Origin of the sequence: Polycladomyces zharkentensis, assembly GCF_016938855.1 — a bacterium.
Taxonomy (GTDB): Bacteria; Bacillota; Bacilli; order Thermoactinomycetales; family JIR-001; genus Polycladomyces; species Polycladomyces zharkentensis.
This window is the reverse complement of record NZ_JAFHAP010000009.1, coordinates 1-115,343: the sequence shown is the minus strand read 5'-3', so window position 1 is coordinate 115,343 and position 115,343 is coordinate 1. Positions and strand designations below refer to the sequence as shown.

The following is a 115,343-nucleotide window of genomic DNA, read 5'->3' as shown; positions in this document are numbered from 1 at the left end:
CTGCTGAAATTTCCTCTTTTCTTTTATCCGTCTTCACTTGAAGGAATGAAACATTCACGTCAACATAGGACAATTTCTGACCGGAAAACTCCCAACATATGATGGGAGATAAGGAGTAAGCGAACAAAAACCTGAACAGTTTTGGGTTCGTTGCTCCCACCATCTCCGTGTACCGCATGCGATCCATAAAGGAGGGGACTCGGATGGATACCGGTTACCCTATACGATGAGCCGTTTGCTCCTTATGTGTATCAAGCAATGCATTCCATGATCGGCAGATGGATTACAGTGGAAACGGCCAGAGGCAGCGTCAGGGGGAGATTGTATTCGGTCCTGCCGGATCATATTGTGGTTGATTCCGGCGGCAGTCCGTTTTTGATCCGTACCCAGCAAATCATCTGGGTCGTACCCACCCCTGACGGGAAAAGGCGCCGGGCACACCAATCTTCTTCTCGCGGGAATGAAGACTGATCCTTCACCTTTCAAGGGAACGTCTAAATCTTTTGTACGGGAACTGAGGGGAAATCATGTTCAAGCGGATCAATCGGCTTGCCATCGAATTGCCCGTTCCCGAACACGGGGACGCCAACGCGGCCGCCGCCGTCCAGGAGTTGCTCGGCGGTCGGTTCGGAGAAATGTCTACGCTGAACAATTATATGTTTCAATCGTTCAACTTTCGTGGCAAAAGGAAGTTGAAACCCTATTATGATCTGGTGACCAGTATCACTGCGGAGGAATTCGGACATGTGGAACTGGTGAGCACAACCATCAATCTGTTGTCCACCGGTATCACCAATCCGGGAGATCCGGATACCACCCCACTGCGTAACGGTTTGGACGCGCGTAATTCGCATTATTTTATTGTGACCGCTCAGACGGCATTTCCCGCCGATTCGACGGGAAATCCGTGGAATGGGAGCTACGTGTTCAACAGCGGCAATCTGATACAAGATCTGCTCCACAATTTCTTCCTGGAAACTCGGTGCCCGCACCCATAAAATGCGTGTATACGAAATGACTGACGCTCCCGTGGCGAGGGAAATGATCGGCTATCTGCTGGTGCGAGGAGGAACGCATATCCTTGCATATGCCAAAGCGATGGAATCCCTGACCGGAGTCGACGTCTCCCGTATGCTTCCCATTCCGAGTCTTGACAATACCAAATTTGATTACGCCAAAAAGTACATCGCGCGGGGATTGAACAACGTCCTTTACACTTGGAGCGACAAGGATTACAAGGATATCGACAAGATTTGGAAAGGAAAGAACCCGGAAACAGGTGAGCCGCTCCGGGTGGTGGTCGGGACACCGGAAGGCGCTCCGATCCCTGATCTCGAAGAGTTACCGGAAGAGTTCGCCCCCGGTATCACCAAGGATCATTATCTCTGGGCTTTGAAGAGATTAAAGAGTTCCTTGTGATGACCCCTTCACCATCAAGCGCAGGTTTCCACCCCAAAGCGAAAAAACGGATGATTCCATGATGAGGTCGAAGTCTTTTCGTTTTGGGGTCGCTTTTTTTACGAATTTTAACGTGACTTGCTCTGCACGGCTGAGGTACCGGAGGCACTCCCTTTGGTCGGCATCTGCTTCATCCGGCGTGGCAGCCCACATCCATCCACGATGGCTTTGTCGAAGCCTGGGTGATTTTAGGTTTCACGAGTCTTTTGCTCGTATTGCCGTTTTCAGTGTTTTTACCCTTCCTTTTTTGATTGCACCCAAATTCTGTCGCGATTGTACCCAAATACTGTATGGCTTACGAGAGGGACAAAGCCTTCCCACGCCCAACGCTCGCTTTCATCCCAACCCTGAAGGGCCGGGTTTTCCCGCTCGCTTTTTTAACTTTCGGCTTCACAAAACAACCGACCATCGAAAAAAGCGATGTACATTTATCAAACACGTCTGGGAGGCATACGGATGGGTTACTACATTCCGGTTGAACGAAATGTCAACCTGTTCGTCGAGGATTGCGATCCTGGATACGGAAAACCAATCTTATTTATACACGGATGGCCGCTCAACCATAAAATGTTTGAGTATCAGTTCAACCAACTCCCCAAAATGGGCTACCGTTGCATTGGGGTGGATTTACGCGGATTCGGCAAGTCGGATCGCCCCTGGTCAGGATACTCGTACAACCGATTGGCAGATGACATCCGTATGGTGATTGATACTCTGCAGTCAGAGGATGTCACCCTTGTCGGACACTCGATGGGAGGAGCCATTGCCATTCGATACATGGCTCGGCATTCAGGGCATAAAGTCTCCAAACTGGTCCTTATCGGGGCTGCGGGCTTCACCAGACGCCCCGGAATACCATATGGACTGACAAAAAAGGAAATAAAGCGTTGGGAACAGTCATGGAGTAAGTTAATCGCAGCTACCTATACCGATCGCCCCAAAATGCTGGATGGTGTTTGGGACATATTTTTCGCACGTTATGTAACGAAGCGTTTGAAAGACTGGTTCCACGGATTGGGAATAGAAGCGTCCGGTCATGCAACGGCGAAGTGTGCAGTTTCCCTTCGAGATGAAGATGTAGGGCAAGATTTTTCCAAAATTGATGTACCAACCGGCATTTTTCATAGTGTACAGGACAAAGTCTGCCCATTCGCGTTTGCCGAATTGATGCATGCCCAAATCAGGGGATCGGAACTCATCCCTTTTCAGTACAGTGGCCATGGATTGTTCTACGAAGAGTTGGAGAAATTGAATCGCGAGCTGATCCGCTTCATCGGATAACAGGGGGATATTGATGAACAAAAACAAACCCCTGCTATCCTTAACCAGATAGCAGGGGTTAACACGCCACACGTCTGAAGACATGGGATTCCCGGGTCGTTGCGTCCGCAGTCCGTTTCCGCTTTGGACAACGCCTGGGTTCAGAGATATGCTATCACCCGATATCCCCTGCAGTTCGACGGCAACGCTGCGTGTACCCGCATGGGCAACGTACCTGCGACCAACGGAAGTGCCCGTGGTATTACCGGTACGCCGGTTCCTCCTGACTCACGCTCATGGTTTTACCCGGTGGGAGTCTTCGCCGCCAGAACCACCTGCCATGACATACAAAATCCGACTGCCAGCAATGAACACAGCTCGATGAGGCCAACGTTTCGTGTTTGCCCTGACCATCCCTGTGAGGGGATCACGTGCAAAGCCGCTTTTCATCCCACGATTCAGCATCCTTTTTGAGGGGGACCGTCCGAAAGCCCACGGATGATCCTTGCCACTCGCCGACAATCCGCCGCAATCATACCAACGGCAGATTGGGTTCCGCATTGAGCGACAAATCGCCCAATTGCCCGTCAAAAAAGCGGTAAGTACCCGCCGCGGCAATCATCGCCGCATTGTCGGTGCACAGCGACAACGGCGGCACACGCAACGTAATCCCGGTTTCCCGGCATCGTGCATCCAGCACTTCACGCAAGCGGCTGTTGGCCGATACGCCGCCCGCCAGTACCAATTGCTTCACACCGGTGTGGGCGACTGCTCTCATCGCTTTTTCCACCAGCACCTCGATGACCGACTCCTGAAAACTGGCGGCCACATCCGCCGGATTGATTGTCTCCCCCCGTTGACGCGCGTTGTGCAGATAATTGATCACCGCAGATTTCAACCCGCTGAAACTGAAATCGAAGGAATCCGGCTCCAGCCATGCCCTCGGAAAATCCAGCACGTCCCTGCCTTCTTTGGCCAATCGGTCGATTTCCGGTCCGCCGGGATACGGCAAATGGAGCAGCCGGGCCACTTTGTCGTAGGCTTCTCCGGCCGCATCGTCCCTTGTCCGGCCCAATCGTTCAAACCGGTTGTGTTCCCGCATCAGAATCAGCTCGGTATGGCCACCGGAAACGACCAGCGCCACCAACGGGAACGAAAGTGGTTCCACCAGGTGGCTGGCGTAAATGTGACCGGCGATGTGATGCACCGGTACCAATGGAATCCCACGTGCAAACGACAGCGCCTTGGCCGCAGAAACCCCGATCAAGAGCGCTCCCACCAAACCGGGACCCTGGGTGACGGCCACGGCGGACAGATCGTCCAATGTGACGCCGGCACGATCCAAGGCTTCCTGAATGATCTGCGTGATCCGCTCCACATGTCGGCGCGAAGCCACCTCCGGTACCACGCCGCCAAACTTGCGGTGCACGTCCACCTGGGAAGAAATGACGTTGGACAATAACCGTTGTCCGTTTTCAACCACGGCCGCCGCTGTTTCGTCACAGCTGGTTTCAATCCCCAGTACCAGTGTTCTGGTTTGATTCAACTGTATGTTCTCCGTCATCTTCATCCAATGTCACCCACATGATCAAGGCATCCTCCTGATTGTCCGAATAATAGCGGGGACGAATGCCTTTGGCTTCAAATCCCAATTTGCGGTACACGTGCTGGGCCACGTGATTGGATACCCGCACTTCCAATGTCATTTTGCCTGCGCCCAACAACCGGGCCAATCGTTTCATATAGGCCAACGTGGCCTGTCCCAGTTTTTTCCCGCGGTATTTCGGATGAATCGCGATATTGGTGATGTGCGCTTCATCCACTATGATCCACATGCCGCAATAACCGGCGATTTCCCCGTCGACGGTGACCACGGTGTAATGCGCGAACGGGCTGTGCAACAATTCGTTGACAAACGCCTCTTTCGGCCAGGGAGTGGGAAACGAGGCGTGTTCCACCTCAAGGATCGCTGGCAGATCGGACATCTTCATCGGGCGAAATTCAATCCGTGAACGTTCCATGCCGGTTCACTCCATTTGTTGCCGAGCTGACCATTTGACTTCCGCTTCGGTTTTCTGAAGATAATTAGGCGCAAATGCCTCATCGGCCACCTGGCCTCGTTGCCAGCGGGCATAAGCCAACTGCCCCAGCATGGACGCTCGCGGAATGTTTTCCGGCGGGCAGCCGAACACCGCTTGGTTGCCGAGTGCGGCCTCAATTTGAGCACGAAAGCGGTTGACATCATCCCCGAGAAACAGCATCGGACCCAATCCCGACAGTTCACTCAGCCACTGTTCGACCGGTACGACTCGCTCTTCCCGGGCTTTCTGTACCAACCCGTCATCGGTCCGTTGATACAGTCCCGTATAGGCACGTTCGCGCCTGGCGTCGAACAACGGCACGATCCCGCCGTCAAAATGGCGACCGTTCATCGCCAATACCGCCAAACTGGACACCCCGATCAGCGGCAATTTCCGGCTCCAGGCAATGGTTTTGGCCGTCGTGACACCGATTCTCACCCCGGTGTAGGAGCCCGGTCCTTGCGCCACCGCCACCGCATCCAAATCATCCACCGAAAGCGCCAAATCCCGCAACAAACGGTCAATCGCGGGCATCAAACGGACAGAGTGATTTCGATGCAAATTGGTTGTCAATTCTCCGAGTACGCGATCTTCCTCCAGGACAGCCACACCCATCACCAATGTGGACGTATCCATCGCCAGGATTTTCATCTTCCGCTCAGCTCCTCACACATCCGCCTGGAACGGTCGTTCCGCAAATGAAGGCGGATCTCCCGTTCACCAGTGGACAGCACATGAAACGTGAACCAGACGGTCTCCTCCGGCATCAGCGGTTGGATACGGCTCGCCCATTCCACCAGCGTGACACCGTCACCGTAAAAATACTCGTCCCATCCCAGATCTTCATCTGCTCCCTCCAACCGATACACATCCATGTGATACAGCGGAAGGCGCCCGTGATATTCCTTGATCAGGGTGAAGGTGGGACTGTCGATGTATGCGTCGATACCCAAACCTTGGGCCACCCCTTGGGTGAATGTCGTTTTTCCCGCACCCAGGTCCCCCTCCAGCGCCAGCACGTCGCCGGGTTGAAGCAGCGGGGCCAAGCGTCGGCCCAGCTCTCTCGTCTCCTGTTCCGATTTGACGATCCAGAGACAAGGTTCATGCATCTCCATCACCCGTCCGTGAAGTGGTTGTAACCCCGTCGTTCCAGTACGGTTCTTCCTTGATCCGTTACCCATTCCACCGCAGGTTTGCCCCGTTCCGTCCAACCAATCCGAAACAAGGTCACACCTTCATTATGCGCCGTTTGTTCCAAGCGCGCAAACACCGCTTCCGGCACGCACCCCACCAATTGAAAGTCTTCCCCTCCGTACAGCGCCCACTCATACGGATCATAACCTGTTTGGCTGGCATAGTCGACCAACGCGTCGGACAAGGGGATTCGATCTTTTTCCAATACGACGCGAACGCCGCTCGCTTCAGCGATTTCCCAACATTCCTGTGCCAAGCCGTCACTGATGTCATTGGCCGCCGCCTCCGCGTCCAAAGACGCCAACAAACGGCCGGCCGCCACCTGCGGAATGGGACGGCGGTGGGCACGGATCAAGTCGGCAAACCGCTTCTTTGTCCCATCGTTTCCGTTCAGCAGCACATGCAAACCCGCGCTCGAATCCCCCACTGTCCCCGTCAGAAACACCACATCGCCCTCACGGGCCGCGGATCGTTTCAGGGCTTGTCCGCCCTCCACCTCTCCAATCACCGTCAAAGTGACAGTCAGATCATGCGGCGCCTTCACCGTATCTCCGCCGACAATCACCAAACCATACCGATTTGCCAAATCATACATCCCCCGGTACAGATCGACCAGCGCATGCTTCTCCCAATGACGGGGAACAGCTAACGAAACGACACCATAACGCGGCAATCCGCCCATCGCCGCGATATCGCTGATGTTGGCCGCCGCCAGCTTCCAACCGATATCCGCGGGGCGCATGGTTTCCGGCAGGAAATGAACGGTTTCGATCATGGTATCGGACGTGATGACAAGGGAAAGATTCAGCGGATGGACAACAGCGGCATCGTCACCCACATCCACCTCAACGGACGGCGGAGGGGACGGTCGATATTTCGTCAACAAGCGGATCAAGGCAAATTCGTCCTGCAATGGAGTGTCCTCCGATCTTCCGCGAATAAAAGAACACGACCGCAGCCCATCGCCACGGTCGTCGTTTTGGAGCGGGTGATGGGAATCGAACCCACGCATCCGGCTTGGAAGGCCGGTGTTCTACCACTGAACTACACCCGCATTTCATCAAGTTTGCCTGAAGTTAGGAAATGGTCGGGGTGACAGGATTTGAACCTGCGACCTCCTCGTCCCGAACGAGGCGCTCTACCAAGCTGAGCCACACCCCGAAAGAACAGAATCTATTACATTGGCTGGCGATTTTTCAAAACTGGTGCGGTCGGCGAGACTCGAACTCGCACGGCCTTACGGCCACTACCCCCTCAAGATAGCGTGTCTGCCAGTTCCACCACGACCGCATGTTTTCATCCGCTTGGTGCGGGTGGAGGGACTCGAACCCCCACGCCAGAGGCGCTAGATCCTAAGTCTAGTGCGTCTGCCAATTCCGCCACACCCGCATAGAGATCCGGAGGCGACCGGCCCGTTACCCAACCGGCACCAACCGGCCTATGTGGGAAAAACCGCCGCTGATTGATATCGCGATGATGTGGTGAGCCATCCAGGACTCGAACCTGGGACACCCTGATTAAAAGTCAGGTGCTCTACCAACTGAGCTAATGGCTCGCAATGGCTGGGGAGGTAGGGATCGAACCTACGCATCACGGAGTCAAAGTCCGTTGCCTTACCACTTGGCTACTCCCCAGCGTCATGGGGCGACCAGTGGGAATCGAACCCACGAATGCCGGAGCCACAATCCGGTGCGTTAACCACTTCGCCATGGCCGCCATAATAATGGCGGAGCTGACGGGACTCGAACCCGCGACCTCCGGCGTGACAGGCCGGCGTGAACTCCAACTTCACCACAGCTCCGCGTAGGAAGGGGAGTATTCCCCGTATTTGGTGGACGGTGACGGGATCGAACCGCCGACCCCCTGCGTGTGAAGCAGGTGCTCTCCCGCTGAGCTAACCGTCCATATTGGTGACCCGTAGGGGATTCGAACCCCTGCATGCCAGCGTGAAAGGCTGGTGTGTTAAACCACTTCACCAACGGGCCACGTAACATTATTCCGGACTCGGTCACTTCGAAGACCTTCTGGCGGAGAGAGCGGGATTCGAACCCGCGCGGGGCCATTCGACCCCCTAACGGTTTAGCAAACCGTCCTCTTCGGCCACTTGAGTATCTCTCCAGGAAAAGATGGCTCCTCAGGCAGGACTCGAACCTGCAACCTACCGGTTAACAGCCGGGCGCTCTACCATTGAGCTACTGAGGATCGTTTCGAAGCGACATCTATTATTATACTGAATCGATGTCATGTTTGCAAGTGGTTTTTTATTTTCTTTTTGCTGTTTCCTTATGCCCAGTCTCGCTGAGACGATATATAAATTAACACAGACATCGAATCGATGTCAATAGGGAAAATACATTTTTTTGGACCATAAAATACACCGGCAAAAGGAAATTCTACCTTTTTCCCATACCCCCCAAACAGATCGGCCGATTTCCGCTTCCTGCTTGGCAACGAACATCGATGACCGACTTTTGCCGTCCGACCATCTCTTGCAGTATACCCCAAAATCCCTTAGTGAAATGGCATCCACCCTTTTTACAGAAACTGCCGCCTAAAAGCCCACGGCGACCATAGGGAGTGCCTGTGGTACTTCAGCCGTGTGGAGTCTCAACATTGTGTATCGCTGTAACTCAACGACACATGTTGATTGCCAAGCACACATGCGCCCCATTTTCTTTCCGTCTCGAGAGGTCCGATTTCCCGCCTGAACCCGCAAAACGGGTATGGTGAATACCGCCCACTTGTTTTCCCGCCTCGCTCTCCCTGCGCCCTAAAAGGAAGCAGGTGATGGCCGCTCCGACCCGGTCAGTGCAGGACGCGGGCAAAATGCGCTTCGCTGAGAGGAAGTTGCCCGCGATTCATTCCTGCGTTATTCCGGGTCTTTGCTCCACCGGGTTTAGGTCTGCTTCTTTGGGAAAGCATTTTGCCCACACACGGATTCACCAGACACGCCCTTTATCGCTCACGGGAAATCGGCCATACCTATCTTCAGCCTGCGAATGTCCGGTCATGCCCTGCGCTGCATGATCCCGACAAAAAAATTCATATATCATCGGCTTTTTGTGGGTTCCTTTAGCGCTGCTTGAGAACCGATCCGGAAAAGTCCGGTTGCAACAGCTCTTCCGGTCGGATGATGTTGCGAAATCCGAAGGTTGCCGGTTTTTTCGCATCTGCTCCCTCATACGCCACCGCTTCCACCCGAACAATTGATTTGACGTTCAGACAGTTGCTCTCCCCTTGTGGTACATACAATCGCACAGGATATCCCTTTTTCAGCGGGCGACCGTTTTTCCGGTACAGCAAAAATGCATCTTGGAGGTCAGTTACGGGTATTTCAGCCTGAAAATCATCTGCTCCCCAAAAGCGCAAGTGGGTGGTATCAAGCCGCAACCCCACACGCCTGAGCAAAACCTGCAACCGTAATGCGTTCCCCTTCACTCCCGGTACCCATTTTTCCGGTTCGACCGTTTCGTCATCCATCCGTCGGAATTCCTCGTAAGTAAAAGAAGCCGGCTTGAGGACCGTGCCATCCACTTCGATCGTCCACGACGAACGCATCCATCCCTCTCCTCTCTTTCTTTTTATCCCCGGCAGGGGACGCGAAATCACCCTGCCTGGACAGCGTTGCCTGACGGATTTTGCCTAAATCGCTTATGGTGTGTGTGGTCATTCGCGAACTGGAGAGAAAGGTGCCAAAATCCCCCGAGCGACCTTTAAGCGTGCACGTGAAGTAAAGGAAAACTCATTCATGGATCAGACCCGCTCTCTAGTGCTCCGTCTGGCCTTTCAAGAGATCCAAAGCATGCGGCAATACGTCCAACACCGCCTTCAAACATTCTGCGGCCCCTTTGGGACTGCCGGGCAAGTTGAGAATCAGGGTGTGTCCCCGTGTTCCTGCCACAGCCCTGGACAACATCGCAAACCGTGTTTTGGCAATCGTGGCGGCGCGCATGGCCTCCGCCAATCCGGGTACTTGACGTCGAATGACGGACAACGTCGCCTCAGGCGTCACGTCTCTGGGGCCGAGCCCCGTTCCGCCCGTGGTCAACACCAAGTCCAGTTTTTTCTCATCTGTAAAATGGATCAACATCTCACGGATGGCATCCATGTCATCCGGAATGATTTCATACGCTTCCACTTCTCCGTCGATGCGCTGCACCAGCTCGCGAAGCACTTGCCCGCTTCGGTCCTCGCGCTCACCGCGCGCCCCCTTATCACTGATGGTCAGTATCCCTACGCGTCGCATGCGTTCACTCTCCCTTTCGGATGAAATCGCCACTTTTGCCCCCCGTTTTACGAATCAGGCAAGTCTGTTCGACGGTGATCTCTTTATCAATGGCTTTGCACATGTCGTAGACGGTCAAAGCAGCGATACTGACCGCCGTGAGTGCCTCCATTTCCACTCCGGTGACGCTGTCGGTTTTCACTTCTGCTTCAATGACGAGCACAGAATCCCCTTCCTCGGAAAAACGGAGGTCAACACCGCGGAGGGGAATCGGATGGCACATGGGAATCAGTTCCGACGTTTTTTTGGCGGCCATGATCCCGGCCACCTGGGCCACGGCCAACACGTCTCCTTTTTCCATGTTCCCCTGACGAATACGGCTTAATGTTTCCGGCTTCATGCACACGCGTGCCCGCGCCACAGCGACACGCCGCGTCACCGGTTTTCCGGATACATCCACCATTTTGGCCCGTCCCTGTTCGTTGAAGTGCGTCAACTTTTCCACGCTATCGTCACTCCTTACCCGCCGATATAGGACATCTCCACTTTCTTTTTCCTGTTCGTCGCCTGGCCCCGTTCTTCCGAATATCGATCCGTGCGGTTTCGCCAAATCTCCGCGATCCATCGGCGTATCTCTTCATCCGGAGCGCCCCCTCTCAACAAGGAGCGCAAGTCGTGCCCCTTTTCGGCAAACAGGCACGTAAACAGTCGGCCGTCGGCCGATAGTCTCGCCCGCGTGCACGTGCCGCAAAACGCATCCGTCACGGAAGAAATCACGCCGGTCTCCTCATCGGTTCCTGCGTATCGGTATCGGTCGGCCACTTCTCCGTAATAGCGGGGCGGAATGGATTCCAATGGCATCTCACGGTGTATCCGTTCCAATATTTCCTGTTTGGATACCACCTGATCCCGGCGCCATCCGTTGGTACTTCCCACATCCATATATTCGATAAAGCGCACAACGTGACCGGTTCCGCGAAAATGGCGGGCCATCGGCACGATTTCTCCGTCGTTGACGCCTTTTTGCACCACCATATTCACCTTGACGCCCAACCCTGCATCCGCCGCGGCCCGGATGCCGTCCAGCACCTGCCGGACGCCGGCAACCCCGCCGTTCATGCGGTGAAACACCGCATCATGGATGGCGTCGAGGCTGACGTTGATCCGCTGCAATCCCGCCTTTTTTAGAGCGGCCGCGTATCGGGGAAGCAACACCCCGTTGGTCGTCAACGCGATGTCTTCAATGCCCTCCACTTCATTCAGCATCCGGATCAAATCGGGCAAGTCACGACGGAGCAGCGGTTCGCCTCCCGTTATCCGAACCTTTCTCACCCCGAGGGAAGCGAACAGACGAACCAAGCGAACAATTTCTTCCAACGTCAACAACGCCTCTTTCGGAAGAAACGGGTAATCCGGTCCAAACACTTCTTTCGGCATGCAATATGTACAACGGAAATTGCACTGATCGGTCACCGATACGCGCAAATCGCAAATCGGCCGCTGATACCGGTCCAGCGGACGACTCAATTGGCCGGGCATTGGCCCCACACCCTTTCGATCACAAGCTGCCGATCATTTCCCCACTCTTCCCGCACCGATAACCCCCTGACATTTCCAAACGCATACGGAAAGAACGGGACTGCAACACGTCGACCAACAAACGTCCCATCGGTGACCGGAGCCAATCCCTCGGTGCGACAAATTGGACTTCCTCTTCCCACGCGGGAACAAAGAGCAAGCCGAATTCGCGCGCCACTGCCGGACATCCGATGCCGATATCCGCAGATCCCACAGCGATGGCAGCGGCAATCTGCCGGTCGTTTGCCGCCACTCGATAACCTCCCCGCAAGTCTTGCGGCCCGATCCCCCAATCGGACCATTGCGCCTCCAACCATTGCCGGGAACGGGTGCCACGGGGGTGGACCAGCAATTGAGCTCCCTGCCTCAACCATTCGCCAATGGACCGATGGCCGGAATCGGGTTGCATCATCCACCCGCGGACCCGACGCCATCCATGGATGCACACCCATGACGCCTCATTTGCTTCCGCTTCCTCCGTTCCTGACATGTCGCCCGCCGACATCACGAGGTGACAGCGTCCTTCCCGCAGCGCATGCCAAGCTTCCTCCCGACCCATCGGCAAAGGAAGGAGGGTGAATCCGGAGATATGAGACGATATCCGATCTGCCAGCACATCCAACCCGACATCAGTCTCACCGGCTACCAACAGCCGGTTCTCCCATGAACCACGGGGATGGATCATCTCCACGGATACGCATGTACCGGCCTTCCACCCACTGTGGTCGATCGGTACGCGAAGCCAACCATCCGCCCGGGACAGCGAGGAAGCCACTCCTGCCCCTTTGGCCAAAGGATAAGCCACCCATTCGCCCCGAACCTCTCCAACAGCGACACGTACGAAATCTTCCGCTCCCGTTTTGACCGCCACGTCCGCTCCCAATCGGACGCGGACTTCATTTGCTTTCCCGATCGGTGTACCAAACCATTTTTCGATCAGCGGTCGCACGAACCATTGGAGACCGAGGTAGGCGGAAACGGGATAACCCGGGAGACCCACTACTGGTTTCCCTTCCACTATGCCAAGAATGACCGGTTTTCCCGGGCGTGTCGCCACACCGTGCTGAAGAACGCGGCCCAACTTCTGAATAACGGAAACGGTATAATCTTCCGAACCGGCAGAAGATCCGGCATTCAGAACAACCATGTCACATTTTTTGACAGCAGACTGTACGGCCTGAATCAAGCGTTCCGGCTCATCGGGCACAATCCCCCGATAATCCGGAACGGCTCCCCACTCGCGCAGATAACCCGATATCACGGTTCCATTACTTTCCACGATTTGCCCACGCTCAGGGGCCTGCCCGGGCATCACCAACTCACTGCCCGTCGGTATTACGCCGACGCGCGGAAGCCTCCAAACCGAAACTTCCTCCACACCGGAGGCCAACATCACGCCCAAATCGATCGGACGAATGCGATGGCAAGACGGAAGAATCATTTCTCCCGCGCATACGTCTTCTCCTGCCATCCGCACATGCTTCCATGATGGAACGGGTCTGAAAATCTGCACCCGCTTTTCATCCACGACCCCGATCTGTTCGACGGGAATGACCGCATCAGCGAAATCGGGCAACGGATCTCCCGTGTCGATCCATACCGCTTCCCGGCCCAGGGACAATTGCACCGGTTTGTCCGGTGTGGCTTGCGCCGTCATTTCCGCCCGAACGGCAACGCCGTCCATCGCAGCCAAGGGCCATTCCGGAACGGATCGACGGGCCACCACCGGCTTGGCCGTTACACGATCATGCGCCTTACGGACGGGCACCGTCTCGACGGAAGGGGAAAAGGTAACCTCCCGCAAAAAACGTTCCCGCGCCTCGTCCAACGGGGCCAGTCTCCACTCCGTTTGACGCACGGGCGCTTCACCTCTTGATAGAAAACTTAACATTACTATACCATTGTCCATCATCAGCGTCGAGCTGCGTTTGTTTCCATGAAAAAAGGCCCGCAACGGGGCCGAAGATACAGTTGATCAGGATGGTGCAAGCATTTCTTAATCCCGATCACCGATCAAACGCAATAAGTAATAAAACAGGTTGATAAAGTCAAGGTACAAAGCCAGCGCACCGATAATGGCCGCTTTGGTCACTTCCTCGTCACCGCCGACCACGGACATTTGCTTGATGCGCTGGATGTCGTACGCCGTCAGACCGACGAAGATCAGGATACCCGCGTACAGAATGATGGTATCCAACATGTCGTTTTGCATGAAAATATTGGCGATCGTTGCCAAGATCAATCCTAACAGTGCGAAAAACAGCAAGTTGCCCAAACTGGACAAATCCCGTTTGGTCAGGTACCCGTACAAGGCGAAAATCCCGAAAACACCAGCCGTGACAAAGAAGGTGTAGACAATCGTCACACCGGTGTACGGGGCGATGATCAGCGAAAAGTTGATACCGTTGAGCGCAGCGTACAAAAAGAAGAAGAATGTGGCCGTGAAAGCGGAAATACGGTGCAACATCGAAGGCAACAAGATCAACAGGAGAATTTCCGCCCCCAGAATGCCGTAAAAGACCAGCGGATTCTGCTCAAAATACAAGTATACGTCCGGATTAGCCACCAAAAGAAGACCGATGATTCCCGTCAATGACAAACCGGCGAACATCCAACCGAAGACCTTCATGACAAACCGCTGTTGTGCAACCGCCACATTCGTCCCAGGATTGTAGTGGTATGGATTCAATATGGTGTCCCCTCCAATTTTTGGACTACTACTTTCCAGTATATTCGATCAACCATAGATGATCAAGGAATCACGCCAAATTCTCATCGATGCGAATGAATGCCCCAAATGATTGCCATGCATGCCTCACCCGATCTTTCATGAAGCGTTCTCAACGGATGATGCCAATTCCTTCCGACTGTGATTCCGGCTTTCAATCCATATAATGGTTTCCTTGCAACCGGCAGTTGTACCCGTGGATCAGACGGAAGAACTGGATAATATGACTTAGTATAAAACGGATACGAAAACCGCTGCACCGAACAACCACGCCATGATCTTGCCCCTTGAAATCGTTATCCTGAAGGAATGTGTCACACGTTCTTTCAAGAAATACAGCAGGAGCAACCCCGCGATCAATATGGAAAACAGACTGATATCCAGACTGGTGGATGGACGAAACAACGCGTCAATGACATTCCCCACCTCGGATAATAAAAGATAGGACAGATATCCTGCACTCATCCACCAACCCCAAGTTTTTTTCAACAACATGCCAAATCCGCCAATGACCGGGACCAAACCGATTACCATCACCACAAACAAAAGATACTGATAAGTAACCGTCATTCCCCGACAGCCTCTTATCGGGGTACAGATGGATTCCTGCATACCGATCTCTCCGCCCAGTCCTTGCGTCAGGACAACAACCGATCCGTAGATGATCTGTATGACAGCGAAAATGCGGACACCCAACGGTGTTTTCATCTCTCTCTCCTCTTGTTAACCTGACGTTTTCAATTTTTAACCAAATGATTTTTTGACATACCCTTTCCCCGGATAAGGGGTACACAGAGGTCACTTACTTCAAGGATTACGCAGTGAACCTATCACTTCCTCCGCGTTCGGTTGTTTTTCCAGGGGGGCATCCTCTTCAAAAATCATGTTCTTGATACTTTGCATCTCCCTCACTTATCGAGCTGCTTTATTTACTTCATTTTTTGCGCAATGACCCCACATCTTTCCGTATCAATAAAGTCTCCCCCTCCCATTCCTGTCCCCATCGGACCACAAAAAATGGCCCGATGAGGATATAAAAACGCCACCAATCATCCAAATCATCCCAAATCCTCATCGATGCGAATCAATGCCTCGCGTAAATGATCAGCCAACTTGTTGATCATGTACGCACGCTTGTCCCACGGGAATTCCGGCGTAGCCTGCTGAACGTCGCGCATCTTGCGCTGGTCGTACTCCAAAAAGTTCAAAATGGCTTCACATGCCTCCAACAGATTTTCCCAGTCCTCCACGGAAACTTGGATGGTACTGTTCTCAGCGGATGACGCGTGTTCCATTTCCGACTCTCCTTTCGGTCCCCAATCCAAATCGGCACGTTCGACGCGGACCTTGAATCCTTCTCCGCTTTTCATCAATATGTCCAAGGTTTCATCCAACACTTCCAGTCGTTTTACGATGCGCTCTTCCTCGTCCATTTTCTCCAAGTCCTCGACCAACAATTGAAAAAGCCAATAGGCAATCTCTTGCTCTTTGACCATCCTTTTCACCCTTATCCATCTCGAGGGTTGTATTTCCTGTACCCGACGGCTTTCATTCCGGGAACTTCTCGTAGTAAGCTAGAGACAAAGCTGCCGAATGGGCGTGCCGGGACGAGAATCAACGCGCCCTTGATGATCACAGTTCGGGGAGGGAAGGCGTACGCCTGTATGATGAAAATATCCATCCTATTGTTCGCCGGGATCGCAGAGGCGATCGGTACCCGTCAACTGGATATGGAATTGCCTGATGATACGACTGTCGGTGACTTGTTGGAACATCTGGCGAATCAATATCCGAATGCCGCTCCATTGCTTCGCCAATCGTTTGTATCCATCAACCACGATTACGCCGCTCCGGAACGGTCCATCCCCCCGGAGGCAGAAATTGCGATCATCCCGCCTGTCAGCGGCGGGGAAGAAGTGGAAGATCAGCTGATGATTACGGAAGAGCCTCTTTCTGCCGACTTGCTGATACAAAAAGTCTCCAATCCACATGCCGGGGCGGTGCTGACCTTTGTGGGAACGGTACGCGAGTTTACGCGCGGTCGCCGTACGATCCATTTGGAATATGAAGCATACGCACCGATGGCCCTCAAGAAAATGAAGCAAATCACCGAAGAAATCAGCACACGATGGCCCTCCGCCCGTGTCGCGATGGCACATCGGGTTGGCCGTCTGGACATCGAAGAGATCAGCGTGATCATCGCCGTGGCCACCCCGCACCGTGACGAAGCTTTCGCCGCCGGACGCTATGCCATTGAACGGCTGAAGGCCATCGTCCCCATCTGGAAAAAAGAAAAATGGGAAGACGGGTCGGAATGGATCGGCCACCAACAAGGCCCTTGGAATCCGATGGCTTCGCCGGAAGCGGACGCCGACACGTCTTCAGGAAAGGAGCAATCGCCGTGACGGTGGATCGCGTACGATATTCCAGGCAAATCCTGTTCGCTCCCATTGGAGAAAAAGGCCAAAGCCAACTCCAAAAAGCCCGCGTCGCCATTGTCGGCATGGGTGCACTCGGCTCTGCTCTGGCCAATCACATGGTTCGTTCGGGAGTCGGGTTCGTCCGATTGATTGACCGCGACTTTGTCGAACCCAGTAACCTGCAACGACAAATGCTGTATGACGAATCGGATGCACGAGAAGGCTTGCCCAAAGCGGTGGCTGCAGAACGGAAACTCCGCGCCATCAACTCGGGTGTCCGCCTGGAAGCCCATGTCACCGACCTGACTTGGCAAAATGCCGAATCGCTTCTCTCCGACGTCGATCTGATTTTGGACGGTACTGACAATTTCTCCGTGCGTTTTTTGATCAACGATGTCAGTGTCAAACACGGCATCCCGTGGATTTACGGCGGCGCAGTCAGCTCCCGGGGCATGGTGTTCACAATCCGGCCGGGAATCACGCCTTGCCTCCGCTGTCTGTTTCCGGACCCTCCCGCTCCGGGAACGACCGAAACATGCGATACGGCCGGTGTGATCGGGCCGATCATCCACATCGTGGCCGCTCACCAAGCGGCGGAAGCGCTCAAGTTGTTGGTAAGTGACGAAAAAGCCCTGGACACGCGGCTACGACATTTTGAATGCTGGTACAATCATGATACCGCGATGGATGTAAACCAAAACCGGAAACCCGATTGTCCGGCATGCGGCCAAGGCATATGGGAGTTTCTGGACCCAGCGGACAAAGAACCTCAAGCCGTTTCCCTCTGCGGACGGGACACCGTCCAGATCTCCCCATCCGCACCCCAACCGATGAATCTGGAACATCTGGCGAAACGGCTCGCCCCACTCGGACGGGTGGAGCAAAATCGATTTCTGTTGCGGGTCGATATTGATCCTTATCGATTGGTCGTTTTCCCGGATGGGCGCATTTTGGTTCAAGGAACGCAGGACCCGTCGACAGCGCGTTCTGTCGTGGCCAAATATATCGGGGCCTAACCGCGATTGAGGGAGCCGGAGAATCAGCCGGCTCCCGTCTTCATTTCGTTCCATATAGTTTTGTCTGCGTCATCCACTTTTGACAAGTGCGTCTTTGGCCGTTCTCAACGAGTAAAATCCAGTCCGGCCAACCGCTCCATCACCCGAATCAGTGCATGGGTTCCGTCATCATCCCCACCATAAGCCTGCACTGACCGCAGCAACTGTTGCACCACCGCCGTACCCACCAACGGCAGGTTCATCTGTTCTGCCTCCTGAAGCACGATGCGCAAATCTTTTTGCTGGAAACGGACCGAAAATCCGGGAGCCAGATCGCCTTTGACAATTCGGGGCGCCAGGTTGGCCAACGCCCAGGAACCTCCCGCTCCCTGCTTGGTCACCTCGATCATCTTTTCCAGATCGACGCCCGCTTTTTTGGCAAATGCCAAGGCCTCCACCACGCCCAGCAGATTCAGCCCGCACAAAATCTGGTTGCACGCTTTGACCGTCTGCCCGGCTCCATGCGGACCGCAATGCACGATGTTTTTTCCCATCGCTTCCAATACCGGGCGAACCGTTTCCAATACCTCGGCGTCCCCTCCGACCATGATGGACAGTGTGCCTTCCCGCGCGCCGATATCTCCTCCACTGACAGGGGCATCGAGCATGCGGACGCCTTGTTCCGCGGCACGAGCAGCCAATTCCCGGGTTGCCTCAGGTGCGATCGTACTCATGTCCACCCAGATCAACCCTTCACGGGCCCCTTTCAGCAACCCTTCAGGCCCTTCGGCTACTTCCCGCACATCCGGTGTGTCACCGACACAGGTAATCACCACGTCACTCACTTTTGCCACAGCCCGGGGCGAAGCAGCCGTTTCCGCCCCCCATTCCCTTGCTTCCGCCATTTTCCGTTCGGTCCTGTTCCATACGGTAACCGGAAAGCCTGCGCGGTGAATGTTACGAGCCATCGACCTGCCCATAATCCCCAATCCGATAAAACCGACGCGTAAAGATTGCATCCCGGTCTCCTCCTTATCGTAGCGCTTCTTCCAACCGTGCCCGAATGCTGCGGTTCACCGTCTCCCACAACGACTGATCGGTCAGTATGCGTTCCTTGAATCCGCGAAACACCTCTTTTTGCTTTCTCTCAAACTGGGGATCCGCTTTGTCCGGCAACTGACTTCTCATCTCGTCCACCAACCGCTGTACTTCCGGAGAGCGCGGGCCCCACACCGCCCGTTCCCGTCCTTCCCTGTCAATAAAAATATAGATGGGAATGGAGCGGGATTTGCCGTTGGTCAAATACTGATCCATCAACTCCAAATTCTCGTCACGGATCAGGAAGGAAAGCTCAAATCCTGCCGCCTCCGCGATCCGTTTCAAAACCGCATTGCACAACATGGCATCTCCGCACCAATCCGCCGTGAGCGCAATCACCCGCCATTGTCGATCACGCAACTGCTGGTAGAACAACCGATCTTCATCAGGCAGCCGGTATTGTTCGTATATGTACAGCATGTTTTCTTTGTTCACTTGCATGCCGCCCACATATTCATCCCAGGTCGCGCCCTTTTCGTACCAGCCCCCCAGAAGCTTCATGCGCCTGTCCTCCCTTTCCCGTATTCTGCTTTCATTGTAACGGTTTCCCGATCAAACCGCTAGAAAGGGTTGCATACCACAACTACCATCATAACGCTTTTATATAAAAACCACAATTAACATGTAAAATTATACCCAATAATTACTGATCACACCAAAAGAGGAAAATCCACCGATCCACCTGTAACACATTGTCATTCGAATATTCCTTTTTCCATTTCGAGAGGGATTTTATATTATTGAAATTATAATACTTGTTGTTGTGTAACGCTTTATCCCTTCTTTTTTCATGGCACACAGGAATCACATGCAAAAACCCCCTGCTCCACAGGGGGATAGGGGGTTTTTATTCGTATCACAGATAGACGGAAAACAAATTTACGGGAATCAGTATTGGGAAGGATCGCCATCTTTTTGCGACTTGCCCCACACGATTGGAGCCCGGAGGCACTCCCTATGGTCGCCGTGGAATTCTCGCTTCATCTGACTCCTGGCAACCCGCATCCATCCACGGAGGCTTCGTCATCCTCACCCTGAAGGGATGGTATTTCCCGCCCGCTCCTTCAAACTCATTACTCTGTGATTACGGTTAACAGATGCGGTTTTCCCGATCGGGTGTGCACGCTCACCTCAGTACCGCGCTGTCTGTTCACCACTTCATAGTCCGAAACAGGCTTTCCATCCAACCACACTTGCCGGACGCGCACACCGGCAGGCAGTGTGTGCCCGATGGTCAGCTCCCAGCCCGCGGGAGCAGTTACCCGGGTGGTATACATCTTGTCCGACTTGTTGGCCGCGACACCTGATTTGGCCGTTTCCAACACACAATCGGCTGACGGATAACCCCGGCCACGAGTCGGGAACATCCTGCACCACCGCCAAGCGATGATGCGGCATGTCCGGCCGTACACCCGCAAAATGATGAATCACCGGCCACTGCACGCCGTAGGACGACCAAGCCTGCATAAACATGGCCCGCTCGCGGAAATCGACAAACGGATCATATTCCGGACTTGGGGCGATTTCCGTCAGTGCGCCCGGCATTTCCACATCCAATTCCGAAGCGATCAAGTCCATAAATTTCAAAGCCTGATTTTCGCCCAAACGACCGTAATTGGCTCAATCACGTGAAAATCCGCAGAAAACCGGAAACGGCTCACCTACGGCTTTCTCAGAGACGAAACACGAAGGTCTATGATCAACAAGTCGTTGGGGGGACCGTTTTTTGTTTTCACTAATTGTTATATTACACCATCACATTTATTTTTCTGTTATAATATACTATACCAAACATCCTTCTCAAGGAGTGGCCTTATGAAACTCGAATCACCTCCCCAAACGGTCTGCCCGACCTGCGGATCACCCATTTCACCCGATCAAGAGGCGTTGGATGAATGCTGTACCCAAGAGTGGATCAGACAGCAAATCGCCGAACATTACGCTTGACCCGGTCAACCGGGTTTTTTTGTTTTGCGAGAACCCTTTCACCTGTTTTTCGGATTGTTAAAAAAAAGAACAATATTATATAATATTCCATACAATCCAAATAAATGAGTGGGAGGTCGTTTCATGCGCGGGATCTACAGGGGATTGGCTGTTTTATGTGTCGGTTTGGCAACAGTTGTTACGTTTCTGTCACCGGTGTCAGGGAGTGTGGAAGCGCGGGAAAAAAGTATCGCAACAAACAATGCTCTTGAAACTCCCGTCACTCAAGATGGAAGAAAGGGATTCCGAAAAGCTGAAGCCGATACAAGCGGGATGGTGAAAGAGGCGGGAGGGAAAGCCGCCTACGTGCCCGGTTATCGGGGGACCGGAAAAGGTCACGCATCGGGCAGTGATCCGTTTGTCTCACGATCCATCGGGATCGACTCCGTCATTGGCACGGACGATCGGACCAAGGTGTCCAATACGACTTCCTATCCATACTCTGCCGTAGTCAAAATTGAGACGGATGTGGGTGAATGCACCGGATGGTTGATTGGCCCCCACACGGTGGCAACCGCCGGTCACTGTGTGTTCGATCCCGATTTGAAAAGATGGGTCAGTTGGGCGAGGGTGTATCCCGGTAAAAACGGCAGCACCAACCCGTTCGGTGTTGCCTATGCGACAGGATTCCGGTCCGTTGTCGGATGGACGCAGGATCTGAACCACGAATACGACTACGGGGCGATTCAACTGGATCGGGATATCGGCTACCAGACAGGATGGTTTGGCTACCGTTGGCAATCCTGGTCCTACTCCGGTGAAGCCGAAACAATCGTGGGTTACCCCGGAAGCAAGGACAACGGAACGACGATGTGGAAACACACCGACAAAATCTGGGACGATTCCGACACGAAGTTGTATTACAAAAATGATACGTCTAAAGGCCAAAGCGGAGCCCCTGTATGGCAAACGCGATCCGGTTGCGGAGAATGCGGCATCGGTATACATGCTTACGGGCTGGATCCCGCCATCTCCTCCATCTATAACAGCGGAACCCGAATCAATGAAGTGAGATTCAACAACCTGACCGATTGGAGAAACGAACCGTTGCAATGAAAGGGTGAGAATGATCACGACTGCCAAAAAGGTTGGATTCGCATTGCTGATGTTGTGTCTGATTCCCCTGCTTGCCTTCTGCCAACCAAATGGAAAAGAAACCCCGACCAATGACCGGGATCATTCACAAGGAAACCGGCAAACCGATCTCGATCGGCATCTGGTGACCGTGACCGGAAAAGTGACCGACACCGACGTCCGACCGATCTCGAAAGCGAAATACAGCATTGATTCCATCCGAACCGAAGTACCGTTTTCCATTCCGGAAATGTTGTACTACACCGACAATACGGGTACTTTTACGGACCGGCTTCCCCCCGGTCGATACAAATACACCTTTTTCAAAGAGGGATACGAAACGCACGAACAAACCATAGAAGTGAAAAAGGGTCGAAACAATGTCTTTACATTTCGACTGAAAAAGAAATCAAATTGATTCCCTGATCCCGGAAGTCCCGATCGGTGTTCACGCCGACCGGGGCTTTTACATACCTTGTAATGAGAGAAACGTTGGTACCCGGGAGGGATCACCATGCCCAAATGGTTGCGCAATCAGCTGATGCGCGCGTTCTACGGCAAAGACCGCAGGCAGATCCGTTTTCTCAACGCGTGTTGGTTCACGTACCGTGAAAAAGAACAGGGGGCTTTACCACCCCGTCGCCATTGATCCGTCGTTGCTGAACAGACGCCGTGCATTATCCGTTGTTTGCCGGCACACTTGCCGAACCGTGACGCCCTTCACTCTGGCCACTTCCTCCGCCACTAGCTTCACCCATGCCGGTTCCGCTCTTTTTCCCCCGTATTCCCACGGCGCATCCGTCTCCAACAACAACTGGGACAAAGGTACTTGGCGGGCCAACTCACGGTCCCGTTCCCTGTGAAGCATGTCCGGTGTCACCGAGATGAGATAACCGTCATCCACAATGTGCTGCAACACATCAGCGGGCGCTTTGAGCCAGTGGAACACCGCCTGTTTCACCCCATATCGTCGCAACAGCAGTCGAACCGGTTCCGCCGTTTCGTGGACGGCATGCAACACCACCGGCAAATCGAGCTCCGCCGCCAACGAAAGAAAACGGGACAAACGGGCAACCGCATGGGGAGAGGGCGATTGTTTTTGCCGGGATTCCGCCAGTGTGTAATACGGCAATCCCACTTCCCCAATGGCGCCGATCTCCTCACGATGTTGCCGGATCAACCCGACCACCGTATCCACTTCCGCCTCATCCGTCTCCCGCTCCGGGTGAACGCCGAAAGCGATGGTCAGCCAATCCGGAAACCGCCGTTTCCACTCCAATAAACGGAGACACGAGTCCGCCCCCGATGCCACAGCCACCACATGGTTCACGCCCGCTTGCCGGGCACGCACCATGATTTCCGGCACTTCTTCCTCGGGGAATTGATCCAAATGAACATGGGTGTCAATCAGCGACATTCCCTTCTCCACTGATCCTCCCTCCTCTATATGTAAAAACGGGGGACAAGCCCCCGGTGTTTGAAGAAATCATAAAAAACCCCTGATCTGTCAGGGGTTTTGCGAATTCAGATTTACATATCGTCCATATCGAAGGCATGATTCCACACCCTGGCAGATGGCTTGAAGACCGCCGATGCGGCACCTTCGCCCAAATAACGTCCGAATTTATCTCCGGCAAGGCCACCCAAAATTGATCCCAGAACGGTACCGATTCCGGGTATAACCATGGTACCCAACAACGCACCATACTCGATCCCCGCCGCCAATCCCGCAGCTCCGGTGATATTGCCTACAGTATGCACCTTGTAATCCGCTTTTCTCATTTCTCCGTGCTTATAAGCCCGCGTATCTTTCCATTGCGACAATCCGCCAGCTATGACTCCCGCCCAGACGGAACTGCTTCGTAACATGTGCGACCACCTCCTGTCCGTTTGTCAGGTTCCGGAATCATCCGGCTTTTGATTGTTTTCCATTTGGTGGCGAAGAGCCTCCAATTCTTGCTGTTGCTTTTCCAGACGCTTCATCAAGGATTGCAGGAGATCTTCAAACCCTTCCAAAGGCAATTCCCCACCGGCAGGGGCTTGCTTGCCAACCTCTTCCCACGTTGAATCAGAAACCTCTTCCGATTCCATTGAATCCCGCTTCATCCATGACTTCACTTGCTGTTGCATGCCGATCGCGGTTTCTTTGACCTGTTCAGCCATATTCAACGCAGTCGCCGTCCCCTTTACCGCCATCCGCCGGGCCGCTTTTCTTGCTCTGGGCGAAAAGGCAAGGATAAGAGCTACCGCTGCAGCCCAACCCACGGGCGACCTGACATTCATCCATTTTCTTAGATCCACGCCTTCCACCTCCTTACCTAATGTAAAGGTTGCCCAAAACAACAGTTGCATACTCCGGTATATGGACAGTTGCTTTGGTTAACACTACAACCTGTTAAACCGAAAATTGGTGGGAATCAAGGTGCAAAACGAACAGATTCGCTGCATTCACGCGTTGCCCGGACGGATTCGTATCCTGGTATCGTCATGTAAAGGAAATCAGAAAAAGGCTTCTGATTTAGCCGCCTTTTTGACACGGCAAACCGGTGTCCGGAAGGTGAACCCGTGTGTTGTCACCGGGCGTATGCTGATCTTTTATGATCCGACCCAGTTGACAAAAGACGGGGTACTGGAATTGATTCTGTCTGCTGTGCAGCGCCCTTCCTCCGATCATTCGGTATCAGCAGCCGAGCAACGACCGACAGTCTCCCCTTCGCAAATCCGTCACCGCGCAAGAGTGGAAGTCGCCGCTTCCGCGACGCCCTTGCCTGATGATCAATCGGCGATTGGAGTCGATACATTCCGGCTCCATCGGTCGACTTCACTACCCTTCACCGTTTCTCTGCTCGGTTTGGGAGCCATCGGTGCAAAGCAGGCGTTTATGGGGAAATCCGCCCTGGCAAGAGGACCGGTTCCTTTTTACCTGTCCAGCTTGATCTCCGTGGCTACGGGTTACCCTTTTTTGAAACGGGGATTGGAAAAATTACGTGTGCGAAAAAAGTGGAACACCGATCTGATCCTCGGAACAGCCGCCTTTGCACTGGCGCTTGTTCGCGAAAACTTGGTTGTGTTGGCCGGTCTGAGCATCATCCAATACATCAACTGGAAATATCACCGGAAAAGAAGAGAATCACCCAACACCTTTGACTATGTACCGTCAGATATCCAAGATTACAGTCGACGGGCGGAAAAATGGGGAGGACTGTTGGCAGGGGCCACCTGGGCGGTAACCAAGGACCCCCTTCGAGGATTGGCTGTCTTGTTGGGGGCCAATCCCCGAACTGCTAGCATCTCTGTAGAGCCTGCCTGGAAAAGTGCGGAACTCCGCTGCCGGGAGAAAGGGTTGTCCATCCCTGAAAACGGTTCGCTCCCTCAATTGGCCCGGACCAAAACGTTTTTGTTTGAAAATGATTCGCTTTTATTCTCTCCGGACAGCCGAGAACTGTTTTGCATGACGGGCGAAGGGGACGAAGCACGGTTTTGGTGCTGGACCGCTTCTCTGTTGCAAAAAACAAAGCATCCCTGGAAAGAGGAAATCCTTCAAAAGGCCGGTAAAACGGGACGGACCATCCGAACCGCTTTCCGCGTTCGGGAAGAGGATGAGGGTGTGTATGGGCGGATCCAAAACCATGACGTCTTTTTCGGGACGCTCCGATACCTGCAGCGATTCGGATTGGACGGCGGACCCTATCTTCTCCCGGCCAAACGGTTGATGCGGCAAGGTTATCAGGTGTGGTTCACCGTTGTCCAAACCGGCAATATAAGCCAAGTACAAGGGATCCTGTACCGTTCCACAGGAGAGACCACCCCGTTCTTTGAGCGATTTCAACGATATCGCCAGCCTGAATGGACAATCGCCGTGTTGGAAACGTCTGTCGCCAAAGCGGACGTATTGCAACGTTATCGGATCGACACCAGTTGGTCCTCCCTTGGTCCCGATGAAATCAAAAAACGGATTGAATGCCTCCGTAAACGGGGAGAAGATGTGATTTGGGTGGCATCTTCCCGAACCGCATCAGTAAAGGAGACGATGTTGGGACAGAAGCTGCCCCGTACCACAGGAAATCTCCTTCACTCGGTGATGGAGGCCCGTCAAATCGCGGAACGGACCGACCAAATGATCTACCAACATGTTCGGGTATCTAAATTTTGGAATGTCTTAGGACCCTTGTTGGCTCTCCCGTTCCGGGTCAGTGCGTTTACCATCAATTTGATAGCCGATGCCCTTTCGCTCATCTTTTTAACCAGGGTAAAACCGGATGAAAAGAGGCCGGTAAACGCTTTGTGGAAAAACAATAAACAAGTCTTGCAGGAGGTTTCCGCCACTTCTGAGGCTTTTCTTTCCGAGCCCGATCTCCGCTGGCATGAAAAAACGGCTTCCGATGTGCTGAGATACTTTCAAGTGGAACAAAGCCAGGGGTTGGACCCCTCCAGAGTGCAGGAGCTGAAAAGGCAATACGGCGAAAACCGACTGCAAACCCGTCAGAAAAAATCGTGGTGGGTATCTTTCTTGGAGCAGTTTAAAGAGTTTACTACCCTGTTACTGGTAGGAACAACCGCACTGTCTTTTTTGACCGGAGACGTTTTTCACGGTCTGGCCATGGGCGCGGTATTGTTGGCCAACGCCGCTGTGGGGGCCATGCAGGAGCGAAAAGCGGAAAAAGTGGTGGAGGCGCTGAACGAGTACCAGCCACCGGTGACCTGTGTCATCCGTAATGGACAAACGGTGGAGACATCGGGAACTGATTTGGTTCCGGGAGATGTAGTCTGCCTGAAAGCGGGAGATCGTGTTCCTGCTGATCTGCGTCTTCTCCTTTCCTGGAACCTGGAGGTCAATGAATCGGTGTTGACGGGGGAATCTGTAGCCGTCAGAAAAAGCCCGGAACCCGTGGCAGCCGATGTTCCCCTTTCCGATCGAGGCAACATGCTCTATATGGGAACGGATGTCATCCGCGGCAAAGGGATCGGCATTGTGGTCAACACCGGAGCCCAAACGGAAATGGGACGTATCCTGGCCGGGAATATTTCTGAAAAGCAAACAACGCCCCTTCAACAGCGGATCACTTCCATGAGCAAAACCTTTGTAAAAGGAGCGGTGATCGTTGCTGCAACAGTTTGTTTAACCGGCCTTATGCGAGGTGTTCCCTTGACCGAAATGGTCAGCACATCCATTGCGCTGGCGGGTTCCGCTATTCCCGAAGGGCTTCCCGTGACGGTCACGATCGCTCTGAGCGCCGGCATTTTTCGGATGACCCGCAAAAACGCACTGATCCGGCGCTTGTCCACTTTGGAAACTTTAGGGAGAATCACGGTGATCTGCTCTGACAAGACCGGCACGCTCACTCAAAATGAAATGACCGTGAAAAAGATCGCGACGTTGAACGAAGAATGGCGTGTGGAAGGAAGCGGTTATTCTCCAAAAGGAAACATCATCGCCGAAGGATCGGGAAAAACGCTGCAAAAAGACCATCCTGAAGTGAGTCGAATGTTGCAAATCAGCCTGCTGTGCAACAACAGCGAAATTATAGAGGAAGAGGGGCGATGGACGGTCAAGGGTGACCCCACGGAGGGAGCCTTATTAGCCTTGGTTCAAAAAGCACAGATGCAGGAGAATCGTTCCGAGTGGACGCGTATCCATGAAATTCCCTTCGATTCCGCCAACGGCAGGATGACGGTGGCTTGTAAAAAGAGGGAAGAAACCTGCTATCTGTTTTCCAAAGGAAGCTTGGAATCCATTTTGCCGCTGTGCGATCGTATTCAATCCGGCGGACAAATCATCCCGCTGACAGAAAATGAAAAAGCGGCCATCCTCCGCAAGCATGAGGCATTGGCGAGTGAAGCTCTTCGGGTTCTGGCTTTTGCCTACCGCGAGGCGGAGGACCTGGAGAATGAGGAAAATTGTCCGGAAGAAAACAACCTCATCTTCCTCGGCATCATGGGCATGATCGATCCACCGAAACCAGATGTGGCGGAAAGTATCGATCAAGCAAGAAAACTGGGGGTCAAAACAGTGATGATCACCGGTGACCATCCCATGACAGCCATCACCATCGCCAAACAAATCGGGATCTACAGCGGTGAAACCAGTGTGATCACAGGACGGGAATTGGATCAAATCGATGATGAGGAATTGGATCGCCGGATTCCATCGATCTCCATCTTTGCACGGGTAACACCAGAACACAAACTCCGGATCGTCAACGCCTATCAAAAACGGGGCGAAGTCGTGGCCATGACCGGAGACGGTGTCAATGATACCCCTGCAATCAAACAGGCTAACGTAGGGATCGCCATGGGGTTGACCGGAACCGAAGTAACCAAGGAAGCGGCGGACATGGTTTTGAAAACCGACCACTTTGCCTCCATCGTGGAAGGGGTGAAAGAGGGTCGAACCATTATCAGCAATATCCGCAAAGCGGTTGGATGCTTGCTGACCGGCAATTTGGCGGAGATCATCATCACCGGCGCAGCTGTCATCGCCGGTTTACCGATGCCGCTGATCCCCATCCAAATCCTGCTGATGAATTTGATGACGGATGCATTGCCTGCGATGATTTTGGCGGTCAACCCGGGGAATAAAACCAAACAAACCCGTCGCACCGACATAGTGGACCGCTCTTTGTACACGAAAGTGGTTACCCGTGGTGCACTGTTGAGTGCCGGAGCGCTCGGGCTGTTCATGATGCAACTGCGTCGCGGCAGTTCATTGCTCGTCGCTCAAACGACCGTATTTGCCACCTTGGTGCTGGGTGAGCTGATCCAGACTTTGTCCTGGCGGCAGGAAGGTTCGGAAGAACGTCTCTCAGAGTGGGCCAAAGACCGTTTTCTTACGGGTGCACTGAGTATATCCCTGCTCACTTTGCTCGGGTCCATCTATATTCCGCCCGTGGCCCGTTTTCTGCACACCGCGCCGCTCAGCTTGAGGGATTGGGGCCCCATCGTTTTGGTGGCAGGACTGGTATCGAAAGTCTCGGAACCATTGATCGCGATGTTATCCGGCAAAGACCGTCCAATGACCAACCGGACAACACCCAGACTGGGAGGGACAACAGCATGATATGGAAATCAATGGACAAATGGATTGTCGGAACAGCTCTGATCCTGGCCGTTCCGGCGATTCTCCCTATTGCAAAGCAAGTAAGTCAGCCAATGCGGCAACGAGGAAACTATGTATGGAACAGGATGAAAGAAGAGATGGAAGACTTCATTGCGGAAGCTCAGTTTGAGCGAATGAAAAAACGGTTGAACCGGGAACTGGATATGCTTCCGTAACATCGAAAAGGAGGAACCGCCGTGAACAACCGGGACAACATCGACCACCATCTGTCCCAAGCTTATTCCCATATCGAACAGGCTTTGGATTTGAGCATCGAGGAATACAAACGAATCAAGCAGAGCCAAGAAGCGCTTGGTCGCCAATGGGAGGAATTCCTGGGCCGCGTATATCACGCCATCAAAGAAAAAGGGAAAGCGAACCGGATCAATTTGCTCGGATGGATCTCCTTTTCCCGCCTCCGAAAATGGTTATGAACATGCAAGGAAACGGTTCGTCGACCAATATGGGGATGCCTGTCCGTTTTTCATGGATGCCTGTTCATGATATGGGTATATTTTCTATGGATGCCTTCTGGTGCCTTTGCTATTATAGTGAAGGTGATTTTTAACCAGGGGGTGTAAAGGCCATGCAACAGGCAGCGGCACTTGCTACACTCATCTCAGCCATCGCTTCCTTGATCATGGCGATTATTGGTGCCATCCGTCTGTACCTGGAATATAAGCGCAACATTCGATTCACTTATGTTGATTAATCGAAATCAAGCCCGCAACAGGGCTTTTTTTATTGCCATAACGGGGGACAAGCCCCCGTCGTTGATCAAAACGCACCCTCAATTTCCCCGTCTCCATTTCACGCACTCGGCGGGAAATTCGGACCGGCCCTGAAAGAGAGTGACCAAATCCCGTGAGGCGAAATCACTCCGTTTCTTCCGCCGATACCGGGATCATGCTGAGACCGACGCGTTCCCGTTCCAGGTCCACCTTCAGCACCCAAACGTCAACAATGTCTCCCACCGAGACAAGATCCATCGGGTGACGCACATACCGTTCACTCATTTTGGAGATGTGCACCAATCCGTCGTTTTTCAATCCGATATCCACAAACACGCCGAAATCGACCACATTGCGCACGGTGCCTTTCAGTTGCATCCCCGGTTTCAAATCCTCCGGCTTCAATACGTCAGAGCGGAAAATCGGGGCCGGCAGTTCATCGCGCGGGTCCCGTCCGGGACGGAGCAAAGCGGAGATGATGTCACGTAGAGTGGGGACGCCGCAATCCAGACGTTCGGCCGTCGCCTCCACATCAACCTGTCGCAACTTTTGGTTGAGCGACTCGGTTCCGATCTCTTCCGGTTGGCTGTCCAACACCGCCAACAGCCGTTCCACCACCGGATACGATTCGGGGTGGATGGGCGTGCGGTCCAACGGGTTTTCACCATCGGGAATACGCAAAAAGCCGATACACTGCTCAAACGTTTTGGCACCCAGACGGGGAACTTCCTTCAGCTCTTCCCGATTGCGGTAGCGCCCTTGTTCTTCGCGCCTTTTCACAATGTTTTTGGCCACCGCTGCACTGATGCCCGATACATACTGCAACAGGGAAACGGATGCGGTGTTGACATCCACACCCACGTGGTTCACTGCCGATTCCACTACGGCAGTCAAGCTTTCCGCCAACCGTTTTTGAGACACATCATGCTGGTACTGCCCCACACCGACGGCTTTGGGCTCGATTTTCACCAATTCCGCCAACGGGTCCTGCAAACGGCGGGCGATCGAAACGGCGCTCCGCTGTGCCGCGTCCAAGTCGGGAAACTCCTCCCGTGCCAGTTTGGATGCGGAATAGACGCTGGCTCCGGCTTCATTGACGATCACGTAGTACAATTCCCGGTCCATCTCACGGATCAGCTCCGCGACAAACGCTTCCGTCTCCCGGGATGCCGTCCCGTTTCCGATGGCGATCAAATCGACGCCGTAGTCTTCCACGATCCGCTTGACGGTGGCTTTGGCTTCCGCCACTTTGTTCTGCGGCGGGGTGGGGTAGACCACGCCGACATGAAGCAATTTTCCTGTATCGTCCACCACGGCCAGCTTGCAACCCGTGCGGTAAGCGGGATCAACACCCAGTACGGTTTTGCCGCGCACCGGCGGTTGCAACAACAGGTGTCGCAGATTTTCCGAAAAGATATGAATCGCCTGTTCCTCCGCTTTTTCCGTCATGGCCGAGCGAATTTCGCGCTCGATCGACGGGGCGATCAGCCGTTTGTATGCATCTTCCGCCGCCTGACGCAGATAGTCGTGCGGCGGAACGGGAAACCACCGGTACAACCGTTCCAGGATCGGGCCATCTTCCACTTCCACCTGCACGCGCAGGATTTCCTCGCGTTCGCCGCGGTTCACCGCCAAAATGCGGTGGGAAGGCATTTTATGTACAGGTTCACGATAATCGTAATACATTTCATAGACGCTTCGCACGTCCGGATCTTTGGCCGAGGAGACCAGCACCCCGTGTTTCCAGGTGTACTCCCGCACCCATTTGCGCACCTCGGCGTCATCGGACAACGCTTCAGCGATAATGTCCATCGCCCCGGCCAGCGCCTCTTCCGGCGTTTTCACCTCTTTTTCCTCATTGACAAACTGCGGGGCCAAAGCGGTTATTTCCGCTTCGCTTTTCGCCTGCAGCATCGCCTCGGCCAACGGTTCCAAACCGCGCTCTTTGGCCACGGAGGCACGTGTTTTCCGTTTGGGGCGGAACGGTCGATACAAGTCTTCCACTTCCTGCAACTTGACCGCCTGCAGAATACGCGCTTTCAATTCGTCCGTCAACTTGCCCTGTTCGTCGATCAGCCGGATGACTTCTTCTTTGCGTTGATTCAACTGAACGAGATATTGATAACGATCTGCGATCGCACGCAACTGTTCCTCGTCCAGCTCACCCGTTCGCTCTTTTCGGTAACGGGCGATGAAGGGAATGGTGTTGCCTTCCTCCATCAACTCAACGCCGGCCTGCACTTGTTTGGCCTGAATGCCCAACTCTTCAGCAATCAGACGGAACATCTCTTGAACCTGCATAATCGCCTCCCGTAGTCAGAAAAATCTTCGACTCCACCATGATACTCCGCCATACTCGGGGACGCAAATGAACGGATCGTGACAAACGCATCACCTTCGGCGTTCGAGAGGTAGTACCATTACGCATCGGAGGGAACCACAGATGGGGAATCAGAGGAGGAAGTTTCGCGAGGCATGACAAAAAACCAACGAGGTGCCCGACGTTGGCAAAATCAGGATATCGCAGGTTCGCTCACATGCATTCCGAAGGTTCCAGCCGCAGCGATTCTCTTAGTTTCCGCAAGGCTCGCCGCTGAAGACGGGATACGTGCATCTGGGAAATGCCAAGCCGTTCTCCAGCCTGTTTCTGGCTCATATTTTCGTAAAATGTCATACGGATGATTTCCCGCTCGCGATCAGTCAATACCTGTAACGCTTTCTCCAACAGCATGCGCTGGTCCACATGCTCATAACCTTCATCTTCGTCTCCCACGATGTCCAACAGCGTCACCTGGGAGCCGTCATTGCTCGCCTCGATCGGAGTGTCGACGGAAATGGCGTTGTAACTGCGTCCCATCTCCATCGTTTCCAATACTTCCTCGGGAGTGACGTTGAGATATTGAGCGATTTCCTCGATTTGCGGAGATCGATGCAGTTTTGAAGTCAGCTCTTCCACTGCTTTTTTGATGCGCGGTCCCAGCTCTTTGATGCGGCGCGGCACATGCACGCTCCACGTTTTGTCACGGATGTACCGTTTGATTTCTCCGACGATCGTGGGCACGGCAAATCCCTCAAAACTCCTGCCATAGGCGGGATCATACCGCTTCAATGCAGCCAAGAGGCCAATCATCCCCACTTGCACGAGGTCTTCGTAAGGTTCACTTCCCCGGGCGAATTTGGACGCCAAGGTCTCCACCAGCTCCGTGTAATGGGTGACCAATTCTTCCTGAACGGCACTGTCACCGTTCTCCTGGTACTGACGAATCTTCTCCAACACCTCTGCGTCAGTGAGATCGGGTTTCTGTGGGCGAGTCGACATCTGGTTCCACCTCGTCCCTCCTGATGTACTTCGTCAACGTCACCACCACACCGTTGTCGCCTTTGATCTCCACGCGATCCATCAGCGACTTCATCAAATAGAGACCCAAACCTCGCTCGCGCAAGGCGTGATAGGGGATCCGCCCGTTGATCGGACCCGCTTGGGCTTCGACGGCCGATACGTCAAAGCTGCATCCTTGGTCGATGATTTCAATTTCCAGACGGTCGACGTACAGATTGCAACAGATGGAGATTTCTCCGCCTTCTCCCCGATACGCGTGATGGACTGCGTTGGTGCACGCTTCCGCCACCGCCAGTTTCAAGTCTTCAATGTCATCATATGAGAAACCCATACGGGTGGCGATTCCGGAAATAGCCAAACGCACTACGCCCACGTAATCGGCTTTGGCCGGAATGGTCAGCTCGATCAGGTCCCTCGGTTGATCTTTCATGATCATTCGTCCTCCTGCGTCCCTTCAATCTCGATGATCTCATTCAAGCCGGTGATCCGGAACAACCGTTCCAAACGCGGATTGCCCCCCGTGATAACGAGACGTCCCGACGCAGCCCGCAAGGACTTGTACGCACCGATCAGGACACCCAATCCCGTACTGTCGATATAATCCACTTGCGATAAGTCCAAATACACCACACGGCTGTCACGACAAAGCGGCATCAGCTTTTCTTTCAGTTGAGGGGCCGTAAAGGCGTCGATCTCGCCTGTTATTTCCAATGTCGTCATACTGTCGGAATCCTGCCGTTCTTTGATGGATACGTTCATTCGCTTCAACCTCCGCTACTAAAGTACCCGTTCTCCGAAAGATCGAAACACCTCTTTTATCCATCTGATACAGGTTTGGGGCGGATCAACAGGATGGTCTGGTCGTCCTTCAGCTTGTACTTAGCCAGTTCGTAAATATGCTGATAAATCGATTCTACCGCTTCTTGAGCCGGCTTATCCAAATATTTTAAAATAATTTCTTTGAATCGTTTTCTCCCTAAAAATTGCCCGTCAATGCGACATTCCGTCACTCCGTCAGAAAACAGAATAATCGCATCGCCGGGTTTCAACTGGACCTGAAACTCCTGATAAGTGGTATCCCGTGACACGCCAAGAACAAGCCCGCGGGATTTCAGATCGTGAAACGTTCCATCCTCAGCCCGGTAGAGCAATCCGGGTTCATGGCCCGCCGTGGCATAGCGGAACGTGTGGTTTTTGGAATCGTACACCCCGTATACCATGGTGATAAACATACTGGGATCAACGTTACGCTCCACCACCGCATTCAGATTGCGCAACACTTCAGCCGGCCCCGGCGGATTGTGGACCAATACATCCATGGCATACTTGATCATCGACATGCACAAGGCTGCCGGAATTCCTTTACCGATGATGTCGGAAAGAGCGATCCCGACTTTCCCTTCCCCGTGATCGACGAAGTTGTAGTAGTCACCGCTCATTTTGTTGGCCGCCATACTGACGGCGCCGATTTCCGTACCCGGCAACTGGGGAGTGGAGCGGGGGAGCAAGGTTTGCTGCATACCGACCGCCACTTCGATCTCGTATTCCAGCTCCCGTTGGCGGTCAATCAGTGATTCATGCTCTTTATATGCGATGCCGTAACCGATCATGATCTCAATCAAAAGATCAAACATATCTACAACGGCGGGCGGGACATCGGGAAGCATCTTTTTCACGGCGGCGGCGTGCATGCTGATGATTTCCTCCGGGGGAATGCGCTGTTCCATCATCCACTTGCTCAACTGTTGGGCAGCGTAGAGATGGTCCTCACGCTTCTCCCGCGAATAGGAACAAAGCAATTCCTCATATTGGCGTTTCAAATGCTCATCCATAGTGTCACCTCGTCCCGTCGTACGTCCGCCTCTGTCTTACCGCATGATCCGTCTTGGACCTGCTGCCCTGTTGGCACATGAGTGGTTGGCCGCTCTGTTCAATCAACTGCATTGTATCCCGATTCCCGCGTTATTTCAACAAAAAGGGATAGGGAACGCACGCGGCATTCCATATCCCTTCTCGTCAAAAGTCGATCAAACCCAAGCTGATCATCAGCGCTTCGTTGACCCGATTCATCATTTCCTCATCCAAATGGGTGATTTTGTCGGTCAGACGCTGTTTATCAATCGTGCGAATCTGCTCCAACAAAATCACCGAGTCCCGATCAAACCCGTAGGCTTTGGCGTCGATCTCCACATGGGTGGGCAACTTGGCCTTTTGAATTTGAGCGGTAATCGCGGCGACGATCACGGTGGGGCTAAACCGATTGCCTATATCGTTTTGGATGACCAGAACAGGCCTGACCCCACCCTGTTCCGATCCAACCACTGGTGATAGATCGGCAAAGTAAACATCGCCACGCTTGACAATCAAATGGTTACACCCCGCTAACCAGTCGTTCCAAAGTGTCGTCCGCTTCTTCTTCGGCTTCAAAGGCCTCGGAAGCAATATGCAAATTGATTTTCGCCATCTCCATGTAGCCGCGCTGCATCATCTCACGGATCAACCGTTTTTTCCGTTCCTGCAGATACAGCTTCATCGCTTGGCGGATAAACTCGCTTCGATTGGAGTTCTCTTTCGCCACCATACCGTCAACTTCTTGCAACAGATGCTTGGGTAGGCTGATCATGATTCGCTTGGTTTCGGACAAGACTTCGCACCCCCAACCAATCATCACCGTTGGCGATTTCCCTTACAATACTACCATTATGACATAAGGGTTGCAAAAATATACTTTGATGAAATGAGTCCGCCACCCAAGACGGACCGGGGAGAACACCGCGACTTGCTTGACACGGCTAAAGAACCAAGGGCACTTCCAGGTCGCCGCAGAGCTTCTCGCTTCATCTGGTGTGGCAACCCACATCCATCCACGATGGCTTCGTCTCCCAAGCCTGGTTGATTTGGCTAAAACCTTTTTGCTTGCGTAGTAGTTTTAAGTGTTTTCACACTTATTGACAATCGCGATCATCCCAACCCCGAAGGGCTGGGCTTACCCGCTCGCTCCATATAAATTTATTCGACCCATTCAACAAAATTCCTGCTGTTCCCCGCATATTTCCCCTGTTTTTCCCCACGGGGCCACATCCGTCCAGCAGTTTCTATCGGAAATGTTAAAAATTTGCTTGTCCCAGTCGATTTACCACACTGATGATGCGTCCTCCTTTTTTGTAGACGCGCGGCACGCGGTAACCTACCATACAGGTCACTTCATAGGAGATGGTGCCCAGCGCTTCCGCCACTTCGTCAACCGTGATCCGCTCATTGCCTTGCATACCGTAGAGAACCACTTCGTCTCCCACCTTGACCGGCATGGCTTCGGTCACATCCAGCATGGTCTGATCCATGCAAATCCTGCCGACAATCGGTACCTTGCGTCCGTTGACCAGCGCTTCGCCGCGATTGGAGAGCAAACGGCTGAACCCGTCTGCATATCCCACGGGGATGGTCGCGATCCAGCGAGTTCCGTCGGTAACGAACGTTTTTCCATAACTGATACCCGTACCCGCAGGCGGTCGTTTGAGATGGATCACTTTGGTTTTCAATGTCAGAGCCGGGCGCAAGTCCACCGCTTCGCGGTTCACTTCAGCGGAGGGATAGTACCCGTACATGCTGATCCCCAAACGCACCAATTGATGTGCATACGCCGGCAAATCAATCGCCGTGGCGCTGTTGGCGCAGTGAATGAGCGGGATCTGGATCCCTTCGGTTTGCAATCGACCGATGATCCGTTCCAATTGTTTATGTTGCCATTCCGTATAGGATTTGTCCACTTCATCCGCCGTGGCGAAATGGGTGAACAATCCTTCCACCTCGATCCAATCGTGCCGTCTGATCCTGCGCAAAAACGGCAGCACTTCATCTTCAAACAATCCCAATCGGCCCATACCGGTATCCACCTTGACATGAACCGGCACTTTGCGCCCCATTCGGGCGGCATGACTTGCCACCTCGTCCACAACCGCATCCGAATAAACAGTCAATGTGACATCGTGGCGCACGGCCTCCGCCACCGCGGCGGGCGGGGTATACCCCAACACCAGGATCGGCGCTTCGATCCCCGCCTTTCTCAGTTGCAGCGCTTCGTCCAAAAAGGCAACAGCCAGATGGGTCGCACCGGCTTTCAGCGCCGTTTTTGCCACCGGAACAGCGCCGTGACCATAGGCGTCCGCCTTGACAACCGCCATCAGCCTGACCGATGACGGAAACCTGTTTCTAAATTGTTGAACATTATGTGTGATGGCATCGAGATCAATCTCTGCGATCGTATCACGGTAATAGGGTTGGTTCATCCTTGTGCTCCTGTTCGCCGAATGATCTCCAACTGCGCTTGCAATTGATCCACGAATTGATTGCTGACCAACAGCGGGCGGCGTTTGCCTCGAATTCGGAAAATATAGGGCAAATCATGAGCCGGTTCAATCTGAACCAATGGGATTTCTTCCTTCTGATTTCCCATATGAATGACCAGCTTGTCCTCATAAAGCACGTAACGCGGGCGATACAACGCCCGAAAAAGTGCGGGAAACCCGAAAATCACCGCAGCCGCCACGACGATCGTGCCGATGATAAACGGGACAGAGCGATAAGGGAATAACATGAGCACTCCGGCAAACCCGGCGAGAAACAGACCCGTCTCCAACAACCGCATCAGGCTGCTTTTGCGATAGAGCAACACAGAATACGGCGTCTGCTCCTCACAGATAACCGAGGAATCCATCTCTCCACCTCTTTCAAACCGAAGGCGGGTCAACAGCACTTCGGCAAGGGTGTCCGATCCGGGTGGCTTGTTCCCTGTCCGCAGGAGAGCCGCCCTTCTCTCAGGTCAACGATTCTACCAGATTCACACAATACAAAGACGCGTTTGACAACGTTTTACACCCATCATCATACATGCTCGGACGCGGAATTGCAAAGGGATTGGGGCACATTCCATATTATCGGTGCCAAATATCACATCTTATTATATTGATTCAAGCTTATTTTTCCTACTTGAAATTGTATTCAATCATTTCATACAATAGTTTGTGCAAACGGTTTCACTACATCTGACGGGGGAGAGATGAATGAAGGGGAAACGCATAATTTCTTGTTTATTGGTTCTGGTTTTCCTTTTCGTCATCATGCCGGGAGTGAGAGCAGACAACGCAACTGCCTCTCCGCAAGGCAACCGGTTTACCTTGCCGCAAGGTGTATTCTATGAAATTTATGTTCGCTCCTTTACCGATGCCAATGGGGACGGAGACGGGGACCTGGCCGGGATCACCTCCAAACTGGATTACCTGAACGACGGCCGTCCTGATGCCGGGAAAGACCTGGAAGTGGACGGTCTCTGGCTGATGCCGATCACCAAATCGCCCAGCTACCACAAATATGACGTGGTGGATTATTACCAGGTTGATCCGCAGTACGGCACATTGAAGGATTTTCGCAGACTGGTGGGTGAAGCGCACAAACGGGGAATCAAAGTGATCATGGACCTGGTCGTCAATCACACCAGCAACCAACATCCCTGGTTTGTCTCCGCGTCCAGGGACAAAAACAGCCCTTATCGAGACTATTACATTTGGGCGGACGAAAACACGGACATCCACGAAAAAGGCCCGTGGGGACAACCCGTCTGGCACGAGACCTACCCTGGCTCGGGCGACTACTATTACGGGCTGTTCTGGAGCGGCATGCCCGATTTGAACTACGACAATCCCCGCGTCCGGGAGGAGATCATCAAAATCGGGAAGTTTTGGTTGAAACAAGGGGCCGACGGTTTCCGGCTTGATGCCGCCAAACACATCTACCCTGACGAACAGGAAGCCAAGAATCACGAGTGGTGGAGCCAATTCCGCAGGGAAATGCAGAAAGTGAAGTCCAACGTGTATCTCGTCGGTGAAGTATGGGATGCCAAAGAGCGTGTCGCTCCGTACTACGCTGAACTGGATTCACTGTTCAATTTCGATCTGTCGGGTCGGATCCTGCAATCCCTTCAACAGGGGCAAGATGCGGGAATTGCCGCTTTGGCCGCCGAAACGGGGCGAATGTACGCTGAAGTCAACCCCCGCGCCATCGACGCACCGTTTTTGACCAATCACGACCAAAACCGCACGATGAGCGTATTGAACGGTGATGTGAACAAAGCGAAAACGGCTGCTGCCATCCTGCTCACCCTTCCCGGCAACCCGTTCCTTTATTACGGGGAAGAAATCGGCATGCTCGGGGAGAAGCCGGACGAATACATCCGAGAACCGTTCCGCTGGTACCCCGGTCATGGCCCCGGACAGACAACATGGGAGGAACCCCGATTCAACACCGGCCCCAACGCTGTCTCCGTACAGTCGCAAATGCATGACCCCCATTCCCTGTTGCATTGGTATCGTCAGTGGATTCGTTTGCGTCACCGATATCCCGCACTGACGTACGGGGATTTGAAACCACTTTCGACGAATGATGCGCGAGTGGCGGCTTATCAACGGGTCTCCGATGGGGAGCGGTTGACCGTCCTGCATAATCTTTCCGGCCAAACCGTCACCGTTACGGTTCCTGCGGATCATCACCTGCGCGTCGTATATGCCGGACCCTCCAATGTGCAAATCCGGCAAAACGGAGCGGATCAAGCGAGGGTGACGCTCCCGGCGTACACATCGGCACTGTTGAAATAAGGCCAAAGTAAAAGCGGCAATGTATCCGCGGGTCCGAATTTCCTGTCAGGTGTGGAGCTTAAGACGGAAAAAATCGGACCCCGCGAGAGAACCGCCGCCCGAGTTTATGAACTACCTATGTGAAATGCAAAAAACCCGAGGATTACCCTCGGTTTTTTTGTTTTGTAACCTTAATTGATTTAGCCTTACTCATATTGTACACCATTGACAGAAAAATCAACTCGGCTATGTCAAATTTGTCAGAAACGGGTAAGGAAAGTAAAGCATGTAAAGGAGGATAAATAAAATGACGGCGGTGTCTGATATGGAAGTTTCGCGTATGAGTTCGAAAGGTCAAGTCACAATCCCAAAAAGCATTCGCGAGCGATTGAACCTTAAGGAAGGCGACAGGGTGGCGTTCATCGAAGACGAAAACGGAAACGTCACGATCACAAAGGCGAGTACGCTCGCGTTCAACCGTATTGCCGATAAAATTGCACGGATGGCTGAGGAAAAGGGAATTACCGAAGAAGAGCTATTGGAAACATTGGAACGAGTTCGGGAGGAGCGGTATCGTGAGCGATACAGGGACTAATCCGTGTGTTCTTCGATACCAAACGTATTGATATCAGCGATTGTGTGGCCCAACTCGGTAGCTCGAAAGTGTTTGAATTTCGTGATGGACTATCATCGCGTTGTCGTATGTGAGGAATCAATTCATGAAGTCTTTGATGTTATGAAAGAACGGTTTCCCGAGGCATTGACGGATTGGGATCGTTTGTTGGCACAAACAGATTTTGAATTAGTCTATACACCGAAACACATCGACTTTCGCGTGCCACCTATCTGCGATAAAAAGGATACACCCATTTTAGTCTCCGCGATCCTGGCCGAACCCGATATTATGATTTCCGGTGACAAAGATTTTCACACTCAGGAGATTCGCGAATATTTCGCCGTCTATACTCCAGCCGATTTTCTCCGTGATTTCGATCACCGAAACTTGAAAACGTGACTTACCTCACACATCCGAAGTCGTGGATGTGGATACGAACAATGCCGCAACATGGATTGGCTCGTTATCTCCATCACGATGATTGTCGAGGGGAAGCCCTCTCTTTTTTTGTGTGTGGATGTTTTGACTCAAGTTAGCATTCGGGAAGGTATTCCGTACACTTTACTCCAATATAAACAACCTTGACGGGTAGTTAAAAATACCCTCCAGAGGAAAATCAGATCCTCAGAGAGCAAAATTCTGGGGCGAAAAATCAATTCTTATATTTCAATCTCCCGCGGATGTTCCGTCAACAGCTGACGGATCGACGCCAACCGGAGCGCCTTTTTCGTTCGGATCACTGCTCAATCAGATTCCCGCTGTTGCCAATCGATTCCGTCACCTTATCGTGGGTTTGTACCCCTTTTCCAGAAATCGAACCAACTCTTCGTAATTTTTCATGTCCGTAAACGATGGTAGGGGGTAATACATTCTGCCCGGAAAAGCCTGTTGAATCCTTTTCATTAATTTTTGATGGCAAATCACCAGGTCCGTATCCGGCGGGATTTCGTCGATTGAGGCATTATCCACCTCGATGTTCAACCCTGACTTCCTTAACTGCTTTTTTAACATGGCAGCCCCCATCGCACTGGAACCCATTCCCGCTTCGCAAACAAAAACAATTTTTCGAACCAAGGGCTTTTTCGGCTCTGTTTGAAACAGAGTATCCTCGTTGGTCAAGTGAGTTTCAATTGGAACAGGCTTCTTTCTTGATTCTCCACCCAGTCGATCGATATTCTGCAAGAAGATGATTTCTGCCACATGACTCCTGCTGCTTTTTTTCGGTGCAGTGGTGGAAAACCGATTCAGCAACAGGAAGGCGCTTAAAAAGGAAACAACAGCTGAAACCGCCACCCCTGTCAAAACGTAAAACATATCCTCCCTCGGAGCCAATCCGAGGATTAAAAAGATGCTTCCAGGCGAAGGCAATGACACCAAGCCGGCGTCAAAAAACTGAAAGGTGATGATCCCCGCCATTCCCCCCACGATCACTGCAGGAACGAGAATCGGATTCATCAACACATAGGGAAAATAGACTTCATGAATGCCGCCAAACAGATGAATAAACGTGGCCAGCTTGGCTCCCTTTCGGTTTTCCGCCCGCGCCTTCAGCCAGTAAGCTGTAAGTATCCCCAGTCCCGGTCCTGGATTGGTCTCCAACAGAAAGAAAATCGACTTCCCGATTTCCTTCACCTGTTGAATTCCCAGCGGTGTCAATATGCCGTAATTCATTACATTATTGAAAAAGAGCGCTTTCCCCGGCTCAATGATCAAGGCCGCCATCGGGAGCCATCCCGAATGGATCACATGTTCCATGAAACGGTTGAACAGATGAACCCCCGCAGAAAGCATTTGACCAACGAACAAAAAACAGAACACGGTGAGTACCACTGCCACGATTGCAGCCACGGCATTCGTCACCAACAACTCATATCCGATGGGAATGTGTTTTTTTACGGTTTGGTCTAATCGATTCATCATCCAACCCGTAGCCAAGCCGATCATCATCGCCCCGATAATGTTGGGAACGGAGCTGGCCAGACTCAGTCCGAACGTGACAATGGATGCCACTACCGCTCCCCGCTGTCCGCCCAGTAACCTTCCCCCCGTATAACCCAGCAGAATAGGCAGCAAGGTTTCATAAATCGGGTGAACCAACAGCAGAATCCGGTCATTATACCACCAACCGTAGATCCCAAAAATAGCCTGAATCATCCCAACAGCGATGATTACCGCAATGTTTTGGTATATGATTGCACTCAACAGTTGGCCCAGCTTCCTCATGGTCGAAGGACTCCCTTAAGGCATTCATTGGTTCTGGAAATCAACGCCTCGGACAACAGGGTTTCCAGTCTCTTTCTGATTTTCGCTGTCGAATCATGCTTCAACAGCTCAATAAAGTCGTCTTCGATCAACGCCCCGCTGATTTGACTGATCAAATCGATGTGCTCCTTTGGAGCGGTTCGAGGGGCCGCGAGCAACAGAAATGTGGTCACCCACCGATTTTCCCCGGTGTCATTCTGCCAGGCGACCGGGGCCTGAAGCCGGAAAACCGCCATTAACAGCTCGTTGACGCCTTCTGTTTTGGCATGAATCATCGCCAAATCGTCTAAAACGAATCCACCCTGCTTCTCTCTTTTTTCAATATCGCGGTATAAAGTGTCAGGATCGCGAATGGCACTCCACTTACTGAACAATTGATACAGCGACTTTAGTACGGAACCTGAAACATTGATCCCATCGATCACCCGAAGATTGTGCAAGATCTGCATCACTCCCTCTCCGGACTTGGCCAGGGACAGAGCTGAAGGGGACGCTTCTTTCGGTTCCTGAAATGGATGATCATCGAGACGTAACAGAGACATTTTCCTTTCGATGGCAATCAAATCTTCCTTTTGCAAAAAGGGGTGGACGATTACCAACCTTTCGTCGTCGACAAAGGGAATGGGTATGGTGGAAACGATCAGATCAACGGGGCCATTTTCCTTTAGCCACTTTTTTAATTCACCAACCGATATAATCCCTTTAATCTCCAGATGCGGAACTTCGTTTTCCAGACGTGCGGTTAAATAAGTCGACGTTCCGAAGCCGCTGGCGCAAACCACCACCGTGCGAAATCTTCTTCCCTCCCGTTTGCGGATTAAGGCAGCTCCAACATGCAACGCAAGATACCCGATTTCATCTTGTGGCACTTCATACGGAAAATGATCCGAAAGCAGGGCCACTGACTTCCGGCAGGCATGGAACACATCGGGATACCGTCCCTTGATCTCTTCCAACATCGGGTTATGGATCTGCAAACCGTTTTCCAACCGGCTCACAGCGGGAATCAAATGGGCAAGAAGACCTTCAAACAGAATGGCGTCCCCCTGAAGGGGCACTCCCAATTCTTGTCCGACGGTTCGGATAAAACTTTGAGTCAGATCAATCCATTTCATATTTTCGGGATGTTCCATCAGATCTTCCTGTTTGAATGCAGCCCCGGACAAATGCAATGCGATGTAACCGATTTCAACCTCCGGGACCGAAACCGAAAGCGCGCTTTCCAGCCTGGAGACGATTTCCCGAGCCAGCGGAACCATGTCAGCCGCTTCGGGAGGAATCGCCAGCGGCGTTTGCTCCTCACTGACGGCACCATGCTTCATCCGTTCCACGGCAAGCAACAGGTGGATCACCAGATTCACATAATTGCGGTCGGTCAATTCCAGGTGATGGTGGCGACCCACCACTTCACGGGCCGCTTTTTCCACTGCCAATATGTGCTGAATATTGATGAATTTCAATAACCGATCGCGGATCAAGACTCCCAAAGGATGTTCCGAGTATTGATCTCCATACACTGATGTTTGAAATAACGCAAGCCACTCTTCAAATGTTGTTCCTTGATGGAGAAACTTCGAAAGAGCCATCCGCTTTTGCTGTTGCGTCCCTTCAAGACATACTCCCCATCCGGGTTTGCGGATCAACTTCATTCCCGCTTGTTCAAACCAGGGTTCCACTTTATCAAGATCGAGACTGATCGTCGCTTCCGTCACATGGTATTTCCGGCTGAAAGTGTATAGTTTAACCGGTTCATCGGTAAGAAGCAGATCGAAAATGATCCCTTCCTGTCTCTCCTCGGGTGAATAAACCCGAAATGCCTCCATCTGCTGAACATCTTCCAACAACCGTTGTTTATCCTTCTCATGCCCCTCAATTGTGACACCATGGCCTGTTTTTCGCACGATCTTCAATCCATAGCAGGAAAGAATCTCTTTCAATGATTGAAGCTCCCGTTGAACCGTCCGGAGACTGACCTTCAGCATCTCCGCCAACTGCTGAACAGAAACGGGGGATGAATGGATCAACAAGATTTGCAGTAACCGTTTTTGCCGGGAATAAATGATGGGCCGGTTCTCCATTCGATCTCCTCCCGTGCACTTTGGTATCAGAAAGCAAGAACCCGGTCTTTGATTTTAACGTAACACAAGACCGGGCCGATCTCCATCGTATTTTGATCTGTCATGACCTTAGACTCACGATCCCTGTTGTGCCGCATGAAGAATTTGATAGGTTTCCTTTAAGGAAGGATACAGATGCCGATACACCCGATACAGTTGATCATATACGCTTGCAGACCCGGCATTTGTTTCCGTTATGACGGGAATTGACCCGACTTGATGGGGAAGATCATCAGGACTGTTCCACAATCCGATCCCAAGACCAGCCAGAAACGCGGCTCCCAAGGCCGGGCCTTCCCTGTCTTCATAACCGATCAACCGTCTCTTAAGCACATCGGAGAAGGTTTGGCTCCACAATCGGCTTTTTACCGCTCCGCCGGTCAGATACAGTTCTTTTGGAGAAGAGGATGTCACCTTCTCGATCAACTCCAAACAATCTCGCAAGCTGAACGCCACGCCTTCCATTACGGCCCGCACGAAATGCTTTGCGCTGTGGCGGTAGGAGATTCCCAAAAAGACGCCCCGCGCGTAAGGATCATTATGAGGGGTCCGCTCGCCGTTTATATAGGGCAAGAACAACAGACCGTCCGAACCGGGCGGGATTTCCTGGACGCCGGAAAGCATATTTTCAAAATCACGCCATCCAAACTGTTGGCAAAACCAGCTGAGAGACATGCCCGCGGACAATGTGACACCCATGGCATGCCATGTATTCGGTACACAATGACAGAACAGATGAACCGTTTTCAGCCGTTCCTCCCGATCGTCGAAGTCAGGAACACGGGACAGCGGCACAAACACCGTTCCGGATGTACCGACACTGATGACCCCTTTTCCCTCATGAAATACTCCGTTTCCCAGCGCTGCCGCCGCATTGTCCCCCGCACCGGCCACCACCGGTAATCCTTCGGGAAGTCCGGTCGCCCGTGCCGCTTCCGCCGTCACCCGTCCCACGACGATCTTGCTTTCATACACAGCGGGGAACCATTCGCGAGAAAACCCGAGCCCCTCCATGAGCGCCTCGGACCACTTGCGACCGGCCACGTCAAACAACGCGGTGCCGCTCGCATCTGAAACATCCGTCGATCGCTCGCCAGTCAGGCGGAACACGATATAATCTTTCGGCAACATCACCCATCGGATTGCCCGGTAACGATCGGGCTCGTTTTTTTGGATCCACCGCAGCTTCGGTGCGGTAAACCCCGGAAGCACCGCGTTTTTCGTGATCCGATAAACGTGTTTTTCTCCCAGCAATTCCTCGATCTCCGCACACTCCTCTGTCGTGCGCACATCATTCCAGAGAATGGCCGAACGGACCACTTCGCCGTCTTCGCCGAGAAGGACCGAAGAATGCATCTGGCCGCTTACACCCACCGCCCGAATGTTGGAAAGTGAAATCCCCTTTTCCCGGAGTATTTTTAAGCTGCTGATCACAGCCTGCCACCATATCCGGGGATCTTGTTCCGACCATCCCGGACGGGGGATCTCGAAAGAATACGAAGAAGTCCCCACTCCTTGTATGTTCCCTTCGGAATCGACGACCAATGCTTTCGTCCCTTGTGTTCCGATATCGATCCCCAAAACTCCATCCTTTTCCGTTCGCACGCCCATTTCCCCCCGAACTCAAAGTCCAGGACAAACCAAAACCTTACAATCCTTCGCGTGTTTTTTGTCCCGCATATAATCAGCGAAGGATTCCAGACCGATTTTTTTCGTCACCAGCGCCCCAACGTCCACCCGTTGATGTTCAATCATGTGGAGTGCCTGATAAAAATTGAACATCAACGCCATCGACCCGAGGTACTGCCAGTCCTTATGGTAAATGTCAAAGGGATTGACGGAAATGTGCGCATCGGTGGGAGCCACACCAAACTGCAGGATGCGCGCCCCGGGTCCGGCAAAACGGAACATACCCTCAATGACGGACGGGATTCCCGTCGCATCGACAACGAGATCAAACCCGTCGGGATACCGGCCATCCAGACGGCTTTTCAGGGAATGGTCATTGACGTAAACGCTGTCGGCCCCCATACGTCTCGCCATTTCCAATTTTTCTTCCAAAACATCCACGAGGACCACTTCGGAAGTCCCGCTCGTTTTCAACGCCATGAGCAACATCAATCCCATCGGACCGCCCCCGAAGATCAACGATCTCTCCCCGAACCGGGGCTGGACCCGATTCAACGCATAAGCGACACAGGACAGCGGTTCGATGAGCGCTCCCTCTTCAAAAGTCATTCCCTCCGGCAGCCTGTACAGGTTTTTGGCGGGAACGCGCACATACTCGGCAAAAGCCCCGTTCATCGTAACCCCGATCGCATTCCAACTCTTACAGTGATTCCACTTATGATTCCGACAATGGTTGCACGTGCCGCAGTAAACGGAAGGATCGACGGCAACCCGCTCCCCCGCCGTCCAGCCGTCAACGCCCTCCCCCACTTCATGAACGGTGCCGGCAAATTCATGCCCGCCGATCAACGGATACGGGGAGATGAAATCTCCTTCGAAAATATGATAGTCCGTCCCGCAAATCCCGCAGCATTCCACCTTCACGATCACTTCACCGGGACCGGGGGAGGGAATCTCCACTTCCTCCACCCGAATTTGACGGGGGGCAACGTAAAAAGCCGCTTTCATTGTTTTCATGTTTCCCTCTCTCCTTTCATTCTGGCAATCCGTTGGGATAGACAAAAACTTTCAAGCTCTTCTCTTTCTGTGTCCTGGCTCTTTCAAGGGCGTCACGGGTCTGTTCCAAGGGATAACGGTCGGTGATCAACGGAGTGACATCCGCAATGCCGGAAGACAAAAACCGGATCGCCTGGGGATAGACGTTGGCATAGCGAAACACGCCGTAAATATCCACTTCCCGATCCGCGATCATCGGCACGTTCAGACCGATTTCATCCTGCGGCGGAAGGCCGACGATCGCAAGCTTTCCTCCCCGACGGACGGAAGCCAACGCGGATTGGATGGCTTTCGGGTGACCTGCCGTCTCAAAGGCGACATCCACGCCTTCGCCGCCGGTGATGGCCCGGATCGCCTCCTCCGGTTGTTGTTCAAGGATGTTGACCGTATGGGTGGCGCCCAATTTTTCCGCTGCAACCAACCGGTTTGACAGCAAGTCCGTCGCAATGATCAATGATGCGCCGAACGCTTTGGCCGCAACGACCGCCATCAACCCGACCGGTCCCATTCCCATGATCGCCACCGCCGAACCTGGCATGAGACCGGCACGTCGGGCCGCGTGGATTCCGACCGAAAACGGCTCGATCAGCGCGGCTTCTTCAAAAGAGAGGCCATCCGGGATGGGATAAAGGAAATCCTCGCGGTGCTTGATATATTGGGTAAATGCGCCGTCAACCGGAGGCGTCGCCAGAAATGAAACATCCGGACACAAATTGTAGCGGCCTTCCTTGCAGTAAGCACACGTTCCGCAAGTGACACCGGGCTCAATGGCGACGCGGTCTCCAACCTTCACCCGCGAGACCCGGTCCCCCGTCGCCACGACAATCCCAGCACACTCATGGCCGAGAATGATCGGTTGTTCCACCACATGACGTCCAATTCTTCCGTGTTCGTAGTAATGAACATCCGATCCGCACACCCCGACCGCCATTACCTTGACGAGCACTTCGTCCCCGCTCACCTTCGGAACCGGCAATTCCCGGAGTTCCATCTCCAATGGTTTCTTCAACACTGCCGCTTTCATCGTCGTGGGAATCATTACTTTTCTCACCTCGCGCTGGATTATCCTGGTTCTCCGTTTTTCGCAAAAACCTTTATTTAACGGCCCCCATCGAAAGTCCGCGCACCAGATATTTCCGGACGATCAATCCGGCAATCACCATCGGTGTGATGATCACGGTTCCGGTGGCCATGGCTTGCCCCCAGGCAATGCCCTGTTGCGTGATCAAAAGGGTGGCTGCCACCGGAATGGTTTGATTTTCATGGCCGGAGAAGACGGAAGCAAAAAGGAAATCGTTCCACGCGAACATCAAACACAGGATGCCGGTGGCCACCAACCCCGGAGCGGCCGGTGGAATCACCACCCGCCAAAACGCCTGAAACCGGCTGCACCCGTCAATCATTGCCGCTTCTTCCAGATCAACGGGAACCTCCTTGAAGAAAATCATCATCATCCAAAGCGCAAACGGCAAATTCAATGTGGTATAGGCAAAAATCAAGCCCGTCATCGTCCCGATGAGACCCATCTTGGAAAACATCAGGTAAAGGGGCAACAACACAGCGGGAATCGGTGCCATCCGCGTGCTGATGATCCAAAAGGAGATGTGCTTTTCCCCTTTAAACTTCCGACGGGCAAGGGCAAAGCCCCCCAACGTGCCCAATACCAGGGAGATTCCAGTGGAGACACCGGAAGCGATCACACTGTTTGTTAGAAAATGGGTGAAATTCCCCCGCTCCGAAAACATATAGGCAAATGTATCGAAATTCGGCTTAAAAATGAATTTGGGCGGCATCGAAAACATCCCCGCTTGGGTTTTAAGGGACGACAACAACATCCAGAGAACGGGAAGGAGCGCCCAAAGCAAGGCGATCCCCGCAATGGAGTACAGGACGAGGTACATCGCGATTTTTCGAACACGCGGGGCCATTCATTCTTCCCCCTTCCGCATGAATCGAACGAATTGCTGTCCCAGGAAGATGGTGACGACGAGCATGCTCAAACCCAACGCGGCGGCCGAACCGAAATCCTGGAATCGAAAAGCCACTTCCATCAGGTGATAGCCGATCACCTTGGTGGAATCGGCGGGACCGCCTTCTGTCGTGATTTTGATCGTGTCGACAAAGCGAAGGATATCCATCATTCGAATCAACAAGGCGAGCAAAATCGTACGGGAAATCAACGGGAATATAACGTGAATCAGCCTCCGGACATAGCCGGCTCCGTCCACTTCCGCCGCTTCCAGCACTTCCTCCGGCAACGATTGCAACCCGGCGAACACGATCATCGTGATCAAGGGCGTCCACTCCCATACGTCCATAAGAATAATGGCCGGAAGAGCGGTTGAAACATTCCCCAAAATTTCGGTTTCCACACCGATCAGCCGAAACAGCCAAGCGTACAGACCATAAGTGGAATTGAGCAAAAACCGGCCCAGAAGCCCGACGACCACCGGGGCGACAAAGAGCGGAATCATCCACAATGTCAAAATCAAATTCCTTGCCTTGGGAAGTACGTAAATCAACAGGGCCATTCCTACGCCGATCAGCATTTCAAGCGACAGACCGCACAACGCATAAACCGCCGTACGACCCCAAGAGGCCCAAAACGTATCGTTGGTCAACACTTTCTCCCAGTTTTTCATCCCGTTGAATGTCGGTTCGTCAAAGGACAGCGAGTAATCCATGAAACTGGCGTAAATCATGTACAAAAACGGAAAGATGCTGATAACCGCCAGTAAAATCATGGAGGGAAGCAACATCCAAAATTCCGTCGACCATTTTTTCCTTCGTCCATGAACCAACGTCCCCGCGGTTTCAAGCGGTTTTCGATATGCATTCACTTTGATGTCCAGTCTCATCCAATCCCCTTCTTCCACGATGGAAATGAGGGCAAGGGTACGGACTGCCGCACCCTCCACCGATCAATTTCAGTTTCCGGTTGCTTCATCGACCATCTCCGTGATTGCCTTCACCGTTTGTTCCGGACTTTGTTTGCCGGCGATCATCTTGGAAAGTTCGGTGAAAACATAAGTGTCGATTTGCGGCCATTGGGGAATTTTCGGACGCATATAGGCGTTTTCGGCTTCCCATGCCTTCAACACGGACTTCATGGAAAGCAGGTTGGGCATTTCCTCGGATTCTTTTGTTCCGGGTTCCATCCCTTTTTTTACATCGGGAAGCTCGTAGACGGAGGAACGGGTCGGCGTCGAACCGCCCAAATCCGATTTCAAAATCATGTACTGGGATTGCGGAGACGTGGCCCAGACCAGGAACAGCCAAGCCGCTTTCTTTTCATCATCGCTGGCATATTTGTTGATCCCGATCCCGGTTCCGCCAAAAATGTTCGCACTCCGCACCTTTCCTTTCGGCAAAAGCGACCAGCCGACTTTCCCGGCTACCTTCGACTTCTCCTTGTTCTCAAACATCGCGGAAAACTCATGCCACTCAGGTGCCATCGCAATCTCTCCGGCGGCGAACGCTTCAGCCAAGCCGTTCCAATCCCATGACGTGCTTCCCGGCGCCGCTTCTTTCAACAACTGATTGTAAAACTTGACCGATTCAAGAGCCTGCTTGGATGTCATCGCCGATTTTCCCGGATCGATTGTCCCGATCGTTCCAATATCCTTTCTTCCGAAATAATCTCCTCCGTTCGCGGCGAGAATGTTGCTGAAGTCACACATCAGAGAATCATATTGTTTGGCCTGATGACCGGTTCCGTATTTCACCTCGGTGATGACGCCTTCTTTCACTTTTTGGTTGATCCATTTGGCAATGTCGTAATATTGATCCCACGTCATACCCGGCCGAGGCGTCCAGTCATAGCCTTTTTCCTTCATGAACAAATCCTTGTACTTCTCAAAAACATCCTTCCGATAGGCCAACACCATGGTCGGGTTATCGTAGGGCAGAGCCAACAGCTTTTCTTTGTTTCCCATGTACCCGAGCACTTCCAACTGGGTGGGAACAAAGTCTTCCAAACCTCCGGGAATATGGGGCATCGTCGGTTCCTTGTTGAACAAATTCAAATCAACGAAGTGTTCGGAATACTTAGCGAGGATTTGATAAGGATCTGCGTAAATGACATGGTACTTTGCAGATTTGGCGTTGAAGTCGAGACCCACCTTTTCGACAACCGTGCCCAAGTCGCTCTGCTCGATGTTGACCTTGATCCCTGTCACTTTTTCAAATTTCTCAATATTGGCAGCGAGTGCCGAAGATGGTGGGGTGTTCTCGGAGATGACATTGATTTGTACCCCCTTAAATTGCTTCCAATCAAAGCCTTCGGGTGCTTGAATTTTGGGCAGTCCTTCCACCCATCCTTCAAAGGGTGCATCGACCAGCTTGTTGGGATTGATCTTGTCTGCGTTTTTGCTCTTCGTATCGATTGGCGCTTCAGAAGAGCAGGCTCCGGTAAACATGATGATCACCAAAACCAGCGCGGTGATTTGAAACACGGTTCGCCTCTTCATTCGGCCCCCCCTTGTCAGGCAATCATGATGACGCTTTCATTATAAAACGATTTCCGCTAAGCCACGGGATGGAGATGATGCATCTTTGGCAGTGATGGATGCGACAATGATTTGATAGTTCTTCTTTTATGGAAAACACAAAACAATTGATAGACATGATTCCGGATATGATTCATCATTGACCAGATTAGTCAATCACATTATCATGTTATTGACTGATCCAGTCAATTTCTTTGTGCAACGATTGACGAAGTAAGGTGGGAAAAGGATGTCATCAAAGTTTTTAAAGCTGAATCCTGAAAAGCAAGACCGAATTGTCAATGCAGCGATAAAGGAATTCGTGCAAAAGGGATTTAAAAATGCCTCTACGGATGAGATCGTCAAAGAGGCGAACATTTCGAAGGGATCTCTATTTTATTATTTCAAGGACAAAAAAGGCTTGTTTTTATATCTATATGACTATTGTTCAGAAATCGTGATGAACGAGTTTTTTGCAAAAATCGATCTGAATGAGCATGATATATTGAAGCGATTCAGGGAAATGCTGTTGCTTAAGATCGAACTCATCAAGAGATATCCCGAGATATTTGAATTTATGAAAGTAGCATATTTCGAGGACGCTGCTGAAGTAAAAAGTGATTTGGAACGCAGAAACAAGGAAATGATCACGAGGAGTTATCAGGAATTATTCGGGGATATTGATTTGTCCAAATTCAGGGAGGACATTGATGCAAAAAGAGCCGTCAACATCATCATTTGGACCATGGAAGGTTTCTCTTCTCAACAACAGGAAAAGGCAAAGTCGCTTTCTTTGAACGACCTTGATTTTGATGAAATTTTAGCAGAGATGGATCATTATATCGATCTATTAAAAAAATGCTTTTATAAGTGATATCAGTCGCCCGGTGTGTGCCTGGTACATCCGCGATGGGCAAATGCGTTCCCGGTCGAGTGACTTGCTTTCAGCCCGGTCAAGCGAAGAGCCTGAAAGCGAAGGAATGAAATCGCGGGCAACTACTCTGAGAGAAGCGTACTTTGCCCACGTCCTGCGCTCAGCACGGTCAGAGCCATGACCTGCTTGTGCAGGGCGCAGGTGGAACGAGCAGGGAAAGCCATTGGACAGTATTCACCGGACACGCTCAAAAGAGACCCTCTGTTACCTGAGAAAAGGAGCCGATTGATATGACAGATATGGTGAAAAGATTTCAAGAATTGACTCCCGGGCTTCAGGCATATGCGGGCGGAAAAGGCGGTATGCTCGCCAGCATGTTTCAGAACGGGTATCCCGTACCGGAAGGTTTTGTCGTTTTGCCGTCCGCTTTCAAAGGAGGAAAATTGAGCGATGAAGCTTGTAATGAGATACTCGCATATTTGCATGAAATGAGAAAGAACAATGAAGAAGCATCGTTTGCAGTTCGTTCCTCTGCTTTGAGTGAAGATTCGGCGCAGGCATCTTTTGCGGGAGAGTTTGAAACGGTTCTCAATGTAAAAACGGACGCAGAAGTACTGGAAGCGATCGATACCGTTTACCAATCAAGACAATCGGAGCGAGTAAAAATATACAGCTCCGTTCAAGGGATTGAACAGACGCACCGAATCGCCGTGGTCGTTCAGCTGATGGTGCAGTCTGAAATTTCGGGCGTATTGTTCACGGCTGATCCCATTACCGGCAGTCGCACGAGTATGACAGGAAATTTTGTCCACGGATTGGGGGAACAGCTTGTATCGGGTGAAGCCAATGCCCATTCATTTCAACTGATCCGGCCGAAAGGAAAGTATGATGGCCCGGATGAGTTAAAGAAGTATGCCAAGAAGCTATATCAACTGGCGGACAGGCTTGAAACGGAATTGGGCAGTCCCCAGGATATTGAATGGGCTGTCGCGAAAGGGAAATTGTATATCCTCCAGTCCCGGCCGATTACCACCTTAAAGCCCGGCAATCCGGATACTTATGAGTGGAATGATTCTTGGACCGGAGATTTCCTGTGGACCAATACCAACGTGGGAGAGGCCTTTGCTGATGTGTTTACTCCGCTCAGCTGGTCCATCATCAGAGCCTTGGACGAAGAACAGACTGCCATTCCCGGATATTATTTAGTTTCCGGCAATATCTGCGGAAGAGCATACACCAATATCAGTTTGTTGTTATCCGTTTTTCCAACATTTGGTATTCGTATTCAGCGTGGTTTAAAAATGGTGAGTGACGTTTTCGGTGAAATGCCTGAGGGAATAAACATCCCTGTTTACCCATTTTCGCGGCTCGGCCTAATCAAGGCCATGGCACCAAGAATCAAGTACCGCTTCAAACGGATGGTGGAAGCTGCCAAATCATTGTCGCAGCATGTGAAGGAGACGCCGGAATGGTGCAGAAAGATGACGGCGCACATCGGAAAAGTAAAGACAAAGGAAGAGCTGCTGTGTCATTATGGAAAGATGAACTCTGGCCCTATAACGTCAAAGCTTTATGGGTTGTGCTTACAAGCGGCCGGAAAATCATGATGGCCAAGCGATTGAAAGAGGAACTTACCAAATTGACAGGAAAAGAAGATGCGAATACCCTGCTGTCCAACTTCCGGGGAGACTCATCGCTTGAAAGCCTGGGGCCGGTTATCGGCATATCCAAAGTTCTCAAGGGGGAGATGAGCCGTGAAGAATACTTGATCCGGTATGGCCATCGGGGGCCTCATGAGTTTGAGTTATCCATCCCCCATCCCGCTGAGGAATCAGACTGGCTGGAAAAACAGATCGAGGATTTCAAAAAGGCCAATGTGGATGTGGAAGGACTGCTCAAAAAGCAACGTGCGCAATATGAAGAGGCTTGGAAGAGATTAGCCGACCGTTATCCCAAAAAGGCAAAACGGATTGAGAAGAAACTGGCAAAAGCAGGAGAAGGTGCCCGAATCAGAGAAGCAGTCCGTTCAGAATGGACGAGAGTTTTCAGGGTGAATCGCACTTTTGCGCTCAAAGCGGGAGAACTGACGGGAATAGGGGACGACGTGTTTTTCCTCTACATCGATGAAGTGTTGCAGTTGCTTTCCGGTGATGATGCGGCATTGAAGCACATCCCGGCCAGAAAAGAAACCTACGAGAAATACAAGTCGCTGCCACCACTTCCCTCCATCATCCGGGGGCGGTTCGATCCGTTCAAGTGGGCGGAAGATCCGAACCGAAGAGCGGATTACTACGATTCCACGATGCCTCCCGTTACGGAAACCGATTCTGAAACACTCAAAGGCTTTGCCGGAGCAGCGGGCAGGGTGGAAGGAACGGTGCGTGTTCTGACAAGTCCGGAAGAAGGAGAAAGCCTGCAGCCAGGTGAAATTTTGGTTGCCACCACGACCAATGTGGGATGGACACCGCTCTTCCCCAAAGCCGCAGCAATCATTACGGACGTGGGAGCACCTCTTTCCCATGCTGCCATCGTCGCGAGAGAGCTGGGAATTCCTGCTGTTGTGGGATGCGGCAACGCCACCGCAAGGCTGAAGACAGGGGACAGGGTGATCGTTGACGGCGGACAGGGAGTGGTCTATATATTGGATTGAAAGCGTGATTCCGGGAGCGGCTCCGAATCCCCGTCTTGACGGAAATTCGGAGCCCGCGGATTTTTCCTTCAACCTGACATCTTTGTTGTGTCAGCATGTTTTCGAATTTGTGGAAATGCCTCTTGCCAACCTAGTCACATTGATCTGTGCCGCGTACGCACCGTCGCAGAGCAGTCGGTCAGCGACCGTGATCGCTTTGCTCCGTCTCATGGAAAGCGCGGGGCATGAGCGACCAGTGAGACTGTCATCATTTTGGCGGCGACATCCCGTCCCAATGCCGGGATATGTCGTACCACCCTTACGACTTGATTTCACCGTCGGCGTGTACCTTCGATCACATGATCCGGATTTTTGGACAGTTGGCGGGCACTAGAAATCAACGCCTGTAGAATGTGGTTGATTGTCAAATACAACAAGGCTAAAGCCGTGGGCTTGCTGATCTATTACTTTCCCAATTGCACAAAATCGCCATGTGAGAAGACAGACTAAACTTCTCTTGTGCACCATATCCGTTTTCCACATCCAATTGGAGACATTGACATAACATTTCAGAATAAATAGAATAACATAAACAAATCAGAAAGCAAGGAGGAAAACAATGGAAACCTCAACGCTTCATCCCGTTCCAGCGCGGGAATGGAAGGAAATCGAGCTGACACCTCCGGAAGCGGGCGCAGAGCTGATGCGTCGCGCCCGGGAAGCGTTTGACAGTTGGCGACAAAAAAGCATGGATGAACGGCTCTCATACTTACGCACTTTGCGTCACCTTATTGTCGACCGGATGGACGAAGGAACGGCGATCATTTCACAGGATACAGGCAAACCAAAAGTGGAAGCGCTCACGGGTGACATCCTGACGGTGCTGGACGCCATCCGTCATGCAGAAAAACGGGTCAAACACGCCCTGAAACCGAGAAGGGTACGTACGCCGATCTCCCTGATCGGCAAACGGTCCTTCGTCACCTATCAGCCCCGCGGAGTGGTGTTGGTGATCTCACCGTGGAATTACCCGTTCCAGCTGTCGGTGGTCCCCGTGATCGCGGCACTGGCCGCAGGCAACACCGTCATTCTCAAACCGTCGGAAGTTACCCCCCGGGTCGGTGCGTGGATTGCATCCCTCTTTCGCGAAGCCGGATTTCCCGAAGGCGTGGTTCAAGTGGCGATCGGTGAAAAGAAATTGGGCGCCCGATTGATCGAGGAACACCCGGACTATATCTTTTTCACCGGCTCAGCACAGACGGGAAAAATCATTCAGCAAGAGGCCGCCAAACGATTGATTCCCACCACACTGGAACTGGGCGGGAAAGACCCGATGATTGTTTTCGCCGACGCCAACCTGAACAGGGCGGTCAAAGGTGCAGTATGGGGAGCACTCACCAACTGCGGTCAAGTGTGCATGTCGGTGGAACGGATTTATGTGGAGGAGACCATTCACGATACCTTTGTGGAAGCGCTGAAAAAGGAAGTGGCACGATTGCGGTTGGACGGCGGGGATGAGACCGATCTCGGCACGATGACGGTCGAGCGGCAAAAGGAAATCGTCCGCCGTCATGTGGAGGACGCCATCACAAGTGGAGCGAAACTGGTCAGCGGTCTTCACCCCCGGGACTGGCCGGAATCCGACGGCCTTCGAGTCCATCCCGTTATCCTGACGGGTGTTGACGCCCAATCCGCCGTCATGCGCGAAGAAACATTCGGCCCGGTCATCTGTGTGTTGCCGTTCCGGGACGAGGCGGAAGCCATCCGTGCGGCCAACGATTCCATCTACGGATTGAGTGCCAGCGTGTGGACGAGTGACATCGAAAAAGCCCGCCAGGTGGCGCAATCATTGGAAACAGGCAGTGTGGTCATCAATGACGTCGTCCTTTCCATCGCCAATCCATACCTGCCGTTCGGAGGGGTAAAGGAAAGCGGGATCGGCCGTTACCATGGCGACGAGGGATACCGAATCTTTTGTCACGAAAAATCCCTGCTGATCGACCGCGGTTGGTTGCCCTCGGAGGTTCACTGGTTTCCGTACCAAAACAAGCTCATCCCCTTCCGCACATTGGTGGCCAACCTGTATGGGCGGAAACGCTCATTTTTCCGGTTTGTCCGATCCTACCTGACGTTACTGGCAACCTCTTTACGTGAATCCGGATCAAAAGGGGATGAAACGGGATGATGAAAACCCGGTTTCTGCGGGAGTTTTTCGGTCATCGCGACATCCTGATCACCAGTATCGTTTTCGCTGCCGGTGTCGCCTTCACCCTGCCACATCTCAATCGAGCTGCCGTTTGGGAAGCATTGGTGCTTGGCATGGTGTTATATGCGCTCAGCGAGTACTTGATTCATCGTTTCTTCTTTCATCTCCCTCCACCGAAAAACCCTTGGCTGTTGCGGTTGTTGCAACGGTTGCACTATCACCATCACAAAAACCCGGACGCCCTTCACCTGTTGTTTTTGCCGATATGGTACAGTTTTCCCCTTGTGGCTGCAGCCGCTGGGATCATTTACGCCATATCGGGGGATACCGTCTTCACGGTCGCGTTTACCACCGGTGTATTGGGTTATCTTCTGTATTACGAATGGTGTCACTATGTGGCGCACCGCCCCATCCAGCCGATCACACCCTGGGGCCGTTGGATGAAAAAGATGCACCTGTGGCACCATTTCAAAAACGAACAGTATTGGTACGGTGTGACCAATCCAATGTTCGACATGGTGTTGGGGACGTTCAAAAATGAGCGGGAAGCAGATCGCAGTGACACCGTCCGCGATTTGGAAAAGCGGTCGACTCGTTATGACCAGGGCGTGTCAGGTAAATCCGTGAGGGAGCAAATGCTTTCCCGGTTGAGCGAAGAAAGCCCAACCGAGCGAAGACCCGGAGGCAAGGAATGAAATCGCGGGAACTTCTGTTGTGGAAACGTACTTTGCCCGCGTCTTGTGCTCCGGGTCGGAGCGATCATGACATGCTTCTCTGATAGGGAGCAGGTGAAGCGTACCGAGAAAGCAATCAAACCATATTTCACCAAACATGCTTCAGGATATACAAGACTGTTGGCATGCACCATATTCCCTCCTTCCCCTGTTGACGAACGCAAAAATCGCTCACAGGAATTCGGCCACACTCTTTTGGAGAAGCGGAGCCGATTCTCCGATCACATAAACGCCACACCCGATTTCACGACCGGCTTTTCAGATGGATGGAAATTCCATTGTTCTGGCGCGATCATTTCGTTATACTCATGAACGAGTGTGACAATGGAATAGCCTTCTCCATCTCGCCGCGGTGAGATAGAGGTTGCGGCTTTTATGAGTAGGCCGGTCGAGCTTCAGAGACAGCGAGGAAGCCGGTTGAAAGGAAAAGTCGCCGAAGTCCGCGCCGCATGCTCTGGGCGCGCGGGCTGGGCCTGTCTCCGAACAGGAACAGGACTGTCACGTCTGGTCGTTGAAAGCGGACGTGGAGCGCTATCTTGGCGGAAGGTGATACGGGTATACAATGCCGTCGAGCCTTTCGACGGCATTTTTTATTATAAAGGAGTGTGAACATATGAACGTCACTTCCAAACCATCTTTGCAAGCAGAAGAGCCCAACCGACTGAAACGTCAGTTGCGTTCCCGACAATTGACCATGATTGCCATTGGCGGTTCGATCGGTACCGGTTTGTTCGTGGCCAGCGGCAATTCCATCCACACGGCCGGTCCCGGCGGGGCACTGTTGGCCTATCTCGTGGTCGGGTTGATGGTGTACTTTCTGATGACCAGCCTGGGGGAAATGGCGGCGTTTCTGCCGGTCTCCGGATCGTTCAGCACTTATTCGTCCCGCTTCGTCGACCCGGCGCTGGGTTTCGCCATGGGATGGAATTATTGGTACAACTGGGCGATCACCATTGCGGCCGAGCTGTCCGCGGCGACGCTGGTGATGAAATTCTGGTTCCCCCACAGTTCGTCACTTTTGTGGAGTGCGTTGTTCCTGATGTTGATGGTCGGACTGAATCTCCTCTCCGTCAGGGGCTACGGAGAATCTGAATACTGGTTTGCGCTGATCAAGGTGATCACCGTCATCGTGTTTATTGCCGCAGGATTGTTGATGATCTTGGGTATCATCGGCGGACAGAAGATCGGTTTCCAAAACTGGCATATCGGGGATGCACCGTTTCACGGCGGTTGGCTGGCCGCACTCAGTGTGTTCATGGTAGCCGGTTTCTCGTTCCAAGGCACGGAATTGATCGGGGTAGCCGCCGGGGAAAGTGAAAACCCGCGGGTCAACATTCCCAAAGCGGTGCGGCAGGTCTTTTGGCGCATTCTGTTGTTCTATGTGCTGGCCATTCTCGTCATCAGCCTGTTGATTCCGTACACCGATTCCCGGCTGGTGGACAGTAGTGTGGAAAATATCGGCGTCAGTCCGTTTACCATCGTTTTTGAAAAAGCGGGACTCGCCTTCGCCGCTTCCGTCATGAACGCGGTCATACTCACCGCCGTGCTCTCCGCCGGCAACTCGGGGATGTATGCCGCCACCCGGATGTTGTGGCATATGGCCAAAGATGGACAAGCTCCCCGCTTTTTAGCCAAGGTTAATGCCAAAGGCGTGCCGGTCAACGCCTTGATTGTGACGGCTTTGGTCGGGGCTACTGCATTCCTGGCCTCCGTGTTCGGTGACGGAACCGTTTACGTTTGGTTGCTCAACGCCTCCGGTTTGTCCGGGTTTATCGCTTGGTTGGGCATCGCGATCAGCCACTACCGGTTCCGTAAGGCGTACCTCGCCCAGGGACGGGACCTGCGCGATTTGCCTTATGTCGCCAAGTGGTATCCGTTCGGTCCTTTATTCGCCTTCGTCCTGTGCATCATCGTCATCGCGGGACAAAACTACGGAGCGTTCACCGGTGACCACATCGACTGGTACGGCATCTTGGTGTCCTATATCGGATTACCGCTGTTCCTTCTCTTGTGGCTGGGTTACAAATGGGTAAAGAAAACGCGCGTCGTACCACTGTCCGAATGCCGATTTGACGAAGACCGAGCAGTTTGAGAAGATGAGATTAAGAGTCTCATCACGAAAGGATGATCGCAGCATGTCCCAAGCACAAATCGGTGTCATCGGATTGGCCGTTATGGGCAAAAACCTCGCATTGAACATAGAAAGCAAGGGATTCTCCGTTGCCGTCTACAACCGGTCACCGGAGAAAACGGAACAACTGCTGAAGGAGGCCGCCGGCAAGCGCCTGAGCGGGGCATACAGCCTGGAAGAGTTCGTCGGCATGCTGGAGCGGCCGCGCAAAATCATTCTGATGGTAAAAGCGGGGGAGCCTACCGACCGCACACTGGAACAATTGGTTCCGCTGTTGGAAAAAGGGGACATTGTCATTGACGGCGGCAACGCCTATTTCCATGACACGATCCGCCGCAGTCGGGAGCTGGCGGACCGCGGCCTTCATTTTATCGGTGCGGGTATTTCCGGTGGGGAAGAAGGAGCGCTGAAAGGCCCCGCCATCATGCCCGGCGGCGACCGTGAGGCGTTTGCCCAAGTGGAACCGATTCTGACCGCCATCGCAGCCAAGGTAAACGGGGAGCCCTGTACCACCTACATCGGCCCGGACGGTGCCGGTCACTATGTAAAAATGGTGCACAACGGCATCGAATACGGTGACATGCAACTGATCGCCGAAGCCTACCACTTGATGAAAGAGGTGCTGGGCCTCAGCAACGAGGAATTGCACCGCGTATTCGCCGAGTGGAACAAGGGCGAACTGGACAGCTACCTGATCGAAATCACGGCGGACATATTCACCAAAGTGGACCCGGAAACCGGCCAATCGCTGGTGGACGTGATCCTTGATACGGCCGGTCAGAAGGGAACCGGTAAATGGACCAGCCAAAGCGCGCTGGATCTGGGTGTTCCGCTGTCCATCATCACCCAGTCGGTCTTTTCCCGTTTCCTGTCGGCGATGAAAGCGGAACGGACCAAGGCCGCCCAACTGTTGCGCGGGCCGAAACCGGTTGCGGTCGACAACAAGGAAGAATGGATCGAGCGGATTCGCCAAGCGCTCTATGCCAGCAAAATCTGCTCCTACGCCCAAGGTTTCGCCCAGATGCGCGCGGCATCCGAAGCCTATGGATGGAACCTGGACTACGGCGCGATCGCCAAAATCTTCCGCGGCGGCTGCATCATCCGCGCCCGCTTCCTGCAAAATATCACAGAAGCGTACGAACGTGATCCTGACTTGGCCAACCTGCTCCTCGACCCGTATTTCCGGGATGTCGTGGAGCGCTACCAGGATGCGTGGCGTCAAGTGATCACCCTTGCGGTTCAGTCGGGTATCCCGACACCGGCATTTTCCGCCGCGCTGGCCTATTTCGACAGCTACCGTTTGGAGCGACTGCCGGCCAACCTTTTGCAGGCCCAACGGGATTACTTCGGCGCCCACACGTACCAGCGGATCGACAAAGAGGGCGTCTTCCACACCAACTGGCTGGAGAATTAAACGTTCGTTTCCACAAACATGCGACCTTTTCCCACCCGGCCATACTTTGATGCGCGGGACTTGGGAAAAGGCCGCCTTACCCTATTCAGATCACTTTTTTCTTTTTCAATTCTTCTATCTCCGATGCAGACAATCCCAGCCATGTGGTTAAAATCTCATGATTGTGTTCCCCAAGGTCAGGGGCGATCTGCCGAATGCTCCCCGGCGTTTTTTCAAATTTCGGAACAAATCCCGGAACTTTGATCTTACCAAGGCGAGGATGGGCAACCTCAATGATGTTTTCCCGCGCCTGATAATGAGGATGCTCGAAAATATCTTGAATACTCAAGATGGGACTGACAGGAACCCCATATTCATCCAGGCGTTGTAACAGTTCATCTCTCGGCAAGGATCGAATCCAGTCCGCCACAATCTGATTGGTTTCGTCGTGGTGTTTCAGTCTCTGTTCATTGGTGCAAAAGTTCTCATTTAAGAGCAGGTCTTCTCTGTTCATCGCTTTCGCAAGTCTTTCAAAAGTCGAATCCGTGCTGGTTACCAGCACGACCCAGTGCCCGTCCTTTGTCATAAACGTACCCGCCGGACTGGAATGTCCACTTAAACCAGGTGATCTTTCTCGCACTTTGCCCAGTTTTTCATATTCGGCAATCAAGAATTCCATCATTCGGAAAACGGATTCGTACAAGGCAATGTCCACCATTTGGCCGCTTCCATTCGGATGAACGTCGCGATGATAGAGGGCGGTAACAGCCGCAAAGGCAACATAAATCCCGGTAATATAGTCCGTCAATGAAAAGGGAGGGCTTACGGGAGGCCGATCCGGATAACCCTGGAGATAAGTAAATCCACTAAAGGCTGTAGCGGGAGTCCCAAAGCCCGCTTTTTCCCGAAAGGGTCCCGTTTGTCCATATCCGGATACTCTGATCATGATCAATCGAGGGTTGATTTCCTTTAGAACATCGTATCCAATTCCCCACTTCTCCAATGTACCGGGGCGAAAGTTTTCAATTAACACATCCACTTTCTCGACCAACTGTTTAAAGATTTCGATAGCTTCCGGTTTATGCAGATCGAGCGTCAACGATTTTTTATTTCTGGACAAACCGGGCCAGCGTAACGGCTCATCATTGAAAAAAGGACCTACGTGCCGAAGCGTATCCCCTTTGCCGGGCATTTCAATTTTGATGACATCTGCACCGAAATCCCCCAACAATACCGCACCAAACGGGGCAGCGATCATGGTCGAGACATCGAGTACTTTTACTCCTTCCAACGCTAATCGGCTCATCGTCCTCCCTCTTTCGCTCGTTGAGTATGCTGATCGACAAGTCCGGGCAACAATACCAATTCTTTGGTATCACGGCAGGTTTCAATCATTTTTTCATTTCATACCCGACATTTTCGTAGTATCAGCTTCTTCCCCTTTTTCCGGGATGGAGCGAGCCTCGATGCCAACAATGAGGTCAGGGCATCATCGCCAAAATAGCTGAATAATCCACTGTATGTGGAACTCATCGCATTCTCTCCTCATCATGTTCCAGAAGGGGGGAGCTCCCCCTTCTGATTCAATCCTTCGGCAAATATCCTTGCGGACTGTAGCACCACAATAACCAAAGCGGTTCATCACCAGTGTTGACATGCTGGTGATATTCCCCCTCCGGAATAAACATGAAATCACCTTCCTTAAACGGACGTCGATTGCCGGTCGCATCGACGACTTCTCCGGAACCTTTGATCACCACATCCATTTCCTCGGAACCTGGATGGTTGTGAAGAGAACTCGCTTCTCCCGGAGAAAAAATGGTGATTCCCGCCATGATGTGCTTTGAACCTACAGTTTCCGGGGTGATCAGTTGGAATACCTTGCGGATCTGATTCAATTCCGGCTGTTCCAATCCGAGCCACAATGTTTTGGCATCCTTGAATTGATCCAACACTTTGATTTTCATTTCTTCCTTTTCCTTGATTTGGTTACTCATTTTGTTACCCTCCTGATTTTTTATGATGAATTAATGGGATACCGAAACGTGATGAACTTTTTTATGGGGAGAGTAAATATCCATAATATTCCAATGCCCTGCGGTAGGAACGGGTTCGTTTAGCATGGCCACGTCGATGACAAACGGTTGATTGGATGCGATGGCCCGTTGAAGGGCGGGTTTAAACTCTTCCGCAGATTGGATTTTTACCCCTTCCACTCCGTACGCTTTTGCGATGGCTGCAAAATCCGGCGAATAAGGCTCTCCGTCTCTCTGAAATACCGTGCCATGCGTTGTGCCGTAATGAGCTTTCTGCAAACCTGCGATCGTCCCATAGGCAAAATTGTTCATCACCACCCAAACCACCGGGATGTTTTCTTCCGCAGCGGTCGCAAGTACCGAAGGGTTTTGTCCAAACCCACCATCTCCCACCAAGGAAACCACGACTTTATCCGGCTGAGCAATCTTGGCCCCCAAGGCAGCCGGAGCACCGAATCCCATCGTTGCATAACCGCCGGGAGTAAGGATCGTGCCAGCTTCATAAACCGGAAACTGTTGTCCCACTCCGTTTTTATTCCAACCGACGTCAGTCGTGATATACGCATCTTTTGGCAAAACCTCACGAACCTCTTGTAAAATCCGTTCCGGTCTCATCGGATAGGAATGATCCTCAACGTGTACTCGAATCTTGTTTCTGAACTCTTCTTTATATTCAGCGATCTTTCGTTTGAATGCTTCATTTTGTCTCCCACCCGGAATGATTTCTTTGGCAACACGGTTCAGAACGGTGAGAGCCTGCTTCAGATCAGCGACAACTCCTATCTCCGCCGGATAATTTCTTCCAATTTCATTCGGATCAATATCAATGTGTATCAGCTTGGTCGTTGGGAAATGAAATGTGTATTCCGGTTCCCAGGAACTGCAGTCTGCCTCTGAAAAACGGGTGCCCAGCGCCAGAATCAGGTCCGCATTCCGGCAGGTGTCATTCACAAACTTTGTCCCCCAAAAACCCGTCATCCCCAAAGCGAAGGGATGATCATCAGAAATGGCTCCCTTCCCCATCAAGGTATAAGCTACCGGAATGCTGAGATGATCCACCATTTCCCGTAATTCGGAAGCAGCGTCCGCCAATATCACGCCTCCTCCGGCATAGATCAGAGGATGTTTCGCTTCGATCAATTTCTCGATGATTTGTCTGGCGGTTTCATCATCTATGGATGGCTTGTGCAGGTGTTTGGTGTGATGTTTCAATCGATCGAACAAGGCAACATCGATTTCTTTCGAGAAAATATCCATCGGAACGGATACCAAAACAGGGCCCGGTCTTCCGCTTTCCGCCAACTGAAACGCCTTTTCCATGATTTCGGGAAACAGATCCGGGCGATCGACACGCCAAGCGCGTTTGACAAAGGGACGATAGATTTCATATTGGGAAGCATCTGCATGAAGATTGATCTCCTGATGAGGATGTTTCCCATAGAAATGGCTGGGCACATCTCCCGCGATGACAACCATGGGAATCGAATCCAAGGCCGCGTTGGCAACCCCTGTTGCAGCGTTGGTTAAACCCGGTCCCAAGTGAGTCAAGACAACCGAGGTTTGTTTTTTCGCCCGGGCGTATCCATCGGCCATATGTGCCGCAATCTGTTCATGGCGCGTATTCACAAATTTGATCGTACTGTTCTCCAACGCACTCAACACCGCGATATTGGTGTGTCCGCACAGCCCAAAAATATGTTGGATTCCCCGGTTTTCAAGGTATCTGACGAACTGATGGGCAACCGGTTGTTTCATCCATCACACCCTCCCCTAAAATCCAAGAGTATTTTTCCGTAATCTCCTGACAAAGCCCATTCGTATGCTTCCCGAAACTTGGTAAATGGCACGATTCTGGAGATGATATCGTTGACATTGAAGCGGTGATCTCGCAGATACTCAATGCTCTGCAAAAAGTCGGAGGGATAATGGTAGATAATTGATCCATATAAAGTGAGCTCATTTCTGACAAAATGCGTGACGGGAAAACTGGCTTCCTGCGTCATGCCAATCAGCACCATTTCCCCTCCGGGATTCACCATCTGCAAACCCCGTTCAATCGATTGCCTGGTTCCGGCCGCTTCGATCACGATATCAAAGGTTTCGCCATTGATTTCATTGGGATGGGCTGTTCGTATATCCCCCAGATTCCTCACCATTTCGAGTTTTGCCGGGTTAATATCCATTGCCGTCACATGCGCCCCCAAATAATGGGCCAAAACGGCGGCCAGCATGCCCTCATTTCCGCAACCCACAATGGCAACAGAACGATCTTTCATGATGTTGACTTTTTTGAACGCATGCACGATGACAGCAAAGGGTTCAATCAATATCGCTTTGTTATCGGGTACATCGTCAGGAATCGGCAAAACATATTTGGACGGAACAATCAACTCTTCGATAAATCCACCGTCGGTATTGATCCCCAATGATTTTTTGTGCCTGCAGATATTGGTTTTTCCGGCTGAGCACAAATCACATTCGCCACAAAATGTATTGGGTAGAAGAACCACTCTCGTGCCGATTTCATATTTGACATCTTTGCCTTTCTCAACAACGCGACCCAACACTTCATGACCAGCCCGGATTGGATAGGAAGCGTGCTTCAGGTTCCCTTTGAAAACGCGAAGATCCGAGCCGCAAATCCCTCCATAGATTAACTGGATTTTCACTTCATCATCTTTTAGAGGAGGTTGTCTTTCAACCTTTCTTAACACCATATCATGTGGCTTGTTCAGGTATAGCTCCCACATATTACACACCTGCTGACCTTTGAATGATCTTGAGAACTGTTTTGAGATCGTCAATCGGAATTTGCCCCGGGGCTGAATGATTTTCACCCACTGCAAAGGTGACGGAGGAACCAAAAAACCAACCAATCATACGAGTGATCGCTCCCAAATTCCCCATGGATATGGTAATGATCGGGATGTTCATCTGTTTATGCGCATCTTGCGTTGCTTTTAATAAAACCAAGACATCATCGGTTGAAGTTGGCATCACGGCAACTTTGGCCATATCTGCCCCATATGATTCCGCTTTCAATAGCTTGTTCAGAATTTCTTCATAGCCGGGCGTGAGATGAAAATGATGATACGACAGGATCAAACGAACATCATATTCCTTTGACACTTGGCGAAGCCAGAGAAGTTCTTCATCATCGTGAAACAGTTCGCAGTCGATCAGATCGATGTTCCCGCTTTCGCATACTTTTGCATATAATTGCATCTTTTCTTTCTCCGTCAAAGAGATCGGTTGCCCTCCTTCTTTTTCGGAGCGAATCGTAAACAAAAGCGGAATCCGGCCCAATGCTTCCCGAATCTTGGACGCTGTTTCGATGACTGCCGTCGTATTCCCCAGATTCTTGAAAAAATCGACGCGCCATTCAACCATGTCAGGCTCTTTTGGGCGGATCTTCGCCACTTCTGACATGATTTGATCCGTATCGCTTCCGACCAACGGGGTACAAATGAGCGGTTGCGTTGTTCCCAAGGATTTTCCTCTGATTGAGACCTTCTTTGTTCGTTCCATCAAGACCACCTTTTATATAGGAGTCGGCATCTTTAAAACAATCATTTTCGTTTCCGTCATCTCCTCAATCGCATAACGCGGACCTTCACGTCCAATCCCGCTGTGTTTTACGCCCCCATAAGGCCAATGATCCAGTCGGAAGTTCGATGTTCCATTGATCACGACACCTCCCACTTCCAGTTGGCGGGCGACCTTGTAGGCCAAATCAATCCGGTTGGTAAAGATTCCGGCTTGCAGTCCAAACAGGGAACGGTTCGCTTCCTCAATCGCCCGTTCGATGGTTTGGTACGGAATAATGGAAACGACCGGTCCAAATACTTCTTCGCACACTACCTTTACATCGCGGGGCGGATTGAATAAAATTGTCGGCTCTACCGTTGCTCCTGACCGTTTTCCGCCGATGATCAATTCAGCCCCGGATTCTATGGCTTCTTCAATCCAATCCATGACCCGGATGGCAGCCCGCTCATCGACCATACATCCCACATCGGTGTCCTCTGACAGGGGATTTCCGATTTTTAACTGCTCCACTTCTTTTCGCAAGTATTCGGTAAATCGTTCGGCAACGGAATGGTGTACATAGATCCGCTGGACCGAAATGCAGCTTTGTCCGGAATTGCTGAAGCCTGTTGCGGCACACAGACGGGCGGCATACTGCAAATCGGCATCCTCGTGCACAATCGTGGCCGCATTTCCACCAAGTTCAAGCAGTACTTTTTTCATACCGGCCGTCTCACAGATATTCCGCCCAGCCATCACTCCCCCGGTGAAAGATACGACATTCACCCGATCATCCTTGACGATTTGTTGCCCAATCTCGGCCCCGCCCAGCACCATATTGATCCCCTTTTCGGGAAATCCCGACTTTAACAATAATTTCAGCAACTCCACGGCGATGAAAGGCGTCTGCGGTGCCGGCTTGAGGATCACGCTGTTTCCGGCCGCGAAAGCCGGGCCGATTTTATGACAGATTAAGTTCAAAGGGGCGTTAAACGGTGTAATGGCGGCAACAACGCCAACCGGTACGCGGAACGTCACAGCCATCGCATCCGTGCCCCTGGGGGATGCATCTCCATAGATGGTTTCACCATGAAGCCGTTTGGCTTCTTCCCCGGACAACTCCAGTGTTTCGATGGATCTCGATACTTCATCCAACGTATTTTTCAACGGTTTTCCCAGCTCCATCGAAATCAATCCGGCAAACCGCTCTTTTTCCGCTTCCAGATTTCGAGCGGCATGCTTCAAGATTTTCGCCCGCTCAAAACCGGGGATTTGCGCGATCTGTTTTTTTGCTTCAAATGCGGATTGCAGCGCCTGCTCCACGTCGGCCGGTGTAGCCAGCACTTGTTGACCGATCGTCTCTCCGGTGTAGGGGTTTACGACGGGGACGAGCTGCCGATCCGAGCCGACCCATTTTCCGTCAATATACAGTTCCGCTTTTACACTCATCTGTTTCTCCCCCCTTTACCAAATGGCGTAGGGAAGCGCCATTGTATTGAACCAGGTTATCCTGGTCGGGGCAAGGACCTTTGATGAGAACGCCATTCATCAGTTCCTCAAATGCGTGCGCCACGATGCCCATTCCTCGTGATAGGGCGAAGATTCCCTTCGCAGCTTCCGCCGGGATTCCCAATTCACATTGAATGGCCGCAGAAACACCATCAATGTTCATGGTGATCGGTTTGTTTTTTGCCTCTTTCAATTTTCTTCTGAATTCTTGCGCGATCGAGAGATAAATACCTGATATCTCTCCTTCCTCAACCAGCTCTTGGGCCAATTGATACAACCTTTTTACACGGGGATCGTCATCGTGCAGCTGATGGCCAAAACCGGGCAACTTGATTTTTTGTCGATGGAGCAGGGTAAATTGTTCCTCGACCGCCGTTTGGATAGTGGATTGATGTTCGTCTCTCCACTCTTTTGTTTGATAAAAAAGCTTCATCGCATCTTCTACAGCGCCACCATGCACATCTCCCAGCATGTTCATGCCTGTCGCCACACAGGAATTAAACGAAATGCCGCAAGTGGCCGCCATACGAGCGGCTGCAATGGAAGGAGCTCTGGGACCATGGTCAGCCCCTGCCACCAGCACGCTCTCCAACAAATCCGCCTTTCTTCGACTGATCACTTCCCCGCACAACAACAGGTAAAGCATTTGGCTGTATGAAAGTTCGCCGATCAGCTCCTCAATCGGATAACCTCTGATCGTAATCTGATTTTTTTTGATATCACTGATGGCTGTGGTCCACCAGGCTTTCCCGTTTGAATACGCATCCAATGCGCTTCTGCCTTTCATGCAGTCACCTCTTTTCCTGATATCCCAGCTTCTCTGAGATCGCCATTGCACCTCTCTTGACCAATTGCTTCAGTCGATCGATCGTCTCGGGTGTGAACCGGTTGGTCGGACCTGAGATGGATAAGCAAGCCTTCACTTCGTGGTTGATATGGAAAATCGGTGCAGCGACAGCGGCGGAGCCCACCTCCCGCTCATCGATACTGGATGCGCATCGTTCCGATTTGATCTGGGGCAATTCCTGTTGAAGCGCTTCCAATCGCTCACGGGAAGGCACTTGTTCGAAAATACGATTTTGAAAATCAGCCGGTTGGTAAGCTAACAGCACTTTTCCCCCGGCACCTGCCCACAGCGGCAGCTTCTCCCCGATTTTTACCAAATGGCGAACGGACTGCAATCCTTCACATTGTTCGATACAAACCCGGGAATCGTTTTCCAAAACGTACAGGTTAACGGTTTCACGCGATTCGTCCCGCAACCGTTGCATGACGGGCTTTGCAAGTTCTTTGATTTCAATGGACTTTCCTGCAATATACCCCAGATAATACAATCCCTGACCAAGGCGGTACTTCAAAGTATCAGGATCTTTCACGATGAAATTGTTTTGTTCCAAAGTGGAGAGCAAACGGGTTGTTGTGGATTTGGCCAATTGAATTTTATTGGCGATTTCCGTCAGAGAAAGCTCTTGTTGTTCCAGGGTAAAGCAGTAAAGAATGTCCAAAGCCCGTTGGACGGTTCGCAATCCCGATTCAGCCTTTTCGTGGGGCTTTGTTTTAGCGGACACTGAATCTTCACCTCTTCTCAATCATCTCCTCCACGAACGCATCGAGGCTCAGTTTTCTGTTTGTTGTCACCTCATCCCTACAATCATCATGCCATATTCCACTAAACGGAATCGAATTACATCCAATGGAACCTTCGGTTTCATTTTATCCACTCTTATTCCACTTTTCAAGCATTTTTTTGATTCGAAATTTTTTGTTCGGTCAAAATCACTTCGGCAATAAAATCCCGTAGATGTTCGCCTTAGTACCATGTGTTTTTTAATAAATCGAAATATTGTATCGACAACATGGATTTCGTTTGCTATAATACAGTCAATAGTTCCACTCATTGTAATCGTGTTACACTATACGGAATCAAGTTTGTTTTTTGTAAGCGTTTACGAATTGGGATCTTGTTTTTGTGGAGGTGAACCATTAAATGAGCGAATTTGTTTCAGACAGTTCAACCTTTTCTGTCATGAATAGAAAGAACGCCAATGGCCGTCTCTGACAAAATCGTGAATACAACTCCGATTGGAAAACAGAATTTGATCGAATTTTTACAACACTGGATTGATGTGGAGCGCATTGGTTGAGCGAACAATGTGAAGCAATTTCTTCTCCCATGATGTTTGTCCCCAGAACACCAGTTGTAGGAAAAACAACGCTTTGCGGTGGTGAAAAAGGATGAAAAAACGACGTTGGTTGATTGCATCCCTGCTTGCCGTCGGTGTCATCATCAATTACTTTGACCGAATCAATATGTCCGTCGCTGTAAAGCCCCTGTCTGAAGAATTTCATCTGACCGCCGGTCAGATCGGCATAATTTTGTCTGCGTTCGCATGGTCCTACGCCATTCTGCAAATTCCCGCAGGTGCCTTGCTGGACAAGATCGGCGTCAAATGGGTGGTCCGAATCGGAACGATCATATGGTCGTTAGCCTGTCTGATTACTGCAGTGGTCAGCGGAAAGGGACTGATTATCTTGTCCCGCGTCCTGCTGGGCATCGGGGAAGCCCCGTATTTTCCGGCGGCAGCAAAGGCAACGGGCTATTGGTTTCCAAAGAAAGAACGAGGTACGGCCACTTCACTCTTTGACGCACAATCCAAGTTGTCGAATGCCATTGGCGTGCCGCTGATCGCTTGGGTGGTTACCGAGTGGGGATGGCGTGGCGGTTTCTTGGCAACGGCGATTCTCAGTCTGTTTTACGCGGTCGTGTTTTGGATTTTATACCGTGATCCTCATGAAGACAAACAACTGACGAAAGAAGAGTATGCCTATATCGTCGAAGGGGGAGCACAAACCGAAGGCGACTCCTCGGGCAGTCTGTTGAAAAATCTGCGTTTTCTATTAACCAAACGCAAAGTGTGGGGAGCATTTATCGGATTTGCAGCATATGGGTATTCATGGTTTCTTTTCCTAACCTGGCTTCCCGGTTACCTCGCAACAGAGATGAACATGTCGATATTGAAATCCGGTTGGTATGCATCAATACCCTGGCTTGTGGGGACTGTTTCGGAGCTGTTGATCGGCGGTTGGTTGATTGATCGTCTGGTTTCCAAGGGATATGATCCCACACGGGTACGCAAAACCTTTCTCGTGATCGGTATGCTTCTCGGTTTGTCAGTCATTGGCGCGGCGTTTACCCATAACCCGGTTATAGCAGTCAGTTGGATTTCCGTTGCCATCGGCGGTCTGGTGATTACTTCTTCGATCACCTACAGCATTCCGACATTTATCGCACCAAAGGGTACAGTGGGTACTTTGATCGGGATTTTAACCTTCGGAAACAATGCGATGGCCATCTTTGCCCCGATGATCACGGGATTTATTGTCGATGCAACCGGCTCTTTCATGTATGCTTTTCTGACGGCAGCCGTTTTGCTGCTTATCGGAATTTTCGCCTACGTGTTCCTGCTCACCGATCTGGAACCGATTGAACCACCCGAAACTCCTGTGACGCCCGGCGGTAAGATGATCACGGATCAAGCAACGGCGGTACAGATAGAGGTCAAATAAGATAAGTCCTTAACACAATTGAGACTTGTTATTCCGGGTGTACCGTTTTCCCTCTCGCTCCTGTTTCGCCGAGCTCAAAGGTCACTCGTGGGAAAACGGCCACCCTCTTTTAGGTATCGGGTACGAATTTTCCGTCGAGCGACACTCGCTGCCGCTACTGAGCGGTGCCAGCGGACTTTGTCAATAATAACCTCCCGGGAGTTTTCAACTCCCGGTTTTTTTGTTGTACAACCGTATCTGCGCATCACTTCACCATTGATCCGGGTTTTTCAACCTGCTATCCTAAGCACAAATATGTTTTTTTGAGAAGAGAGTGAGTCTTATATGTCAGATGTGTCAGAAATCCCGATTCGTGAGAAAAATATTGTATTGATAGGGTTTATGGGAGTCGGCAAAACAACGGTCGGCCAATTGGTGGCCAAAAAACTGTATCGTGACTTTATTGATGTTGATCGGGAAATAGAAAAAATTTACGGTATGCCGATAACCGAAATATTTCGCAAAATGGGCGAAGCGGAATTTCGGCGAATGGAAAAGGAATTCATCGTCAATACTTGCACTCACCAAACTTTGAAGATCATCTCCTTGGGTGGAGGCGCTTATCTGCAAGAAGAAGTGCGAAAGGTTTGTTTGTCCAAATGCATTGTGTATTTTCTTGATCTGTCCTGGGAATCTTGGAAGGAACGACTTCCATTGATCATCGACAGCCGTCCCCTTCTGCAAAACAAAACATTGCATGAGATTGAAGACCTGTTTTTCAAGAGAAGAAAAGCTTATTCCCTGCATAATTCCAAAATTACCACCAACAATTTGGACGCGGAAACGATCGCCAACAACATAGTAGAATCCATCAAATTCGCCTGGGACATTTATCAACCTTAAGATCATTAAGATGATAAAAAAGGGAACCGACTTCCCAACCACGGGAATCGGTTCCTTTTAAAATATAAAAAGTCTATATTTCCCGTCATTTGAAAATTAAAATAAGGCAATATGCCATGATCATCAGTGAAACGATCGGTCTTTCTTTTCTTATCAAAGAGAACAACGCAAAACCGAGAATGGAAACATCAATCGCAACATCACTAAAGCCCTCAATCCTCAACAAAAACGGTTTTTTCCCAAATAAAACCAATAACGTCTTCGCCAGTAACCAAACAACGATCAAGAAAAACGCCGCGTACATAAACATTTGCTTGCTCCGAAAACTGACGAATGAAAAAATGTCTTTTGGAACAATGTTGACCCGACCGAACCAATCCGCCAGCCTTCTCAATATGGAGATAGATGGGTTGCAAATAGGGAATATTTCAGTCAAGCAGCTCCCTTCCCCAATACAAATCCCTTTTCGCTATGCGTAATATTTCTTTTTTGGAAATCGAAGCTGGATCATGCAATACATGTGTCGGATATGTCGGATCAGGTTCCAAATCGGTTTCAACCGAAAAGATCACTCGTTGATCCTCCAGTTTGCCAAAGTATTGATTTGGGGTAAGAGTTTGAAATAATCCCGTGATATATCTCCAAGGCCCTCTTTTCAATGTATTTGCCATCGTCATATCGACAGGAACCCAACCCTTTTCCTCCAAGTACACCTCATTCCAGACATGGTATGCTCCTTTTCCGGCAGCCCAAGCCCCCACGACGATCCGGCAGGGGATATTTTGTGCACGACACAATGCGGCATATAAAAAAGACATTTCAGCACAATCGCCCTTTCGAGTTTTTAAAAAAGTGGATGTTCCGCGTTCCTTGGGGGGATAAACATATCGAAATTGTCACGGATATATTCAAAAATTGCGTATGCTTTTTCTTCATCTTCCTTTTTCTTTTGGCACAACTGCTTTGCAATCTTTTCGACCTCGTCATTGATTTCCACTATGGGTGTGGAACGAAGGTAGAATTTCCTTTGTTCTTCTGTGAGTACGGTTTGGGCATCGTATGGAGAAGGGTGAAGTACGATTTCATACTTCTTATTGACCGAATCACCTTTTTGCAATTCATAATAAGATATACGGTTCTCGGTGTGATTTACAGCAGATTGATTCTGCGGCTTTCGGTTGGTCTCAATTTCCGTCACTGTTTGGGCATGATTGGACGGTGGTTCGGCCAACCATATTCTCGTCGTTCCTTCCCTGCGATTTTTGAAGGAAAAAGTATAAAACAAAACGATTCATCATTTCACCTGCCCTTTATGATTGTATTTCTATACAAATATAATTAAGAACTGCTGACATTCCTGATTCCGGGAGACCGTTTTCCCTCTTGCTCCTGCAACGCCTGTTTTGAATACAAGCATCATCAATTTCATAGGTAACTCCAACAACTTTTCATATTTCAGATTAACGATCCGGTAAAGGTCGTTTATATCCGAATGTTGGGCATGGGCAACAGACTGCTCAATGCGATGACACAGCCACTGGTATGTCTGCTCATCCGTCTGTTGCCAGTTCTCAATCATTTGCAATAGCTTTACAACCTCTGAATAGATGGCCATCTCATTTCCCTCTGCAACACTCAGATCGGACACGAGGAATCTTTTTCACATTTTTCCACCCATGCTCATCGCTCATCTTCCTCTGGCAGATTGTACAGTCGCCGTCACCCGCCAACTCGGCTTACACCACACTTCATACCCGACAAGCTGTTCGATATCTAGATCCAACTGCGCTTGCTCCCGCAGGTTCGCAACATGGTTTTTCACATATGCCCGATGCAACTTCGCGCTTTTCCACCAAGTGATGGTAAGAAAGCGCCGTGCCGATACGTCCCCCGCGAACACACCGCCCAACATACCGTCGGTTTGCTCCATGGCAGGGTTCCATACCTCCTGCTGCATTTGGAGAAAATGATCTTCTCTCCCCGGCAATACCCGGCAGTCCGCAACGCGGATCAGCTCCGCTTCCATCCATCCTCCTAAACACAACCTTTCCAGATGTCCGACTGGCAAGATTTCTTCCATGATGGTTACAGCAATACGGTCAAATGTCTCCTGTTGCCTACCGGATACATAAATCTCATCATGGATCTTTTCCATGAACGCCGTATAGCTGTCCCGATCCTTCCACAATCCGACAATGCACGCCTCAGCGGGATCAGCTGCATTCCATCCGCCAAATTGAGCCACAAACCCCGGGACATCCCGCAATGCCGACCATTGCTGTTGTGCCTGAGAGAAGAATTCCCTGTTTTCCTCCGGCACATGGCACACAATCCATTTGATCAGCAAGCTAATGCTCCTTTCTCTTTATTCCCCCGGATTTTTCACACCCACTTGAACCACCTGCTGGAAGGTGGGCCGGTTTACCCATCGCATGTCCGGTGCGGCAAGTAGACCCATGGGCTTTTGCTTGATGGCATCTTGAGAGCCATCATACACCCAATTCTCCACGACATCGGAATGGTATTTCTCACGAAGAAGGTCTGCCGTTATTCTCATCGCCTTCCACAAATCCACCCTGCAAGAGGATAGATTTCCGTCACCACAGTAAACCGTGTGCCAGGGGTCCTTCACCTTTTCACCCAGAAGCTGACGCAGATCCTTGTTTACATAGGAATAATAACCCTCGAGAAAAGCCGAACCCAAACCGCCCCGCGGCGAATCCTCGAGTACATTGGGCAAGTTCGTTCCACTCAGGGCTTTTTCAAACATCACCGTGGTCAGATTTTCAAAATAAGCATCCCCGATCGCCACGGCCACTGCATCATCATAAATGCCATCTTTGGGGGATGAATCACGCCGGTGTCCCCCGGACTCCACCCATGCAGCCAACCGGTCCCTCATCTCCTGAAGTACGGGATCATTACCGGGGGCTTTTTCTCCCAATACTTTCAGCACCCACGGATAAACCTCCTGTGCCTTCAAATCCACCGTCGCTGCGTCCATCATGATGTTCACCATGTCCGCCTTGGTCAGTTTCTTTCCGGAGGATATCATCTCCGCCAACCGCTTGTCCAAATGGAGGGAACGGTGAACGGGACCGTAACTGAAATTCGCATCGTTGGCTCGGAAACCGGGAGCCTGTTTGTTGTTCCAATTGGCAAAGTATCCCCGTTTGGGGTTGATGTCATGGGGCTGCTGCTCCGGCTTCAGATATTTTCCCGTCCAGTCGTACTCCCCCGTCCCCCATGAAGGAAGGTCGGGATTTGTCCTGGGGTCCCGCACTGGACACAAGCAAGAGTGCTTATATGCAATATCCCTTTTGTCCACGTAAAACCAATTGAAGGTGTAATCCACTTTATCGAACGCTTTCAGAAAAGAGGCGGAACCGTCCTTCATAAACCCCGGATCATTGATCCGGCGAAAGCCGAGAGCGCTGTTCAATTCTCTTCCGTAAGTGGAGCGCTGGGTGGTTACAGCCACCGGCTCTCCCTTGACGGTTCCCCGGGCATTGACAGGGCCGTAGACAGTCCGTTCCACCTTGATGTCAAAGATAAAACTGTCTTTGGACGGCTTGGGAATTCCTGCGACCGTGGGTTTCGCGATTTGCCGGTGAGTATAAACGTCCATGGGGCGACATTCCCCTTTGTACCAGTAACCCTGGGATTTCATCGTGGGTTTGCCTCCATCCGGCTCGCAAAGTTTCACCACCCACTGGTCCACGTTGTCCGCTCCGGAGGAGGTGGCCGACCAGGCATAGTCCCGTCCCCGCCCCAGTTGCACATACATGTTGACCCCGGCAAAACCCACTCCCCGGGCATCAATCCCCGGTCCGTGAACATCTGTCTCCACCAGCAGCTGGGGGCTGAAGTAGCCTGTCTGAGGACCGAATACGGCGATGGGACGTCCCGCTTTGGTGTGTTCTGCATTTACCAGGATCGCATTGCTCATCCCCCTGGGCGCCCTCAAGTCAATCGGACCGAATGGGCCGTCCGCCACCATCTTCGGAAGTTTCATCTCCTCCAATGTTTTGCCGACGGTTTCCAAATCAAGTATGGCCGTGGATTTTGGATCGACGGAAGAAGGCTGGTTATAGGGAAAGGATTTATCCGTCGTCACTGGAGCTTCCACGTCCTCCGCGTTCCGGAAATCCTCCCAGATCGCCCGTCCCTTGTGGGAACCGTGTTTTTGCATTAACTGGGACAGAAATCGGCCACTGGCCACTTCGTTTCCACCGCCCTTCCCGAATATCCCGCCGACCAAACTGGCAATGGCCACACTGTCCTCGGGCTTCCACTCTTTCGGAATCTGCTGGAGGGCAGGATACTCCGCGGGAAGCAAGTTGGGATTCATTCGCGCTTTACGTATAAAAGCGTTCACCCCGTCAATGTAGGCTTTCATGTCTTTGCAGACCTGGACTGCTTCCTCTCCCTGAAGACAAAGCTCGTTGGCCTGACGGGTCAATTCTTCCTCTTTGTACGGGGCCACCTTCACCTGGGCCTTGTCCATCTCCTTGTTGGCTTCACTGGCCCCGAGAAATTCGCTCAGCCGCCCCCGTCCCAGATGGCGAAGCACATCCATCAGGAACAATCTGTCCTCCGCGGTCACGTATCCCACGGCAAACATCGTGGCCTCCCTGGTTTTCCCTTGGATGTGGGGGACGCCGAATTCATCGCGCTGAACCGTTACTCCTTTCGCCGGGGAATAGGTACGTTCCACTTTCCCTTTGACACCGAAGGCAGCTTCCTTGAAATACTTGACAAGTTCTTCATCCCTGATCCCCGTTATCCGATCCACCAGGGAATCGTACATCCGGGTCTGATCATTGAAGTGCTTGGGATACTCTCCGGTCAGTTGAAATTTGGTCATTTCCAGTACGTTTACCGTCCCGTCTTGACCCGGAGGCATGATATTGAGGAAACCTCCGGGATCATCAGACGTTTGGGCGCCTCCTGTGGAAGGCATCAACAAAAACTGCATGTTGATCAGCACGAGTATGACAATCACACACCGTTTCAATACAGGACCCCCTCACCTGGGAATTTGCCATCTGGACATTTAATATTATTTATTTTCTGAATGTGAGATTGACAGATCACTTTCAACTGGATACGGTAATCACCGCCCTCTTCATATATTTACCAGATTGGTCTGATGATTCCTCCTGTCAGGAGCACAATCAGCGGTTTCATGTTTCCTTCTTTGATCAGGGAATCAGTCAGCCGCAGGTTCTTGTCAGATGACAGAACACTGCTGAATGAACCCACCGAATATGAATTCATCCAACACCCCCTGTTTCGACGAGCAGATTCGAAGATATGGTGAGTTTTTCAGTGTCGCACCCTGTTGTCATATCGCTATGGCACGGTGATCACTTAAGACATATGACCATCTACACACCCAGGATGTACGGAGGTTGATCGGGACGACAATACCCCAAGCGGAAATCAGCCCCGATCGGCCGGGTCAGGCTTACTTTTCCAAGGCCAAACTGATCGTTCAACGAAAGGAATGGGATATTCTTCCCCCACCTCCACCCGTTACAGCAGATCTGGTACCAACCGGAAAAATTCGCAGACATCCCCGAAGAGCGGTTTGCTGATGATCGATGGAGACATGCTGTTGGGATCTGGGGTTGCTTTGATGTGGACACCGGGGCACACTCAGGGAAACCACTCACTGGTGGTCAACCCAGACTCGGGTATCTGGGTTTTCCAGCGAAAACGGCGTAGCCGCCGAGTGTTACGCACCAATGGAAAGTAGCATCACCGGTCTGCGTCGGTATGCAAAGAGAACCGGGGTGGACAGTGTGAAACGCTAATACCATCGAGAACACTGCCCCGATGGTCCAGGAGAAACTGGTGGCGGACCTCTGCAAGGATCATCCCGGATTACACAGTTTTTCCCCAGTTCGGAACTTCGCGGGCATATCTTCGCTCCCGGGACCCGGTCTTCCTATCAGCACGAGCGAGTTTCTTTCAATAGGATCATTCGACCAGATAAAGAAGGCCAGTCAGGGTGAGAATCGTTATTTACGAAATTTCTTATGAAATGCCAAGGAGGAAATGCACAAGAGCGTACCAAAGAAAGGTGAATTTTCAAGCAAAAACAAAACCCCGTTCGTGAGGCGACACGAAACGGGGTTGCGGCTCATTTTTGAGGCTGATCCTGCACCGATTGGGCGATTTTGACCATTTCCGTTACCGGCAGATTGCCGTACAACTCAAAGTCCGTACCATTGTGTGTCCAAGACAGCCGCTTCTTCTCACTGCCTTCCAACAAAACGCCGACCGTGTAGCCCAGATCGACCGGTTGGCCGTACATCGGCGCACTGGCCTGTACGGCGTCAGGATTTTTCTGTGTCAGGGTGAACGGTTGTTTTCCTTGGTATCGCATGATGACAACCTCGCCTTCCATGCTGGCGACGGTTTGCTCATCCACCAACCGACTACCCTTCGGCACGTAACCCGGTACCATGGTATTTACTTCTTTTTCCGAATGGTTTTTGTCGGTCCGCGCGTTACGCATCGAAGGCAATACCTGGTCGTTCAGTCCGCTCATGTTGCGGTTCATGTCAAATGCATCCTGGTCGAATGATGGGTCGGTATTGAAGCGGTCAAAGGTGACTTCCACCATCACCTGATCCTGATCGTTGAGCAATTCCGCTTTGGTTGGATACAGATCTTTGTTCAGCCAAATCCGTTGCCGACTCAACGTTTGGTTGTTGGTTTTGGAGCGGACTTCGAATTGATATCCGTCGGAGACCACTTTGAACCTGCGAGACGAATCGTTGATAATGCTGTTGATCAATGATTGGTACAGATAGATTTGTCCGCTGGATTCCGGCCAATCGCTTTGAAAGCGGAAACTCTTGTTCAGATGGGGTGTCAACACGTACACTCCGTCGTCATTGCGAAGCAGGATTTGGGTAATGTCTTTTTTGGTGTTTTTGAGGGAGACGCGGTAAAAGTGCGGCTGTTTGTACCATACTTCCACTTCGTATATTTGGGGGGTGCTGCCGGTATGAATCGTCATCTTGGCCTTTGTCGTGTATCCTTCCATTTTTTCGGATCGCTTCGACAGATCGCTCACGATATCGGCGGCATTTTTCTGTCCGCATCCCGTCAAAACCACCATGATCAACAAAAGGGCGGCCACCCCCCATGCAATCCGACGCATTTCATCAGCCCCTTCGTCCATTTCCCGGGAAATGTGTCGGTCAGGTACGGACGCGATCGGACAATAGTCGATGAAACGCAGGCCCCACTTGCATAAGAATGTCGGAAGCAATCACGCTGTGTTCGACGGATGTGACCGCCAACTCCCCGGCCAGCCCGTGAACATAGACACCCATGGGAACAGCGGCTGACGGTGGGATTTTCTGGGCCAACAACGCGCCGATGATGCCGGTCAACAGGTCACCGGACCCGGCCTTGGCCATGGAGGGACTGCCGGTGGGATTCACCATTTGGGTGCCGTCGGGAAATGCGATGATCGTATATGTTCCTTTGAGGACAACGGTGACTCCATGTCGTTGAGCCCATTCCTTGGCCACCCGGTAACGTTCTTCCTCCACACGGGCTGTGTCGGTGCCTGTCAATCGGGCCATTTCACCCGGATGTGGTGTCAGAATGCGCTCCCCTTTACGGTGAGCGAGGATATCGGAATGATCAGCAAGCACGTTGAGCGCGTCCGCATCCAACACCATGGGTAGGTCCGTTTGCCGGAGCAGTTCGGACAGCCACTCCCGCTCTCCGGTAAAACGTCCCAAACCGGGGCCGACGGCGACCGCCGTCAGGCGATTCAAACGTTCACCGATGCGTCCTGCACTGCCGGGTGCAAAACGACCCTGACCGTCACCGGGCCATGCCCATACAAGGGCTTCCGTCACTTTTGCCGCCAGGGGATCGTGTTGCCCTTCGGGTACGGCGATCGTGACCAATCCGGCACCGGCGCGCAGTGCGGCGGTACCGGCCATGGCGACAGCTCCCAGCATTCCGCGGGAACCACCGACGACCAGCAGATGGCCGTGCGTCCCTTTGTGCGCCCATCGTGACCGGGGTTTCAGATATTCCCGCCACCACTGGGGATGGTTGACACGTGCGGCGGGTCGCCGGCAAGCAGCAACCGATGGTGGAATCCCGATATCGGTCACGACCACCTCTCCGCAGTATTCGGCTCCCGGCCGCAAGTAATGACACCATTTGGCATAGGCGAAGGTCACCGTTTGATCCGCTTTGATCGCCACTGATGCGACCCGTCCGGTATCCGTCTCCACCCCGCTGGGCACATCGACAGCCACCACACGTCCCCGCGCGTGATCGTTTACCAGCCGGATCACCATCTCTGTTGCCGGACGCACCGCCCCCCGAATGCCCGTTCCCAGAAGGGCGTCGACGACAACGTCGGCCGTCTCCAACCATCGCCGCAGTTCGTCCCTCCGCTCCGGTCCGAACGTTTTCACGTCCAGTCCCAGCTGACGGCAAACTTCATAAAACGTTCGGGTGTCCGTTGTCATTCTGTCCTCGGAACCGACCAGCCACACTGTCGTCCGCCATCCGGCCATAGCCAGATGTCTGGCGACGACAAACCCGTCTCCACCGTTGTTGCCATGGCCTGAGAGTACCACCGCTTGACCCGGTTGGGCGAAATGTTCCGTGATCGCTTGCGCGACGGCAAGTCCCGCGCGTTCCATCAACACTACACCGGGTATGCCGATGTGTTCAATGGTGTATCTGTCCAGATCGCGCATCTCCTGTGCAGTTACCAAGTACACATGGGTCCCTCCCAACCGCGTTATATCTATATGAACCGGCCCGTCCGGATATGCTGACAAGGTTGACGGGCCCTTCCGCTTACCCTTCGTTCGGTACCCGTTCCACCACCACCGTGGCAACAGCGTAATCCCGTTCATGTGCAATGGTGAGGTGAATCCGTACGTCATCCGTCCATTCCAGTTTCCGTCTGCTGTGCTCCGAAAGCCGCAATTCGGGACAACCGTTGTCGCAGCTCAGGATCTCGATATCCTGAAAACCGATCGTTTTGCCGATTCCGGTCCCGGCGGCTTTGGCCAATGCCTCTTTGGCCGCAAATCTCCCTGCCAAATATTCGATTTGGCGCACATCCCCCTCCGGCCACCGCTGTCGTTCCCCCGGAGTCAGCACGCGTTGCGCCAGGCGTTCCCTGTCTTTTTGCCGCAAACGGTCCAGTTGTACGATATCCGTTCCGATTCCGATAATCACCCTCGTTCACCTCACTCTGCATCCCAACGAAACATCCAGGCAGCCACGACAAACGATCCAACCATCCATGCCGTCAACACCGCTACAGGTGTCCACAACGACGACAGCCCGGCACCTTCATTCATGACCGAACGCAGGGCATGCGTCAAATGACCGATCGGGATCGCATCGACAACCGGGCGCAACCAGTCGGGCAAATCCCGTAACGGGAAAAAGACGCCACCGACAAAAATCATGGGAAACGAAAGCAAGCCTGCCATCGGCCCCGCTGTCTCCGGCGTTTTGGCCAAGGAAGCGATGATGAAGCCGATGGACATGAATGTCAGTGTCCCCAACAGGATCAGGACCAACAGCAACCACCATGAACCGTAAACATGGACCCCGAACACCAAATAGGCCACCAACAGCACGATCAACGCCTGCAGACCGTTGAGTACGATGCGAGCCGTGATCTGGCCGGCGATAAATGTGGCGCTGGTCAACGGCGTTGCCTGCATTCGACGCAGGATGCCCCGTTCCCGCCATGATGCGATCGTGCCCGCCACACCATTCATATTGTTGTTCATGATCATCAGTGCCAGCAAGCCGGGCACCAGAAAGTCGATATATCCCAATGTCCGGCTTTGGATGTTCACCGTTTCGGTCGTGATCACAGGTCGAAACCCGACCAACCGCTTGTTCAACTGATCCACCATTTGACTCACTATGGTCGTCCCGATCTGAGCGGTCGTCGGATTGCTTTTGTCCAGATATAAAACAATTTCCTTGAACGGCGCTTTCTCCCCCCGTTGGGCGAGATGACGGCCAAATCCTTTCCTGATCAAAATCGCCAGCTGACGATCGCCTCGTTTTACCTGATGGATCCCCTGATTCAGATCCTCTTCCATTTCGACTGATACACCGCGAACCGCCTTCAATGATTGCACAAATTCGCGGGAAGCGGAAGAACGATCCTCATCGACGACCGCCACATCCAGCCGGAATGTATTTCCCCCTTTGATCAATGTGCCCAAAACCGCCATCATCAATATCGGAACCAACAGCGACCAGATCACGATGTTTTTGTTCCGCAAAAACAACAACAACTGTGCCTGGGTCAATCGCCAGTATGCCTTCACGTCTTATGTCAACCTCTTTCCCGTATAGTGAAGAAACACGTCTTCCAGTGTAGCCGTCCGCGTTCTCAACCCGGATAGCGGGACACCGCCGGTTTCGGACCATGTGATCAAATCTCGCAACGTCTCCGGCAGACGCTCCGTCAACAGCATCACACTGCGATCCTCGGAGCGGCGCACCTCCTTCACTCCACCCAAAGCAGCGAGCGGTGAGGGGTCCAACTCCGATTCCCACACGAATTCCACCACGCTGTCCACATCCAGTCGACGGATCAATCCCGCAGGCGTATCCAAGGCGATGATTTTCCCCTGATGCATGATCGCCACACGGTCACATAACTGTTCCGCTTCTTCCATGTAATGAGTGGACAAAAACACCGTCCGCCCTTCATCACGCAGCCGGAGAATAATGTCCCACAATGCGCGTCGCGCTCCCGGGTCCAGCCCGGTCGTCGGCTCATCCAAAAACAGAACCTGCGGATCATGTACCACGGCCAGCGCGATGGCCAACCGCTGCTTTTGTCCCCCTGAAAGATGTTTGACCCAGGTATTCCGTTTCTCTTGCAAATCAAAAGCCGTCAGCAATTCTTCCACCGGACGCGCCTGCGGATAAAAGCTGCTGTAGAGCAGGATCATCTCCCGCACGGTCATGTGCCCGAACAACGCGGTCGACTGTAACTGCAGTCCGATCAAATGCTTCACCCGATCCCGCTCCCGAACCGCGTCCAATCCGGCGATTCGGATCTCCCCTTCGTCCGGTACGCGCAATCCTTCGATCATCTCCATGGTTGTGGTTTTTCCCGCACCGTTCGGCCCCAGCAAACCGAAGATTTCCCCTTGCTTCACGTTGAAGGTCACGCCGTCCACTACCGCCACACCGTCATACCGTTTCACCAATCCACGCACTTCCACCATTGACCGATCCGCGCCGCCTTTCTCGTATTGGGATGACTGATTACCCATTCTTGTACCTTTCAGTATACTACGAAAAACTTCATATTCGTTCCGAATAAGGGACATTTCTTCAAGGAAGCATGGGGGTGAGCATCGATGAAATGTTTGAGGATGATACGGGGGATTGAACCCTTGGTTTCATCCTCCTTTTTGATTGGGTATAATTGAGCTGGCATTTTTATCTGATTAGGGGGAATGTTTTTGCTTCATTGGTCATTAGAAGACTGGGCAAATATCGGACAGGTTGTCAGCGCAGTGGCCACGCTGGTAACCATCCTATTTGCCTACCAGCAGATTCGTTTTAATCAGAAGCAATTGGATTACACACAGAAGCAGTTGGAGGAGGCGCAGAAAGCTTCCATACCGGAAGTCGCTTTACATACACGATTGGAACAAGATCATGTGGTAGTAGAAATTGTTAACAAAAAGCAAGTACCAGTTTTTATCAAACATTATGAACTACGTATTTATCTAGAAGACGGGTTTCTTAAAATCGGTCAATATTTTTTACCCCGGTTCGGCATTGTTCGGAAGTCTCCAAGTGTAATCACGCTGGGAGAATCTTTTCAGTTATCTGTCCCTGTGAGTTTGTTTCAAAAGAATTGCAACGGAGACATGGGTTTAATCCCCCCTTTATCTGAATTTGTCATTGGAAAGTCCAAGATCGGGCTATACTTTGAAGTACCAGGAGTCGAAAGCCACCCAATCGTTTACTTTGATATGGAAGGTTACAGGGAAAATCTCTATAATGTCTATTTCTCCATTGATGGTATAGATAAAGAACTTTTATTTAGAGTAGGCACAAAAGGAAAGGTTTTTGTAAAAGGTTAAAACAGGCAGCACATTCGGCTGCCTGTTTATTTTGTATCATATGCGCAGTATATCATTTCCAGTAAACCGTTTGATCTCTTCAGGCATCCCATTCAGATGAACGCAACCTACCCATTCTTGATCTTGTCCAGTTACAAGATCTCATATTCCGTGAGTCTCGCTCTTTTGGTGAAAGTCCTTCATATTGCAACAACTCATTCGATTTCCGAATGCCTCAAAAAAGGAGTAAAAAAGATTGCAAATTGATGCTGAATGGGATTCGGAAAAACATTGACTATCATGACTCCGAACCAACGTTTACATTGCTGGCCTTACCGCAGGATCATCAACATGATCCAATACAAAGGTGAACTTACAGGAACGGGAAATACGAGACCAAAACGATGTTTCTTAATAGCATCGAGGTTCATACCTTTGCGCGGTTGGAAAGCCCAAGCAGATGCAAACGGATCACCCAATATCTTCAAAAAACTTTCAAGGGATTCTCCTATTTTGAGGAATAATGGCCGTGTGGCACGGCCCATGACCATGACCTACCATCTTGGTCGGCATGGCGTCACTGAACCGAAGTACAGTGCTTTACTTTATGCATCCTAAGCGGATGTCCCCGAATGTATTCGGGGGAGGTTGTCACGGTTGAATTTTCCAAGTAGCGAAACTTCCTTTTTGTTCGATTGTCAAGGTATATGGTGCAGATTCGGATGTGTCAAACACCAACACACCGCGTGTCACTTTGGTACGAGCAGGGATAGTGGTTGTAGTATAGTTCACTTCAGTGACCCCGTACGGGCTATATTGCGCCTCCGCTTTTAAACCGTTGGAATCGGTCAACGTTGCATCGTCACTATAAATTGCTTGCGTTTCGTCTCCGTTGTTAGTGACTGTGGCATCAATAATAATGAATTTGCCATTTTTCGGCTGACTTGTATCATTACCCAATGACTCGCGAACCGAATTCACAGTAATCGTTAAATCCCCTACCGTTTTCGTTTGTCCGATATCACTTTGACCTTGAGATTGGTTCGCTGTGTTTTGGTTGTTTTGAGGGTTTTGGTTGTTAGCCGCATTTTGAGCATTTTGATTATTGTCGGCCGGTGCATTCTGATTGTTGGCCGCATTTTGAGTATTTGACTGACTTGGTGGTTGACCGAAACTGATGGTGCAACCGGTAAGAGTAAAAATACCAATAAGTGTAATGAGCAGTAATTTACTTTTCATTCCAGACACCCCTTTATGTATTAATAATGATTAATATTATATCATATTTAAATACAATTATCCAGTTGAATAGAACAGTCTCCCATTCCTGCAACTAAAGCATTGAAACGCATTCAAGCTGATCCCACGCCACGCTTCTTATATTACAGATATAAAAAGCGAGCGGAAAAACCCACCCTTCAGGGTGGGATCAAAGCGAGCGTCGGACGCTGGACTCGCTCCGCCAGTCGCTCCGCAAAACAAAATGGCTTCTGCATTTTGCAGAAGCCATTTCATAAGATCAGCGTGATCATCCTTACTCACTGCGCCTGCTGTTGTTGATTGGCATGTTGACGAAGCACGTACTTCATCACTTTCCCCATGCTGTTTTTCGGCAGTTCCTCCGCAAAGACGACTTCATGCAGGTAGTGATCGGGCAAATGCCGGCGGACATGGGTGATGATCTCTTCTTCGGTGATCGAGCTTCCTTCTTTCAGCACCACATAAGCCCGGGCAAGCTCGCCCCATACCGGATGCGCGACACCGACCACGGCGGACTCGGCCACTTCCTCCAACTGATTGATAACCGATTCCACTTGTGCCGGAAACACATTTTCCCCGCTGGTGATGATCATGTCCCGCAGCCGGTCGACCACGTACAATAAGCCGTTCTCGTCCATCCAGCCCGCGTCCCGCGTATGGTACCAACCATTTCGAATCACTTCTTGAGTGGCTTTCTCCATATTCCAGTACCCTGCGAACATCAATGGTCCCCTTAAAACCACTTCTCCGATTTCACCCGGAGGCAATGCTTCACCCGTGGTGGGATCGACGATTTTCATCTCCGTCAGATAAACGGCTTTTCCCGCCGATTCGCATGTCTCTATACCATATTCCGGCAACCAAAACGTGGCGGCTCCCGCATACTCCGTCGCACCGTACACCTGCACCACATGGTACCCGAAATCGTACATTCCCCGGATCAACTCCGCCGGCACCTTGGCCCCGCCGCAGATAATCATGCGAAGGGTAGGCACATCCGCATCCTGATGCTTCAACGACTCATACATGTAGTTGAGCATCGACGGCACGGAAAACATGATGTTGATCCTCTCAGCATTCAGGAGATCCCAAATCTGTATGGGGTGGAATTGGTCGTTCACGACCATCGTAAGGCCACGAACCAGGGCACAAACGGGAATGATCATACCACTGATGTGGAACAATGGGGAAACCACCAAAAACCGATCCCGGTACCGCCATTCCAATGTGGCCGTGTTGGCGATGCTGGCTGCGTACATATTGGTGTGGGTACATACGACCCCTTTGGAACGGCCGGTGGTTCCGGAGGTATAGATGATCACGGCGGGATCTTCCCCGATCACATCCACCTGCGGCTCTTCATCGGGATATCCTTCCACCAACTTCTCCAAAAAGGAATCGTCTTCTTCTATGTCCATGCGAATTTCCTGCTGAATGAAAGGGAACTTGCCCAACAAAGGCGCAACCTGATCAAATTCTCCGTCGTAAAACAGAACTTTGGGGGTGCAGTCTTCCAATATGTAACGAATGCCATCCGTTTTGAGCCGCCAGTTGATCGGTACCGTCACGGCGCCGATTTTCGCCGCAGCCATATAGATAATCGGAAAATGATGACTGTTTTTGCAAATAAGTGCAACCCGATCCCCTTTTTGCACTTGCAATTGGAGCAGGTAATGGGCCAATTTGTTCACGATCCCATTGTATTCCCGGTACGTCATCCGTTTCGTCGGCGACACCACCGCCTCCACATCCGGTGACAACCGCGCCCGGTGGCGAAGCAGCTCTCCAATGACGCTCACAGACATAGGACCTCCTTGGTAACCAGAAGATTTGTCACTTTGCACTTTCATATTAGTATACTTGTCCGCAATTGTGAACTGTTTAAGTAACAACTAAAAATTTTCATCGTTTCCTTTTTCCGAGAGTGACTGACAAAACTTACATTTATTCGATCTGCCACGACCGTTTTCTATTCCACCTGGGTTTGTTTCTGTTTGGTATTTGTCGTTGAGAGATAAATGCCGGCAAAAATGACAAACAACCCGATCATCATACGGGGAGACAATGGTTCATGCAACAAAACCGCCCCCCATATGATCGCTGTCAGGGGTACCAGGTAGGTAACATTGACGGCAAATTGGGCACCACCAGCTGTGATCATGTAAAAAAACAGCAGATAGGCAATGCCGGAGCCAAATACCCCCAATCCCACCAAAGCAAAGGCGAACCTGACATTCCACAGGGCCTCCAGTGAAATCCCCCGGGTAAAGGCCATACCGATGAGTCCCACCACAACCCCCGTTACCAACGTCACCGTGGCAGTCAACAGCACATCCACGTCCGACAAAAAGCGCTTGGTATGGTGTGAAGCGAAACCATAACATATGGTGGCCACCAACATTGTGCCGATTCCAACAAAATGTTCGCGGAATAAATCCGCTACCTGGAAATCCATCAATATCACAATCCCGACGAACCCCGCCACAATTCCGATCCACTGCCGTTTCGTCAACATCACCGAATAGGCCACCACTCCGATCAAACTCGTCCAGATCGGCGTGGTGGCATTGAGAATCGATGCGGTATTGGAGTGGATCTGTGTTTCGCTCCAGGCGATCAATCCCCACGGCAGGCCGGCATTCAACACGCCCACCAAAACGAGTGATCCCCACGGAACGGATCGAAACGGCGGCCATCCGCGATACAGCAACAACGGAATCAATACGGCAACGCCCGTGAGACAACGCAGAAAAACAACACCCCATACACCCGCCGGTTCCAAGAGATATTTGATGAAAACAAAGGACAATCCCCAGATGAGGCTCAACAAAACCAGTGCACCGTACAATCGGGACATACGATCCATATGGTTCATTCCACTCCTTTTTTGTCTTTGTATCTGCTCGTTATCTCCATTATGACAGATCGCGGTGAAACGCGCTTTCACCATCTTGACATCTCATCGCCGGGATCTCGCTTTGACTTCTTTCAAGTGAAACAACATAAACCCGTTCCCATCAACGGTATTTCGTTTCTCATACAAAAAAGTGATCCGTTCCGGTAATTGGACGGATCACCGCCAGGTCTACAATGCATAACTTTCCTCCCGGACCGCTTCACCCGCTCCCCAAGGAAGCGGAGCAAGGCCGCTGCAAACCTTCAAGCTCCGGACGTGACAAAGTAACTTCGCCTAAAGAAAATTCCGCGAGGGGGCTTCGGTCCTGTCGCTTGCCTGGATAAACGATTCCGCCTGATGGATGGCCAGGTACCCCCTCGCGGCCCCTTCGGGATGATCGTATACCGGACCGTCCGTTTATCACTGAAATTGCCTCCGTCGCTGCCCATGGGAACACGGCTCATGCTTTCCATATCACTGATCCGTCACGTCACTGCTGTACAAATCAGTACGGCTTCCGAAAAGGTCGCTTATCTCGGCTGCATGCGTAGCGCACCGTCTAAACGGATGGTACTTCCGTTCAGCATGGGATTTTCTACGATACTCTGCGCCAAGAGAGCGAACTCTTCCGGTTTGCCGAGTCTGGAAGGGAACGGTGTCATCATACCAAGTGCAGTCCGCGCTTTTTCCGGCAGGGAAGCAAACAGCGGCGTGTCGAACAAACCGGGGGCGATCGTCATGACGCGAATGCCATGAGAGGCCAGTTCACGTGCGAGCGGCAATGTCATGCCCACGATCCCTCCTTTGGAGGCACTGTAGGCAGCTTGGCCGATTTGCCCTTCAAAAGCGGCCACCGAAGCCGTATTGATGATCACTCCCCGTTCTCCTTCAGCATTCGGTTTGTTTTGGATCATTTTTGACGCGGCTAGTCGAATCACGTTGAATGTGCCGATCAGATTGACTTGGATCACTTTTGCAAACGAGTCCAGATCATGCGGCCCATTTTTTCCGAGCACTTTTTTGGCGATGCCGATTCCTGCGCAGTTGACCACCACATGCACCGCACCGAAGCGATCCGTTACCGCTTCCACCGCGTGTTGCACGCTCGTTTCGTCGGTAACATCGGTTTTCACGAATATCGCCTGCTCGCCCCATTCCTTCGCCAATGCGGCACCTTGTTCCTCGTTGGTATCCCAGATGGCTACCTCCGCCCCCAACCGCGCAAAGTGGCGCACCGTCGCTTTGCCCAATCCGGATGCACCACCGGTAACGGCAACCACACACTTTCGAATGTCCATCCTCCTGCCACTCCTTCCCCCTGAAAATGCTGCCGCACACCTATGCACTCTCCCGCTTCCGTGGCACTGCTCACTCGTGTCTACAACGCCTCAATGATGGCCGCGTTGGCCATGCCGCCGCCTTCGCAGATGGCGATCAACCCGTAACGTCCGTTACGTCTGCGGAGTTCGTACGCCAATGTGCCGACCAGCCGTCCCCCCGTCGCTCCCAAAGGGTGCCCCACTGCAATCGCGCCACCGTTGACGTTCACTTTTTCCAACGAAACACCCATCTCTTTTTGCCAAGCCAGCACAACGGAAGCAAATGCTTCATTGATCTCGAACAGGTCGATGTCCTCCAATCTCAGACCCGCCCGCTGCAATACCTTTCGCGTGGCAGGGATCGGTCCGGTTAACATCGTCACCGGATCAGCACCGACGACGGCGAAAGCAACAAACCGGGCCAAAGGACGGAACCCGAATGCCTCCACCGCTTCCTTTGAACCGATCAAAAGGGCACTCGCCCCGTCCGAGATTTGGCTCGCATTGCCGGCCGTGATCAGGTCGACGTGGTCGAACGCGGGGGGCAATTGCGCCATTTTTTCCAATGACGGGTTGTCGCGGATACCTTCATCTTCCCCGACATGCACGTGTGTTTGTACAGGGAGGATTTCTGGTTGAAAATATCCCTTGGCACGAGCCGCTGACGCCCGTCGATGACTGTCAAAAGCGTACCGGTCGAGATCTTCACGCGTCAGTCCCCACTGCTTGGCAATCCGATCCGCGCCGTACGCTTGATCGAACCAAGCCCTCTCCAGATGATACCGCTCACGGATCCCATCCGTCTTCGGGGTACCCAACCCCCGTCCCAGCGTGGACATGATCGGAACCCGGGACATCGATTCCACGCCGCCGGCAATCACCAAATCGTACTGTCCCGCCATTACGCCCTGCGCCGCGAATTGAACCGCCTGCAACGCCGAACCGCATTGCCGATCTACCGTCGTAGCGGGCACTGACTCGGGAAGCCCGGCCGACAACCAGGCATTGCGGGCGATGTTGGCCCCCTGCTCACCCACTTGGTCCACGCATCCCATGATCACATCATCCACTTTACTCGGGTCCATCCGGGTGCGGCGAAGCAATCCTTGCAAAAGGCCACCCAGCAAGTCGACGGGATGAATTTCTTTCAAAACGCCGTCCCGTTTACCGAAGGGGGTTCTGACGGCATCCAACAAATAGGCTTCTCTCAACGTTCTCCCTCCCTGTTTGGTGCAAAAGATCCGGTTTGTTTGACAAACACTTGAGGCAGGATGTTTACTCCCGAACCGGGATCGGCTTCCCGGACCTTACTTTTTGTTCAATCCACTGGTTCCGTATCCTGCAACAGCGCTCCCGTGTGGGCGCCCAATTCGGGAATCCGGTTGTCCGGCGAACACAACCCATCATCATGCTTTACCTGTGGATGTTGCCATACTTCATCCGGTTCCAGGACAGGTGTCAAGCAACAATCCGCTTCACGCCCCCATTCCTCCCAAAATTGAAGCGGCCGGGAAAGAAACCAACGCTTGATCTCTTCATAAAACGGATTCTCCTCCGACACGGGAGAGAAATAAGCTTGCAACCAATCCTCTCTGCCCGAACGCTTGCAAAATCGCTCCCAAAACTTTTCTTCCAGAGCCGCCAAGCTGACATACCGACTGTCGGCTGTTTCATAGATGGCGTAATTGACGATCTGTCCGCTCAGAAACGGAATTCCCTCGGGTTGGTACCGATAATGCGCCATCAACGCAGTCATGGCGCCGAACAGGGAAATGTCCAGATGTGCCCCTTCGCCTGTCCGCTCCCGACGGAACAGTGCGGTGGCAATCGCTTCGCTCGCGGCGATGCCGCCGATCAGATCGGCCCACGTGAGGGCGGGATGAACAGGCCGTCCCTTGTCATCTTTTATTTGTGACAGTGCCCCGCTGAGTGACACGTAGTTCAAATCGTGGCTGGCCAGACTGCTCATGGGTCCGGTCTGGCCGTACCCGGTGATCGAGCAATACACGATGTCGGGTTTCACTTTCCGAACCTGTTCGTAGCCCAAGCCCAATTGTGCCATGACATCCGGCCGAAAACTCTCAACCACCACATCGGCGTCAGCGATGAGACGCAGGGCCGCCTCTCTTCCCGCCGGCTGTTTGAGGTCGATCACCACGCTTTTCTTTCCGCGGTTGTATGCATGGAAAACGGCGGGCATCCGTCGGGCGGGATCGCCGCCGGGCGGTTCCACTTTGATCACTTCGGCTCCGCGGTCCGCCAATCGTTGGGTGGCGGACGGTCCGGGCAGATACCATGAAAAATCGACAATACGAACGCCATGCAGCAACGGATTCACCTTCCTTCGCCCAATCCCAAGCGTTTGGCGATAATGGATTTCATGATCTCATTGGTTCCCGCGTAAATGGAGGTGACGGCGATGTCCCGGAATCTCCGTGCGATGGGGTATTCCTCCATGTATCCGTATCCGCCGTGCAGTTGCATGCACTGGGCGGCCACCCGTTTGGCCATCTCGGTCAGCCACCATTTGGCCATCGACACTTCGGTGACGCAGTCAACGCCTTTTCTGTGTTCTTCGATCAGACGTTCAAGAAAAGCGCGACCCAATTCAATCTCCGTGGCCATCTCCGCCATGGTGAATTGCGTGTGTTGAAACTGGCCGATCGGCTTTCCGAATGCCGTCCGCATTTTTACGTAGTCCAACGTTGTCCGAAACATCTCTTCGGCCGCCACCCAAGCGGACAACGCCACCACCAAACGCTCCTGTTGCAGCTGGTTCATCAGATAGTAAAACCCTTTTCCTTCTTCCCCCAGGAGATTACGAACCGGCACACGGCACTCGTGAAAATAGAGTTCTGTCGTGTCCAGACAGTGCAAACCCACTTTCTCCAGCTTCTTTCCTCTTTCAAATCCCGGTGTTCCTCGTTCCACCACGAGCAGACTGATTCCTCTGTGTTGGGGTTCTGCACCGGGATCGGTTTTACACACAACGATGATTAAGTCAGCGTGAAACCCGTTGGTGATAAAGGTTTTTTGCCCGTTCAGCACGTAAACGTTCCCTTCGCGGCGGGCCGTCGTAGTGATATTGGCCAAGTCGGAACCCGCCCCCGGCTCCGTCATGGCGATGGCCGTAATCAAATCACCGCTGACACATCCCGGCAACCAGCGTTGTTTTTGCTCCTCCGTTCCGTAAGCGGTGAGATAAGGCACCACGATTTCATTGTGCAACGCTATGCCGGCCAACCCGGAACCGACACGTTCCATTTCCTCGATGATGGCCACCGCGTACAACCAATCCGCCCCCGCCCCGCCGTACCGCTCCTCCACGGTGGGACAAAGCCAGCCGTTCTCCCCCATCTTCTTCCAAAATGATCGCGGGATCAGCCGATCCTTTTCCCACTGCTCGTAGTGGGGAACTGCTTCCTTTTCCAGAAAGCGGCGGAATGTTTGGCGAAACACCTGCACCTCCTCTTGGTGTGTCAACTTCATCAACCGCTCCCTTCCCGGCCGACGGAGACACCCGCTGCCCCTTTGGGACGCAATCGGTACCGCAGAATTTTGCCACTTGCGTTTTTCGGCAGTGCCTCCACGAAAACGTAACGCCTGGGCCGTTTGTAATTGCTCAGTTTGTCACTCTCCCGCAAAAACACATCCAAATCTTCCGCCGTCAACGCATCATCCTTTGGCACCACGTACGCGACGACGCGCTCTCCCCACGTTTCATCCGGTTCGCCGACGACAGCCACTTCGAATACACCGGGGTGCTCGTACAAGACATCCTCAATCTCGCGCGGATAGATATTTTCACCTCCGCTGATGATCATGTCATCCATCCGGTCCACCACCCACAGATACCCGTCTTCGTCGAGACAGCCCAAATCGCCGCTGTGGTACCATCCCTTGTACAAGGCTTTGCGATTGGCTTCCTCTCGTTTGTAATAACCCTGCATCAAGCAAGTTCCCCGTACCAGAATTTCGCCCACTTCCCCCGGCAGGAGCACCTCTTCCGGTTCGGAGGGGCCGTCCGTCCCCGGCCGGACCACGCGCACTTCGTGATGGATGGCGGGTTTTCCGGCAGAGCCGGCTTTTTTCAGATGTTCATCCGGAAGGAGAAACGTGACAGCCGGGCCCATTTCGGTCATCCCGTAGGCCTGTACCAAACCGATTTCCAACCGCTCGTGAATGGCTCGGACCATCGACGTGGCCATCGGTGCCGCCCCGTACAATCCCAGCCGAAGCGATGACAAATCATAGTCCTCCACGTTTTCTTTCAGCAACAGGTTCCACATGGTGGGCGCGGCGAACAATATGGTCACTTGTTCCCGCCGGATCGTCTCCAACACCGTACGGGCATCGAATTGATGCAACAAGACGTTGCCGGCACCGATGTGCACCCGCGGGAGAAAACAGCAATGCAGTTCCGCCACGTGAAACATGGGTGCGACAGCCAGCCCGCGGTCCTGGTGCGTGAGTTGCGTCACGGCGATCAGGATTTGGCTTTGCTCGATCAGATCGCGGTGACGGTGCATCACCCCCTTGGGTTTGCCCGTGGTGCCGCTGGTGTACATGATGGAAAAAGTGTCTTGTTCATCCACATCGATATGCAAGGAAAGTTCCGGTGCTTGCCCGACCATTTCCCAGTAATCCTGCGCATAACCAGCTGATGTCCCTTGGTCGATACACCAAAACACCAACTGTTTCTCTCGTTCCGCGATGGGCCGAATCTGCGCTTCCACCGTTGACTCGAAAACGACCACTTTCGGCTCCGCATCCCGGAGGATAAATGAAATCTCCTCAGTGGAGAGCCGGTAATTGATCGGGTTGAAGACCGCTCCCAACTTGGCGCAGGCGAAAAAGAGGGAGCCCAATTCCAAAGTGTTGTACAACACCGCGGAAACACGGTCTCTTTTTTTTACCCCCGTATCAGCCAGTGCACGCGCCAACCGATTGATGTGACGGTTCCACTGTTCATAGGTGACACGTCGATTTTGACGGAGATCCAAAATCGCTTCCCGTTCCGGATGCCGTTCCGCCGTCTGTTCCAACACCGTTCCAATCGTTGGATACATGCCGCACCCTCCTTCGCGATGGATTCAATGGCCAGTACATGTCCCGTACGCCCACAAATGCACATATAATAATATGTATTCTTAAAATAAAGTCTTTTTTCCTTTTACGATTGCGATCATTCATTTAACCAACCGTGTCATCATCGATACATCACCCGACCCCAAGCTTGGCTTCTACCAGGTTGATCCGATCGGCATGATGTTATTTGTCAACAAACCCCTCACCTCACCAACTTCCTTTCATAAGCGAAATTTAGTACTCTGTAGTAGAATTCGCTTGATTGAATATATCAGAACTTAACAAATTGAGGGGAGGGATCGACGTGCTACCTGAGGAAAGGCGACGGCGGATGAGGTTGCATGGGGAATTAATGGTCGGGACATTGGTGATCGGCTGGTGGAGCTGGCGGCTTGTTGGGCCATGATTCTCCTGATCACCGGGATATATCTTTGGTGGCCTCAGGGCCGCAAAAACGTATTCGGCACCCTCCTCCCCCGACTGAATGGGGGAAACCGAACTTTTTGGCGAGATCTTCATGCGGTTCCGGCCTTTTGGTTGTCTTTGGGGATTGCTTTTTTGATCATGACGGGTTTACCCTGGTCCGGGTTTTGGGGAGAGTATGTGCAAAAATGGGCGACTGATGCCGGTATTGGGTATCCGGCTGCTGTTTGGGGGGGAGAAAAGCCCGAATCGACCATTCCTTCCAAGGATGTGGCTGAGGTACCGTGGGCAGCTGAACAACGGCCCGTTCCCCAATCGAAGGAAGTGAAAGCATCTCCAATCTCCATCGACAAAGTGGTGGCGACTGCCGAAGCTCGTAACGTTCATCCCGGCTACGATGTCTACTTCCCGGAGGGGCCGAAAGGAGTTTACACCATATCTGTCTTCCCCGATCAATCCCAGGATGAGGCCACGTTGTACCTGGATCAATTCAGCGGGAAGGTACTGGATGATTATCGGTTTGATGATTATGGTCCATTAGCCAAAATCATCGCCACCGGCATCACCCTTCACAAAGGAACCCAATTTGGGCTTCCCAACCAACTCGCCGGGCTGATCGTCTGTCTGGGAATCGTGGCCATTGCGATCACCGGACTCATCATGTGGTGGAAACGAAAACCCGTTAACAAACTGGGAGCCCCCTCACTTCCGAAAAACTTTCGGCTGGTCAAAGGGGTCGGCTTTCTCGTCATCGCGTTGGGACTCCTTTTCCCTTTGGTCGGGATCTCACTGGTGGTTGTCCTGCTATTGGATCGGCTCATCATTCGGCGGGTTCCGGCCTTGAAACAATGGGTCGGCTGAAACCAATATAATAAAGAAACAGACGGAAAGAACCACCTCTCGTCCTGAAGCAGTTGATTGTCAATTGACGTTCCATCGTGCATGATGAAAGTGTTGGTTTGCCGAAAAAACGATTTCTGAAACGGGAGTGTCGCCATGCAAGCTTATGAGAGATGGATGTCGTTTCCCGATTTGGACCCCGCGTTAAAGGTGGAGTTGGAGAAGTGCCGACATGACGAAGCGGAAATCGAGGACCGGTTCTACCGCCACCTCACGTTTGGTACCGCAGGGCTGCGCGGGCTGATCGGTGCGGGAACCAACCGGATGAACCGTTACACCGTCCGGCGTGCCAGCGAAGGTTTTGCGCGGTTTTTGCTCGATCAGCCCGGCGCTCCGCAAAAGGGGGTCGTCATCGGCTACGATTCCCGTCACGGCTCGTTGGATTTCGCCCGGGAAACGGCGGGGGTGTTCGCCCATCACGGCATCCAGGTCTACCTGTTCGACGAATTGTGTCCGACCCCGATGCTGTCGTTTACCATTCGCCATCTGGGAGCGGCGGGCGGCGTCATGATCACTGCCAGCCACAACCCGGCGGAATACAATGGATACAAAGTGTTCGCCGAAGATGGCGGGCAGATCTCTTCCGATACGGCCCAGCGTATCACCCGGCAAATCGAACGGGTCGAAAACGAACTGACCGTCCCTTGTATGCCGATGGAAGAAGCAATTGAAACGGGACGACTGCACATGATGGGGGATGTCATCCGCAGCGCATACACGAGTCGGTTGCGTGCACTGTCCTTGCACCCCGACTTGGCAAAACGGATGAAAACGCCGCTTCGTCTCGTGTTCACGCCATTGCACGGTACCGGCAACAAGCCTGTACGCCGCATCTTGCGGGAGCTGGGTTATGAATACGTTCATACCGTACCCGAACAGGAGCATCCTGATCCTGACTTTTCCACCGTCACCTCACCCAATCCTGAGGACCCCCGCTCTTTCGACATGGCGCTGGCGCAAGCGCGCGAGTGTGATGCTCACTTGGTAATCGGCACCGATCCGGATGCTGACCGCCTGGGAGTATGGGTACGCGTTCGCAAGGGAGAATACCAACCGCTCAACGGAAACCAAATCGGTGCATTGTTACTGTATTATCTCTTGGAACAGAAGAAACGGCAGGGCAGCCTGCCTGACAACGGTGCTGTGATCAAATCCATCGTCACCTCGGATTTGGGCCGGTCGATCGCCCAATCCTACGGCGTCACGATGGAAGAAACCTTGACCGGATTCAAATACATCGCCGCCAAAATCGCGGAGTACGAAAAAAGCGGCCGTCATACATTTCTGTTCGGCTACGAGGAAAGCTACGGCTATCTGGCGGGTTCATTTGTACGGGACAAAGACGCCGTGCAAGCGGCGATGTTGTGTTGCGAAATGGCCGCCTACCATGCAGAACGGGGAAAAACTCTGATCGACGTTTTGAACGGTCTGTACCAGCGGTACGGTACTTACCGGGATGACTTGTTCTCTTTCACCCTGAAAGGAAAAGAGGGGCAGGAAACGATCACCCGCATCATGGAGCGGTTGCGTGGGAAGCCGATCACCCACTTTGGCGGTCTTTCCGTTCGTAAATGTCAAGATTATCTGAAAGGGATCGACGGGTTTCCATATGCGGACGTGTTGAAATACCGCCTTGAAGACGGTAGTTGGGTAGCCGTTCGACCGTCGGGAACCGAACCGAAGATCAAATTTTATTTCAGTGTGGTAGCCGAGGATGCAGAACGCGCCGAACAAAAGTTGCACCTGTTGCAAACATCGATCCGATCGCTGATCCGCCCCATCACCGAAAAGACCAAATGAAACGGAGCGGCAACCGGAGGACCATCTCTTTTACCTGCCAACCATTCCGGTTACGCTTCGTGGAAAAGGTTCACTGAAAACGAACAGTCCTGGCAACCGCCCCAATCATCTCAGCAAGGCTCCATCCAACGGATGGAGCCACTATTTTGAAAATGAAATGTCGGGGGACGGCATGTTTCTGAAAGTTGTCGTTTCCCCGCCACGCTTTGCAAGCGTTTCATCGTCCGTCTTCTGTTACAATATCAGTACGACCAGAAGACAACGAACGGAGGTATACACATGTATCAGGTGAACAACCGCATTTCAATCGAATCCGCGGAACAACTGCAACACTTGGTGGAACGGTTTCGTACGGCGCCGGAATCAATGAAGGAAGTGCCCGGGTTCGTCTCGTTTCGCCTGCTCAAAGCGGAAGACGGTTCCCATCTGTTGGTGGAGACCGTTTTTGAATCAAAAGAAGCTTTTGTCAAATGGACGCAAAGCGGACATTTCAAACGGGCTCATGGCGGTCGCAGCCATCAAAACGCCCGACCCGATCTGTCCGCATACGAAGTATTAATCAAGTAGGGAAGGAGGAATTGTCACTTGGATTACCAAATCGCCCTGTTTATTCATATCGTTTCCATCGCCACTTGGTTTGGGGGATTGTCCATGATGGCCATTTGGCTTCGGAATACTGTTCGCGGGGAATCGACAGATGCACAAGCGTCACTCCGGGCCGCTCATCGGGCCAACATGACCATGCTGGTACCGACGGCTGTACTGGCGCTCATCACCGGACTGTATATGCTGATAACCGGTGAATGGGGGAGCGACAAGCCGTTGTGGTTGCTGATCAAAGAGCGCTTCGCCAGCATATGGGTTCTGATCTACGTTTTGTTGTTTTCCTTCGCCGGCGGCAAACTGCTGAAGAAAGCACAAGAAGAAAATGATGCGGGAAACGCGGTCAAGCGCTACATTCTATGGCTCAATCTCTCTTTGGCGATTTTAACGCTGATCATCTTGGTTGTGACATTCAGATTCTCCTGAATCGGATGTGGTTTTTGTCCATTTTTCGGGGTGAGTCCTTTCCCGCTGTCGCAGGAAAAGGCCACCCTTTTTTCTTAAAAAGACTATGATCTCCCTTTCACAATCAATATAATAGAATGAAAGAAGAGAAGGGAGTTTTTCTGTGCTGGATCACGCCGTCTTTTTGCTAAAATTCCTGCGATCCCCCAGAAGCATTGGCAGCATTGTACCCAGTTCGCCTTTTTTGGCTCATGAGATGATGAAACCCATTGATTGGAAACACTCGTACGTCATCGTGGAGCTGGGTGCGGGAACGGGTGCATTGACACGATATATTCAGCGATGGAAAAAGGCGGACAGTCACGCCCTGATTTTTGAAAAGGATACGCAGCTGCGGAATCGTCTGAAAACGGCGTATCCTGATCTCCTTTTCGCCTCTGATGCCCGTTATTTGTCCCGCGAACTCCACAAACATGACTTAGGACAAGCAGACTGCATACTTAGCGGACTGCCGTTCGCCAACTTCTCCCCACCACTGCGAGACAGAATTTTGCGCGAAGTGCAACGTTCGCTGAGACCCAACGGCCTTTTCATCACGTTCCAATACACACTTCAGATGAAGCAGCATTTGGAGCAACAGTTCCCTTCAGTTGAAATCGTGTTCACGCCATGGAACATTCCGCCCGCTTTCGTATACATCTGCCGAAACCATGTATGATAAACCAAACCCCTTCACCGGCAATACCGGTGAAGGGGTTTGTTATGATTGCTTCAGCCGTTCCAGCACATTGGTCGTCATCCGATCCACCTTGGCATTGTACGCCGCCTGTGCCGTGTGACCAAACGGATCCAGGAACCAGCTCCAATAAAACGTCCCTGTGGCAAATGCCGCTTTGCCCCCCGGTTTCGGATACCAAACCACATTGGCATAGGTGGGTTTTCCGTAACAATAGGTCGGCGAATGAGCAATGACCTGAACACCCGGGATCTTGCCACCATAACGATCGATCTCGCCGCCGACAACACCTGGAATCTTGTCGCCTTTCCGCAAACCGGTTCCTTCATATATCCAATGATCGGGATCCGCCACCACCATTGGAGCCGTATGATCCGGGATTCCACAATACATGATGCCAAAAACCTGATCTTCCGGCTTCAATACAGGCTTATCACGAAAACGCGTCGTGACCAATTCCGGATGGATATAGTAGTAAGGATCGCGATCGGCGTTTTGTTTGTAGGATACCATCACACGATCGGGGCGTCCCTCTTTGTCCGGTTCAAATCGGACCTGCCAGTACCCGACATTGGCACCGAACACCGCCAAGTTGATGCGGTTGTCGGTGAGCGTCTCGATGCTGTTGCGCATCTGCATCGACCAGTATTCCGAGTGTCCCGCAATAATCAACGCTTTGATCTGCGCTTTCTCAAGCAGACCGAGATGCACGTCCGTGTCTGTCAGATAGGTCAGGCTATACCCTTTTTTCTCCAGCCAGCGAATGAGGTTGTACTCAAACTTGAAAAATTGGCCTGCACCAAAATAGTCATCAAATGGGCGGTTGAACGAAACTTTGGCGGATTGAATGCCTTCGGTGCTGTTGTAGGAGTACAAACTCTTGCCACCCCAGGCGTTGTAGGCGTGATAGGTGTTGGTTGCGATCAAGACGGCAAAATCGGCTTGCGGTACGGATTGACGTACAACAAACGGAATATAGCTTTGTCGACCTTCCTCGTCCACCAGTTTGTTCAGATAAAAACCCGTCGTCCAATGATGGGGAATGCGAATGGCGTGTGTCGGCTTCCAACCGGCGTCCATCGTTTCCGGATCAGGCGTCGATGGCTGTGATACGGCCGGAAGTCCATCGATTTTCTCGACCAAACGTCCCCCTCGCCCACCGTACCACCCCATCCGATAGATCTCCATCCGATACGGCTTCTGGCTGGAAACGTAAAACGTGATCCAGTTGCCGGGACGGACTGATACGGCGGAAGCATAACCCTGCAACAGGTGCTTGCCGGGAATCGAGATCTTCCAATTGTTCGTTCCCGGTTTGCGGTTTTCTTCGCGGATGCTGGTTGCATGTGACGGTTCGACTTGCGACGATTGGCTCCCCTGCAACAAATGCAAATGATTGGATTGGCCCACAAACAACGACAACGTCTTGAGGAAATCAGGTGCGAGGGTGCTGGACCCCACAACCATCCCCATCAACCGGGTCAATTTCTCTATCGCTTCCCGTCGCGTCAACTCCTGTTCCAACTGCTTTTGTGAATACTGAGCAATGCGATTCCACCAGTTCAACCTCGTTCGCCTCTCCCATTCACCTTTTTGCATTTGTATAAGGCCTCTTTTTCTATATTACAGGAAGAATCGATCATTGAGACAAGAAAATTTTTGACGAATTCTGGTTAATTTCCTATTCGCTTTTTCAAGGCATGGGCAAAGGATCTTTGGGAAAAATACCCTCTTTTTGCTCTCGCATTCATTCATTAATATTTCAATCAATCCCAATATCCATTTGGAGCGGTTGATTCCAGTTGAACCACACATTCACCCGAATTTGGGCTTATGCCTGAATCATAGAGAAGAAATGCCCAATCGCATGTTTTACTCCCCTCCCAAAAAGATCAGAAGTACAAACCTGATGACATTGAATCATACGATCATTAAAGGAAAATAAAAAGCCTGCAGCCCTGATGGCTGCAGGCTTCACTTTGTTTTGGATTACTCCACGGTTACACTCTTGGCCAGGTTGCGCGGTTTGTCGACGTCATATCCACGGGACACACAAGCGTAATAAGCGATCAATTGCAGCGGAATCACCGCCAAGACCGGTGTCAGGAGCGGCAGGGTTTTCGGAATGGTGAACACCCGATCCACTGATTTATGAAGTTCCTGATCCCCTTCCAGCGCCAATCCCAACACGCGCGCACCGCGGGCTTTCACTTCGATGATGTTGCTGACCATCTTATCGTAGATCGCTTCCTGGGTGGCCAGCGAAATCACCGGCACGCCTTCTTCGATCAAGGCCAGGGTGCCATGTTTCAATTCACCCGCCGCATACGCTTCGGAGTGGATGTAGGTGATTTCTTTCAGCTTGAGTGACCCTTCCAAGGCGACCGCATAATCCAATCCGCGACCCAGGAAGAACAGGTCTTCGTGACGGGCGATTTCCTGAGCAAACTCCTGGATGGACGTGGTGTCGCTCAACACTTGATCCGCTTTTTCCGGCAATTGTTGCAACGCGGTGACAATGTGGGCCAACTCGTTTTCCGCCCGTGTGCCACGGATGCGGGCAAAATAGGCTCCCAGCAGGTAGATGGCAATCAATTGGGACGTATATGCTTTGGTTGAGGCCACCGCGATTTCCGGTCCAGCCCAGGTGATGATCACATCGTCCGCTTCACGAGCCACGGAGCTACCCACCACGTTGGTGATCGCCAGTACGCGAGCCCCCGCTTTTTTCGCTTCACGGAGTGCAGCCAGGGTGTCTGCCGTTTCGCCCGATTGGCTGATGACGACCACGAGCGTATTCGGGGTGATGATCGGGTTGCGATACCGGTATTCAGAAGCGATGTCCGTCTCAACCGGGATCCGTACCAAGTCTTCGATCACGTATTTTCCGACCAGCCCCGCATGATACGCGGTACCGCACGCCACGATATGAATCCGTTCGATTTTGTTGATCTGATCTTCGCTCAACCCGATTTCGCGGGACAGATCCACTTGGCCATCTTTGACCCGACCGGCCATGGTGTCCCGGATCGCTTTGGGCTGTTCGTAGATCTCTTTCAGCATGAAATGATCGTAACCGCCTTTTTCAGCGGTGACGACATCCCAATCGACGTGCAGCATGTCCCGTTGGACCGGGGTGCCGTCCATTTTCATCAATTGTACGTCGTCCCGTGTGATGACGGCCATTTCTCCGTCTTCCACCACGTAAATGTCACGCGTGTGTTTCAAGATGGCCGGGATGTCCGAAGCGATAAAGTTTTCGCCTTTGCCCACACCGACGATCAACGGACTGGCCAAACGGACCGCCACCATTTTGTCCGGTTCATGCTCACTGATGATACCCAGCGCGTAAGCCCCTTCCAATCGGGCAACCACTTTTTGCACCGTGGACACCAGATCTCCGTCCCACAGATCGGCGAGAAGATGAGCGATCACTTCGGTGTCCGTCTCGGAGGTGAACACGCGCCCCTTTGCTTGCAGTTCTTCTTTCAGCTCGAGATAATTCTCGATAATCCCGTTGTGAACGACAGCAAACCGTTGCTCTTGGTCCACATGCGGGTGCGAGTTCTCATCGGAAGGCTTCCCGTGAGTTGCCCAGCGGGTATGGCCAATCCCCAGATTGCCAGGCAGGGAGCGGGATTTCAGCCGTGCTTCCAGCTCGCTCAGTCGTCCTTTGGATTTTTGCACACCAATGGTTTCGCCGTTATAAACCGCCAATCCCGCGGAGTCATACCCACGGTATTCCAGCTTGCTCAGGCCTTCCAACAAAATCTCCTGGGCTTGTTTCGGCCCAATATATCCAACGATTCCGCACATCGGTTTCACCAAACCCCCTTCAATTGACAGAGCCGGAGAGGTTTCTCCTCTCTCTTCTTCATTTTTTCTCTACCGTGCTCGCTATTTGTGTTTTTATTTTCAAACCGACGTGACTTGCGGCATCGTGCCGAAACCTTTGTGGGAAGAGTCGCCTCTTCCTTTTGTGTTTCGGCTCGGCGGCCCCGATGCCGGGCCGGGAGGTATCCGCCGAAAAATCGATCGTCCTCCACCTCGTCAACTGCCTTCACCGGCAGTCCTGGCGCTTGACGACAAAACCGGAACACGAACCACCACCCGTTTTTTCCACATCACCTCCCTTAAATATAAAAAACTATTTATTATCTTACGCAATAATCGATTCATTGTAAAGGCGAACAGGTCGTCTCCCGCCCGTCGCTTTCGTGCAGGGGCAGGGAGACGGCTTATGCGACTGTACCCGGACGCTGCTCAGGACGCCAATTGTTCGCGTACCACTTCCGCGATGCTTTCTACATATCTTTGCAGCGCTTTTACATCAGGCCCTTCCGCCATTACCCGAATGAGCGGTTCCGTACCGGACGGACGCACCAACACGCGACCTTCGTTTCCGAGCGCTTGTTCCACTTCCGAGATTTTGCTGCGGATCGCTTCGTTTTGATCCCAGCCCTCTTTCTTTTTGACGGGTACATTTACCAGAATTTGCGGGTATTTGGTCACAATGGACGCCAGCTCCTTCAAGGTGCTGCCCTTGTCCTTGACAACCTGCAAGAGCTGCAGTGCGGTCAACAGCCCGTCTCCCGTCGTGTTGTGTTCCAAGAAGATGATGTGACCGGACTGCTCACCGCCGAGAATGTAGCCACCGTCCCGCATCGCTTCCATCACATAGCGGTCGCCCACCTTGGTTTTTTCCGCGGCGATTCCCAACTCCTCCAGTGCTTTGAAAAAGCCGATATTACTCATCACCGTGGCGACGACCGTATTCCCTTTTAATTGCCCTTTTTCCTTGAGATATTTCCCGCAAATCGCCAATATATGATCGCCGTCCACCAAATCGCCATTTTCGTCCACGGCGATCAACCGGTCGGCATCCCCGTCGAACGCCAGTCCCAGATGCGCCTGGCGGTTGACCACTTCCTGCTGAAGTTTCTCCGGGTGGGTGGAGCCACTGTGCACATTGATATTGACACCATCCGGCTCAGCGGCGAGCACCGTCACATCCGCACCCAGCTCACGCAACAGTTGGGGAGCCAAATCCGATGCCGCCCCATTGGCACAATCCACCACGATGTGCATACCGCACAAATCCGTATTGATCGTGGTTTTCAAGTACTCCAGGTAGTGCTGTGCCGCATCGGGGTAATCGACGATCCGCCCGATTCCCTCTCCTTCCGGCCGCGGCAGGCGATCTTCCGGCTCATCCAGCCACTTCTCGATCTCAGCCTCGGTTTCATCCGACAGCTTGAAACCATCCGCACCGAAAAATTTGATCCCATTGTCTTGGAACGGATTGTGGGACGCGGAAATCATCACACCCGCATCCGCTTCACAGTGACGTGTCAAATAGGCCACACCCGGTGTGCTGACAACGCCTGCGCGGATTACGTCCACACCGATGGACAACATTCCCGCAATCAAAGCGGATTCCAACATCTGACCGGACAGACGGGTATCACGTCCCACCACCACGCGCGGACGCTCTTTGGTTTGCGTCAACACATACGCACCGCAGCGGCCGAGACGAAACGCCAACTCCGGCGTCAACTCGCGGTTGGCCACCCCTCGTACACCGTCTGTTCCAAAATACTTACCCATGATGATTTCTCCTCCTTCAAACCTTCAGACGTCCTTTGGAACAAAAATGTTCCTCGGACGCGTCACCCTCGGGGAAAAACAAGCGCAATCCCCCGATTGGTTCGCATCTATTTGGAAAGCCGTACTGTCGCCATCAAAACCGGATCATCCTGTAACCGGACATACGGCGGTAATTTGATTTGGATCGGTCGGGCGTAAATACCCGGCGGTAACCGGGACACATCCACATACGCGCGGATGTCACCGGGTTTCAGATTCCGGATCAAGTCGGGGGCTCCCGTTACCGTCATGTACATCCTTCCCCCCGACGGAGTGATCACCTGCGACTTCAGTCCCTCGCTCAAACCGCTCAACTCGATCGGCACATTGGTCAATGTTCGGGCCTGCGCCGGAACGATTTTCACAGAGATCCGCACTGTTTTCGGCTCCACTCTGTCGACACCGTTGACCAACGGGATGGGCATTTCGAAGGTATCATCCTTCTTGGTCCGGGACAAGTCCAATTTGGGTCCGGGATATACTTCTAATCCTTGAATATATTCCGCAGGACCGTAAACGGTCACTTTGTCCACGTTCATGGTCAATTGACTGACGGCGTATCCCGCAGGGGGATATTTATCAATGCCCACATTGAGCGGGATCTCAGCGTTGGGACTGGCCACGGGCACTTCCACATCCACGACGGGACGCGGCAACACCTCCGCCCGGTTGAGCGGACCTTCTTCCCCGTATACTTGTAACGTAACTGACTTCGAAACCGTTTCAGTTGCTCCGTCCACATTGACAACCGCCTTGACGGCGGTCACTTGGTCCAACAGCGATGCAGAACCCCGGATCAGAACGCGCGTCGGGGAGATGATCGGTTTGCCCGCTTTGTAACCGGGAGCGGGTGTGCCCACCAGATCCACATGTACGGGCATCTCTTTTTGCTCTTTGAGCTCCAGCGTCACATCGACCTGTGACGGTTCCACTTCCACCTCAATGCCGGACGGCAGACCTTTCACCTTTACCGGGACGTTTCGGTGCGTACCGGGACCCAGTTGGCGCAAATCCACATAGGCGTGGTACTCATCCGGATTCAGTTGATCCAATGCGTACAGGTTGCCCTTCAGTTTCAGGTTGACTGTCTTGGGGGCATCCGTCAAATCCATGCGCTCCTGATCAAACCGCGCTTCCAGTGTGACGTTGCGGATCGTGGTGAAGCTCTCATCTTCCCTGGGAAGCGGCAGTGTTTTATCATTGACTGACATCCACAGCGTGATTGCCAATCCGAGAGCGAGCAATTTCAGTACCGTATTGCTTTCAAACCATTTTTCCATCGCTCACTCCCCCTTCCAACTCCAAAAGTTGCCGTTTTTCTCGGGGGGCCTCAGTTCTTCATACAAACGCGTCAAGAGCATTTCCTCACTCAGTCCGCGTTCCAACCGGCCGTGGATGGCCAATGATACACTGCCGGTTTCCTCCGAAACGATTACGGCGATGGCGTCGGATACCTCGGACATGCCGATTCCTGCACGGTGCCGGGTTCCCAGCTCTTTGCTGATAAACGGGTTTTCCGACAGGGGCAGATAGCAACCTGCGGCCATGATCCGGTCTTTGCGGATGATCACCGCACCGTCGTGCAATGGCGTGTTGGGCAGAAAGATGTTGATCAACAGCTCTGAACTGACGGCTGCCGACAATTCGATGCCGGTTTCGATGTAGTCGGATAACCCGGTTTGCCTTTCCACCACAATCAATGCACCGATGCGGCGCTTGGACAAGTGGGTGACCGCTTTGTTCAATTCACCCACGAGACGGCTGACTTCCTGTTCTTCGGCAAATTTGCTCCGTCCGAAAAAGCCGCCCCTTCCCAACTGTTCCAATGCCCTGCGCAACTCGGGCTGAAAGATGATCAAAATGACGATGACACCAACAGAAAACAAATTCTGCATCAACCACTGCAAAGTGGACAGGTGAAAGAAGCTGCTGACCATCCAGACGCCCACGACCACAAAAATCCCCTTCAGCAGTTGTACCGCTCTTGTACCGCGAAGGAGCAACAACAACTGATATATGATGTAACTGACGATCAAAATGTCGACAAAATCGTTGACATAACGGGTCACACCGTCCAGCGTAAGCATGGGGCGCCTCCATCCGATTGTTGCCTTCTGTTAGTCTGTGATGGGATGCAATCGGAGATTCCACTTTCTCGCGCCTTTTTTCATCATAAGGCATCCCAAAGCAAAAGAAAACGTGAAACCTGCCACACCTCAGCCGGCACCACTTCCGAACGGGGCTTGTACAATAAACGGACGTTCTGTCACTCATACACTTAGTGTAGCAAAAATGGAAGGCGAAAGGTGATTTTTCTGCAAAGAAAGATGGAAAAAGGACCTCCCGGCGGAAGTCCTTTTCATGTCACGACCGAGGGCGTTTGACGTTACTCATATCATAGCCCACCAGCCGTCAAAATTCTACAATTTTTCCTCAATGCCAGAGACTGCGGACAAAATTTCGCAAACAGCCCAATGCGGGAGCGGCTTCTTCGGGAGTTCTTACCCCGACTCATTCCCCGCGTGGAGAATCGCTTTCCCTGGTGTCAGGACACCCTCGCTGTTCACCGTTTGTTCAGAAGCACCCCAGTGTCTAGGCTGGGAAGCGGCTTGGCTCTCCCCGACAGTTCATCAACATCGGTTCGCTGTTTTCCCGAATCAGCCCGTATTGCGCAATCCCGCCGCAATACCGTTGATGGTCAACAGCACCTGTTCGAGTGTTTCCTTACACTCCTCTTTGGAGGAGCAGTGATACCGCAACTGGTGCAACAGATCGACCTGGATGAAGCTGAGCGGGTCCACGTACGGATTGCGCAGGCGGATCGATTCCTGGATCACCGGAACGTGATCCAGCACATCCGCTTGCCCCGTAATGGCCAGCACCATTTCGCGGGTCAAGCGATACTCCTCCTCCAATTTACCGAAAATTCGATCCGCTGCATCACGATCCTGCACCAATGAATCATATTCGCGGGCAATGACGAAGTCCGCCTTGGCCAACGCCATCTGCAGGTTGTCGACCAGCGAACGGAAGAATGGCCAATCCCGGTACATTTCCTTCAAGATCTGCAAGCCGTCTTCGTGTTGTTGCACAAACCGGGCAAATCCCGTGCCCGCCGCATACCATGCGGGGAACAGATACCGGCTTTGCGTCCACGCGAACACCCACGGAATGGCACGCAGATCTTCGAACGCTTGGCTGTTTTTGCGGCGTGTCGGTCGCGAACCGATTTTGAGTTCTCCGATCTCCGGCAGCGGTGTGGCTGTATGGAAGTAGGAGAGAAAATCGGGGTCTTCAAATACCAAAGATTGATATGCTTTGAGCGCCTCTTCCGAAATTTCGGCCATCGCCTCCAACCATTCCGGCTTTTCCTCAGACTCCCGACCGGTGAGAGCGGATGCGGCCGACAGCAATAACGCGGAAGTGGCTTGTTCAAGACTGCGGAACGCGATCGGTTTCAATGCATAGCGCGAAGAAAGAACTTCTCCTTGTTCCGTGATTTTCACTCCGCCCACTACCGTCTCCGGCGGCTTTGCCTGGATACTGCGGTTCAACGGCCCGCCGCCGCGCCCCAGCGCCCCGCCGCGGCCGTGGAAAAATTTCGTGTTGATCCCGTATCGGCGGGACAGCCGGTACAACCGTTGTTGAGCGTGATACAGCTCCCAGTTGGCCGTCAGCACGCCGCCATCCTTATTGCTGTCCGAATATCCAAGCATAATCTCCTGCGTGGGATGATGCTCCGCATTGGCCGGCACATAAGAAGGATGACGATAATACGCCTCCATGATCTCGTGAGCGCGATGCAAATCGTCGATCGTCTCCAGCAAGGGAACCACGTGAAGCCGGGAGATCGGACCGTTCGGTGTTTTTCGGAACAACCCCACTTCTTTGGCGAACAGCACCACCTCGAGCAAATCGCTGGTGCCTTGCGTCATACTGATCAGGTAGTTGCGGATCGCATCCTCCCCAAATTCTTCCTTGGCCCGCCGGATCACACGGAACAACTCCAAACATTGTTCCGTTTCCGGTGAAAACGACATGAACGGGGACGTCAATGGCCGAGGATCTTCCAGCAACTCCGTCAATAAATTGATTTTTTCCTTTTCAGACAGTTGATCGTAATGCTCGACGATGCCCATACCGGACAAAATCTCCGTCAGGGCCTTTTCATGTTCGCCACTGTGTTGGCGTATATCCAACGTAAGAAGATGGAATCCGAACAGCTCCACTTGCCGGATCAACCGGCCAAGCTCCCGATCGGCAATCACGTCGGCGTGATGGCCGCGCAAGCTTTGTTCGATCAGCCGAAGATCGGATAAAAATGCTTCCGGGGAACGATAGATCCCGTGATCTTTCTTGCCCAGACGCGTATGGTGCAATCGTGCGAGCATATAGGTCAATTTGCGGCGGTACGGTTCATGTTCATTCCGCCATTTGCCTTCCCCGATATCCGCCAATACCACTTCTTCTTCATCTGCCCGCAATGAGTCCAGCAATGCCTCCGACACGCGCACATTCCGCATGGAATGGCTCAATTTTTTGATCAAACGCCTGAGTGCCTCTTCATACTTCGTAATCACCAAGTCGCGCTGCAACCGCAAGGTCCGCCAAGTCACTTCCGGCGTGACTGAAGGATTGCCGTCCCGATCCCCGCCAATCCACGAACCGAACCGTAAAAAAGATGGCACATGCCATTCATGATCAGGATAATACCGTTTCAGGCAACGTTCCAGCTCGCGGTGAATCCCGGGCAACACATCGAACAGCGTCTCGTCCACATAGTACAGGCCATTGCGCACTTCGTCCATCACAGTGGGCTTCCGTTGCCGCAGCTCATCGCTTTGCCATAACGTGATCACTTCTCCCAGCAACTCCTGGCGAATGCACTCCCTTTCTTCTTCCGTCAGATAGGGATGATCCAATTCCTCCACCCGCTTGGCAATGCGATGATGAATATCCAATACCGTACGGCGCATCGCCTCAGTGGGATGGGCTGTGATCACCAGTTCCAATGCGAGCACGTCCAGAATCTCTTCCACCTGTTCCGGCGTAAGGCCCTGTTCCTTCAATTCCCGTACGGCGCTCTCAATCGAATCGGGCTGAACCACATCTTTTCTCGAACGGCGGTACTCGCGATGACGGCGAATTCGGTGGTTTTGCTCTGCAATGTTGACAAGTTGGAAGTAGATAGCAAACGCACGGATCACATCCCGACGCATCTTGGGCGACAAACCCTGTATCAGGGTTTTGCACTGTTTCAATATTTCCGGGTCATAGCTCTGACGAAGCTGTTTGGTCATTTCCCGGATCTTTTCCACATTGTTCAACAATGCTTCTCCCCCGTGCATGACCAAGACATCACCCAGAATGTGACCCAAAAAGCGAACATCCCGTCGCAATGGGTGATCTTTCTCCATCTCAATCGCTTTGACTTGACTCATCTGACTGCGACACCTCCTCAACCACCTAGCACCGCTCCACCGCGGTACGGAAATCCATCTTGTCCAACCTGCAAGTGAATCAGGGTTTCTATATCTTGTTCCCCACTTGCGGACAAGTGGAAACCTTCTTTCACAGCTGACGATAATTATGCTGACATATGAATAATTATAAGCGCACTCCCGATGAATGAAAAGTGAAATAAATGCCATCCAATCATGTATCGGTATGTGAGCCTGTTGATGTGGAATGCCGGCGAGTCGGATGCAGTTGCTTTGGCGGATGAGAAAAACGAAGGCAATTATCCCCTGAGGAAAATCGGGATGAGTACAGGGTACCGTTGGAAACAGCCAACATGTTCAACGAAGCCAAACGATGCGGCAAACACGGGTGATCGCTGTCGGCACAACGGCTGTCCGGGCTTTGGAAACCGTCTCATTCGATGGGTTCGCGGAATCGGAGGGAACGAAAACGGAGTCAAGAACAAAAACGGAAGTCCCGTCTTTTCTGCCAAGGCAGTGTATCGGGAATTGCATGATGAGATGATCAAAGGGCAACCGCCCGTTGAACCGTACTGTTCACGTACGGTTGAAACGTTCAGGCTGTTCATTCGTCCAACACGCAGCAAAGCAACATGATGACGGGGATCAAGTGTCTCCTGTACAGCGGAAATCCGCCATGCTGCTGAAAGAGGCTCCCCACTTCCATTCAAAATCGTTTCCAGGGCGTTTATCCATATCGCACACCACTTTCCCGGCACGCTTCATCTGCGCCCTGTACAACAGGGAAACCGGCGCCGCTTGGAAGCGGTGGGTACAGGACGCGGGCAAAGTATGCTTTGCTTAAAGGAAATGGCCCGCAGAGGGTTTCCTGCACCCATGCGGTTAAGTGAATCCGTGTGCTACAACACGATTTCCCCGAAGGCCGATCCCACCAAAGCCACGGCGACCTTGGCTGTTTTGTTGCCATTGTCCAAAATCGGGTTGACTTCCACAAACTCAGCCGATGTGAGCACATTCGCTTCCGCCAGCATCTCCATCGCCAAGTGACTTTCACGGTAGGTAATCCCGCCGACAACCGGTGTGCCCACACCCGGACAATCTTTCGGGTCCAATCCGTCCAAATCCAGACTGAGGTGGACCCCGTCCGTGCCGTCTGTCACCACTTTCAGTGCTTCTTCCATCACACGCGCCATGCCGATCCGATCAATATCATGCATGGTAAAAACGCGAATACCCAATTCCTTGATCAGCTTCCGCTCACCGGGGTCCAACTCCCGCGCACCGATGATCACGACGTTTTCCGGACTCACTTTGGGTGCGTATCCACCACAATGGACCAGCGCCTCATGACCGTAGCCAAGGCTGGCCGCCAGCGACATGCCGTGGATATTGCCGGAAGGTGTGGTTTCGTGCGTATTCAGATCACCGTGTGCGTCAAACCAGATCACTCCCAATTTGCGATGGTGTTTGGCCACCCCTGCGATCGTTCCGATCGCAATGCTGTGATCCCCTCCCAACACCAAGGGGAACCGCCCTTTTTCCACCGTATCGGAGACGGTCTCCGCCAGCTTTTCATTAACGGCGACAATTTCGTCCAAATATTTTAAATTGGGATCGATCACTTTGTACGTTTCCAACGTGGGTACGGACAGATTGCCGATGTCCTCCACGTCAAATCCCATTTTTGTCAGCTTTTCATGCAAGTTCGCGTAGCGGATCGCACTCGGGCCCATGTCGACACCGCGACGCCCAGCTCCTAAATCCAATGGTACTCCGATCACTGTGATGGGTTTCCGCTCTTGGTACTGGTTCATAGGCGCCATTCTCCCGAAGGAGAGATTCCCCCCTTTTCAAGCTTTCGTGCGACAATTCCGCGGTTTTCATTGTACCATAACGCAAAAACCCCACCAATCCAAGCCTTCCGCGACTTTTTCCATATGATGGCTTTTTTCGTATAAATTTGCGCGTCCTATACAAACGGGGGCGTTGTCAGTTCCGGTAGCAAGGACTCGTAAAGGTGAATTCATCCACTCCCATAGGATATCCCTCAAGGTAAAAGGCATGTAATGCCTTGATTTTCTAAACCATTGGACGGGTCAATACCGAGCTGTCTTCGCTGAGCGGAACATCACAGGAAATTCGTCGATTCAAAGGCGGGAATAAGGGGAATCGTCCATTTGCATCGGGATGAATAAAAAAAAATCTTTGTGTTTGCGGAAATGAGAAGCTACTGCCCGTTGATCAGGCTTTTAAAATGAAACACTTCATTTTCTCTTCATCATGCAAAAAACCCTTCGTGAATCTCACGAAGGGTTTTGTTGTTTGGAGCGGAAGACGGGATTCGAACCCGCGACCCCCGCCTTGGCAAGGCGGTGCTCTACCCCTGAGCCACTTCCGCATATGGTGAGCCATCCAGGACTCGAACCTGGGACACCCTGATTAAAAGTCAGGTGCTCTACCAACTGAGCTAATGGCTCGTGTCATGTTGTCATGTAATTATAATGGTTGGCTGGGGAGGCAGGATTCGAACCTGCGCATCACGGAGTCAAAGTCCGTTGCCTTACCACTTGGCTACTCCCCATTATCCCATATGTAGGGATGGTGGAGGGGGTAGGATTCGAACCTACGAAGGCATAGCCGGCAGATTTACAGTCTGCTGCGTTTGACCACTTCGCTACCCCTCCACAGGGTGGTGGACGGTGACGGGATCGAACCGCCGACCCCCTGCTTGTAAGGCAGGTGCTCTCCCAGCTGAGCTAACCGTCCCAATTGAAGAGCTTGAAGGAAACCCCTCAAGCTCCTCTTGCATTTGGTGACCCGTAGGGGATTCGAACCCCTGCATGCCAGCGTGAAAGGCTGGTGTGTTAACCGCTTCACCAACGGGCCACGTCGATGGAGCTCCCAACCAGACTCGAACTGGTGACCTCTTCCTTACCATGGAAGCGCTCTACCGACTGAGCTATGGGAGCGTGGCTCCTCAGGCAGGACTCGAACCTGCAACCTACCGGTTAACAGCCGGGCGCTCTACCATTGAGCTACTGAGGAACGTTTCATTTCCAATCGGCAAGAGATAGTATACAACGATTCGTCCTCAATTGCAAGTTGTAATTATTGGTTTTTAAAGGAGCTCCTGCCTGGCGGCGTCCTACTCTCCCGGGGGC

The 115,343-nt window shown here is 52.2% G+C and carries 100 protein-coding genes, 20 tRNA genes, 2 pseudogenes and 1 riboswitch; of the genes and pseudogenes, 31 read left to right on the top strand and 91 right to left on the bottom strand.

Annotation, left to right across the window (positions count from 1 at the left end):
• The first annotated feature begins 246 nt into the window (after positions 1 to 246).
• The 3 genes and pseudogenes from JQC72_RS10950 (at position 247) to JQC72_RS10940 (ending at position 2,739) form a co-directional block, all read left to right on the top strand.
• The gene (locus JQC72_RS10950) at positions 247 to 471 is read left to right on the top strand and encodes a YuzF family protein (protein WP_335342443.1); all 225 of its coding nucleotides are present in this window, start codon (positions 247 to 249) and stop codon (positions 469 to 471) included.
• Between the two features lie 56 nt (positions 472 to 527).
• Positions 528 to 1,419, top strand: a pseudogene (locus JQC72_RS10945) (manganese catalase family protein).
• A 495-nt stretch (positions 1,420 to 1,914) separates the two neighbouring features.
• Positions 1,915 to 2,739, top strand: a complete 825-nt coding sequence (locus JQC72_RS10940; protein WP_205495579.1) for an alpha/beta fold hydrolase — start codon at positions 1,915 to 1,917, stop codon at positions 2,737 to 2,739.
• 511 nt (positions 2,740 to 3,250) lie between these two features.
• Here the strand turns inward: JQC72_RS10940 and tsaD are convergent.
• The 25 genes from tsaD to JQC72_RS10815 all read right to left on the bottom strand — a co-directional run bounded on the left by tsaD (position 3,251) and on the right by JQC72_RS10815 (position 16,020).
• Positions 3,251 to 4,288: a tRNA (adenosine(37)-N6)-threonylcarbamoyltransferase complex transferase subunit TsaD gene (tsaD, locus tag JQC72_RS10935; protein WP_205495578.1), complete on the bottom strand. Its 1,038-nt coding sequence runs from the start codon at positions 4,286 to 4,288 to the stop codon at positions 3,251 to 3,253.
• Positions 4,230 to 4,739, bottom strand: coding sequence for a ribosomal protein S18-alanine N-acetyltransferase (gene rimI / locus JQC72_RS10930; RefSeq protein ID WP_205495570.1), 510 nt, complete (start codon positions 4,737 to 4,739; stop codon positions 4,230 to 4,232). The genes tsaD and rimI overlap by 59 nt, the downstream gene beginning before the upstream one ends.
• Before the next feature lie 6 nt (positions 4,740 to 4,745).
• Positions 4,746 to 5,450, bottom strand: a complete 705-nt coding sequence (gene tsaB, locus JQC72_RS10925; protein ID WP_205495562.1) for a tRNA (adenosine(37)-N6)-threonylcarbamoyltransferase complex dimerization subunit type 1 TsaB — start codon at positions 5,448 to 5,450, stop codon at positions 4,746 to 4,748.
• Positions 5,447 to 5,908: a tRNA (adenosine(37)-N6)-threonylcarbamoyltransferase complex ATPase subunit type 1 TsaE gene (gene tsaE, locus JQC72_RS10920; protein WP_302104777.1), complete on the bottom strand. Its 462-nt coding sequence runs from the start codon at positions 5,906 to 5,908 to the stop codon at positions 5,447 to 5,449. The genes tsaB and tsaE overlap by 4 nt, the downstream gene beginning before the upstream one ends.
• 5 nt (positions 5,909 to 5,913) lie before the next feature.
• A complete protein-coding gene (gene thiL, locus JQC72_RS10915; protein ID WP_205495556.1) occupies positions 5,914 to 6,906 on the bottom strand; it encodes a thiamine-phosphate kinase in 993 nt (330 codons plus the stop codon).
• Positions 6,907 to 6,973: 67 nt separating this feature from the next.
• A tRNA-Gly gene (locus JQC72_RS10910) sits at positions 6,974 to 7,047 on the bottom strand.
• Positions 7,048 to 7,077: 30 nt separating this feature from the next.
• A tRNA-Pro gene (locus tag JQC72_RS10905) sits at positions 7,078 to 7,154 on the bottom strand.
• 42 nt (positions 7,155 to 7,196) lie between these two features.
• A tRNA-Leu gene (locus JQC72_RS10900) sits at positions 7,197 to 7,283 on the bottom strand.
• Between the two features lie 15 nt (positions 7,284 to 7,298).
• Positions 7,299 to 7,382, bottom strand: a tRNA-Leu gene (locus JQC72_RS10895).
• A 90-nt stretch (positions 7,383 to 7,472) separates the two neighbouring features.
• Positions 7,473 to 7,548: transfer RNA gene (locus JQC72_RS10890), tRNA-Lys, on the bottom strand.
• A gap of 4 nt (positions 7,549 to 7,552) precedes the next feature.
• Positions 7,553 to 7,627, bottom strand: a tRNA-Gln gene (locus tag JQC72_RS10885).
• A gap of 6 nt (positions 7,628 to 7,633) precedes the next feature.
• Positions 7,634 to 7,709: transfer RNA gene (locus JQC72_RS10880), tRNA-His, on the bottom strand.
• 8 nt (positions 7,710 to 7,717) lie between these two features.
• Positions 7,718 to 7,794, bottom strand: a tRNA-Asp gene (locus JQC72_RS10875).
• A 28-nt stretch (positions 7,795 to 7,822) separates the two neighbouring features.
• Positions 7,823 to 7,897, bottom strand: a tRNA-Val gene (locus tag JQC72_RS10870).
• A gap of 4 nt (positions 7,898 to 7,901) precedes the next feature.
• Positions 7,902 to 7,978: transfer RNA gene (locus tag JQC72_RS10865), tRNA-Glu, on the bottom strand.
• Between the two features lie 40 nt (positions 7,979 to 8,018).
• A tRNA-Ser gene (locus tag JQC72_RS10860) sits at positions 8,019 to 8,111 on the bottom strand.
• A gap of 9 nt (positions 8,112 to 8,120) precedes the next feature.
• Positions 8,121 to 8,195: transfer RNA gene (locus JQC72_RS10855), tRNA-Asn, on the bottom strand.
• An 870-nt stretch (positions 8,196 to 9,065) separates the two neighbouring features.
• Entirely contained in the window at positions 9,066 to 9,551 is a 486-nt protein-coding gene (locus JQC72_RS10850; protein WP_205495555.1) for a molybdopterin-dependent oxidoreductase, read from the bottom strand.
• A 208-nt stretch (positions 9,552 to 9,759) separates the two neighbouring features.
• Positions 9,760 to 10,239 carry a MogA/MoaB family molybdenum cofactor biosynthesis protein gene (locus JQC72_RS10845; protein ID WP_205495554.1) on the bottom strand — a complete coding sequence of 160 codons (480 nt, stop codon included), beginning with the start codon at positions 10,237 to 10,239 and terminating at the stop codon, positions 9,760 to 9,762.
• A 4-nt stretch (positions 10,240 to 10,243) separates the two neighbouring features.
• The gene (moaC, locus tag JQC72_RS10840; RefSeq protein ID WP_205495553.1) at positions 10,244 to 10,723 is read right to left on the bottom strand and encodes a cyclic pyranopterin monophosphate synthase MoaC; all 480 of its coding nucleotides are present in this window, start codon (positions 10,721 to 10,723) and stop codon (positions 10,244 to 10,246) included.
• Positions 10,724 to 10,737: 14 nt separating this feature from the next.
• Positions 10,738 to 11,757, bottom strand: a complete 1,020-nt coding sequence (gene moaA, locus JQC72_RS10835; protein ID WP_205495551.1) for a GTP 3',8-cyclase MoaA — start codon at positions 11,755 to 11,757, stop codon at positions 10,738 to 10,740.
• A 19-nt stretch (positions 11,758 to 11,776) separates the two neighbouring features.
• A complete protein-coding gene (locus tag JQC72_RS10830; protein ID WP_205495549.1) occupies positions 11,777 to 13,654 on the bottom strand; it encodes a molybdopterin biosynthesis protein in 1,878 nt (625 codons plus the stop codon).
• Positions 13,655 to 13,792: 138 nt separating this feature from the next.
• Positions 13,793 to 14,485, bottom strand: coding sequence for a Bax inhibitor-1/YccA family protein (locus JQC72_RS10825; RefSeq protein WP_302104775.1), 693 nt, complete (start codon positions 14,483 to 14,485; stop codon positions 13,793 to 13,795).
• Between the two features lie 267 nt (positions 14,486 to 14,752).
• Entirely contained in the window at positions 14,753 to 15,232 is a 480-nt protein-coding gene (locus JQC72_RS10820; RefSeq protein WP_205495542.1) for a hypothetical protein, read from the bottom strand.
• 350 nt (positions 15,233 to 15,582) lie between these two features.
• Positions 15,583 to 16,020, bottom strand: coding sequence for a hypothetical protein (locus JQC72_RS10815; protein WP_205495540.1), 438 nt, complete (start codon positions 16,018 to 16,020; stop codon positions 15,583 to 15,585).
• A gap of 171 nt (positions 16,021 to 16,191) precedes the next feature.
• Here JQC72_RS10815 and JQC72_RS10810 point away from each other — a divergent pair, with 171 nt between their 5' ends.
• On the top strand, positions 16,192 to 16,929 hold the full coding sequence (locus tag JQC72_RS10810) for a molybdenum cofactor biosynthesis protein (protein WP_205495706.1): 738 nt from the start codon (positions 16,192 to 16,194) through the stop codon (positions 16,927 to 16,929).
• A gap of 2 nt (positions 16,930 to 16,931) precedes the next feature.
• Positions 16,932 to 17,960 carry a ThiF family adenylyltransferase gene (locus JQC72_RS10805; protein ID WP_205495704.1) on the top strand — a complete coding sequence of 343 codons (1,029 nt, stop codon included), beginning with the start codon at positions 16,932 to 16,934 and terminating at the stop codon, positions 17,958 to 17,960.
• 104 nt (positions 17,961 to 18,064) lie between these two features.
• Here the strand turns inward: JQC72_RS10805 and JQC72_RS10800 are convergent, their stop codons facing one another.
• The 3 genes from JQC72_RS10800 to JQC72_RS16935 all read right to left on the bottom strand — a co-directional run bounded on the left by JQC72_RS10800 (position 18,065) and on the right by JQC72_RS16935 (position 20,404).
• Positions 18,065 to 18,958: an NAD(P)-dependent oxidoreductase gene (locus tag JQC72_RS10800; RefSeq protein WP_205495538.1), complete on the bottom strand. Its 894-nt coding sequence runs from the start codon at positions 18,956 to 18,958 to the stop codon at positions 18,065 to 18,067.
• Between the two features lie 13 nt (positions 18,959 to 18,971).
• Positions 18,972 to 19,538, bottom strand: a complete 567-nt coding sequence (locus JQC72_RS10795) for a thioredoxin family protein (RefSeq protein WP_205495536.1) — start codon at positions 19,536 to 19,538, stop codon at positions 18,972 to 18,974.
• A gap of 572 nt (positions 19,539 to 20,110) precedes the next feature.
• Positions 20,111 to 20,404 (bottom strand): beta galactosidase jelly roll domain-containing protein, encoded by a 294-nt coding sequence (locus JQC72_RS16935; RefSeq protein WP_503629802.1) that lies wholly within the window; start codon positions 20,402 to 20,404, stop codon positions 20,111 to 20,113.
• Positions 20,405 to 20,852: 448 nt separating this feature from the next.
• Here JQC72_RS16935 and JQC72_RS16575 point away from each other — a divergent pair, with 448 nt between their 5' ends.
• From JQC72_RS16575 to cmpA, 4 genes are all read left to right on the top strand, one after another.
• Positions 20,853 to 20,984 carry a hypothetical protein gene (locus tag JQC72_RS16575; RefSeq protein WP_302104774.1) on the top strand — a complete coding sequence of 44 codons (132 nt, stop codon included), beginning with the start codon at positions 20,853 to 20,855 and terminating at the stop codon, positions 20,982 to 20,984.
• Between the two features lie 123 nt (positions 20,985 to 21,107).
• On the top strand, positions 21,108 to 22,079 hold the full coding sequence (locus JQC72_RS10785; RefSeq protein WP_205495532.1) for a trypsin-like serine peptidase: 972 nt from the start codon (positions 21,108 to 21,110) through the stop codon (positions 22,077 to 22,079).
• Between the two features lie 10 nt (positions 22,080 to 22,089).
• The gene (locus tag JQC72_RS10780; protein ID WP_205495531.1) at positions 22,090 to 22,515 is read left to right on the top strand and encodes a carboxypeptidase-like regulatory domain-containing protein; all 426 of its coding nucleotides are present in this window, start codon (positions 22,090 to 22,092) and stop codon (positions 22,513 to 22,515) included.
• A 96-nt stretch (positions 22,516 to 22,611) separates the two neighbouring features.
• Positions 22,612 to 22,746: a cortex morphogenetic protein CmpA gene (gene cmpA / locus JQC72_RS10775; protein WP_205495529.1), complete on the top strand. Its 135-nt coding sequence runs from the start codon at positions 22,612 to 22,614 to the stop codon at positions 22,744 to 22,746.
• Here cmpA and JQC72_RS10770 read toward each other — a convergent pair.
• The 3 genes from JQC72_RS10770 to JQC72_RS10760 form a co-directional block, all read right to left on the bottom strand.
• Positions 22,726 to 23,526, bottom strand: coding sequence for a TatD family hydrolase (locus JQC72_RS10770; protein WP_205495522.1), 801 nt, complete (start codon positions 23,524 to 23,526; stop codon positions 22,726 to 22,728). The genes cmpA and JQC72_RS10770 overlap by 21 nt on opposite strands.
• Positions 23,527 to 23,627: 101 nt before the next feature.
• Entirely contained in the window at positions 23,628 to 23,966 is a 339-nt protein-coding gene (locus JQC72_RS10765) for a glycine zipper domain-containing protein (protein WP_205495507.1), read from the bottom strand.
• Positions 23,967 to 23,990: 24 nt separating this feature from the next.
• Positions 23,991 to 24,449 carry a hypothetical protein gene (locus JQC72_RS10760; RefSeq protein WP_205495505.1) on the bottom strand — a complete coding sequence of 153 codons (459 nt, stop codon included), beginning with the start codon at positions 24,447 to 24,449 and terminating at the stop codon, positions 23,991 to 23,993.
• A gap of 70 nt (positions 24,450 to 24,519) precedes the next feature.
• On the opposite strand from JQC72_RS10760, the gene JQC72_RS10755 reads away from it, so the two are divergent.
• The 4 genes from JQC72_RS10755 (at position 24,520) to JQC72_RS16570 (ending at position 29,905) form a co-directional block, all read left to right on the top strand.
• Positions 24,520 to 29,154, top strand: a complete 4,635-nt coding sequence (locus tag JQC72_RS10755) for a cation-translocating P-type ATPase (protein WP_419179862.1) — start codon at positions 24,520 to 24,522, stop codon at positions 29,152 to 29,154.
• Positions 29,151 to 29,369, top strand: a complete 219-nt coding sequence (locus JQC72_RS10750; RefSeq protein WP_205495503.1) for a DUF5132 domain-containing protein — start codon at positions 29,151 to 29,153, stop codon at positions 29,367 to 29,369. The genes JQC72_RS10755 and JQC72_RS10750 overlap by 4 nt, the downstream gene beginning before the upstream one ends.
• Before the next feature lie 21 nt (positions 29,370 to 29,390).
• Positions 29,391 to 29,627, top strand: a complete 237-nt coding sequence (locus tag JQC72_RS10745; RefSeq protein ID WP_205495501.1) for a hypothetical protein — start codon at positions 29,391 to 29,393, stop codon at positions 29,625 to 29,627.
• A gap of 152 nt (positions 29,628 to 29,779) precedes the next feature.
• Positions 29,780 to 29,905, top strand: a complete 126-nt coding sequence (locus JQC72_RS16570) for a hypothetical protein (protein WP_302104772.1) — start codon at positions 29,780 to 29,782, stop codon at positions 29,903 to 29,905.
• Between the two features lie 163 nt (positions 29,906 to 30,068).
• On the opposite strand, the gene JQC72_RS10740 is transcribed toward JQC72_RS16570, so the two are convergent.
• The 9 genes from JQC72_RS10740 to JQC72_RS10700 form a co-directional block, all read right to left on the bottom strand.
• Complete coding sequence (locus JQC72_RS10740) at positions 30,069 to 32,225, bottom strand: Tex family protein (RefSeq protein ID WP_205495500.1); 2,157 nt, start codon at positions 32,223 to 32,225, stop codon at positions 30,069 to 30,071.
• A 232-nt stretch (positions 32,226 to 32,457) separates the two neighbouring features.
• Positions 32,458 to 33,243 (bottom strand): RNA polymerase sigma factor SigB, encoded by a 786-nt coding sequence (gene sigB / locus JQC72_RS10735; protein WP_205495498.1) that lies wholly within the window; start codon positions 33,241 to 33,243, stop codon positions 32,458 to 32,460.
• Positions 33,209 to 33,694: an anti-sigma B factor RsbW gene (rsbW, locus tag JQC72_RS10730; protein WP_205495497.1), complete on the bottom strand. Its 486-nt coding sequence runs from the start codon at positions 33,692 to 33,694 to the stop codon at positions 33,209 to 33,211. Before rsbW ends, sigB begins: the two co-directional genes overlap by 35 nt.
• 2 nt (positions 33,695 to 33,696) lie before the next feature.
• Complete coding sequence (locus JQC72_RS10725) at positions 33,697 to 34,023, bottom strand: STAS domain-containing protein (RefSeq protein WP_205495496.1); 327 nt, start codon at positions 34,021 to 34,023, stop codon at positions 33,697 to 33,699.
• Between the two features lie 56 nt (positions 34,024 to 34,079).
• On the bottom strand, positions 34,080 to 35,096 hold the full coding sequence (locus JQC72_RS10720; protein WP_205495495.1) for a PP2C family protein-serine/threonine phosphatase: 1,017 nt from the start codon (positions 35,094 to 35,096) through the stop codon (positions 34,080 to 34,082).
• Positions 35,097 to 35,280: 184 nt separating this feature from the next.
• Positions 35,281 to 35,631, bottom strand: a complete 351-nt coding sequence (ndoA, locus tag JQC72_RS10715; protein WP_205495494.1) for a type II toxin-antitoxin system endoribonuclease NdoA — start codon at positions 35,629 to 35,631, stop codon at positions 35,281 to 35,283.
• A gap of 4 nt (positions 35,632 to 35,635) precedes the next feature.
• A complete protein-coding gene (locus JQC72_RS10710; protein WP_205495700.1) occupies positions 35,636 to 35,932 on the bottom strand; it encodes a CopG family ribbon-helix-helix protein in 297 nt (98 codons plus the stop codon).
• Positions 35,933 to 36,371: 439 nt separating this feature from the next.
• The gene (alr, locus tag JQC72_RS10705; protein WP_205495493.1) at positions 36,372 to 37,550 is read right to left on the bottom strand and encodes an alanine racemase; all 1,179 of its coding nucleotides are present in this window, start codon (positions 37,548 to 37,550) and stop codon (positions 36,372 to 36,374) included.
• The gene (locus JQC72_RS10700; protein WP_205495491.1) at positions 37,547 to 37,978 is read right to left on the bottom strand and encodes a hypothetical protein; all 432 of its coding nucleotides are present in this window, start codon (positions 37,976 to 37,978) and stop codon (positions 37,547 to 37,549) included. The genes alr and JQC72_RS10700 overlap by 4 nt, the downstream gene beginning before the upstream one ends.
• Before the next feature lie 346 nt (positions 37,979 to 38,324).
• Between JQC72_RS10700 and JQC72_RS10695 the strand changes: the two genes are divergently transcribed.
• From JQC72_RS10695 to JQC72_RS10685, 3 genes are all read left to right on the top strand, one after another.
• The gene (locus JQC72_RS10695) at positions 38,325 to 39,911 is read left to right on the top strand and encodes an alpha-amylase family glycosyl hydrolase (protein ID WP_205495489.1); all 1,587 of its coding nucleotides are present in this window, start codon (positions 38,325 to 38,327) and stop codon (positions 39,909 to 39,911) included.
• Positions 39,912 to 40,197: 286 nt separating this feature from the next.
• On the top strand, positions 40,198 to 40,485 hold the full coding sequence (locus JQC72_RS10690; RefSeq protein WP_302104771.1) for an AbrB/MazE/SpoVT family DNA-binding domain-containing protein: 288 nt from the start codon (positions 40,198 to 40,200) through the stop codon (positions 40,483 to 40,485).
• Positions 40,486 to 40,488: 3 nt separating this feature from the next.
• Entirely contained in the window at positions 40,489 to 40,905 is a 417-nt protein-coding gene (locus tag JQC72_RS10685; RefSeq protein ID WP_335342442.1) for a PIN domain-containing protein, read from the top strand.
• 378 nt (positions 40,906 to 41,283) lie between these two features.
• Here the strand turns inward: JQC72_RS10685 and JQC72_RS10680 are convergent, their stop codons facing one another.
• The 8 genes from JQC72_RS10680 to JQC72_RS10645 form a co-directional block, all read right to left on the bottom strand.
• Positions 41,284 to 42,729, bottom strand: coding sequence for a PTS transporter subunit EIIC (locus tag JQC72_RS10680; RefSeq protein ID WP_205495485.1), 1,446 nt, complete (start codon positions 42,727 to 42,729; stop codon positions 41,284 to 41,286).
• Positions 42,726 to 44,846 (bottom strand): BglG family transcription antiterminator, encoded by a 2,121-nt coding sequence (locus tag JQC72_RS10675; protein ID WP_205495484.1) that lies wholly within the window; start codon positions 44,844 to 44,846, stop codon positions 42,726 to 42,728. The genes JQC72_RS10680 and JQC72_RS10675 overlap by 4 nt, the downstream gene beginning before the upstream one ends.
• 114 nt (positions 44,847 to 44,960) lie before the next feature.
• The gene (gene xylB, locus JQC72_RS10670; protein ID WP_205495482.1) at positions 44,961 to 46,490 is read right to left on the bottom strand and encodes a xylulokinase; all 1,530 of its coding nucleotides are present in this window, start codon (positions 46,488 to 46,490) and stop codon (positions 44,961 to 44,963) included.
• An 18-nt stretch (positions 46,491 to 46,508) separates the two neighbouring features.
• On the bottom strand, positions 46,509 to 47,531 hold the full coding sequence (locus tag JQC72_RS10665) for a zinc-dependent alcohol dehydrogenase family protein (RefSeq protein ID WP_302104769.1): 1,023 nt from the start codon (positions 47,529 to 47,531) through the stop codon (positions 46,509 to 46,511).
• A gap of 16 nt (positions 47,532 to 47,547) precedes the next feature.
• Positions 47,548 to 48,609 carry a sorbitol/xylitol/iditol dehydrogenase GutB gene (gene gutB / locus JQC72_RS10660; protein ID WP_302104768.1) on the bottom strand — a complete coding sequence of 354 codons (1,062 nt, stop codon included), beginning with the start codon at positions 48,607 to 48,609 and terminating at the stop codon, positions 47,548 to 47,550.
• Between the two features lie 55 nt (positions 48,610 to 48,664).
• Positions 48,665 to 49,498, bottom strand: a complete 834-nt coding sequence (locus tag JQC72_RS10655; protein WP_205495480.1) for a carbohydrate ABC transporter permease — start codon at positions 49,496 to 49,498, stop codon at positions 48,665 to 48,667.
• Positions 49,499 to 50,428, bottom strand: coding sequence for a carbohydrate ABC transporter permease (locus JQC72_RS10650; RefSeq protein ID WP_205495478.1), 930 nt, complete (start codon positions 50,426 to 50,428; stop codon positions 49,499 to 49,501).
• A gap of 69 nt (positions 50,429 to 50,497) precedes the next feature.
• Positions 50,498 to 52,039 (bottom strand): extracellular solute-binding protein, encoded by a 1,542-nt coding sequence (locus JQC72_RS10645; RefSeq protein ID WP_205495476.1) that lies wholly within the window; start codon positions 52,037 to 52,039, stop codon positions 50,498 to 50,500.
• Between the two features lie 268 nt (positions 52,040 to 52,307).
• Here JQC72_RS10645 and JQC72_RS10640 point away from each other — a divergent pair, with 268 nt between their 5' ends.
• The 7 genes from JQC72_RS10640 (at position 52,308) to gnd (ending at position 62,045) form a co-directional block, all read left to right on the top strand.
• On the top strand, positions 52,308 to 52,931 hold the full coding sequence (locus JQC72_RS10640) for a TetR/AcrR family transcriptional regulator (protein WP_205495473.1): 624 nt from the start codon (positions 52,308 to 52,310) through the stop codon (positions 52,929 to 52,931).
• Between the two features lie 290 nt (positions 52,932 to 53,221).
• Positions 53,222 to 54,538, top strand: a complete 1,317-nt coding sequence (locus JQC72_RS16565) for a PEP/pyruvate-binding domain-containing protein (protein WP_302104767.1) — start codon at positions 53,222 to 53,224, stop codon at positions 54,536 to 54,538.
• The gene (locus JQC72_RS16560) at positions 54,535 to 55,581 is read left to right on the top strand and encodes a PEP-utilizing enzyme (RefSeq protein ID WP_302104766.1); all 1,047 of its coding nucleotides are present in this window, start codon (positions 54,535 to 54,537) and stop codon (positions 55,579 to 55,581) included. The genes JQC72_RS16565 and JQC72_RS16560 overlap by 4 nt, the downstream gene beginning before the upstream one ends.
• A gap of 598 nt (positions 55,582 to 56,179) precedes the next feature.
• The gene (locus JQC72_RS10630; protein ID WP_205495471.1) at positions 56,180 to 57,745 is read left to right on the top strand and encodes an aldehyde dehydrogenase family protein; all 1,566 of its coding nucleotides are present in this window, start codon (positions 56,180 to 56,182) and stop codon (positions 57,743 to 57,745) included.
• Positions 57,745 to 58,461, top strand: coding sequence for a sterol desaturase family protein (locus tag JQC72_RS10625; protein ID WP_205495692.1), 717 nt, complete (start codon positions 57,745 to 57,747; stop codon positions 58,459 to 58,461). Before JQC72_RS10630 ends, JQC72_RS10625 begins: the two co-directional genes overlap by 1 nt.
• A 389-nt stretch (positions 58,462 to 58,850) precedes the next feature.
• Positions 58,851 to 59,042, top strand: a riboswitch (Lysine riboswitch).
• Positions 59,043 to 59,113: 71 nt separating this feature from the next.
• Positions 59,114 to 60,592, top strand: a complete 1,479-nt coding sequence (locus JQC72_RS10620) for an amino acid permease (RefSeq protein ID WP_205495470.1) — start codon at positions 59,114 to 59,116, stop codon at positions 60,590 to 60,592.
• A gap of 43 nt (positions 60,593 to 60,635) precedes the next feature.
• Positions 60,636 to 62,045 carry an NADP-dependent phosphogluconate dehydrogenase gene (gene gnd / locus JQC72_RS10615; protein WP_205495469.1) on the top strand — a complete coding sequence of 470 codons (1,410 nt, stop codon included), beginning with the start codon at positions 60,636 to 60,638 and terminating at the stop codon, positions 62,043 to 62,045.
• An 85-nt stretch (positions 62,046 to 62,130) separates the two neighbouring features.
• Here the strand turns inward: gnd and JQC72_RS10610 are convergent, their stop codons facing one another.
• From JQC72_RS10610 to JQC72_RS10575, 8 genes are all read right to left on the bottom strand, one after another.
• Positions 62,131 to 63,330 (bottom strand): CaiB/BaiF CoA transferase family protein, encoded by a 1,200-nt coding sequence (locus JQC72_RS10610; RefSeq protein ID WP_205495467.1) that lies wholly within the window; start codon positions 63,328 to 63,330, stop codon positions 62,131 to 62,133.
• Positions 63,331 to 63,607: 277 nt separating this feature from the next.
• Positions 63,608 to 64,021 (bottom strand): cupin domain-containing protein, encoded by a 414-nt coding sequence (locus tag JQC72_RS10605; protein WP_302104765.1) that lies wholly within the window; start codon positions 64,019 to 64,021, stop codon positions 63,608 to 63,610.
• A gap of 30 nt (positions 64,022 to 64,051) precedes the next feature.
• A complete protein-coding gene (locus JQC72_RS10600; RefSeq protein WP_205495466.1) occupies positions 64,052 to 65,815 on the bottom strand; it encodes a thiamine pyrophosphate-binding protein in 1,764 nt (587 codons plus the stop codon).
• On the bottom strand, positions 65,812 to 66,810 hold the full coding sequence (locus tag JQC72_RS10595; protein WP_205495681.1) for a zinc-dependent alcohol dehydrogenase: 999 nt from the start codon (positions 66,808 to 66,810) through the stop codon (positions 65,812 to 65,814). Before JQC72_RS10595 ends, JQC72_RS10600 begins: the two co-directional genes overlap by 4 nt.
• Before the next feature lies 1 nt (position 66,811).
• Positions 66,812 to 67,588 (bottom strand): type I 3-dehydroquinate dehydratase, encoded by a 777-nt coding sequence (gene aroD / locus JQC72_RS10590; protein WP_205495465.1) that lies wholly within the window; start codon positions 67,586 to 67,588, stop codon positions 66,812 to 66,814.
• Positions 67,589 to 67,600: 12 nt separating this feature from the next.
• Positions 67,601 to 69,037 (bottom strand): aldehyde dehydrogenase family protein, encoded by a 1,437-nt coding sequence (locus tag JQC72_RS10585; RefSeq protein WP_205495464.1) that lies wholly within the window; start codon positions 69,035 to 69,037, stop codon positions 67,601 to 67,603.
• A complete protein-coding gene (locus JQC72_RS10580; protein ID WP_205495463.1) occupies positions 69,009 to 69,884 on the bottom strand; it encodes a citryl-CoA lyase in 876 nt (291 codons plus the stop codon). The genes JQC72_RS10585 and JQC72_RS10580 overlap by 29 nt, the downstream gene beginning before the upstream one ends.
• A 4-nt stretch (positions 69,885 to 69,888) precedes the next feature.
• Positions 69,889 to 70,665 carry an IclR family transcriptional regulator gene (locus tag JQC72_RS10575; protein ID WP_205495462.1) on the bottom strand — a complete coding sequence of 259 codons (777 nt, stop codon included), beginning with the start codon at positions 70,663 to 70,665 and terminating at the stop codon, positions 69,889 to 69,891.
• 667 nt (positions 70,666 to 71,332) lie between these two features.
• Between JQC72_RS10575 and JQC72_RS10570 the strand changes: the two genes are divergently transcribed.
• Complete coding sequence (locus JQC72_RS10570) at positions 71,333 to 72,664, top strand: MFS transporter (protein ID WP_205495461.1); 1,332 nt, start codon at positions 71,333 to 71,335, stop codon at positions 72,662 to 72,664.
• Positions 72,665 to 72,988: 324 nt separating this feature from the next.
• On the top strand, positions 72,989 to 73,546 hold the full coding sequence (locus JQC72_RS10565) for a shikimate kinase (RefSeq protein ID WP_205495460.1): 558 nt from the start codon (positions 72,989 to 72,991) through the stop codon (positions 73,544 to 73,546).
• 85 nt (positions 73,547 to 73,631) lie between these two features.
• Here JQC72_RS10565 and JQC72_RS10560 read toward each other — a convergent pair whose 3' ends face one another.
• The 12 genes and pseudogenes from JQC72_RS10560 to JQC72_RS10510 form a co-directional block, all read right to left on the bottom strand.
• Positions 73,632 to 73,982, bottom strand: coding sequence for a hypothetical protein (locus tag JQC72_RS10560; RefSeq protein ID WP_205495459.1), 351 nt, complete (start codon positions 73,980 to 73,982; stop codon positions 73,632 to 73,634).
• Positions 73,975 to 74,253, bottom strand: a complete 279-nt coding sequence (locus JQC72_RS16555) for a hypothetical protein (RefSeq protein WP_302104764.1) — start codon at positions 74,251 to 74,253, stop codon at positions 73,975 to 73,977. Before JQC72_RS16555 ends, JQC72_RS10560 begins: the two co-directional genes overlap by 8 nt.
• A gap of 27 nt (positions 74,254 to 74,280) precedes the next feature.
• A pseudogene (locus tag JQC72_RS16895) lies at positions 74,281 to 74,373 on the bottom strand (transglutaminase domain-containing protein); the annotation flags it as partial.
• Positions 74,374 to 74,390: 17 nt separating this feature from the next.
• Positions 74,391 to 74,777 (bottom strand): hypothetical protein, encoded by a 387-nt coding sequence (locus JQC72_RS10550; RefSeq protein WP_205495457.1) that lies wholly within the window; start codon positions 74,775 to 74,777, stop codon positions 74,391 to 74,393.
• A 93-nt stretch (positions 74,778 to 74,870) separates the two neighbouring features.
• Positions 74,871 to 75,161: a hypothetical protein gene (locus JQC72_RS10545; RefSeq protein WP_205495455.1), complete on the bottom strand. Its 291-nt coding sequence runs from the start codon at positions 75,159 to 75,161 to the stop codon at positions 74,871 to 74,873.
• A gap of 72 nt (positions 75,162 to 75,233) precedes the next feature.
• Positions 75,234 to 75,893 carry a YdbC family protein gene (locus tag JQC72_RS10540; protein ID WP_205495453.1) on the bottom strand — a complete coding sequence of 220 codons (660 nt, stop codon included), beginning with the start codon at positions 75,891 to 75,893 and terminating at the stop codon, positions 75,234 to 75,236.
• Positions 75,894 to 75,911: 18 nt separating this feature from the next.
• On the bottom strand, positions 75,912 to 78,563 hold the full coding sequence (locus tag JQC72_RS10535) for a penicillin acylase family protein (RefSeq protein WP_205495451.1): 2,652 nt from the start codon (positions 78,561 to 78,563) through the stop codon (positions 75,912 to 75,914).
• A gap of 1,131 nt (positions 78,564 to 79,694) precedes the next feature.
• On the bottom strand, positions 79,695 to 80,723 hold the full coding sequence (locus JQC72_RS10530; RefSeq protein ID WP_205495450.1) for an outer membrane lipoprotein-sorting protein: 1,029 nt from the start codon (positions 80,721 to 80,723) through the stop codon (positions 79,695 to 79,697).
• Positions 80,724 to 80,763: 40 nt separating this feature from the next.
• The gene (locus JQC72_RS10525) at positions 80,764 to 82,320 is read right to left on the bottom strand and encodes an NAD(P)H-hydrate dehydratase (RefSeq protein WP_205495449.1); all 1,557 of its coding nucleotides are present in this window, start codon (positions 82,318 to 82,320) and stop codon (positions 80,764 to 80,766) included.
• 79 nt (positions 82,321 to 82,399) lie between these two features.
• Entirely contained in the window at positions 82,400 to 82,786 is a 387-nt protein-coding gene (gene acpS, locus JQC72_RS10520) for a holo-ACP synthase (protein ID WP_205495448.1), read from the bottom strand.
• An 11-nt stretch (positions 82,787 to 82,797) separates the two neighbouring features.
• On the bottom strand, positions 82,798 to 83,904 hold the full coding sequence (locus JQC72_RS10515; RefSeq protein WP_205495447.1) for an ABC transporter permease: 1,107 nt from the start codon (positions 83,902 to 83,904) through the stop codon (positions 82,798 to 82,800).
• Positions 83,905 to 83,907: 3 nt separating this feature from the next.
• Complete coding sequence (locus JQC72_RS10510; RefSeq protein WP_205495446.1) at positions 83,908 to 84,864, bottom strand: ABC transporter ATP-binding protein; 957 nt, start codon at positions 84,862 to 84,864, stop codon at positions 83,908 to 83,910.
• A 192-nt stretch (positions 84,865 to 85,056) separates the two neighbouring features.
• On the opposite strand from JQC72_RS10510, the gene JQC72_RS10505 reads away from it, so the two are divergent.
• Entirely contained in the window at positions 85,057 to 85,686 is a 630-nt protein-coding gene (locus tag JQC72_RS10505) for a hypothetical protein (protein ID WP_205495445.1), read from the top strand.
• A gap of 630 nt (positions 85,687 to 86,316) precedes the next feature.
• On the opposite strand, the gene JQC72_RS10500 is transcribed toward JQC72_RS10505, so the two are convergent.
• From JQC72_RS10500 to JQC72_RS10465, 8 genes are all read right to left on the bottom strand, one after another.
• Positions 86,317 to 86,904 carry a DUF4352 domain-containing protein gene (locus JQC72_RS10500; protein WP_205495444.1) on the bottom strand — a complete coding sequence of 196 codons (588 nt, stop codon included), beginning with the start codon at positions 86,902 to 86,904 and terminating at the stop codon, positions 86,317 to 86,319.
• 299 nt (positions 86,905 to 87,203) lie between these two features.
• Positions 87,204 to 88,724 carry a class I adenylate-forming enzyme family protein gene (locus JQC72_RS10495; protein ID WP_205495441.1) on the bottom strand — a complete coding sequence of 507 codons (1,521 nt, stop codon included), beginning with the start codon at positions 88,722 to 88,724 and terminating at the stop codon, positions 87,204 to 87,206.
• A gap of 170 nt (positions 88,725 to 88,894) precedes the next feature.
• Positions 88,895 to 89,791 (bottom strand): DMT family transporter, encoded by an 897-nt coding sequence (locus tag JQC72_RS10490; RefSeq protein ID WP_335342441.1) that lies wholly within the window; start codon positions 89,789 to 89,791, stop codon positions 88,895 to 88,897.
• Between the two features lie 560 nt (positions 89,792 to 90,351).
• Positions 90,352 to 91,119 carry a 3-hydroxyacyl-CoA dehydrogenase gene (locus JQC72_RS10485; protein ID WP_205495439.1) on the bottom strand — a complete coding sequence of 256 codons (768 nt, stop codon included), beginning with the start codon at positions 91,117 to 91,119 and terminating at the stop codon, positions 90,352 to 90,354.
• Between the two features lie 80 nt (positions 91,120 to 91,199).
• Complete coding sequence (locus tag JQC72_RS10480; RefSeq protein ID WP_205495437.1) at positions 91,200 to 92,351, bottom strand: thiolase family protein; 1,152 nt, start codon at positions 92,349 to 92,351, stop codon at positions 91,200 to 91,202.
• Between the two features lie 107 nt (positions 92,352 to 92,458).
• Positions 92,459 to 93,469: a CaiB/BaiF CoA transferase family protein gene (locus JQC72_RS10475; RefSeq protein ID WP_205495435.1), complete on the bottom strand. Its 1,011-nt coding sequence runs from the start codon at positions 93,467 to 93,469 to the stop codon at positions 92,459 to 92,461.
• Positions 93,470 to 93,474: 5 nt separating this feature from the next.
• Positions 93,475 to 94,629, bottom strand: coding sequence for an acyl-CoA dehydrogenase family protein (locus JQC72_RS10470; protein ID WP_205495677.1), 1,155 nt, complete (start codon positions 94,627 to 94,629; stop codon positions 93,475 to 93,477).
• Positions 94,629 to 96,209, bottom strand: coding sequence for a fatty acid--CoA ligase (locus JQC72_RS10465; protein WP_205495433.1), 1,581 nt, complete (start codon positions 96,207 to 96,209; stop codon positions 94,629 to 94,631). Before JQC72_RS10465 ends, JQC72_RS10470 begins: the two co-directional genes overlap by 1 nt.
• 421 nt (positions 96,210 to 96,630) lie before the next feature.
• Between JQC72_RS10465 and JQC72_RS10460 the strand changes: the two genes are divergently transcribed.
• The 5 genes from JQC72_RS10460 (at position 96,631) to JQC72_RS10440 (ending at position 101,077) form a co-directional block, all read left to right on the top strand.
• Positions 96,631 to 97,512 carry a PepSY-associated TM helix domain-containing protein gene (locus JQC72_RS10460; RefSeq protein ID WP_302104782.1) on the top strand — a complete coding sequence of 294 codons (882 nt, stop codon included), beginning with the start codon at positions 96,631 to 96,633 and terminating at the stop codon, positions 97,510 to 97,512.
• Between the two features lie 135 nt (positions 97,513 to 97,647).
• The gene (locus tag JQC72_RS10455) at positions 97,648 to 99,351 is read left to right on the top strand and encodes a phospho-sugar mutase (protein WP_205495432.1); all 1,704 of its coding nucleotides are present in this window, start codon (positions 97,648 to 97,650) and stop codon (positions 99,349 to 99,351) included.
• A gap of 279 nt (positions 99,352 to 99,630) precedes the next feature.
• Positions 99,631 to 99,918 carry an antibiotic biosynthesis monooxygenase family protein gene (locus tag JQC72_RS10450; RefSeq protein ID WP_205495430.1) on the top strand — a complete coding sequence of 96 codons (288 nt, stop codon included), beginning with the start codon at positions 99,631 to 99,633 and terminating at the stop codon, positions 99,916 to 99,918.
• A gap of 18 nt (positions 99,919 to 99,936) precedes the next feature.
• Positions 99,937 to 100,380 carry a DUF2269 family protein gene (locus tag JQC72_RS10445; protein WP_205495429.1) on the top strand — a complete coding sequence of 148 codons (444 nt, stop codon included), beginning with the start codon at positions 99,937 to 99,939 and terminating at the stop codon, positions 100,378 to 100,380.
• A gap of 142 nt (positions 100,381 to 100,522) precedes the next feature.
• Complete coding sequence (locus tag JQC72_RS10440; RefSeq protein WP_335342440.1) at positions 100,523 to 101,077, top strand: class I SAM-dependent methyltransferase; 555 nt, start codon at positions 100,523 to 100,525, stop codon at positions 101,075 to 101,077.
• A gap of 42 nt (positions 101,078 to 101,119) precedes the next feature.
• On the opposite strand, the gene JQC72_RS10435 is transcribed toward JQC72_RS10440, so the two are convergent.
• From JQC72_RS10435 to JQC72_RS10365, 15 genes are all read right to left on the bottom strand, one after another.
• A complete protein-coding gene (locus JQC72_RS10435; protein WP_205495427.1) occupies positions 101,120 to 102,661 on the bottom strand; it encodes a N,N-dimethylformamidase beta subunit family domain-containing protein in 1,542 nt (513 codons plus the stop codon).
• A gap of 423 nt (positions 102,662 to 103,084) precedes the next feature.
• Complete coding sequence (gene glmS, locus JQC72_RS10430) at positions 103,085 to 104,911, bottom strand: glutamine--fructose-6-phosphate transaminase (isomerizing) (RefSeq protein WP_205495425.1); 1,827 nt, start codon at positions 104,909 to 104,911, stop codon at positions 103,085 to 103,087.
• 447 nt (positions 104,912 to 105,358) lie between these two features.
• A complete protein-coding gene (gene glmM, locus JQC72_RS10425; RefSeq protein ID WP_205495423.1) occupies positions 105,359 to 106,702 on the bottom strand; it encodes a phosphoglucosamine mutase in 1,344 nt (447 codons plus the stop codon).
• A gap of 107 nt (positions 106,703 to 106,809) precedes the next feature.
• The gene (locus JQC72_RS10420) at positions 106,810 to 108,021 is read right to left on the bottom strand and encodes a CdaR family protein (protein WP_205495421.1); all 1,212 of its coding nucleotides are present in this window, start codon (positions 108,019 to 108,021) and stop codon (positions 106,810 to 106,812) included.
• 3 nt (positions 108,022 to 108,024) lie between these two features.
• Positions 108,025 to 108,828 (bottom strand): diadenylate cyclase CdaA, encoded by an 804-nt coding sequence (cdaA, locus tag JQC72_RS10415; protein WP_205495419.1) that lies wholly within the window; start codon positions 108,826 to 108,828, stop codon positions 108,025 to 108,027.
• Positions 108,829 to 109,398: 570 nt separating this feature from the next.
• Complete coding sequence (gene ppc, locus JQC72_RS10410) at positions 109,399 to 112,182, bottom strand: phosphoenolpyruvate carboxylase (RefSeq protein ID WP_205495417.1); 2,784 nt, start codon at positions 112,180 to 112,182, stop codon at positions 109,399 to 109,401.
• 899 nt (positions 112,183 to 113,081) lie between these two features.
• Complete coding sequence (gene rocF / locus JQC72_RS10405; protein WP_205495415.1) at positions 113,082 to 113,996, bottom strand: arginase; 915 nt, start codon at positions 113,994 to 113,996, stop codon at positions 113,082 to 113,084.
• 509 nt (positions 113,997 to 114,505) lie between these two features.
• Positions 114,506 to 114,580 (bottom strand) — tRNA-Gly (locus JQC72_RS10400).
• Between the two features lie 3 nt (positions 114,581 to 114,583).
• Positions 114,584 to 114,659: transfer RNA gene (locus tag JQC72_RS10395), tRNA-Lys, on the bottom strand.
• 29 nt (positions 114,660 to 114,688) lie between these two features.
• A tRNA-Gln gene (locus JQC72_RS10390) sits at positions 114,689 to 114,763 on the bottom strand.
• Between the two features lie 18 nt (positions 114,764 to 114,781).
• Positions 114,782 to 114,866, bottom strand: a tRNA-Tyr gene (locus tag JQC72_RS10385).
• A gap of 6 nt (positions 114,867 to 114,872) precedes the next feature.
• Positions 114,873 to 114,948 (bottom strand) — tRNA-Val (locus tag JQC72_RS10380).
• Between the two features lie 44 nt (positions 114,949 to 114,992).
• A tRNA-Glu gene (locus JQC72_RS10375) sits at positions 114,993 to 115,068 on the bottom strand.
• A gap of 7 nt (positions 115,069 to 115,075) precedes the next feature.
• Positions 115,076 to 115,151 (bottom strand) — tRNA-Thr (locus tag JQC72_RS10370).
• 1 nt (position 115,152) lies between these two features.
• A tRNA-Asn gene (locus tag JQC72_RS10365) sits at positions 115,153 to 115,227 on the bottom strand.
• Between the last annotated feature and the right edge of the window lie 116 nt (positions 115,228 to 115,343).

Excerpts from the sequence above, each read along its gene's own strand:
- JQC72_RS10610 (WP_205495467.1), bottom strand. The coding sequence starts at position 63,330 with ATGAGCCGATTAGCGTTGGAAGGAGTAAAAGTACTCGATGTCTCGACC.
- alr (WP_205495493.1), bottom strand. The coding sequence starts at position 37,550 with ATGAACCAACCCTATTACCGTGATACGATCGCAGAGATTGATCTCGAT.
- tsaB (WP_205495562.1), bottom strand. The coding sequence starts at position 5,450 with ATGAAAATCCTGGCGATGGATACGTCCACATTGGTGATGGGTGTGGCT.
- JQC72_RS16575 (WP_302104774.1), top strand. The coding sequence starts at position 20,853 with ATGAAACTCGAATCACCTCCCCAAACGGTCTGCCCGACCTGCGGATCA.
- JQC72_RS10760 (WP_205495505.1), bottom strand. The coding sequence starts at position 24,449 with ATGCAACTGTTGTTTTGGGCAACCTTTACATTAGGTAAGGAGGTGGAA.
- JQC72_RS10455 (WP_205495432.1), top strand. The coding sequence starts at position 97,648 with ATGCAAGCTTATGAGAGATGGATGTCGTTTCCCGATTTGGACCCCGCG.
- JQC72_RS10600 (WP_205495466.1), bottom strand. The coding sequence starts at position 65,815 with ATGAAACAACCGGTTGCCCATCAGTTCGTCAGATACCTTGAAAACCGG.
- JQC72_RS10640 (WP_205495473.1), top strand. The coding sequence starts at position 52,308 with ATGTCATCAAAGTTTTTAAAGCTGAATCCTGAAAAGCAAGACCGAATT.
- JQC72_RS10530 (WP_205495450.1), bottom strand. The coding sequence starts at position 80,723 with ATGCGTCGGATTGCATGGGGGGTGGCCGCCCTTTTGTTGATCATGGTG.
- tsaE (WP_302104777.1), bottom strand. The coding sequence starts at position 5,908 with ATGCATGAACCTTGTCTCTGGATCGTCAAATCGGAACAGGAGACGAGA.
- JQC72_RS10815 (WP_205495540.1), bottom strand. The coding sequence starts at position 16,020 with ATGGTCAAAGAGCAAGAGATTGCCTATTGGCTTTTTCAATTGTTGGTC.
- JQC72_RS10620 (WP_205495470.1), top strand. The coding sequence starts at position 59,114 with ATGAACGTCACTTCCAAACCATCTTTGCAAGCAGAAGAGCCCAACCGA.
- JQC72_RS10725 (WP_205495496.1), bottom strand. The coding sequence starts at position 34,023 with ATGAACGTATCCATCAAAGAACGGCAGGATTCCGACAGTATGACGACA.
- rsbW (WP_205495497.1), bottom strand. The coding sequence starts at position 33,694 with ATGAAAGATCAACCGAGGGACCTGATCGAGCTGACCATTCCGGCCAAA.
- JQC72_RS10510 (WP_205495446.1), bottom strand. The coding sequence starts at position 84,864 with ATGGGTAATCAGTCATCCCAATACGAGAAAGGCGGCGCGGATCGGTCA.
- JQC72_RS10710 (WP_205495700.1), bottom strand. The coding sequence starts at position 35,932 with ATGATTGGTTGGGGGTGCGAAGTCTTGTCCGAAACCAAGCGAATCATG.
- JQC72_RS10565 (WP_205495460.1), top strand. The coding sequence starts at position 72,989 with ATGTCAGATGTGTCAGAAATCCCGATTCGTGAGAAAAATATTGTATTG.
- JQC72_RS10645 (WP_205495476.1), bottom strand. The coding sequence starts at position 52,039 with ATGAAGAGGCGAACCGTGTTTCAAATCACCGCGCTGGTTTTGGTGATC.
- JQC72_RS10605 (WP_302104765.1), bottom strand. The coding sequence starts at position 64,021 with ATGAGTAACCAAATCAAGGAAAAGGAAGAAATGAAAATCAAAGTGTTG.
- JQC72_RS16935 (WP_503629802.1), bottom strand. The coding sequence starts at position 20,404 with ATGTTCCCGACTCGTGGCCGGGGTTATCCGTCAGCCGATTGTGTGTTG.
- JQC72_RS10470 (WP_205495677.1), bottom strand. The coding sequence starts at position 94,629 with ATGAAGTTGACACACCAAGAGGAGGTGCAGGTGTTTCGCCAAACATTC.
- JQC72_RS10665 (WP_302104769.1), bottom strand. The coding sequence starts at position 47,531 with ATGAAAACAATGAAAGCGGCTTTTTACGTTGCCCCCCGTCAAATTCGG.
- JQC72_RS10720 (WP_205495495.1), bottom strand. The coding sequence starts at position 35,096 with ATGGATGAGCATTTGAAACGCCAATATGAGGAATTGCTTTGTTCCTAT.
- rimI (WP_205495570.1), bottom strand. The coding sequence starts at position 4,739 with ATGGAACGTTCACGGATTGAATTTCGCCCGATGAAGATGTCCGATCTG.
- JQC72_RS10585 (WP_205495464.1), bottom strand. The coding sequence starts at position 69,037 with ATGAGTGTAAAAGCGGAACTGTATATTGACGGAAAATGGGTCGGCTCG.
- JQC72_RS10700 (WP_205495491.1), bottom strand. The coding sequence starts at position 37,978 with ATGGATTCCTCGGTTATCTGTGAGGAGCAGACGCCGTATTCTGTGTTG.
- moaA (WP_205495551.1), bottom strand. The coding sequence starts at position 11,757 with ATGCCCGGCCAATTGAGTCGTCCGCTGGACCGGTATCAGCGGCCGATT.
- JQC72_RS10465 (WP_205495433.1), bottom strand. The coding sequence starts at position 96,209 with ATGTATCCAACGATTGGAACGGTGTTGGAACAGACGGCGGAACGGCAT.
- JQC72_RS10675 (WP_205495484.1), bottom strand. The coding sequence starts at position 44,846 with ATGGAGAACCGGCCCATCATTTATTCCCGGCAAAAACGGTTACTGCAA.
- cdaA (WP_205495419.1), bottom strand. The coding sequence starts at position 108,828 with ATGCTTACGCTGGACGGTGTGACCCGTTATGTCAACGATTTTGTCGAC.
- JQC72_RS16560 (WP_302104766.1), top strand. The coding sequence starts at position 54,535 with ATGATGGCCAAGCGATTGAAAGAGGAACTTACCAAATTGACAGGAAAA.
- JQC72_RS10850 (WP_205495555.1), bottom strand. The coding sequence starts at position 9,551 with ATGCGTTCGTCGTGGACGATCGAAGTGGATGGCACGGTCCTCAAGCCG.
- JQC72_RS10810 (WP_205495706.1), top strand. The coding sequence starts at position 16,192 with ATGAAAATATCCATCCTATTGTTCGCCGGGATCGCAGAGGCGATCGGT.
- JQC72_RS10780 (WP_205495531.1), top strand. The coding sequence starts at position 22,090 with ATGATCACGACTGCCAAAAAGGTTGGATTCGCATTGCTGATGTTGTGT.
- rocF (WP_205495415.1), bottom strand. The coding sequence starts at position 113,996 with ATGAACCAGTACCAAGAGCGGAAACCCATCACAGTGATCGGAGTACCA.
- JQC72_RS10785 (WP_205495532.1), top strand. The coding sequence starts at position 21,108 with ATGCGCGGGATCTACAGGGGATTGGCTGTTTTATGTGTCGGTTTGGCA.
- cmpA (WP_205495529.1), top strand. The coding sequence starts at position 22,612 with ATGCCCAAATGGTTGCGCAATCAGCTGATGCGCGCGTTCTACGGCAAA.
- ppc (WP_205495417.1), bottom strand. The coding sequence starts at position 112,182 with ATGAGTCAAGTCAAAGCGATTGAGATGGAGAAAGATCACCCATTGCGA.
- JQC72_RS10595 (WP_205495681.1), bottom strand. The coding sequence starts at position 66,810 with ATGTGGGAGCTATACCTGAACAAGCCACATGATATGGTGTTAAGAAAG.
- JQC72_RS16565 (WP_302104767.1), top strand. The coding sequence starts at position 53,222 with ATGACAGATATGGTGAAAAGATTTCAAGAATTGACTCCCGGGCTTCAG.
- JQC72_RS10655 (WP_205495480.1), bottom strand. The coding sequence starts at position 49,498 with ATGGCCCCGCGTGTTCGAAAAATCGCGATGTACCTCGTCCTGTACTCC.
- gutB (WP_302104768.1), bottom strand. The coding sequence starts at position 48,609 with ATGATTCCCACGACGATGAAAGCGGCAGTGTTGAAGAAACCATTGGAG.
- JQC72_RS10570 (WP_205495461.1), top strand. The coding sequence starts at position 71,333 with ATGAAAAAACGACGTTGGTTGATTGCATCCCTGCTTGCCGTCGGTGTC.
- JQC72_RS10750 (WP_205495503.1), top strand. The coding sequence starts at position 29,151 with ATGATATGGAAATCAATGGACAAATGGATTGTCGGAACAGCTCTGATC.
- JQC72_RS10545 (WP_205495455.1), bottom strand. The coding sequence starts at position 75,161 with ATGGCCATCTATTCAGAGGTTGTAAAGCTATTGCAAATGATTGAGAAC.
- sigB (WP_205495498.1), bottom strand. The coding sequence starts at position 33,243 with ATGTCGACTCGCCCACAGAAACCCGATCTCACTGACGCAGAGGTGTTG.
- JQC72_RS10485 (WP_205495439.1), bottom strand. The coding sequence starts at position 91,119 with ATGGACATTCGAAAGTGTGTGGTTGCCGTTACCGGTGGTGCATCCGGA.
- JQC72_RS10940 (WP_205495579.1), top strand. The coding sequence starts at position 1,915 with ATGGGTTACTACATTCCGGTTGAACGAAATGTCAACCTGTTCGTCGAG.
- JQC72_RS10625 (WP_205495692.1), top strand. The coding sequence starts at position 57,745 with ATGAAAACCCGGTTTCTGCGGGAGTTTTTCGGTCATCGCGACATCCTG.
- glmS (WP_205495425.1), bottom strand. The coding sequence starts at position 104,911 with ATGTGCGGAATCGTTGGATATATTGGGCCGAAACAAGCCCAGGAGATT.
- JQC72_RS10820 (WP_205495542.1), bottom strand. The coding sequence starts at position 15,232 with ATGAAAACACCGTTGGGTGTCCGCATTTTCGCTGTCATACAGATCATC.
- JQC72_RS10580 (WP_205495463.1), bottom strand. The coding sequence starts at position 69,884 with ATGAAAGGCAGAAGCGCATTGGATGCGTATTCAAACGGGAAAGCCTGG.
- gnd (WP_205495469.1), top strand. The coding sequence starts at position 60,636 with ATGTCCCAAGCACAAATCGGTGTCATCGGATTGGCCGTTATGGGCAAA.
- JQC72_RS10765 (WP_205495507.1), bottom strand. The coding sequence starts at position 23,966 with ATGTTACGAAGCAGTTCCGTCTGGGCGGGAGTCATAGCTGGCGGATTG.
- JQC72_RS10800 (WP_205495538.1), bottom strand. The coding sequence starts at position 18,958 with ATGCAATCTTTACGCGTCGGTTTTATCGGATTGGGGATTATGGGCAGG.
- JQC72_RS10680 (WP_205495485.1), bottom strand. The coding sequence starts at position 42,729 with ATGAGGAAGCTGGGCCAACTGTTGAGTGCAATCATATACCAAAACATT.
- JQC72_RS10450 (WP_205495430.1), top strand. The coding sequence starts at position 99,631 with ATGTATCAGGTGAACAACCGCATTTCAATCGAATCCGCGGAACAACTG.
- JQC72_RS10420 (WP_205495421.1), bottom strand. The coding sequence starts at position 108,021 with ATGGAAAAATGGTTTGAAAGCAATACGGTACTGAAATTGCTCGCTCTC.
- glmM (WP_205495423.1), bottom strand. The coding sequence starts at position 106,702 with ATGGGTAAGTATTTTGGAACAGACGGTGTACGAGGGGTGGCCAACCGC.
- JQC72_RS10490 (WP_335342441.1), bottom strand. The coding sequence starts at position 89,791 with ATGGATCGTATGTCCCGATTGTACGGTGCACTGGTTTTGTTGAGCCTC.
- JQC72_RS10795 (WP_205495536.1), bottom strand. The coding sequence starts at position 19,538 with ATGAAGCTTCTGGGGGGCTGGTACGAAAAGGGCGCGACCTGGGATGAA.
- JQC72_RS10650 (WP_205495478.1), bottom strand. The coding sequence starts at position 50,428 with ATGAGACTGGACATCAAAGTGAATGCATATCGAAAACCGCTTGAAACC.
- JQC72_RS10630 (WP_205495471.1), top strand. The coding sequence starts at position 56,180 with ATGGAAACCTCAACGCTTCATCCCGTTCCAGCGCGGGAATGGAAGGAA.
- JQC72_RS16570 (WP_302104772.1), top strand. The coding sequence starts at position 29,780 with ATGCAACAGGCAGCGGCACTTGCTACACTCATCTCAGCCATCGCTTCC.
- JQC72_RS10460 (WP_302104782.1), top strand. The coding sequence starts at position 96,631 with ATGATTCTCCTGATCACCGGGATATATCTTTGGTGGCCTCAGGGCCGC.
- JQC72_RS10740 (WP_205495500.1), bottom strand. The coding sequence starts at position 32,225 with ATGCAGGTTCAAGAGATGTTCCGTCTGATTGCTGAAGAGTTGGGCATT.
- JQC72_RS10845 (WP_205495554.1), bottom strand. The coding sequence starts at position 10,239 with ATGCGACGCGTAGGGATACTGACCATCAGTGATAAGGGGGCGCGCGGT.
- tsaD (WP_205495578.1), bottom strand. The coding sequence starts at position 4,288 with ATGAAGATGACGGAGAACATACAGTTGAATCAAACCAGAACACTGGTA.
- JQC72_RS10500 (WP_205495444.1), bottom strand. The coding sequence starts at position 86,904 with ATGAAAAGTAAATTACTGCTCATTACACTTATTGGTATTTTTACTCTT.
- aroD (WP_205495465.1), bottom strand. The coding sequence starts at position 67,588 with ATGGAACGAACAAAGAAGGTCTCAATCAGAGGAAAATCCTTGGGAACA.
- JQC72_RS10695 (WP_205495489.1), top strand. The coding sequence starts at position 38,325 with ATGAAGGGGAAACGCATAATTTCTTGTTTATTGGTTCTGGTTTTCCTT.
- JQC72_RS10690 (WP_302104771.1), top strand. The coding sequence starts at position 40,198 with ATGACGGCGGTGTCTGATATGGAAGTTTCGCGTATGAGTTCGAAAGGT.